The sequence below is a fragment of the Kineosporia sp. NBRC 101731 genome, assembly GCF_030269305.1.
Taxonomy (GTDB): Bacteria; Actinomycetota; Actinomycetes; order Actinomycetales; family Kineosporiaceae; genus Kineosporia.
In genome coordinates, this window is sequence record NZ_BSTC01000002.1 from 401,203 (window position 1) to 516,545 (window position 115,343).

At 69.9% G+C, this 115,343-nt stretch carries 96 protein-coding genes and 1 riboswitch (2 of these 97 only partly in view); of the genes, 42 read left to right on the forward strand and 54 right to left on the reverse strand.

What is annotated here, in order from left to right; all coding sequences use genetic code 11:
• From QSK05_RS08995 to QSK05_RS09015, 5 genes are all read left to right on the forward strand, one after another.
• Window positions 1-1,172, forward strand: partial view of a glycosyltransferase gene (locus QSK05_RS08995; RefSeq protein ID WP_285595943.1) — the 3' portion only. The gene continues 337 nt to the left of window position 1, outside the view; 1,172 of the gene's 1,509 nt are visible here — the last part of the coding sequence; the start codon falls outside the window, past its left edge; it ends in the stop codon at window positions 1,170-1,172.
• Window positions 1,173-1,324: 152 nt separating this feature from the next.
• Entirely contained in the window at window positions 1,325-2,695 is a 1,371-nt protein-coding gene (locus QSK05_RS09000; protein ID WP_285595945.1) for a nucleotide sugar dehydrogenase, read from the forward strand.
• Window positions 2,692-3,606 carry an ABC transporter permease gene (locus tag QSK05_RS09005; RefSeq protein WP_285595947.1) on the forward strand — a complete coding sequence of 305 codons (915 nt, stop codon included), beginning with the start codon at window positions 2,692-2,694 and terminating at the stop codon, window positions 3,604-3,606. Before QSK05_RS09000 ends, QSK05_RS09005 begins: the two co-directional genes overlap by 4 nt.
• Before the next feature lie 139 nt (window positions 3,607-3,745).
• Window positions 3,746-4,552 carry an ABC transporter ATP-binding protein gene (locus tag QSK05_RS09010; protein WP_502879748.1) on the forward strand — a complete coding sequence of 269 codons (807 nt, stop codon included), beginning with the start codon at window positions 3,746-3,748 and terminating at the stop codon, window positions 4,550-4,552.
• A 93-nt stretch (window positions 4,553-4,645) separates the two neighbouring features.
• Complete coding sequence (locus QSK05_RS09015) at window positions 4,646-5,737, forward strand: glycosyltransferase (RefSeq protein WP_285595951.1); 1,092 nt, start codon at window positions 4,646-4,648, stop codon at window positions 5,735-5,737.
• Between the two features lie 53 nt (window positions 5,738-5,790).
• Here QSK05_RS09015 and QSK05_RS09020 read toward each other — a convergent pair whose 3' ends face one another.
• The 3 genes from QSK05_RS09020 to QSK05_RS09030 all read right to left on the reverse strand — a co-directional run bounded on the left by QSK05_RS09020 (window position 5,791) and on the right by QSK05_RS09030 (window position 10,381).
• Window positions 5,791-6,867 carry a glycosyltransferase family 2 protein gene (locus tag QSK05_RS09020; protein WP_285595954.1) on the reverse strand — a complete coding sequence of 359 codons (1,077 nt, stop codon included), beginning with the start codon at window positions 6,865-6,867 and terminating at the stop codon, window positions 5,791-5,793.
• 205 nt (window positions 6,868-7,072) lie between these two features.
• Window positions 7,073-8,476, reverse strand: a complete 1,404-nt coding sequence (locus QSK05_RS09025) for an LCP family protein (protein ID WP_285595956.1) — start codon at window positions 8,474-8,476, stop codon at window positions 7,073-7,075.
• Between the two features lie 570 nt (window positions 8,477-9,046).
• Window positions 9,047-10,381, reverse strand: a complete 1,335-nt coding sequence (locus QSK05_RS09030) for a UDP-glucose dehydrogenase family protein (protein WP_285595958.1) — start codon at window positions 10,379-10,381, stop codon at window positions 9,047-9,049.
• Between the two features lie 215 nt (window positions 10,382-10,596).
• On the opposite strand from QSK05_RS09030, the gene QSK05_RS09035 reads away from it, so the two are divergent.
• Entirely contained in the window at window positions 10,597-12,516 is a 1,920-nt protein-coding gene (locus tag QSK05_RS09035; RefSeq protein WP_285595960.1) for an anthranilate synthase family protein, read from the forward strand.
• Window positions 12,517-12,611: 95 nt separating this feature from the next.
• On the opposite strand, the gene QSK05_RS09040 is transcribed toward QSK05_RS09035, so the two are convergent.
• Together QSK05_RS09040 and QSK05_RS09045 are read right to left on the reverse strand one after the other, a co-directional pair.
• Complete coding sequence (locus QSK05_RS09040) at window positions 12,612-13,673, reverse strand: DUF5635 domain-containing protein (RefSeq protein WP_285595962.1); 1,062 nt, start codon at window positions 13,671-13,673, stop codon at window positions 12,612-12,614.
• A gap of 271 nt (window positions 13,674-13,944) precedes the next feature.
• Complete coding sequence (locus QSK05_RS09045; RefSeq protein WP_285595964.1) at window positions 13,945-14,385, reverse strand: AlbA family DNA-binding domain-containing protein; 441 nt, start codon at window positions 14,383-14,385, stop codon at window positions 13,945-13,947.
• Between the two features lie 138 nt (window positions 14,386-14,523).
• Between QSK05_RS09045 and QSK05_RS09050 the strand changes: the two genes are divergently transcribed.
• A complete protein-coding gene (locus tag QSK05_RS09050; RefSeq protein ID WP_285595968.1) occupies window positions 14,524-15,510 on the forward strand; it encodes an LLM class F420-dependent oxidoreductase in 987 nt (328 codons plus the stop codon).
• Here the strand turns inward: QSK05_RS09050 and QSK05_RS09055 are convergent, their stop codons facing one another.
• Window positions 15,511-16,017, reverse strand: coding sequence for a DinB family protein (locus tag QSK05_RS09055; protein WP_285595970.1), 507 nt, complete (start codon window positions 16,015-16,017; stop codon window positions 15,511-15,513). It lies immediately after the preceding gene.
• 63 nt (window positions 16,018-16,080) lie between these two features.
• Between QSK05_RS09055 and QSK05_RS09060 the strand changes: the two genes are divergently transcribed.
• The gene (locus QSK05_RS09060) at window positions 16,081-17,244 is read left to right on the forward strand and encodes an acyl-CoA dehydrogenase family protein (protein ID WP_285595974.1); all 1,164 of its coding nucleotides are present in this window, start codon (window positions 16,081-16,083) and stop codon (window positions 17,242-17,244) included.
• Between the two features lie 121 nt (window positions 17,245-17,365).
• On the forward strand, window positions 17,366-18,259 hold the full coding sequence (locus QSK05_RS09065; RefSeq protein WP_285595976.1) for a calcium-binding protein: 894 nt from the start codon (window positions 17,366-17,368) through the stop codon (window positions 18,257-18,259).
• Here the strand turns inward: QSK05_RS09065 and QSK05_RS09070 are convergent.
• From QSK05_RS09070 to QSK05_RS09080, 3 genes are all read right to left on the reverse strand, one after another.
• Window positions 18,249-22,193 (reverse strand): ATP-dependent helicase, encoded by a 3,945-nt coding sequence (locus tag QSK05_RS09070; protein ID WP_285595978.1) that lies wholly within the window; start codon window positions 22,191-22,193, stop codon window positions 18,249-18,251. The genes QSK05_RS09065 and QSK05_RS09070 overlap by 11 nt on opposite strands.
• The gene (locus QSK05_RS09075; RefSeq protein ID WP_285595979.1) at window positions 22,190-25,408 is read right to left on the reverse strand and encodes an ATP-dependent helicase; all 3,219 of its coding nucleotides are present in this window, start codon (window positions 25,406-25,408) and stop codon (window positions 22,190-22,192) included. The genes QSK05_RS09070 and QSK05_RS09075 overlap by 4 nt, the downstream gene beginning before the upstream one ends.
• Window positions 25,409-25,916: 508 nt before the next feature.
• A complete protein-coding gene (locus tag QSK05_RS09080; protein ID WP_502879738.1) occupies window positions 25,917-26,291 on the reverse strand; it encodes an MGMT family protein in 375 nt (124 codons plus the stop codon).
• 162 nt (window positions 26,292-26,453) lie between these two features.
• Between QSK05_RS09080 and QSK05_RS09085 the strand changes: the two genes are divergently transcribed.
• Window positions 26,454-27,917 (forward strand): MBOAT family O-acyltransferase, encoded by a 1,464-nt coding sequence (locus QSK05_RS09085; protein WP_285595982.1) that lies wholly within the window; start codon window positions 26,454-26,456, stop codon window positions 27,915-27,917.
• 22 nt (window positions 27,918-27,939) lie between these two features.
• Window positions 27,940-29,415, forward strand: coding sequence for an alginate O-acetyltransferase AlgX-related protein (locus QSK05_RS09090; protein ID WP_285595986.1), 1,476 nt, complete (start codon window positions 27,940-27,942; stop codon window positions 29,413-29,415).
• Between the two features lies 1 nt (window position 29,416).
• Here the strand turns inward: QSK05_RS09090 and QSK05_RS09095 are convergent, their stop codons facing one another.
• A complete protein-coding gene (locus tag QSK05_RS09095; protein WP_285595988.1) occupies window positions 29,417-30,193 on the reverse strand; it encodes a DUF4184 family protein in 777 nt (258 codons plus the stop codon).
• A gap of 141 nt (window positions 30,194-30,334) precedes the next feature.
• Between QSK05_RS09095 and QSK05_RS09100 the strand changes: the two genes are divergently transcribed.
• On the forward strand, window positions 30,335-30,502 hold the full coding sequence (locus QSK05_RS09100; protein ID WP_285595990.1) for a hypothetical protein: 168 nt from the start codon (window positions 30,335-30,337) through the stop codon (window positions 30,500-30,502).
• Between the two features lie 54 nt (window positions 30,503-30,556).
• On the opposite strand, the gene moeB is transcribed toward QSK05_RS09100, so the two are convergent.
• Both moeB and QSK05_RS09110 read right to left on the reverse strand, forming a co-directional pair.
• Window positions 30,557-31,756, reverse strand: a complete 1,200-nt coding sequence (gene moeB, locus QSK05_RS09105) for a molybdopterin-synthase adenylyltransferase MoeB (RefSeq protein ID WP_285595992.1) — start codon at window positions 31,754-31,756, stop codon at window positions 30,557-30,559.
• Between the two features lie 8 nt (window positions 31,757-31,764).
• Window positions 31,765-32,700, reverse strand: coding sequence for a DUF3152 domain-containing protein (locus QSK05_RS09110; RefSeq protein ID WP_285595994.1), 936 nt, complete (start codon window positions 32,698-32,700; stop codon window positions 31,765-31,767).
• Between the two features lie 382 nt (window positions 32,701-33,082).
• On the opposite strand from QSK05_RS09110, the gene QSK05_RS09115 reads away from it, so the two are divergent.
• The gene (locus QSK05_RS09115) at window positions 33,083-33,802 is read left to right on the forward strand and encodes a TetR/AcrR family transcriptional regulator (protein WP_285595996.1); all 720 of its coding nucleotides are present in this window, start codon (window positions 33,083-33,085) and stop codon (window positions 33,800-33,802) included.
• 167 nt (window positions 33,803-33,969) lie between these two features.
• A complete protein-coding gene (locus tag QSK05_RS09120; protein WP_285595998.1) occupies window positions 33,970-34,194 on the forward strand; it encodes a DUF3107 domain-containing protein in 225 nt (74 codons plus the stop codon).
• An 84-nt stretch (window positions 34,195-34,278) separates the two neighbouring features.
• Here the strand turns inward: QSK05_RS09120 and QSK05_RS09125 are convergent, their stop codons facing one another.
• The gene (locus QSK05_RS09125; protein ID WP_285595999.1) at window positions 34,279-34,965 is read right to left on the reverse strand and encodes a ferritin-like fold-containing protein; all 687 of its coding nucleotides are present in this window, start codon (window positions 34,963-34,965) and stop codon (window positions 34,279-34,281) included.
• A 204-nt stretch (window positions 34,966-35,169) separates the two neighbouring features.
• On the opposite strand from QSK05_RS09125, the gene QSK05_RS09130 reads away from it, so the two are divergent.
• Window positions 35,170-37,146 carry a DEAD/DEAH box helicase gene (locus QSK05_RS09130; protein WP_285596002.1) on the forward strand — a complete coding sequence of 659 codons (1,977 nt, stop codon included), beginning with the start codon at window positions 35,170-35,172 and terminating at the stop codon, window positions 37,144-37,146.
• Between the two features lie 166 nt (window positions 37,147-37,312).
• Here QSK05_RS09130 and QSK05_RS09135 read toward each other — a convergent pair whose 3' ends face one another.
• Complete coding sequence (locus QSK05_RS09135) at window positions 37,313-38,158, reverse strand: ParA family protein (protein WP_285596004.1); 846 nt, start codon at window positions 38,156-38,158, stop codon at window positions 37,313-37,315.
• 289 nt (window positions 38,159-38,447) lie between these two features.
• Between QSK05_RS09135 and QSK05_RS09140 the strand changes: the two genes are divergently transcribed.
• The 3 genes from QSK05_RS09140 (at window position 38,448) to QSK05_RS09150 (ending at window position 41,109) form a co-directional block, all read left to right on the forward strand.
• A complete protein-coding gene (locus QSK05_RS09140; RefSeq protein WP_285596006.1) occupies window positions 38,448-39,344 on the forward strand; it encodes an oxygenase MpaB family protein in 897 nt (298 codons plus the stop codon).
• Window positions 39,345-39,563: 219 nt separating this feature from the next.
• Entirely contained in the window at window positions 39,564-40,547 is a 984-nt protein-coding gene (locus tag QSK05_RS09145; protein ID WP_285596008.1) for an NsdA family TPR-like regulatory protein, read from the forward strand.
• A 40-nt stretch (window positions 40,548-40,587) separates the two neighbouring features.
• Window positions 40,588-41,109: a TIGR00725 family protein gene (locus QSK05_RS09150; RefSeq protein WP_285596009.1), complete on the forward strand. Its 522-nt coding sequence runs from the start codon at window positions 40,588-40,590 to the stop codon at window positions 41,107-41,109.
• Here the strand turns inward: QSK05_RS09150 and QSK05_RS09155 are convergent.
• The 4 genes from QSK05_RS09155 to QSK05_RS09170 all read right to left on the reverse strand — a co-directional run bounded on the left by QSK05_RS09155 (window position 41,106) and on the right by QSK05_RS09170 (window position 44,045).
• Window positions 41,106-41,981 (reverse strand): RecB family exonuclease, encoded by an 876-nt coding sequence (locus QSK05_RS09155; RefSeq protein WP_285596011.1) that lies wholly within the window; start codon window positions 41,979-41,981, stop codon window positions 41,106-41,108. The two genes, QSK05_RS09150 and QSK05_RS09155, sit on opposite strands and share 4 nt — an antisense overlap.
• The gene (locus QSK05_RS09160; protein ID WP_285596013.1) at window positions 41,978-42,823 is read right to left on the reverse strand and encodes a PHP domain-containing protein; all 846 of its coding nucleotides are present in this window, start codon (window positions 42,821-42,823) and stop codon (window positions 41,978-41,980) included. The genes QSK05_RS09155 and QSK05_RS09160 overlap by 4 nt, the downstream gene beginning before the upstream one ends.
• A 5-nt stretch (window positions 42,824-42,828) precedes the next feature.
• The gene (locus QSK05_RS09165; protein WP_285596015.1) at window positions 42,829-43,476 is read right to left on the reverse strand and encodes a DUF6758 family protein; all 648 of its coding nucleotides are present in this window, start codon (window positions 43,474-43,476) and stop codon (window positions 42,829-42,831) included.
• Between the two features lie 65 nt (window positions 43,477-43,541).
• Window positions 43,542-44,045 (reverse strand): MaoC family dehydratase, encoded by a 504-nt coding sequence (locus QSK05_RS09170; RefSeq protein WP_285596017.1) that lies wholly within the window; start codon window positions 44,043-44,045, stop codon window positions 43,542-43,544.
• A 125-nt stretch (window positions 44,046-44,170) separates the two neighbouring features.
• On the opposite strand from QSK05_RS09170, the gene QSK05_RS09175 reads away from it, so the two are divergent.
• The 3 genes from QSK05_RS09175 (at window position 44,171) to QSK05_RS09185 (ending at window position 48,382) form a co-directional block, all read left to right on the forward strand.
• A complete protein-coding gene (locus QSK05_RS09175; protein ID WP_285596019.1) occupies window positions 44,171-45,685 on the forward strand; it encodes an aminopeptidase P family protein in 1,515 nt (504 codons plus the stop codon).
• Window positions 45,686-46,166: 481 nt separating this feature from the next.
• Window positions 46,167-47,306, forward strand: coding sequence for a magnesium/cobalt transporter CorA (corA, locus tag QSK05_RS09180; protein ID WP_285596021.1), 1,140 nt, complete (start codon window positions 46,167-46,169; stop codon window positions 47,304-47,306).
• A gap of 8 nt (window positions 47,307-47,314) precedes the next feature.
• Window positions 47,315-48,382, forward strand: a complete 1,068-nt coding sequence (locus QSK05_RS09185) for a P1 family peptidase (RefSeq protein ID WP_285596023.1) — start codon at window positions 47,315-47,317, stop codon at window positions 48,380-48,382.
• A gap of 191 nt (window positions 48,383-48,573) precedes the next feature.
• Here the strand turns inward: QSK05_RS09185 and QSK05_RS09190 are convergent, their stop codons facing one another.
• From QSK05_RS09190 to QSK05_RS09200, 3 genes are all read right to left on the reverse strand, one after another.
• The gene (locus tag QSK05_RS09190; protein WP_285596025.1) at window positions 48,574-49,539 is read right to left on the reverse strand and encodes a general stress protein; all 966 of its coding nucleotides are present in this window, start codon (window positions 49,537-49,539) and stop codon (window positions 48,574-48,576) included.
• 132 nt (window positions 49,540-49,671) lie between these two features.
• A complete protein-coding gene (locus QSK05_RS09195; RefSeq protein WP_285596027.1) occupies window positions 49,672-50,301 on the reverse strand; it encodes a Dps family protein in 630 nt (209 codons plus the stop codon).
• Between the two features lie 75 nt (window positions 50,302-50,376).
• Entirely contained in the window at window positions 50,377-51,579 is a 1,203-nt protein-coding gene (locus tag QSK05_RS09200; protein WP_285596029.1) for an acyl-CoA dehydrogenase family protein, read from the reverse strand.
• A 323-nt stretch (window positions 51,580-51,902) separates the two neighbouring features.
• Window positions 51,903-52,004, forward strand: a riboswitch (SAM riboswitch).
• Window positions 52,005-52,270: 266 nt separating this feature from the next.
• Between QSK05_RS09200 and QSK05_RS09205 the strand changes: the two genes are divergently transcribed.
• Window positions 52,271-53,989 carry a nitrite/sulfite reductase gene (locus QSK05_RS09205; RefSeq protein WP_285596031.1) on the forward strand — a complete coding sequence of 573 codons (1,719 nt, stop codon included), beginning with the start codon at window positions 52,271-52,273 and terminating at the stop codon, window positions 53,987-53,989.
• Window positions 53,990-54,244: 255 nt separating this feature from the next.
• Window positions 54,245-54,976 (forward strand): phosphoadenylyl-sulfate reductase, encoded by a 732-nt coding sequence (locus tag QSK05_RS09210; protein ID WP_285596033.1) that lies wholly within the window; start codon window positions 54,245-54,247, stop codon window positions 54,974-54,976.
• A gap of 46 nt (window positions 54,977-55,022) precedes the next feature.
• Here the strand turns inward: QSK05_RS09210 and QSK05_RS09215 are convergent, their stop codons facing one another.
• Complete coding sequence (locus QSK05_RS09215) at window positions 55,023-55,748, reverse strand: hypothetical protein (RefSeq protein ID WP_285596035.1); 726 nt, start codon at window positions 55,746-55,748, stop codon at window positions 55,023-55,025.
• Between the two features lie 190 nt (window positions 55,749-55,938).
• Between QSK05_RS09215 and QSK05_RS09220 the strand changes: the two genes are divergently transcribed.
• The 3 genes from QSK05_RS09220 to QSK05_RS09230 are packed head-to-tail and all read left to right on the forward strand — an operon-like array spanning window position 55,939 to window position 58,318.
• Window positions 55,939-56,370, forward strand: a complete 432-nt coding sequence (locus QSK05_RS09220; protein ID WP_285596037.1) for a hypothetical protein — start codon at window positions 55,939-55,941, stop codon at window positions 56,368-56,370.
• 56 nt (window positions 56,371-56,426) lie between these two features.
• On the forward strand, window positions 56,427-57,476 hold the full coding sequence (locus tag QSK05_RS09225; RefSeq protein WP_285596042.1) for an HpcH/HpaI aldolase/citrate lyase family protein: 1,050 nt from the start codon (window positions 56,427-56,429) through the stop codon (window positions 57,474-57,476).
• Window positions 57,473-58,318: an HpcH/HpaI aldolase/citrate lyase family protein gene (locus QSK05_RS09230; RefSeq protein WP_285596043.1), complete on the forward strand. Its 846-nt coding sequence runs from the start codon at window positions 57,473-57,475 to the stop codon at window positions 58,316-58,318. The genes QSK05_RS09225 and QSK05_RS09230 overlap by 4 nt, the downstream gene beginning before the upstream one ends.
• Window positions 58,319-58,393: 75 nt before the next feature.
• Here the strand turns inward: QSK05_RS09230 and QSK05_RS09235 are convergent, their stop codons facing one another.
• The gene (locus QSK05_RS09235; protein WP_285596045.1) at window positions 58,394-59,362 is read right to left on the reverse strand and encodes a DMT family transporter; all 969 of its coding nucleotides are present in this window, start codon (window positions 59,360-59,362) and stop codon (window positions 58,394-58,396) included.
• 126 nt (window positions 59,363-59,488) lie between these two features.
• Here QSK05_RS09235 and QSK05_RS09240 point away from each other — a divergent pair, with 126 nt between their 5' ends.
• The 4 genes from QSK05_RS09240 (at window position 59,489) to QSK05_RS09255 (ending at window position 64,246) form a co-directional block, all read left to right on the forward strand.
• The gene (locus tag QSK05_RS09240; protein WP_285596047.1) at window positions 59,489-60,076 is read left to right on the forward strand and encodes a hypothetical protein; all 588 of its coding nucleotides are present in this window, start codon (window positions 59,489-59,491) and stop codon (window positions 60,074-60,076) included.
• Window positions 60,077-60,223: 147 nt separating this feature from the next.
• Entirely contained in the window at window positions 60,224-61,507 is a 1,284-nt protein-coding gene (locus QSK05_RS09245; RefSeq protein ID WP_285596049.1) for a magnesium transporter MgtE N-terminal domain-containing protein, read from the forward strand.
• Entirely contained in the window at window positions 61,497-62,324 is an 828-nt protein-coding gene (locus QSK05_RS09250) for a DUF1003 domain-containing protein (protein ID WP_285596051.1), read from the forward strand. The genes QSK05_RS09245 and QSK05_RS09250 overlap by 11 nt, the downstream gene beginning before the upstream one ends.
• Window positions 62,321-64,246, forward strand: coding sequence for an ATPase, T2SS/T4P/T4SS family (locus tag QSK05_RS09255; RefSeq protein ID WP_285596052.1), 1,926 nt, complete (start codon window positions 62,321-62,323; stop codon window positions 64,244-64,246). The genes QSK05_RS09250 and QSK05_RS09255 overlap by 4 nt, the downstream gene beginning before the upstream one ends.
• On the opposite strand, the gene QSK05_RS09260 is transcribed toward QSK05_RS09255, so the two are convergent.
• The gene (locus QSK05_RS09260) at window positions 64,243-64,836 is read right to left on the reverse strand and encodes a GAF domain-containing protein (protein ID WP_285596054.1); all 594 of its coding nucleotides are present in this window, start codon (window positions 64,834-64,836) and stop codon (window positions 64,243-64,245) included. The genes QSK05_RS09255 and QSK05_RS09260 overlap by 4 nt on opposite strands.
• A gap of 102 nt (window positions 64,837-64,938) precedes the next feature.
• Here QSK05_RS09260 and QSK05_RS09265 point away from each other — a divergent pair, with 102 nt between their 5' ends.
• Window positions 64,939-66,069 (forward strand): Mrp/NBP35 family ATP-binding protein, encoded by a 1,131-nt coding sequence (locus tag QSK05_RS09265; RefSeq protein ID WP_285596057.1) that lies wholly within the window; start codon window positions 64,939-64,941, stop codon window positions 66,067-66,069.
• A 156-nt stretch (window positions 66,070-66,225) separates the two neighbouring features.
• On the opposite strand, the gene QSK05_RS09270 is transcribed toward QSK05_RS09265, so the two are convergent.
• From QSK05_RS09270 to sigE, 4 genes are all read right to left on the reverse strand, one after another.
• Complete coding sequence (locus QSK05_RS09270) at window positions 66,226-66,684, reverse strand: twin-arginine translocase TatA/TatE family subunit (RefSeq protein ID WP_285596059.1); 459 nt, start codon at window positions 66,682-66,684, stop codon at window positions 66,226-66,228.
• Between the two features lie 70 nt (window positions 66,685-66,754).
• Window positions 66,755-68,806 (reverse strand): S1C family serine protease, encoded by a 2,052-nt coding sequence (locus QSK05_RS09275; RefSeq protein ID WP_285596062.1) that lies wholly within the window; start codon window positions 68,804-68,806, stop codon window positions 66,755-66,757.
• A 126-nt stretch (window positions 68,807-68,932) separates the two neighbouring features.
• Window positions 68,933-69,520, reverse strand: coding sequence for a zf-HC2 domain-containing protein (locus QSK05_RS09280; protein WP_285596064.1), 588 nt, complete (start codon window positions 69,518-69,520; stop codon window positions 68,933-68,935).
• A complete protein-coding gene (gene sigE, locus QSK05_RS09285; RefSeq protein ID WP_285596066.1) occupies window positions 69,517-70,128 on the reverse strand; it encodes an RNA polymerase sigma factor SigE in 612 nt (203 codons plus the stop codon). Before sigE ends, QSK05_RS09280 begins: the two co-directional genes overlap by 4 nt.
• 647 nt (window positions 70,129-70,775) lie before the next feature.
• On the opposite strand from sigE, the gene QSK05_RS09290 reads away from it, so the two are divergent.
• Together QSK05_RS09290 and QSK05_RS09295 are read left to right on the forward strand one after the other, a co-directional pair.
• On the forward strand, window positions 70,776-71,459 hold the full coding sequence (locus QSK05_RS09290) for an O-methyltransferase (protein ID WP_285596068.1): 684 nt from the start codon (window positions 70,776-70,778) through the stop codon (window positions 71,457-71,459).
• 446 nt (window positions 71,460-71,905) lie between these two features.
• A complete protein-coding gene (locus QSK05_RS09295) occupies window positions 71,906-72,409 on the forward strand; it encodes a hypothetical protein (RefSeq protein ID WP_285596070.1) in 504 nt (167 codons plus the stop codon).
• Window positions 72,410-72,465: 56 nt separating this feature from the next.
• Here QSK05_RS09295 and QSK05_RS09300 read toward each other — a convergent pair whose 3' ends face one another.
• The 9 genes from QSK05_RS09300 to QSK05_RS09340 all read right to left on the reverse strand — a co-directional run bounded on the left by QSK05_RS09300 (window position 72,466) and on the right by QSK05_RS09340 (window position 79,790).
• Window positions 72,466-73,974, reverse strand: a complete 1,509-nt coding sequence (locus tag QSK05_RS09300) for a leucyl aminopeptidase (protein WP_285596072.1) — start codon at window positions 73,972-73,974, stop codon at window positions 72,466-72,468.
• Window positions 73,975-74,061: 87 nt separating this feature from the next.
• On the reverse strand, window positions 74,062-74,229 hold the full coding sequence (locus QSK05_RS09305; protein ID WP_231485466.1) for a DUF3117 domain-containing protein: 168 nt from the start codon (window positions 74,227-74,229) through the stop codon (window positions 74,062-74,064).
• 259 nt (window positions 74,230-74,488) lie between these two features.
• Complete coding sequence (locus QSK05_RS09310; protein ID WP_285596077.1) at window positions 74,489-75,142, reverse strand: DNA-3-methyladenine glycosylase I; 654 nt, start codon at window positions 75,140-75,142, stop codon at window positions 74,489-74,491.
• The gene (locus QSK05_RS09315; protein WP_285596079.1) at window positions 75,135-75,749 is read right to left on the reverse strand and encodes an SRPBCC family protein; all 615 of its coding nucleotides are present in this window, start codon (window positions 75,747-75,749) and stop codon (window positions 75,135-75,137) included. Before QSK05_RS09315 ends, QSK05_RS09310 begins: the two co-directional genes overlap by 8 nt.
• Entirely contained in the window at window positions 75,749-76,474 is a 726-nt protein-coding gene (locus tag QSK05_RS09320; RefSeq protein WP_285596080.1) for a DivIVA domain-containing protein, read from the reverse strand. Before QSK05_RS09320 ends, QSK05_RS09315 begins: the two co-directional genes overlap by 1 nt.
• Before the next feature lie 47 nt (window positions 76,475-76,521).
• The gene (locus tag QSK05_RS09325) at window positions 76,522-77,490 is read right to left on the reverse strand and encodes a glucosyl-3-phosphoglycerate synthase (RefSeq protein WP_285596082.1); all 969 of its coding nucleotides are present in this window, start codon (window positions 77,488-77,490) and stop codon (window positions 76,522-76,524) included.
• Window positions 77,487-78,311: a dihydropteroate synthase gene (gene folP / locus QSK05_RS09330; protein ID WP_352300739.1), complete on the reverse strand. Its 825-nt coding sequence runs from the start codon at window positions 78,309-78,311 to the stop codon at window positions 77,487-77,489. Before folP ends, QSK05_RS09325 begins: the two co-directional genes overlap by 4 nt.
• 68 nt (window positions 78,312-78,379) lie before the next feature.
• Entirely contained in the window at window positions 78,380-78,973 is a 594-nt protein-coding gene (locus tag QSK05_RS09335; protein WP_285596086.1) for an LOG family protein, read from the reverse strand.
• Between the two features lie 22 nt (window positions 78,974-78,995).
• Window positions 78,996-79,790, reverse strand: a complete 795-nt coding sequence (locus QSK05_RS09340) for an LOG family protein (protein WP_285596089.1) — start codon at window positions 79,788-79,790, stop codon at window positions 78,996-78,998.
• 168 nt (window positions 79,791-79,958) lie between these two features.
• Here QSK05_RS09340 and QSK05_RS09345 point away from each other — a divergent pair, with 168 nt between their 5' ends.
• Both QSK05_RS09345 and QSK05_RS09350 read left to right on the forward strand, forming a co-directional pair.
• Window positions 79,959-83,849 (forward strand): diguanylate cyclase, encoded by a 3,891-nt coding sequence (locus QSK05_RS09345; RefSeq protein WP_285596091.1) that lies wholly within the window; start codon window positions 79,959-79,961, stop codon window positions 83,847-83,849.
• A gap of 753 nt (window positions 83,850-84,602) precedes the next feature.
• The gene (locus tag QSK05_RS09350) at window positions 84,603-85,043 is read left to right on the forward strand and encodes a hypothetical protein (RefSeq protein WP_285596092.1); all 441 of its coding nucleotides are present in this window, start codon (window positions 84,603-84,605) and stop codon (window positions 85,041-85,043) included.
• Here the strand turns inward: QSK05_RS09350 and dapE are convergent.
• The gene (gene dapE, locus QSK05_RS09355) at window positions 85,040-86,119 is read right to left on the reverse strand and encodes a succinyl-diaminopimelate desuccinylase (protein WP_285596094.1); all 1,080 of its coding nucleotides are present in this window, start codon (window positions 86,117-86,119) and stop codon (window positions 85,040-85,042) included. The two genes, QSK05_RS09350 and dapE, sit on opposite strands and share 4 nt — an antisense overlap.
• 57 nt (window positions 86,120-86,176) lie before the next feature.
• Here dapE and dapD point away from each other — a divergent pair, with 57 nt between their 5' ends.
• Window positions 86,177-87,199 (forward strand): 2,3,4,5-tetrahydropyridine-2,6-dicarboxylate N-succinyltransferase, encoded by a 1,023-nt coding sequence (dapD, locus tag QSK05_RS09360; protein WP_285596097.1) that lies wholly within the window; start codon window positions 86,177-86,179, stop codon window positions 87,197-87,199.
• Between the two features lie 120 nt (window positions 87,200-87,319).
• Window positions 87,320-88,378 carry a hypothetical protein gene (locus tag QSK05_RS09365; RefSeq protein ID WP_285596099.1) on the forward strand — a complete coding sequence of 353 codons (1,059 nt, stop codon included), beginning with the start codon at window positions 87,320-87,322 and terminating at the stop codon, window positions 88,376-88,378.
• Between the two features lie 60 nt (window positions 88,379-88,438).
• On the opposite strand, the gene QSK05_RS09370 is transcribed toward QSK05_RS09365, so the two are convergent.
• The 3 genes from QSK05_RS09370 to fdxA form a co-directional block, all read right to left on the reverse strand.
• Window positions 88,439-89,734, reverse strand: a complete 1,296-nt coding sequence (locus tag QSK05_RS09370) for a citrate synthase (protein ID WP_285596100.1) — start codon at window positions 89,732-89,734, stop codon at window positions 88,439-88,441.
• A gap of 79 nt (window positions 89,735-89,813) precedes the next feature.
• Window positions 89,814-90,953 carry a succinyldiaminopimelate transaminase gene (gene dapC / locus QSK05_RS09375; protein ID WP_285596102.1) on the reverse strand — a complete coding sequence of 380 codons (1,140 nt, stop codon included), beginning with the start codon at window positions 90,951-90,953 and terminating at the stop codon, window positions 89,814-89,816.
• The gene (fdxA, locus tag QSK05_RS09380) at window positions 90,950-91,273 is read right to left on the reverse strand and encodes a ferredoxin (RefSeq protein WP_231485443.1); all 324 of its coding nucleotides are present in this window, start codon (window positions 91,271-91,273) and stop codon (window positions 90,950-90,952) included. Before fdxA ends, dapC begins: the two co-directional genes overlap by 4 nt.
• 132 nt (window positions 91,274-91,405) lie before the next feature.
• Here fdxA and QSK05_RS09385 point away from each other — a divergent pair, with 132 nt between their 5' ends.
• Complete coding sequence (locus QSK05_RS09385; RefSeq protein WP_285596104.1) at window positions 91,406-92,431, forward strand: GNAT family N-acetyltransferase; 1,026 nt, start codon at window positions 91,406-91,408, stop codon at window positions 92,429-92,431.
• On the opposite strand, the gene QSK05_RS09390 is transcribed toward QSK05_RS09385, so the two are convergent.
• The gene (locus tag QSK05_RS09390) at window positions 92,428-96,357 is read right to left on the reverse strand and encodes a response regulator (protein ID WP_285596106.1); all 3,930 of its coding nucleotides are present in this window, start codon (window positions 96,355-96,357) and stop codon (window positions 92,428-92,430) included. The two genes, QSK05_RS09385 and QSK05_RS09390, sit on opposite strands and share 4 nt — an antisense overlap.
• A 147-nt stretch (window positions 96,358-96,504) precedes the next feature.
• Here QSK05_RS09390 and QSK05_RS09395 point away from each other — a divergent pair, with 147 nt between their 5' ends.
• A complete protein-coding gene (locus QSK05_RS09395; protein ID WP_285596108.1) occupies window positions 96,505-96,885 on the forward strand; it encodes a response regulator in 381 nt (126 codons plus the stop codon).
• 37 nt (window positions 96,886-96,922) lie between these two features.
• Here the strand turns inward: QSK05_RS09395 and QSK05_RS09400 are convergent, their stop codons facing one another.
• From QSK05_RS09400 to QSK05_RS09450, 11 genes are all read right to left on the reverse strand, one after another.
• Window positions 96,923-98,830 (reverse strand): VanW family protein, encoded by a 1,908-nt coding sequence (locus QSK05_RS09400; protein ID WP_285596110.1) that lies wholly within the window; start codon window positions 98,828-98,830, stop codon window positions 96,923-96,925.
• A gap of 77 nt (window positions 98,831-98,907) precedes the next feature.
• Window positions 98,908-99,393: a flavin reductase family protein gene (locus tag QSK05_RS09405; RefSeq protein ID WP_285596112.1), complete on the reverse strand. Its 486-nt coding sequence runs from the start codon at window positions 99,391-99,393 to the stop codon at window positions 98,908-98,910.
• A gap of 131 nt (window positions 99,394-99,524) precedes the next feature.
• Window positions 99,525-101,426, reverse strand: coding sequence for an AAA family ATPase (locus QSK05_RS09410; RefSeq protein WP_285596114.1), 1,902 nt, complete (start codon window positions 101,424-101,426; stop codon window positions 99,525-99,527).
• Between the two features lie 145 nt (window positions 101,427-101,571).
• Complete coding sequence (gene mshB / locus QSK05_RS09415) at window positions 101,572-102,519, reverse strand: N-acetyl-1-D-myo-inositol-2-amino-2-deoxy-alpha-D-glucopyranoside deacetylase (RefSeq protein ID WP_285596116.1); 948 nt, start codon at window positions 102,517-102,519, stop codon at window positions 101,572-101,574.
• A 72-nt stretch (window positions 102,520-102,591) separates the two neighbouring features.
• Complete coding sequence (locus QSK05_RS09420) at window positions 102,592-103,692, reverse strand: ABC transporter ATP-binding protein (protein WP_285596118.1); 1,101 nt, start codon at window positions 103,690-103,692, stop codon at window positions 102,592-102,594.
• Entirely contained in the window at window positions 103,679-104,719 is a 1,041-nt protein-coding gene (locus QSK05_RS09425) for an ABC transporter ATP-binding protein (RefSeq protein ID WP_285596119.1), read from the reverse strand. The genes QSK05_RS09420 and QSK05_RS09425 overlap by 14 nt, the downstream gene beginning before the upstream one ends.
• 8 nt (window positions 104,720-104,727) lie before the next feature.
• Window positions 104,728-105,675, reverse strand: a complete 948-nt coding sequence (locus tag QSK05_RS09430) for an ABC transporter permease (RefSeq protein ID WP_285596122.1) — start codon at window positions 105,673-105,675, stop codon at window positions 104,728-104,730.
• Window positions 105,668-106,594 (reverse strand): ABC transporter permease, encoded by a 927-nt coding sequence (locus tag QSK05_RS09435; RefSeq protein WP_285596123.1) that lies wholly within the window; start codon window positions 106,592-106,594, stop codon window positions 105,668-105,670. The genes QSK05_RS09430 and QSK05_RS09435 overlap by 8 nt, the downstream gene beginning before the upstream one ends.
• A 175-nt stretch (window positions 106,595-106,769) precedes the next feature.
• Window positions 106,770-108,416 (reverse strand): peptide ABC transporter substrate-binding protein, encoded by a 1,647-nt coding sequence (locus tag QSK05_RS09440; protein WP_285596126.1) that lies wholly within the window; start codon window positions 108,414-108,416, stop codon window positions 106,770-106,772.
• Window positions 108,417-108,927: 511 nt separating this feature from the next.
• Window positions 108,928-110,817, reverse strand: a complete 1,890-nt coding sequence (gene typA / locus QSK05_RS09445; RefSeq protein ID WP_285596128.1) for a translational GTPase TypA — start codon at window positions 110,815-110,817, stop codon at window positions 108,928-108,930.
• Between the two features lie 49 nt (window positions 110,818-110,866).
• On the reverse strand, window positions 110,867-111,304 hold the full coding sequence (locus tag QSK05_RS09450) for a (deoxy)nucleoside triphosphate pyrophosphohydrolase (RefSeq protein ID WP_285596130.1): 438 nt from the start codon (window positions 111,302-111,304) through the stop codon (window positions 110,867-110,869).
• A gap of 99 nt (window positions 111,305-111,403) precedes the next feature.
• Between QSK05_RS09450 and QSK05_RS09455 the strand changes: the two genes are divergently transcribed.
• Window positions 111,404-112,054, forward strand: coding sequence for a 4a-hydroxytetrahydrobiopterin dehydratase (locus QSK05_RS09455; protein ID WP_285596132.1), 651 nt, complete (start codon window positions 111,404-111,406; stop codon window positions 112,052-112,054).
• Window positions 112,055-112,075: 21 nt separating this feature from the next.
• Here the strand turns inward: QSK05_RS09455 and QSK05_RS09460 are convergent, their stop codons facing one another.
• Complete coding sequence (locus tag QSK05_RS09460; RefSeq protein ID WP_285596133.1) at window positions 112,076-113,830, reverse strand: ABC transporter family substrate-binding protein; 1,755 nt, start codon at window positions 113,828-113,830, stop codon at window positions 112,076-112,078.
• A 242-nt stretch (window positions 113,831-114,072) separates the two neighbouring features.
• Here QSK05_RS09460 and QSK05_RS09465 point away from each other — a divergent pair, with 242 nt between their 5' ends.
• Window positions 114,073-114,306: a hypothetical protein gene (locus tag QSK05_RS09465; protein ID WP_285596136.1), complete on the forward strand. Its 234-nt coding sequence runs from the start codon at window positions 114,073-114,075 to the stop codon at window positions 114,304-114,306.
• Window positions 114,307-115,343: the 5' portion of a cysteine desulfurase-like protein gene (locus tag QSK05_RS09470; RefSeq protein ID WP_285596139.1), read on the forward strand. The gene runs 169 nt beyond the window's last position; 1,037 of the gene's 1,206 nt are visible here — the first part of the coding sequence; the start codon lies at window positions 114,307-114,309; its stop codon lies off the right edge, out of view. It abuts the gene before it with no gap.

Here is a 115,343-nt window from a genome sequence, read left to right on the forward strand (position 1 = left end):
TGCCGTTCATCTGGAGCCGCCGGGCGATGTGGCAGAAGGGCGTCGGGGCCCGTGCTCTGAGGTACCGCCGCCTGTTCGCCGCCGTGCTGGAACCGGGCGACCTGGCCTCCGCCGGTGACGTCGGCCGCACGGTCTACCTGGAGGACGCCCGCCGGGTCGGCCCGATCACGCTGGTCGGGCAGGTGCCGCAGCTGAGCCGCGAACAGGCGATCGAGCAGCTCGAGCTCGACCCCGACCGGCCCCGCCTGCTGCTCACCCTGGGCAGCAGCAAGCGCAGTGACCTGTACTCCGCCTACCAGCGCACGGTCGAGCAGTTCACCGCCGCCGGCTGGCAGGTCGTGGTGACCTCCTCCCCGTTGCGCGGCCGCGCCGCCTCCGCCGCCGGACCGAAGCAGATCTCGGTCTTCCCGCTGGTCAAATATCTGAAGGCGTTCGACGCCGCGGTCTCGGCGAGCGGTTACAACGCCGTGCACGAACTGCTCTACTCGGCCGTGCCCACGCTGCTGGTGCCGAACGCCGACGCGGTGACCGACGACCAGCGCACCCGCGCACGCATCGTCGGCAACAGCGGGCTGGCCCTGGCCGCCGACCCCGACCGCCCGCGCGAGTTCGACGCCGTCCTGGCCCGTCTGCTCGACGCCCGGGTCCGCGACCGGCTCAGCGCGTCCTGTCGCGATCTCGACCCGCCCACCGGCGCCACCGAGGCCGCGCGCACCGTCATCGGCCTGGCCGCCGTCGGTGTGCCCAGCGGCGAGCGGATCGAGGCCGCCTCACTGCACGCCCAGCGGTTCGCCCGGCGCACCATCGGCCGGGTACTGCCGCCCGCCATCGCCAACCAGCTGGGCCGCCCGCCCCGCCTGGCCCGGCCGGGCGACCTGCGCGGCCCGCTCTCGGTCCGCCCGGTGCTGGCGCCCGGCCTGCAGGGCGTCCCGCACATCACCCGCGACCAGCTGCTGGTCACCGACGCCCTGACACCCGGGCTGTTCGACGGGCGCTTCGTCGAGCATCTGATCCCGGGCGCCGGCGACGACTACGTGCGCGCCCGGGCGGAAATCGCCGGGCGCTACTACCGACTCGGGGCACCCTCGTCCGTGGAGACTGAGTCCGGCGAGGCAATCCGGACAAAGAGTGACGAACGAGACTGGTCCACCCTCGGCTGGCCTGCTGGTTAGGCCGCCATTGATGACTCTGCGCCCCATCAATGCGCACAGCGTGTCACAATTCAACCCGGGCGCCATGGACTGAACGACGGTCGAGGTCTCACGTAGACCCCCTCCGGCGTCCTTCAACCACACCGATCGGTGCGCGGAAGGATTCGCTGGAGATGTCGCAGCATGTGCCGGTCCGATCCGCAGGGTTCGACCTCGTGGTCGTCGGACTGGGCTACGTCGGCCTGCCTCTGGCCCAGGAGGCCTGCCGCAGTGGCCTGCAGGTGGCCGGGCTCGACCTCGACATCACCGTGGTCGACGCCCTGAACGCCGGGCACTCCCACGTCGACGATCTGTCCGCCGCCGACCTCGCCGCCATGCGGGAGGCCGGTTTCGCCGCCCACACCGACGCATCGATCGTGGCCGACGCGCGCACCGTGGTGATCTGCGTGCCGACCCCCCTGGCGCAGGACGGTGGGCCGGACCTGAGCATGGTGCTGGCCGCCGCCGCGTCCGTCGCCGCGTTCGCGCAGCCCGACACCCTCGTCGTGCTGGAGTCGACGACCTATCCGGGCACCACCGACGAACTGCTGCGCCCGATGCTGGAGGAGGGCGGGCTGCGGGTCGGCCGCGACATCTTCCTGGCCTTCTCCCCCGAGCGCATCGATCCGGGCAACGCCCGCTGGCACTTCCGCAACACCCCGAAGGTGGTCGGCGGCCTCACCCCGGCGTGCACCGAGCGGGCGGCTGCCTTCTACCGGAAAATTGTGGACGAGGTGGTCACGGCCCGCGGGGCCCGCGAGGCGGAGATGTCCAAACTGCTGGAGAACACCTATCGCCACGTCAACATCGCCATGGTGAACGAGATGGCCCGGTTCTGTCACGAACTCGGCATCGACCTGTGGGACGTGATCCGCTGCGCGGCCACCAAGCCGTTCGGGTTCCATGCCTTCTACCCCGGGCCCGGCGTGGGCGGGCACTGCATCCCGATCGATCCCAACTACCTCTCCTACCGGGTGCAGGCCGCGCTCGGATACCCGTTCCGGTTCGTCGAGCTGGCGCAAGAGATCAACAACGCCATGCCGACTTACGTGGTTCAGCGGGTCCAGGACAGCCTCAACGACGTCGCCAAGCCGTTGCGGGGGTCGAAGGTGCTCCTGCTCGGGGTGACCTACAAGGCCGACATCTCGGACCAGCGTGAGTCGCCCGCCCTCCCGATTGCGATCCGGTTGCGATCGGCCGGTGCCGAGGTGGTCTTCCACGACCCGTTCGTCACGTCCTGGGAACTCGGAGGTCACCGGGACGCACCTTCGGGTGACGAGGTTGGTCACGATTTCGCACCAGATGGTGAAACTATAGGTAGCGGTGCCTCGGGCGGAGCCCTCCAGCGGGTGCCGGAGCTCGCCGGAGCGCTCGCCGGGGCCGACATCGCCGTTCTGCTGCAACGCCACTCAAGCTACGATCTCGACGAGATCGCCCGGCTCGCACCTCTGGTGCTCGACACCCGTGGCGCCATCACCGACAGCGCAACCGTGGAGCGACTTTGACCAGCATCCTGCCGATCCGGCCCGAGACGGGCGCGTCGCAGCGGGCAGCGGCGAGAGCCGCTGAGTACGGTCTGGTCCAGCTCGGGGGCCGGCCCCCGCTGGGCAGATATATCAAGGACCTGTGGGCGCGACGGCACTTCGCCTTGGAGTTCGCGAAGTCACGCTTCCGGGCGGCGAACGAGGCCAACCGGCTCGGCATGGCCTGGGTGGTGCTCAACCCCCTGATCCAGGCCGCCGTGTACGGCCTGATCTTCGGTGTGATCCTGCCCAGCAGTACCAAGCCGCACAACTACACGGCGTTCCTGGTCTGCGGTGTCTTCACCATCGGCCTGTTCTCCGGCTGCTTCACCGACGGCGCCAAGTCGCTCGTCACCAACCGGGGTCTGGTACGCACCCTGCACTTCCCCCGCGCGGTGCTGCCGATCGCGACGCTGCTCAACAAGCTGATGGAGCTCGTCGCGACCACGGTCGTGCTGTGCGTCATCGTCATGCTGACCGGTGAGATGCCGCAGCTGGACTGGCTGCTGCTCATCCCGGCCTACTTCTTCCTGGCCCTGTTCAGCGGCGGGGTCGCCTTCATCGCGGCCCGGCTCACGGTGCACCTGCGGGACATCAGCCAGCTGATCCCGTTCATCAACCGGCTGATCTTCTACCTGTCGGGTGTCTTCTACGTCGTCGGCAACCGGTTCGCGGACAAGGGCATCCTCGGCAAGGTGATCGAGGCGAACCCGCTCAACGTTTACCTGAGCCTGGTGCGGTACGCGATGCTGGAAGGTATCCGGGGCACCGGTCCCAACCAGATCAACATCGACGCCACCACCTGGATCATGGCGGCCGGCTACGGCGTAGTGATGTTCGTGGCCGGTTTCATCTTCTTCTGGCAAGCCGAGGGGCTGTACGGACGTGACTGAGCAGACCTCTTCCCAGAACGGTTCGGTGGCCACCGACCACAGCGGGGAAGACGTGGAGACCATCAGGCAGGATGCCCCTGCGGTCGAGGAGCAGGCCGCTCCGAAACCGCCGGCCAAGAAGGCCGCTGCGAAAAAGGGTCTGGGCCCCACCGGCCTGAAGAAGATCAAGACCCGGGTGCCGGTCGGCCCGCGCGAGCGGCCGACGGTGATCGTCGACAACCTGCACGTCACCTACAAGGTCTACGCAACCGGCAAGCGCGCCTCCGGCCGCAACGCGGAGAAGAAGGGCCTGCTGGCCCGCACTCCCGGCGTGCGCCGCGCCCACGAGGTGCACGCGGTGCGGGGCATCAGCTTCACGGCCTACGAGGGCGACGCGATCGGCCTGGTCGGCACCAACGGCTCCGGCAAGTCCACGCTCTGCCAGGCCATCGCCGGCCTGGTGCCCGCCAAGCGGGGTGCCGTCTACTCCGAGGCCAACCCCACCATGCTGGGTGTCGGCGCGGCGCTGATGAACGACCTGTCGGGTGAGCGCAACGTGATCCTCGGTGGGCTGGCCCTGGGCATGAGCCTCGACGAGGTCAAGGCCAAGTACGACGACATCGTCGACTTCTCCGGTCTGAAGCCGGAGTTCCTCGACTACCCGATGCGTACCTACTCGCAGGGCATGGGAGCCCGGCTGCGGTTCTCCATCGCCGCCTCGGTCTCCCACCAGGTGCTGCTGATCGACGAGGCGCTCTCGGTCGGTGACCGGCTCTTCGGTCAGCGCAGCGAGGCGCGCATCCGCGAACTGCGCGAGTCCGCCGGTACCGTCTTCGTGGTGAGCCACGCCCTGCCGACGATCACCAAGACCTGTAACCGGGTGCTGTGGATCGACCAGGGCCAGCTGATCATGGACGGCGGCGTCGACGAGGTCATCGAGGCGTACACCGAGGCCGAAGGCGCGTAAACCCCGGATGAGGCCGTCGTGACTCAGGAAAGCTCCACTCCCCTGACCACGACGGCCTCTTCCACTTTCCCGCCAGTAACAAGAGCACCCCGCGTGCTCATCGTGACCGTGGTGCACGACCCGGACGACGCCCGCATCCGCTACCGCCAGCTCACCGCACTGCTGGCCGCCGGGATCGAGGTCACCTATGCCGCACCGTTCGAGGCCACGCACCGCCGGCCCCCCGACGGGGTGACGGCGCTCGAACTCCCCCGGGCCGCGGGACGGCAGCGCTTCACCGCGATAGCCGCCGCCCGCCGGCTCCTGCACCGCATCGGCCCCGAGCACGACCTGGTGCTGCTGCACGATCCCGAGCTCCTGCTCGCCGTTCCGGGCCTCGACCGGCACCGCCCACCGCTGGTGGTGTGGGACGTGCACGAAGACACCGCAGCAGCCCTGCGGATGAAGTCGTGGCTGCCCCGTCCGGCGCGCCCGGTGGCGGGTCTGGCCGTGCGGGCCGCTGAGCGCTGGGCCGAGAGCCGCTGTCGGCTGCTGCTGGCCGAGGAGGGCTACCGCGCCCGGTTCCGACGGGAACACCCGGTGGTGCCGAACAGTGTTCCGGTGCCGGACCGCCGGCCTCCGCCGCCGGGTGACGATCGTGTGGTCTACCTGGGCCGGATCACCCGGGCCCGGGGAGCGCTGGAGATGATTGAGCTGGGCCGTCGTCTGGCCCCGCAGATGCGGCTGGAGCTGATCGGCCCGGCCGACGGTGACGTGGCCGGACCGATCGCCCACGCCCACGCCGAGGGCTGGATCGTGCACCACGGTTTCGTGCCGAACCGACGGGCCCTCGGGTTGCTGCCCGGAGCGCTGGCCGGGCTGGCGCTGCTGCACGACGAGCCGAACTACGCGGTGTCGCGGCCGACCAAGGTGATGGAGTACATGGCCTGCGGCGTGCCGGTGGTGACCACCCCGAACGCGGCCGCGGCCGAGCTGGTGGGCCGCTACCGCAGTGGCACGGTGGTGCCGTTCGGCGACATCGACGCGGCCGAGACGATGATCCGGACCCTGCACGTCGACGGGGAGCGCCGTGAGCGCCTGGGCTCGGCCGGATGGAACGCGGCACGGGCCGATCTGGACTGGCGTGCCGACGGCCGGCAGTTCGCGGAGCTGATCCGGAGCTGGAGCCTCAAACCCCAGAAGTGAAGACGCCCGCCCGCACTTTGGCGTGCGAGCGGGCGTCTTCCATTAGAAGATGATCAGGGTGCAGACGCGTCGGGCATCGTGAGCCCGCCGATCTGGCTGGGCAGCTCGGCCAATTTGCGCGGGCTGAGGATGAAGCCCGCACCCCAGCTGAGGTGCATGGCGGCGGTGACCACCGGCAGGCGCACCCAGGCCCCGGCCGGCAGACCCCGGCCCTCGAAGGCCGAGCCGGCGCAGATCGCGACCATGTAACCGGCGGGCAGGATCGCGGCGGGCTTGATACCGGCGGCGGCCAGCCCGAGCCCACCCACCACACCGGCCAGCGCCAGCGGCGGGGCCAGGTAGCGGAAGTTGACGGTGCCCTCGTGGCGGCGCATGACCACGCGACGCCAGCGCCCGTAGAAGAAGTACTGTCGGCTGAGCGCCTTGACCGTGGGCCGGGGACGATAGGAGACACGGAGTTTCGGCTGGAACCAGACCCGGCCGCCGGTGCGGCGGATGCGCAGGTTCATCTCCCAGTCCTGCGCGCGCAGGAAGGTCTCGTCGTAACCGCCGACGCGCTCCAGGGCCGAGCGGCGGAACACCCCGAGGTAGACCGTGTCGGCCTCGCCGGCCGTGCCGCCGGTGTGGAACGAGGCGTTGCCGACACCCAGCTTGCTGGTCATGGCCCGGGCCACGGCCTGCTCGAACGGGGTCTCCCCCTCGGCGGCCATCACCCCGCCCACGTTGTCAGCGCCGGTCTCGCGCATCGTCTCGACGGCGATGCGGACGTAGTCGCGCGGAAGCATCGCGTGCCCGTCGATCCGGACCACGACCGGGTGCTTGGTCTCCGCGATCGCCGCGTTCAGCCCGGCCGGGGTGCTGCCGTGCGGATCGGGGTTACGCACCAGCGTGATCCGGGAGTCAGAGGCGGCCAGCTTGGCCGCGATCTGATCGGTGTGATCCTTCGAGGGCCCGAGCGCGATCACCATCTGCAGCTGACCGAGGTGATCCTGGTCGAGCGCATGGTGCACGGCCTGCTCGAGATGCCGCTGCTCGTTGAGCACGCAGAGCACGATGCTGACCGGGGCGTCAGCGGGCAGCTGATCGTTGGCTGAGTGGGCGCCGAGCGCCTCAGGCAGGTGGCCGTCCATGTCCGTGCCAGCCTATCTGGGGTGAAGGAGTGCTTCGCGCGGTGATTGCCGTGCCGTCTCGACCGAATTCGCCTCAGACGCCCCTGATCAGGCATGTCCGAAGCCGGGCGGCCAAGAATCTCACAGCAAATTTATTCGCGTAAGGGTGAGTGCGACGGCGGTGTTCGTCGTCCATCATCAGATTTTCCTTTTCCCGGAACCGAACTCAGGCCGAGGCACACACGGAACGCACATTCACGGCCGCGCTGCGTGACGATTCCGATGACATGGCATCGGCTTCGGACGACCCCTGGCCCGTCGTGGATGTCGCCGCGGCAGACGGTGTCACGACCGGGGTGCTCGCCCTCTTCTCCGGGTCGCCCTCCAGAATCCCGATCGTCGACGTCACCTGACGCCGGACCTCGGAGTAGTCAGGGTTTTTCGGCACGATCAGCGGGGGCACGAACTGCACGCTCTCGATCTCGTTGCCCTTCGCCTTCCGGGCCAGCTCCAGGAACATCGGCAGCCGCCGGGCCGGGATGTCCGTGGACACCACCTGGGTGCTCGCCGAGGCAATGGTCCGGAAGTGCTCCAGCACGGTTGCCGGATCGAGCTGATTGACCATCGACGTCATCACACAGCGCTGGCGGGCCATCCGGTCGTAGTCGCTCGTGGTCTCGCGGGACCGGGCATACCAGAGGGAGTGGTAGCCGTCGAGGTGCTGCCGCCCGGCCTCGATCCAGCCGTGGATCTTCGAGGTACCACCGCCGATCGGGGTGCGGGCCACCACGTCGACATCGATGCCACCGACCGCGTCGACCAGGTCCTGAAAACCCTGCAGATCGATGATCACGTAGTAGTTGACCTTGAGGCCGGTGATCCCCTGGACTGCCTGCATCATCGCCTCGGCGCCCGGGTCCTGCGTTCCCGGGAACAGAGCGGGATGGTCGTTGCCGTAGGTGTAGATCGCGTTGAGCAGACAGTCGTCGCCGCAGTCGTAACCTTCCGGCCACCGCTGGGCGGCCGGGGTGCCCGCCGGGAAGGGCACGTTCTGCAGGTTGCGCGGCATGCTGAACAGGGCCGTCCGGCCGGTCTTCTCGTCGATGCTCGCGAGGTTCACGCTGTCCGGCCGGGTGCCCACCCGGGTCGGCCCGGTGTCACCACCGAGGAGCAGCACGTTGTACCGGCCGTCCACCGCGGCCGAGTGCTTGCCCGAGCCGAAAACCCCGGACAACAGGTCGGCCGCCGCCCACACCCGCTGTCCCAGGGCCAGCGGGACGACGAACGTCAGCATCATCAGCACGGCACTCAGCAGAGCGATCCACCGGCGCGACCGGCGGGTCAGCTCGGGCGCCTGCCCGATACGCCAGGCGTCCAGCAGCAACAGCGGCCAGATCACCGCACCGCCCAGGAGTGCGAGAGCCAGCGGCCGGATCACCCACGGGTGGGTCAACAGGCCGAGCACGCGGTCGCGGTCGATGACGGCGACGCCGGCCAGCACCCCGGCCACGAGCAACGCGCAGGCCCACAGGCATAAGGACGCACGCGCGACCGCCAGGCGCGCACGGCTCAGTTTCTCCGAATGTCGTGAGGACGAACCGGCAACCAGCTGAGCCGAACCTGGGGCCATCAGCGTGAGCGCGAGAAAGGAAAGACACCGACGCATCCGCAGAGCGCTGAGGGCCGGGTCGGGCGGGTTCGGCCGACGAGGCCCCCGCGGACCTCCGCCACCGCCCAGCGGCTCGACGACTTCCTCATCCAGGTGCGCCACCCGGAGTCTCGGGAGTGCATGACCCGTTCCCGTTTCCGGGCGCGCCGAACGCCTCGCGGCCGGCGATCGGGAAACGGACATCACCTCAGTATCGCCCTGCCACCTGCCCAGACCCGTGGATTACGGCGCGCCGTGTCGCGGTTTCGCCGCCCGCCGCCACCCGCCCGTCGTCCGTTGTAGCGCTGAGCAACGGGATGACCACCGGCAGAGGCCAGATCTGGGCCCGCCCAACACGAATGGAGCGCAAAAGGTGTGTGCCCCCGACGGGGGGCGGGGGCACACACGGGCAATCGTAGCCGTCACGGACGGACAGGGACAGGGCGGGCCAGAGGTAACCAGCCGCTCATCCCACCTTGCGGGAGGGGTTGTTCACCCTCCTTCAACACTGAACCTGATTCGCATCTTTACGGAGGCGGGAGTCGACCTTGGTCAGACTCGGGGGCGTCCCAGGGCGCGGTAGGTCCAGCCGGCGTTGCGCCAGGCCTGCGGGTCGAGGGCGTTGCGGCCGTCGAGCACGTTGCGCTGGCGCACGATGCCGGCGAGCTGGGCCGGGTCGATGGCCTTGTACTGCTCCCACTCGGTCAGGAGCAGCACCACGTCGGCGCCGTCGGCCGCCACCTCGACCTTGTCCTCGTAGTGCAGGTCGGGCCAGGCGCGGCGGGCGTTCTCCAGGGCGGCGGGGTCGGTCACCACGACCTCGGCACCCTGCAGTCGGATCTGGGCGGCCACGTTGAGCGCGGGCGAGTCGCGGATGTCGTCGCTCTCGGGCTTGAACGCGGCCCCGAGCACGACCACCTTGCGGCCGAGGAAGGACCCCTGCAGCACCTCGCGGGCCAGATCGACCATCCGGGTCCGGCGGCGCATGTTGATCGCGTCGACCTCCCGCAGGAAGGTCAGGGCCTGGTCGGCACCGAGCTCACCGGCGCGGGCCATGAACGCGCGGATGTCCTTGGGCAGGCAGCCGCCGCCGAAGCCGAGACCGGCGCCGAGGAACTTCGGGCCGATGCGCTCGTCGTGCCCGATGGCCGCGGCCAGGACCGACACGTCTGCACCGGCCGCCTCACAGACCTCGGACATCGCGTTGATGAACGAGATCTTGGTGGCCAGGAAGGCATTGGCCGCGGCCTTGACCAGTTCGGCGGTGGCGTAGTCGGACGTCAGCAGCGGGATGTTCTCGGCGATCGGGCTGGCGTAGACCTCGTCGAGCAGGGCCTTGGCCCGCGCCGCGTCATCCGGGTCGGAGGGCAGGCCGTACACGATGCGGTCCGGGTGCTGCGTGTCGTTGACCGCGTGACCCTCGCGCAGGAACTCGGGGTTCCAGGCCAGCAGGGCGCCGGGCACCGCCTCGGATATCATCGCCGCGAGACGGGCCGCGGTGCCGACGGGAACGGTGGACTTGCCCACGACCAGGTCGCCCGGCTGCAGGTGGGGCAGGAGCGCCCGCACCGCGGCGTCGACATAGGTGGTGTCGGCGGCGAACTCACCGGCCCGCTGCGGCGTACCCACACAGACGAAGTGGACCGTGGGTTCCTGGGGGTCGTGAGCCACCTGGGACACGTCGGTGGTGAACGAGAGACGGCCGGACTCGGTGGCCCGCTGCAGTAACTCGGGCAGCCCCGGCTCGAAGAACGGGGCCTTCGCCTGGGTCAGATTGGCGATCTTCCGCTCGTCGACATCGACACCGACGACCTCGTGGCCAAAGTCCGCCATGCACGCCGCGTGCACAGCGCCCAGGTAACCGCACCCCATCACTGATAAGCGCATGATCCGACAGTATCGGCACCGCACGACCCTCACGCGTCCAACTGCATGCGATACGGTGTACGTATGAGATCTACGCACACCTTCTGGTGGCCCGCCTGACCGGCGGCCATCTCGCGTAGCTCCATTCCCATTCGCGGCCGCCTCGTCGAGGCGGCCGTCGGCTTTTGTGCCGGGGTCGGTCCCCGGCGGGCGCCCTGACCGAAGCAGGTCGTCCGATGAGCCACCAGCAACAGCCGAATCTTCCGTCTGTCGAGTCCATCCAGTCCGTCCAGTCCGTTCTGGCCCGACTGGAAGCGGCCCCCGCCTTCGCGGTGATCCATCGCCCCGGCGAAAACCCCTCCCGAGCAGAGATCCTCATCGGTGAGGGGACCGAGGTCAGGCGCATCCGGGACCTTCCGCAGGCCCCCGACGACGCCCACCCCGTGCTCGCCGCCATCGGCTTCCGACAGATCACCGAACGCGGTTTCGACGTGGTCGACGACGGCACACCGATCCTCGCGCTCCAGGTGTCCGAGCGGATCACCGTCGATCTGGGGCACCTGGTGGACGCCCTTCCGGACGGCCCGAACAGCTTTCGGGAAACCGGTTTCGACGTCGGCGACGGCGCCTACGAGCGGATGGTGCGGGATGTTCTCTCCCAGGAGATCGCCGCCGGCGAGGGTTCCAACTTCGTCATTCACCGCAGCATCACCGGCCGCATCGAGACCGAACGCGAGCCGCGCGCGCGAGCCGCCCTCGGCGTCCTCAAACGACTGCTCGAAGGTGAGCGCAACGCCTACTGGACCTTCCTGCTGCACACCCCGGCGACCACCCTGGTCGGCGCCACCCCGGAACGCCACGTCAGCCTGAATGCCGGTGTGGTGACGATGAATCCGATCTCCGGGACGCTCCGGCACCCGGCCGGTGGCGGCCCCGACGAGGCGGCCCTGGAGGCCTTCCTCAACGATGCGAAGGAACGCGACGAGCTGGCGATGGTGGTGGACGAGGAGCTCAAGATGATGGCGGCGATCACCGAGAACGGTGGACGCGTTCGGGGCCCCTTCCTGAAGCCGATGTCCCACCTCACCCACACCGAGTACGTCATCGAGGGGCGGACGACCGCGGACGTGCGGGAGATCCTCACCGCCACGATGTTCGCCCCCACGGTCAGCGGCAGCCCGATCCGCAACGCCTGCCGGGTGATCGCGCGTCACGAGAAGCGTGGAAGAGGTTATTACGGTGGTGTACTCGCCCTGATCGACCGGGACGACGAGGCCCGTCAGCGGCTCGACGCGCCGATCCTGATCCGGACCGCCGAGATCACCCCGGACGGGAGCGTGCGGGTGGCCGCCGGGGCGACCCTGGTGCGAGGTTCCCGGCCGGAGGCCGAACTCGCCGAGACCCGGGCCAAATCGGCCGGGATCATGGCTGCCCTGACCGGTGCCCCGCGTCCGTCGGTGACTCCCCGCCCCATGGAGAAGCTCCTCGCAGAACGCAACCAGACCCTCTCCAGCTTCTGGTTGCAGCCCTCCGCCGCGGCCACACCGGTGGCGCAGATCGGCCGGGTGCGCGTGGTGAACGCCGAGGACGACTTCACCGCGATGCTCGGTCACCTGTTGCGTTCCCAGGGTTTTGCCGTGACGGAGTACTCGTGGGAAGACCTCTCCGGCCCGATCGGCGACGACCTCACCACCACGGCCGACACGGTCGTGATCGGCCCGGGCCCGGGCGACCCGCGCGACATCATGAACCGCCGCATGCGGGCCCTGCGTTCCCTCGCCCAGGGCCGACTGGCCGTCAGCCTGCCCACCCTGGGCATCTGCCTGGGCCACCAGATCCTTTCCCTGTCACTGGGACTCGGCGTCTCCCGGCTCCCCTTCCCGGACCAGGGCCGGCAGCGGCAGATCGACCTGTTCGGCCGGCCGCACCACGTCGGCTTCTACAACAGCTTCGCCGTGCCGGCCCCGGACGGGCCGATCGACGGGCTGACCCTCGCGGTGGACGACACGGGCACCTTCGTCAACGCCCTGCGTGGGCGGAATCTGGCCGGTTTCCAGTTCCATCCGGAGTCGGTCCTCACCACGCAGGGCAACCTGATCCTCGCCGCCGAACTGGCCCGGTTGTCCGGAAGGGTGGACTCCGGCGTACCCGCTTGAAGACACACACTGAAGGGGAACGCCCCAGTGTCGCCTCTGCTTCTCGCATGCGCCTGGGGCTCCTTTCTTCTTGCCCAGGTCCAGCACCGGAGCCATCAGAGACCGGCCGCGACGAAGTGCGCCCGCCGCCCCTGCGTCGCCCCCCGTTGCACGATCCCCTCGCTTTCCATCCGGGTCAGCATGTTCAACGCTCCCTGAGTGGTCAGGCCCGTGATCCCGGCCAGTTCGCCACTCGAGATCCGCCCGGCGGCAGCCACATATGCGCGAACGAGATTCTCTGCGGCCCGCTGGTTCGGCCGGTACCAACCCAGCAGACCTCGGCGCTGAGCCTGCTCCAACGACCGAGCGTCTCCCGTGGCCCGCCTGACGATGCCTCGAGCCGGTAGCCACGGATCTCCCGTGGTGGAGCGAATCAGGGGCTCGTCGTCCACGGTGCAGGTGGCGAGGACATCAAGCGCTTCCTCCGCCTCGTCCCTGGGCACCTGCAGGAGCACAGCGAGCGTCGCGGCCGTCAGAAAGCCGTCGCGCAACATCGCGTACAGGCCCATGGCCACCCGAAGGTCTCGCTGGCACCCGATCGGCATGACTGCCCCGACCGAGGAGATCACGGCCGGCAGCGGCTGACCGCCCACCAGACGAGTACGCACCTGCGGCCCCGGCTCTTGCCGGATCATCGGTGGCCGGTGACCGAGAGACACCATCTCCCGATACATCCGGTCCACCCCGATGCCTTGACGCTCGACCAGGCCCATGGCCCGAGCCAGATCGGCCAATGCGGGATTGCGCGAATAGCGTCCCGAGAGAACGGATTCGCTTGTCACGCCGCCTGCGAATCCCCCCGGGGAAATAACGTCGAGGCTGGCATCGGCAGCAACCCACGTCAGATGAACCGGTTCGCGAGGCAGCCAGTCGCGGTGGACGATCGCATTGAGCAAGGCCTCACGCACTGCAGGCCAGGGAATCCGGCGTACCGGGTCGAGCTGCAGGCCCGATTGAAGAACGACAGAGCTGTCCAGAACGTCGAGCCGAGCCTCGATCTCACCCAATTGTTCGACCAGACTCAGGCCCGACAGATCCGGCGGCCCGGAAATAACGTCTCCGCCAACAACATCAAGGACGGCCAGCTCGAGAACCGTCCGAGAGGCGGAGCAGAACATGTGGATCCCAAGCAGCAGTCAATCGGCCGCTGGGAAGAAGGACGCCGAGGCGGGTGAGGTACTCGCGATCGCTGTGATCTTGCAGATCGCTCTTGACCGCATCTCGGAGAAGACGCTTCGCGGCCGCCATGGCGCCCGGACTGATGTCGGCCATCGTTCTGGATGTCTCAGCGGCCAGAGGATCACTGCCCTGTCGCCTCAGACGATTCGCCCACCATTCGGATCGGTCAACCGGAGCGCAGCTGGTACCGACTCGCCACCGCAGTTGGTCCTAGGTGTTCTCAGCCGGTTCGCGCGACTCGGCGACCAGGATGACCAGCAGACGAGTGCCGTCCGGAAGCAAACGCTCTTCGACCGCCGGGGCGAGATCGACCCGTTCATGGATTCGGTGCCTGAGCCAGTCGCGTTCCGACACAGCCCCGATGGTTCTGCCATCGTCCGCGACTCCGACGACCAACGCTCCCCCGCCCGGCGTGTTGGCAAGGCAGGCCACCTCATCAGCCAGCTGCGAGGCCACCGCCTCACTCCTGGGCTGGCCGGGCAGAACGATGCCTCCACGGGCACGGCGCCCAGCCTCTTCCTTGAAGTCGACGCCTTCGACTTCAGCGGCGTCGGCGGTGGAGCCCGCGACCAGAAGCTCCAGAGCTCGATCCACCGCAGCCATGAGCTTGGGTCGGTCCTCCCAGACCTCTCCGCCGGGCTGAACAGCCAAGTCATGTCCTCTGTAAGCCAGGTACTTGTGGTTTAGCAGACAGTAAACCCCAAGTGGTTACCGTATGACAGCAGAAACTCACGCTCAGGCGACACCACTGCACCCCGAAAGGCCTCAATCGGGCCGTAGTGTGGCCGTATGCGCTTCGGATTGTTCATCCCGCAGGGCTGGCGACTCGACCTGGTGGGCGTCGACGTCAGCGATCATTGGCCGACGATGCTCCGGGTGGCCCAGCTGGCCGAGGCCGGCCCCTGGGAGTCGATATGGGTCTACGACCACTTCCATACGACACCGATTCCCACGCCCGAGGCCACCCACGAGGCCTGGACGCTGATGTCGGCCCTGGCCGCCACCACGAGCCGGGTACGGCTCGGGCAGATGTGCACGTGCATGGGCTATCGCAACCCGATGTACCTGGCCAAGGTCGCGGCCACCGTCGACATCATCTCGGCCGGTCGCATCGAGATGGGCATCGGCGCGGGCTGGTACGAACACGAGTGGAACGCCTACGGTTACGGCTTCCCGAGTGCCGGTGACCGGCTCGGTCAGCTGGCCGACGGCGTCGAGATCATGCAGCAGGCCTGGCAGAACGGGATCGCCACCCACTCCGGCGAGCACTATCAGGTAGACGGCGCGCTGTGCTACCCCCAGCCGCTGCAGAGCGGCGGTATCCCGTTCTGGATCGCGGGCGGCGGGGAGAAGAAGACCCTGCGCATTGCCGCGAAGTACGCCTCTTACACCAACTTCGGCGGTGACACCGAGACCTTCACCCACAAGTCGGGGATCCTCGAGAACCACTGCCGCGATCTGGGCCGTGACTTCGGTGAGATCACCCGCAGCAGCAACTACAACGTCATCATCGGGCGCGACGAGTCCGAGGTGGCACAGCGGGTGGCGCAGCTGGAAGAGCGCTACGCGAAGTTCCTGGCGCCGGACGGCGTCACGCGCACCGTCGAGAACGTGACGTCGGCCGGGCTGGTCGGCACGCCGGAGCAGATCATCGAGAAGCTGCAGGCGATGAAGCAGCTCGGCATGACCTACGCGATCACCTACTTCCCCGAGGCCGCCACCGATTTCAGCGGTGTCGAACTCTTCCAGAAGGAAGTCGTCCCGGCCCTGTCGTAGCTAACGACCGGTCACGCCGTCCAGCGATTCCCGGATCAGGTCGGCGTGACCGTTGTGCCGCTGGTACTCCCCGATCAGGTGCACGTAGATCATGCGCAGCGACAGCACCTCGCCGCGCACCTCCACGGTGTGCTCGAACGACACGTCCCGGGCCGCCTCCGAGGCCAGCGCGCATTCCTGCACGTACGCCTCCAGCTCGGCCTGGGCGTTCTCCGCGCGGGCCTCGTCGAAGTCCTCGTCCACCACCGTGAACGGATTGGCCACGTCCTGGGCCGCGGCCCGCTGCCGGAGCCAGACCCGCTCCACCTTGGTCAGGTGGCGCACCAGCCCGAGCAGGGAGATCGAGGTCGGCAGCGGACGGGTGGCGAGCTGCTCGGCCGTGAGCCCGCCACAGATGTTCAGCAGGGTGCTGCGGCAGAAGTCCAGATAGCCCTCCAGCATCGGACGGTCCGGCCCCACCAGGGGGCCGTCCTTGATCTCGACCGGGGGAGCTGTCCAGGTAGTCACGGGGTGACTTTCCCAGCACCGTAGGGGCAGCGCGACTCAATATCCGTGACTACCCTCGAAGCCATGAGCAACGTTGCTGACTTCCCGTACTTCGCGTTGTCCGACGATCATCGTGAGCTCCAGGCCGCGGTACGAGAGCTCTGCACCGACAAGATCGCCCCGCACGCCGCCGAGGCCGACCAGAACAGTGAGTTCCCCCGGGCCTCGTACGAGGCCCTGAAGGCGGGTGACTTCCACGCCCCGCACATCCCCGAGGCCTACGAGGGGGTCGGCGCCGACGCCCTGGCCACCTGCCTGGTGATCGAGGAGATCGCCCGGGCCTGCGCCTCCACCTCGCTGATCCCGGCCGTCAACAAGCTCGGCACGCTGCCCCTGATGCTCGGGGCCAGTGAAGAGCTGAAGAAGAAGTACCTGACGCCGGTCGCCACCGGTGAGGCGATGTTCTCCTACGGCCTGTCCGAACGCGAGGCCGGCAGTGACACCGCGAGCATGCGCACCCGGGCCGTGCGCGAGGGTGACGACTGGATCCTCAACGGCCAGAAGAGCTGGATCACCAACGCGGGTGAGAGCAAGTACTACACGGTGCTCGCCGTGACCGACCCGGACGGGCGCCGGGGACGCAACATCGGTGCGTTCGTGGTCGAGACCGGCGACGAGGGTTTCGACTGGGGCAGTAAGGAACGCAAGCTCGGTATCAAGGGCAGTCCCACCCGTGAACTGCACTTCGACAACGTCCGGCTGCCCGGCGACCGGCTGGTCGGGCAGCCCGACGAAGGTCTGCAACTGGCCCTGCGCACCCTCGACCACACCCGTGTCACCATCGGCGCGCAGGCCGTCGGCATCGCCCAGGGCGCCCTCGACTACGCCGTCGGATACATCAAGGAGCGCAAGCAGTTCGGTAAGCACCTGGCCGAGTTCCAGGGGCTCCAGTTCATGCTGGCCGACATGGCGATGGCGGTGGAGTCGGCCCGCCAGATGGTCTACGCGGCCGCGGCCAAGAGCGAGCGGAACGACCCTGATCTGGGGTTCTTCGGGGCCGCCGCGAAGTGCCACGCCTCCGACGTGGCCATGAAGGTCACGGTGGACGCCGTACAGCTGCTGGGTGGCGCGGGTTACGTCTCGGATCATCCGGTGGAGCGGATGATGCGCGACGCGAAGATCACCCAGATCTACGAGGGCACCAACCAGATCCAGCGGCTGGTGATGGCGCGGGCGTTGTTGCGGTAAAGGGGTCGATGGTGGACGAGGGTGCGCACCGGAAGTTTGCCGGTTCGCCTCCCGGATGTCGGTCGGGTTTGAGATGTTTGAGCGAATTGCGCACCATCTTCATCGCCCCCGGAGGCCTTGCATGACCCTGCGCCGAAACCGCCGTCCGTTCACCACACGGGTGGGAACGGTCTCGCTGCTGGCGGTGGGCCTGTCCCCGTTGCTGCTCGCAAGCCCTGCGAACGCCGCGGACGGGCGGGCCACCGCCGCCGTGGTCGGCAACGGCGGCCATCACTACGGCCTCCGGTACAGCGTGGGCGCCGGTGAGCAGAGCACGGTGAACGTGACGCTGCAAGAGGCCGCCGATCACTCAGTCTTCACGTACACGCTCGACGACGTGCTGGAGATCGACGCCGGGCCGTACTGCGCCTACCCCGACCCGGCCGACCTCACCAAGGTCACCTGCGAGCTCGAGAACTTCCTGGGCGATGACCGGGTGGCCAACGACCCGGAGGGCGTGCTGTCGCTCGATGACGGGAACGACTCGGTGACGTTCACCAACCTCACCACCTACGACTTCTCCAGCATCAACCTCGGCAGCGGCGACAACACTTACACCGCAGCCCGTCCCGGCGCGCCCGACGCCTACGTCAGCAGTGAGGCCGGCCAGGACACGATCACGCTCGGCACCGGTGGCTTCACCTCCTCGGGCGGAGGTAACGACGACATCCGGCTGATCGGTGGCGCCGCCACCGTGTACGCGAGTGCGGGCGCCGACGAGGTCCAGGGCGGCACCGGCAACGACGACCTGGACGGCGGCCCGGGAGACGACCTCATCTACGGGAACGACGGGAACGACCACATCACCGGAGCCCAGGACAACGACACCCTGTACGGCGGCCGGGGTGACGACGTCATCTACGGAAACAGCGGAGACGACGTGATCTACGGCAACAGCGGGAACGACGTCATCTCCGGAGGGCCGGGTACGGACACGATTGCGGGCGGCCCGGGCAACAACACGATCACGGACTGACCGCGATCGTCGTCAGCAGCTCTTCCAGGGCAGCCTCGTCCCACAGGTCCACGGGGCGCACGGTCCGGCCGGTCGAGGCGTAGAAGAACGCCGCGCTGACCTGGTCGAGGGGCACCCGGTGCAGCTTCGACCAGGCCAGCCGGTAGACCGCGAGCTGTACCGAGAGCGCCCGCATCTGCTCGTGACCGGGCGGGCGGCCGGTCTTCCAGTCGACCACGTCCCAGCCGCCGTCCGGCCGGCGGAAGACCGCGTCGATCCGGCCTCGCAGCACCACCCCCGCGACCGGTGTCTCGATGTTGACCTCGACCGCCTCGGCCGTGCGCTCGGCCCATTCCGAGGCCAGGAAGTTCGCCTGCAGCGTCTCCAGTTTCGCGTCTTCCAGATCGGCGTCACCGGCGCCGGGCAGGTCATCGATGTCGACCAGGGCCGCCGACCCGAAGCGTCGCTCCAGCCAGGCGTGGAAGGCGCTGCCCCGTCGGGCGTGCGGGCTGGGCTGCTGGGGCATCGGGCGCCGCAGACGCTCCGCCAGGGCCTGGCGGTCGGCGGCCAGGGCCACGGCCCGGGATGCGGACAGGTGCGTGGGCAGCCGCACGGTCAGCTCGCCACTCGCCTGGGCGTCCCGTTCGGCCAGCAGCACCTCGACCTCCCGCGCCCATTCGGCCTCTTCGGTGGTGCGGGGCTCGAGGACGGACGCGCGACGGGAGGCAGCCCGGGGGCCGGGGGCGACGGGCTCACCGGCGCTCAGCGCCCCGGGCTCGCCGTCAGACCGCGAGCTTCCATCGGCCCCCCTCTTCCCACCAGGCCGCTTCCCACCAGGCCGCTCCCCACCATCGACTCGTGCGTCGTCACCCACGCGGCTCCCGGCACCGGCCGCAGCATCCCGAGCATCGAACGGTACGAAATCGTCCGGCGGGGGTTCGAACTCGTCGTCCGGCGCCCAGCTGTCCAGCGGTAGCCACTCCTCCCCCGGGGCCCAGCCGACCTCGGCGCCCCCGAACTCGGTCACCTGGATCCCCGCCGTGCCCAACCCCGACGCATCCACATCGACCGCACCGCGATCGCCCTGATCCGCGTCTACCATTCGGCTCGTGCCGTAGGCCGCCCGGCGCTCGCCGGTCAGTTCCTCGATCGCCAGGCGCACGAGTTCGGCTCCGTCCTCGACGGTTTCGCGCCGACCCTCGAGCGGATCGGGCCAGATCGCCATCCGGCCCTCGATCTCGCGCGGGTTCTCGGCACCCTCGTCGGGCTGGTCGCTCCACAGTCCGATCGCGATCGGCAGTTCACCATTCGGGTTCTGCTGCAGCAGTTCCCGGATCTCCACCAGGAACCGCGAGGGTTCGCGGGGCTTCTTCCCGTCGCCCCAGACCGCCCCGGTGAGCAACAGAGAGTCCTTGGCGCGGGTGGCGGCCACGTAGGCCAGGCGCCGTTCCTCGGCGACCTCGTGCTCACCGCAGTGGTCCATGAAGTGCTTGAGCTCGGTCTCCAGCTCGTCCTGGGTGGTGGCGGCCTGGTAGTTCCATTGCGGCAGCCCGGCGGCGTCGCCCCGCAGCGGGAACGGCACCGCACCGATGTCGGTCAGCCAGCCCTTCGACCGTTTCGGCGCGTTGCCCGACTGCCCGGCCGGAAAGGTGCCCTCGACCATGCCGCAGACCGCGACCACATCCCACTCCAGGCCTTTGGAGCCGTGCACGGTGAGTAGCTGGATCGCGTCCTCATGCTGTTCGACCACCCCGGTGTCGAGGCCGCGCTCGCGGTCTTCGGCGGCGGTGAGCCAGCCCAGGAACGTGCCCAGGGTGGGCCGGTCACCCCCGTCCGCGAACTGCGCCGCGACATCGGCGAAGGCGTCGAGATGGGCGCGGGCGGCCGCCGGGGAGCGGTTCGGCTGGGCCGCCACCTCCACATCGAGCAGCAGGGCACGCTCGGCCTCCAGCACCAGGTCGGGCAGCGGCAGGGCGAGCCGCCCGCGCAGACCCCGCAGCAATCCGGCCAGGCGTTCCAGGCGGCGTCTGCCCTCAGCCGAGATCTGCTGTCCCTGAGGGCCTTCCCATCCGGGCTCGGGCAGCGCGTCGACCGCGTCGACGATGGACTGGTCATCAACGACGTCGACCTGCAAGGTCACCCCGGTCAGCCCGGCCGGAACGTCGATGCGCCCGTTCTCACCCCGCCAGCTCGCGGCCAGCTCACGCGACCAGGCGCCCAGGCCGTCCAGGTCGCGAGGGCCGATGCGCCAGGCCGGGCCGGTGAGCAACCGCATCAGGGCGTCACCGCGGGTCGGGTCGTGCACCACCTCGAGCGCTGCTCGCAGGTCGGCAATCTCGGGCACGTGCAGGAGACCGCCCAGGCCGATCACCTCGACCGGCAGATCGCGGCCCCGCAGCGCGGCCTCGATCAGCGGGAACTGCGCCCGGGCCCGGCAGAGCACGGCCACGGACTGGCGGGAGCCGTCGTCCTTGGGGTGCAGCCAGGCGTACTGGGCGATGTCGGCGATCGCCTTGGCCTCTTCCTCCAGCGTGCCGTGCCATTCCAGGCGCACCCGACCGGGCCCGGCGCCGGGCCGGGCCGTCAGGGGCTGAACGTCGACGGTGAGGTCCGGGTCGCCCCAGATCGGTGTGCGACGCAGAGGATCGGCAAGCTGGTTGGCCACGGCGAGGATGGCCAGGTCGTTGCGCCAGCTGGTGGACAGGTGACGCGTAGCCGCCCGGCCCCCGTCGGCGGCGGGGAAGTCCAGGCCGAAACGCTGCAGGTTGCCGGCCGAGGCACCCCGCCAGGCGTAGATCGACTGGTGCGGGTCACCGACCGCGATCACCGGGTGCCCACCGCCGAACAGTTCCTGCAGGAGCACCACCTGAGCGTGGCTGGTGTCCTGGTACTCGTCGAGCAACACCACCCGGAACCGCTGCCGCTCCACCTCGCCGACCTCAGGCACCGTGCGCGCCAGCTGCGCCGCGAGCGCCACCTGGTCGCCGAAGTCGAGCACCTCCTGCTCGCGCTTGCGGCGCTGGTACGCGTCGACCAGCGGGATCAGGGCGCGGCGGGCCTGCATGCGCTGCCCGATCGCCTTGACGTCGGCCTTCGGCTTGCCCGGCAGCGGGTCGCCCGGGTTCTTCGGCAGCTCACCGATGCGTTCCACGATGCTCTCGGCCACCGCGTCGATCCGGCCGGGATCGAGCAGATGCTCGGCGATCTCCCCGGCCAGCGCCAGCACGGCGTCGACCACGGTGCTGCGCGTGAGCTCGACGCCGGTCATGTCGCCGTCCCAGCGCTCCACCAGTTCGTCGACCAGTTGCCAGCTGCCGGCCTCACCGAGAAGCCTTGCCCCCGGCTCAATCCCGAGCCGCAGAGCGTGGTCGCCGAGCACCGCGGCGGCGTAGGCGTGATAAGTGGAGACCGTGACCGGCCGGGACTCCGGGGTGAGGCCCTTGCGGTGCAGGGCCCGCAGCCGGGCCCGGATGCGCTCGGCCAGCTCTCCGGCGGCCTTGCGGGTGAACGTCAGACCCAGCACCTCGTCGGGCTCGACCATGCCGTTGGCCACCAGCCACACCACCCGCGCGGCCATGGTTTCGGTCTTGCCCGACCCGGCGCCGGCCACGACCAGCATCGGCTCGAGCGGCGCCTCGATGACGGCCACCTGCTCGGGGGTGGGTTCGGGACGCTCGAGAACGCGGGCGATCTCGGACGCCGAGATCAACCGTCGCGGAGCGGTTCTGGCACTCCCGACCGGACGCCGGCCCGAGGGCGGAGGGGACTCCAGAACCGGGATGTCGAAGTCGAACCCGAGTTGCTCATCGGACGGAGCCGGCGACGACGGACGGGAGGACGAGATTGACCGGGAGGACGAGGGCGGCCCGGTCGGCTCAGTCGACTCCGTCGGCCTCTCCTCTGCCCCGTCATCCGGCTCTCCGGAACCGAACAGACCCTCCTGTTCGTCGTTCACCGCCCGACCTGCCGGCCCTCGTTCTGCACGGGGCAGGCCCGGCGCAGGGCGCACACCCGGCACATGCTGTTGCTCTTGGCCGGGAACTGCCCGGCCGACATACCCTCGGCCGCCCCCTGCACGAGGTTCGAGGCCCACTGCGGATCAGTGTCTTTCGACAGCGGAAGCTGCTGCTGCACGGGCACGCTCTTGTTACCCGACCCCAGCTGCACCAGGGCCGCACCCCCCGATGCCGTGCCCTCGGGCAGTTTCAGCCCGGCCCGGGCGGCGGCCCGCGCCAGGCCGCCCTCCTCGATGGCCACCTGATAGACCCCGAGCTGCGCGTGCCGCTCCACCTCGGCCTTGGTCGGCGCCGACTTCCCCGTCTTCAGGTCGATGACGACGAGCCGGCCCTCCGCGTCCTGCTCGAGCCGGTCGACCTTGCCGCGGATCAGCGCGCGGCCCACCTCGACCTGCAGGGTCTGCTCGGTGGCCACCAGTGTGCGCCCGGCCGCGCGGGCCTGCGCGGCGTACTGAGCCATGTGCGCGACCATCTTCTCCGCGCGCCGGCGCTCGGTGTCGGCCACCCAGCCCTGCCCGAGGCCGAGCCGGTCGAAGCGCTCCGCCAGCAGGGTCTTCAGCTTGACCAGGTTGCCGTCGGGCACTTCCTCGGCCAGCTCGTGCACCAGTTCGCCGAGCCCCTGGGCGGTGGACGACGTGCGCCGACCGCCGGAGGCGTCGAGCAGCCAGCGCAGCGAGCAGCGGTCGAACGAGTCAACCTGCGACGGCGAGACCTTCACCAGCGCATGGGATTCCCGCAGCGGGGCGGAGACCGAGACCGGGGCCAGGCCGTACCAGTCCGCCGGGTCGGCCCCGGGCACACCGGCGAGCGCGAGCCGGGCCAGCTGGCGGGCAGCACCCTCCCGCCGGGACGTCTTCGCGAGCGGGTCGACGACCACGGCCCGCAGCTGTGCGACCAGAGCGGGCAGCGTCATCATGCGCGGCACCTCGGCCAGGGGCCGCACCTCCTGGTCGCCGCTGACCCCGTCCGGGTCGACCAGGTCGAGGAACGTCGAGGGCATGACCTCGTCGGAGCGCACCGCCGTGACCAGGAGGTGAGTGCGCGCCCGGCTCACCGCGACGTGGAAGAGCCGCAGCTCGTCGTCGTGGATCGCCTTGCGCTGGGCCACGAATCCCTGGTCGCCGCGACCGTCCACCACCTCGGCCAGACGCTGGCCGCCGAGCAGCGAGTCACGCAGCCGCAGGTCGGGCCAGGCCCCTTCCTGCACCCCGGCGACGGCGACGACGTCCCACTCCAGCCCCGCCGCCGCCGTCGCCGTGACCAGCGCGACCGCCTCGTCGGAGGGGGCCCGCTCGGCCAGGGTGTCGGCGGGTACGTCCTGGGCCTCGAGATGGTCGAGGAAGGCCTGCGCGTCGGCCCCCGGAAAGCGGTCGGTGAAGCGTGCCGCCGCCTCGAAAAGAGCCATCACAGCGTCTAGGTCGCGGTCGGCGCGAATACCGGCCGCGCCACCGGAGAGAGCGGCCCGGCGCCAGGAGATGGCCAGGCCGGTACGGTCCCAGATCTCCCAGAGCACGGTCTCCGGGCTGGCGTTCGGATCCGCAGCGGCTTCCCGCCCGGCGTTGAGCACCGAGGCGACGCGCCGGGCCGGGGCGGAAACCCGCGGGTCCAGGGCGGCCAGGAGCGACGGCTCGGCGAGGGCCTCGACCAGCAGGGCGTCGCTGGCCCGACCGCCTCCACCGGAGATCTCCTCGGTGCGCAGGGCCTGGCGCAGCCTCCGCACAGCAATCGCGTCGGCGCCCCCGATGGCGCTGGTGAGCAGGTCGGAGGCAACCTCGGGGGTGAGCTCCCAGGCCCGCAGCACGCAGCGCAGGGCCAGACGCAGCGGCACCACGGCGATCTCGTCACGCACCGGAACCTCGGCCGTCGGGATCGCTACCGGCACACCGGCCGCACCCAGTGAACGACGCAGAGGCGCCGTGGCCTTCGTGGACCGCACGATCACGGCCATACGCTGCCAGGGCACCTGCTGCTCCAGGTGCAGACGCCGCAGGTACTGGGCGATGTACGCGCCCTCGCGGGCGGGCGAGGCAAAGACCTGGACTGCGACAGAGGCCGGCTCCGGAGCTGCGCTCGTGGTCACCAGGCGATGAGAAGCCTTGCCCGCCGCCCCGATCCGCTCGGCGATCCGGCCCGCGACCGCCCTCAGCTCCGGGCCGTGCCGGTAAACCGTGCCGAACGTGATGACCGGGGCGGACAAACCGTCGACCCGCCGGAACTGCTCCACCGCGTCGGCCAGCGCGGTCGGCCGGGCCCCCCGGAAGGTCTGGGTGGCCGAGTCCGGGTCGCCGGCCAGGAGGATGTCGCGCCCACCCCCCGCGATCAGCCGCAGCAGGTGCTCGGCGGCCACGGTGAGCTCGTGCGCGTCGTCCACCACCACCAGGCGGTACCGGTCGCGCTCGGCCCCGAGCAGTTCCTCGTCGTCGAGCAGCAGTTCGGTGGCGGCGTCGACGATGCCCGCCGGGTCGTAGGCGCCCGGGGACGACAACGCCGTGACGTCGAGATACTCGGCCATCACCTCGGCGGCGGCGAGCCAGTCGGGCCGGTCGTTCAGCTCGCCCAGCCGCCGCAGGTCGCCCGGCGTCAGACCGCGCTCGACCGCTCGCATCAGCAGGTCACGCAGTTCATCGCGAAACCCGCGCAGCTGCCGGATCTCATCACCGGTGGAGGTGGGCCAGACCGGCGCCCGGCCCAGCCCCTCGGCGTGCCCGGCGAGCAGGTCGGCCAGCATGCGGTCCTGCTCGGGGCCGGAGATCAGCCGCGGTGAGGGCGAACCATCGAGCGCCATCACCCGGTGCAGCAGCCCGAACGCATAGGAGTGCGGGGTGCGCGACATCGGCTCTTGCACCGTGCCGCCGATGCGCGCCGACAGCCGCTCCCGCAGCCGCGCCGAGGCCACCCGGGTCGGGGCGATCGCCAGCACCGAGCCCGGCGACAACCCGTCGCGTTCCACCCGGGCCGCGACCGCCTCGATCAGCATGGTGGTCTTGCCCGTGCCCGGCGCCCCGAACACCACGACGGGCCCGCTGCCCTGCCGCAGCCCGGTCAGCGGGGCCTGAGACCGGTCCGGCTCGACGCGATCCCGACCGTGCACCCCGGGACCGACCAGCCGGACGGAGGGCCCGGCCGGACGACGCTCACGGGTAGCGGTGCTCATGGCCCCACATCAGACCACAAGCCACCGACAAGTAGGACCGCGGCCGAACCAGCCCCTCCGGTCGATGTGACCGCCGTCGCCATTCCCCGGCAGTCACATCCGCGCGCCCCTCCTCACCGACCACACCCGGCGCTCCACACCTGCTCCCCCCGGGGGACCGAGAGCGATGTGTACACCTGGTACACCCGGTACCGGGTGTACCAGGTGTACACATCGCGCACCGTTCCGTGCCCAGGCCCGGGATTCTCCGAGAATCACCACAACCACAACCCCGCAAAAGTGAGGACGAGTGCAGCGGGGAGGTTTTGCATGATCACGAACGAAGAAGGGGAAGGAAGGACGAGGGTGACAGGGACGGGAGCAGAGGCTGCGGCACGGGCAGCAACGGCAGAGGCCCAGGGGGCAGGCGCTCACAGCGGACATACACAGCGGTCACAGACAGCGGAGCGCGTCCTTGCCCGATACGACTCATCGGTGGACGTCTACGCGCAGGTGCGCAACCGCGTCCTCAATTCTCGTCGTCATCGTCGGGAGACCAGCGCGCCCGGCGCATGTCCACCCGGTCGCCGCCCGGTCGCATCGGCGTGCCCTCCGACCGGTACTGCGCCAGCGCCCGGGCCTCGTGCCCGGAGGGTGGCATCCCGCCCGCCCGCAACACCCGCCACCAGGGCGCCAGACTGCCCCACTGGGACATCACCTTGCCGACCTGGCGGGGACCGCCCCGCCCGATCAGCGCGGCCACGTCCCCATAGGTCAGCACCTGCCCCGGCGGGATGGCGTTCACCACATCCAGCACGTCGGCGACGAAGGTCTCGGCGGTGGAGGCGCTTTCATCTTCCGAATCATCAGTATCACCAGTCACGGGGTCCTGCGGAAATGGCATGTCCGACCTCTCTCACGATCCCTGTGACCCGCTGTGCCGCAGACTCATCCGTTCGACCGATGCCCGATGAGTAGGACGCCGGAAGGCCCTAAGCTTCCCTGACCCGCCACCGCCTCTCCAAGCCGCCAACCCCTCGGACACTCCCGCCGACAGATCGCGGACATGGTCTTCTCCTCGCCGACGTTCCTGTTCCTCTTCCTGCCGCTGACCCTTCTGGCCTACCTCCTGGTGCCGCGGTCGGGGCGGAACGCCTGCCTCCTGCTGGCCAGCATCGCGTTCTACGTCTGGGGCGCGGGCGGCCACGTGTTCGTGCTGCTCTACGTGGCCGTCGTCAGCTTCTACGGCGCCCGCGCGGCCGGGCGGGCGAGAACACGGGCCCTCGAACCCACAACAGTGGACGGGAAACCCCTTCCGGGCGCTCCCCGCCGCGAGATCGCCGCCCTGATCGCCCTCGTCCTGGTACCGATCGCGCTGTACAAATACCTGCCCCCGGTGACGCAGTTCGTCGCGTCCACGGCCTGGCCGGGCGCGCCCCAGGTCCACTGGGCGCTCCCCCTCGGCATCTCCTTCTTCACGTTCCACGCGATCTCCTACGTGGTCGACGCCGGACGCGGCGACCTGCCCCCGGAACAGTCCCCGCGCGACTACCTGCTCTACCTGTTCCTCTTCCCGCACCAGATCGCCGGGCCGATCGTGCGGTACTCCGAGATCGTCCACGAGCTGAAGGACAGCCGGGAGGTCACGCTGGGCAACGCCACCTACGGCCTGACCCGGTTCGCCTGGGGGCTGACGAAGAAGGCCTACATCGCCGACTCGGCCGGCATCGTGGCGGATGCGGCCTTCGGCACCCCGGGCGGCAGTTTCAGTTCCAGTACCGCCTGGATCGGGGCACTGGCCTACGCGATCCAGATCTATTTCGACTTCAGCGGCTATTCGGACATGGCCATCGGCCTGGCCGCAATCTTCGGATTCCGGTTTCCCGAGAACTTCCGTTCGCCCTATACCGCCGCCGGGCCGGCCGAATTCTGGCGACGCTGGCACATGACCCTGTCGCGCTGGTTCCGGGATTACGTCTATATTCCCCTGGGTGGCAACCGTCACGGAATACGCCGTGAGTACGCCGCCCTGCTGATCACCTTCCTGCTCACCAGCCTCTGGCACGGAGCGACCTGGGGATTTCTGGTCTGGGGCGGGCTCCACAGCCTGGCCCTGCTCGCCGAGCGCGTCACGGGCCTGCACCGCAAGACCCCGGGCATGCTTCTCACGGCACTGCGACGTGCGGCGATGGCGACGTTCGTGGTGTTCAGCTGGGTACCGTTCCGGGCCCCGACGCTGACCGGGGCGGTCGACGTCTGGCAGGCGATGTTCACGTTCCAGGGAGGCGAACCATCACCAGACGTCTACATCACCCTGACCCCCTGGAACGAGCTCGCTCTGATGCTGGGGTTACTGGTGTTTCTGTTGCCGCGAAATGCCACAGGTTTTCAACTGATTCACGGTGGACATTCCGGAGGATTGACTTTTCGCTATCCCCTGGCCGCGGTCACCGCACCGGCCCTGCTGGCAGTTGCGGTGATCTCGGTACTCTGGCTGGATTTCAGCCCGTTCCTGTACTTCCAGTTCTGATTGTTCTGCCATGCTGTTCTTCGTGGGCCGAACCATCATCCTTCCCGACGACGACGAGCCCGGGCATTCGTCAGGTCAGGGCGACCGGGCAGCCGGGCCGGCCGGTTCGTTCAGTGGGTTCGGCTCCCGCGACGGCGTGTCCCCCTCCCTCTTCGCCGTCGCTGTGCGTCACGCCGAGCACCCCGACCGGCTGGAAGTCATCCATCACCCGGCACCGGAGGCCGGTGTGGATGACGAACCCGGTTCCTCCGCCGCGCAGGAGCTCGAAGAGCTGCTGGCCCGGTTCCGCGCCGAACGTCAGCGCAGGCGCAGCGTGAGGGCAGCCCGGGTCCTGGTGGCCCTGTTCGCCGTCACGCTGCTCGCCGTCTGGCTGCTCGACCCGCCGTTGCCATGGGGCGAGGAGAACCGCAGCCCGACGTCGTTCCCGCACGTCTCGCCCTCGGGCATCCTCAGCGGCGCCGACTCCCAGCAGACCGACGCCGCCCTGCGCGACCGCCTGGCCCTGCGTCAGTACGTCACCGAGGCGATCGGCGAGGCCTCGCGCGACCGGCTCGGCACCAGCCTGAACCCGGCCGTGGTGCTGGGCGAGAACCGCACGCCGTTCCTCTCCGAAGACTTCACGCTGCCCTGCCGGTACCCGTTCGACGCCGCCGCGACCCGGGCCGGGCTCGCCAAGCTCACCCAGATCGCCTCCGGCACCGGTAAGTCCGTCATGGTGGCGATCGCTCCGGACAAGTCGGCGATCATGAGCGACATCCTCGGCCCGCGCGCCGACGCCCTGCTGGCCTGCGCCGACCAGGTGCGCAGCACGACCGAGCAGACCTGGCCGGTCACCGGCGGCCTGGCGACCGGGCCGGTCGTGACCAGCTGGGACCAGCTCCAGGCGGCGCAGGACGCGGCCCCGGGCTCGGTGTTCCAGAAGGGCGACAGCCACTGGACCAGCCAGGGCGCCCTGGTCTGGTCGAAGACCGTGATCGACGCCCTGATCGCCCGGGGCGAGGCGCCGGGTTCCCTGTCCGGGGCCCCCGACGCGGTGCAGGTACAGGACGAGCAGGCCGACAACGATCTGTACCGGCTGATGGGCATCTCGAAGAAGGCGATGGTGCCCGTCTACCAGGTGACCCGCAAAGACGTGACGATTCGCGCCCGCACCGTGAAATCGCCCTCCGGCCGGGGTATTGCCGTGTTCCGGGCCTGGTCGACCGACGCGCCGATGATCGACGGCCGCACGCTGGTGGTGAACGACTCGTTCATCTCCCGCGCCGAGGGCCTGCTCGCCCCGTACTTCACCGATCTCGAGGTGATGCACTGGTCCGACTTCCTCACCGCGGTGCAGGACGACGACCTACCGGAGTTCGACCGGATCATCATCGAGACGGTGCAGCGCGGCTGGCCCCAGCGCGCGGGCTGGCTGCAGGAGGGCCAGCCGATGTACGAGTCCCTGGCCGCCGAGCTGGGAACCCCCAGAGAAGACGAAACCAGCTCGTCGGACAAGTGATTCAGGAGGCTCGGGAGCGCGGGGCGATCATCACGAGAGCGCACGCCAGCACCGCGAAGAGGCCCGCGCCACCACCGTACGTCGCCACCAGGTAGGGCAGGCTCTGCGTGCCGGGACGGGTCAGGGCCGCCCACAGCCCGATCGACGAACCGGCGCCCGTGCACAGCAGCACGATGGCCACGACCCAGGCCGAAACCGCTCGGGACACAGGCCTGATCCGCGACGGCACCGACCGGGGCGGGGTCTGCGACCACCAGCGCCACAGCGCCCAGCCGATGAGCAACAGCCCGACGACGCTGCTGGCGAACTGCGCCCAGCGGGCCCCCAGCATGCTGCCGTGCTGCTGCGCGAGCCAGGACATGTGCGCGGTACCCCAGCGGTCCGGATGCGTGAACTCGTCCCAGAAGACATGTGTCACCGCGCCGACGAGCAGGGAGAGCACCACGAGCGCGGCCGCCCGGAGGGTGCCCAGGTTCTGCCGCAGCGGTACCGGCAGCCCCCCCACCCGGTCGCGCACCGGCCGCGGCGAGACCGCCACGGCCAGCGGCGCGATCAGGGCCTGCCAGACCACGAACGCGAAAAGGCCCATCAGCAGGTCCAGTCCGACGATTCCGGTGACCGTGTGACTGGCGTGCGAGACGGGCCAGCGGGCTTCCTGCGGCAGCGGCACGTAGTAGACCAGGTCGGGGGTCATGCTGCCGATCACCAGCGCCGACGGCACCAGGCCGGTGCGCAGGAACGGCAGCACGGCGGCCGGGTGACTCCCGGTGAAGGGCATGTAGTACTCCGAATCGTTACATCGCAGACGGTTCCCTCGAAATGCGCGCTTCCGGCGCTGCCCTCAAGATCGTCTCATCGCCCGGTGATCATCGGGCAGTAACCGTCCCTTCCCCCTCGGGGACCTACCCAGGAGGTAACCGTGCTCGCGATTGCTGCCGCCGTGGCCTTTGGCCTTGCCCTGCTTCTTGACTTCGCGAACGCCGATCTGGGCGACGCGTTCACCAACACCACGCTGATGACGCTGGGTCTGTTCCTGCTGGCTCTGCACTTCGCCGGCGTCGGTACCCGTGGCCGGAGCCACCGCTGACCTCTCGGCTCCGGTAGTTCAGCCGACAGTCGTTCCAGCAGTGGACGACGTGGCTCAGTAGCGCGGTTGCGTGGGATCGATCTCGTCGATCCATCTCAAGACGCCTCCGGGTACGTGGGCCACGTCGTCCAGCCCTGCGTCACGGGCCATTTCGAGAACCTGAGCAGACCGTCCACCGCTCTTGCAGTGCAGCACCACCGGACGCCCCTGGGCGATCTGCGCGAGCAGAGCACCCGCGTCCCCCGTTCGCAGCACCGACATCGGCAGCCCGACCGCACCGGGGATCGACGCGATCAGCCGTTCTTCGGGTTCCCGCACGTCGACCAGCACGAAATCGTCGTCGCCGCGCCCACGCCGCTCCAGGCGCCGGGCCAGTTCGCCGACGCTGACGTCACTGGCATCACTGGCCTGGTCACCCGACCCGTCGGGCGCCGGGATGCCGCAGAAGGCCTCGTAATCCGCGGCCAGTTCACTGATCGGCACAGCGTCGGGGGCAGGCCGCACCCGAATCGTCTGCCAGGTCATCCCGGCCGCGTCGAACAGCATGATCCGGCCCAGAAGTGGCTCTCCGACACCGGTGATCAGCTTGATCGCCTCGGTCGCCATGACTGAACCGATGGCCGCGCACGTCACCCCCAGCACGCCCCCCTCGGCGCACGACGGCACCGACCCGGGCGGCGGGGGCGTGGGATGAAGGTCGCGATAGGTCACCGGCGCATGCCCCTGCGGCGGCCGCGACCAGAACACCGAGACCTGCCCGTCGAACCGGAACACCGAGCCCCAGACCAGCGGCACCCCGGCTATCGAACAGGCATCGCCGACCAGGTACCGCGTGGCGAAATTGTCGGTACCGTCGAGCACCACGTCGTGCCCCTCGATGATCTCCAGGGCGTTGTCACGGGTGATCCGGTTCTGCCGCGACTCCACCTTCACGAGGGGGTTCAGCTCGGCCAGGGCCCGCACCGCGCTGTCGACCTTGGGCGTTCCCAGCGCCGACCCGGCGTGCAGCACCTGGCGGTGAAGGTTCGACACCTCCACCACGTCGTCGTCGATCACGCTGATCGTGCCGACCCCGGCCGCCGCCAGATAGGTCAGCACCGGGCTGCCCAGTCCTCCGGCGCCGATCACCAGCACCCGGGCGTTCTTCAGCCGTCGCTGCCCCACACTCCCCAGGCCGGGCAGGAGCACCTGCCGCGAGTACCGGGTGAACTCGTCCGCGGTGAGCTCCTCACCGGGCTCGACCAAGGGTTGCATCGGCGGCCTCACGGGTGCGGCCAGGGATTGGGCCTGCAGCCGAGCAGGCCCTTCGTCTGCTGCATCATGAGCGGCGCCCGCTTTCCCCGACCGGCGCAGTACTCGTGACCGTGACCGAGGGCGTGACCCACCTCGTGGTTGACGACATAGTGGCGGTAACCCGTGCGGTCCTTCTTATATTCGGGGATCGCCTTGGTCCACCGGTACGTGGTCAGCACCACCCGCCCGCCGTTGCGGCAGGACAGCTTGCCGAAGGTCTTCAGCGGCAGGCACATCGACGCCGAGGTCTCCGGGCTGGCCAGCGTCACCGTGGTGAAGGCCTCCGAGGCCTTGTCGGTGCGCGCGAAGCGCCGGGTGCCGTCCTCGGTCCAGCTGCGGTCGTCGTTCAGCGTGGCCAGCACGAAGTCGGCGAACTTCTCCCCGTCGATCGCCACGCCCTTCTCGACCTGCACGCGCACCTTGTAGACCTTGCCCTGACCCGGCGCCTTGGCCGTGCCCTTCACCGTCCTCAGCGTGCCCGAGGCCTTCCACTTCACCTTCGCCGAGGTCAGACCGGCCTCCACATCTGCCTCGGTGAGGCCCTTGGGCAGGTCGGCGGTGTCGTCGGCGGTGGACGTCGTGTCGGACTCGCCCGCAGCAGTGCCGGTGGTCGTCGGGGTGGCCGGGGTCGGCGGGGTCGCCGTCGTCGCGCTGTTGGAGGACGATGTGGAGGACGAGGTGGTGGACGCGGTCGCGGAGGTTCCCTCCGACGACCCCGAGCAGCCGGCCAGGGCCAGGGCCATCACGACGAGCACGACCGGCAGAACCGCCGACCGGCCCCGGACCGCCAGATCATGGGCCTGCGCTGCGCACCGGGCGCCCGGAAGTCGCCCGCTCCCGCCGGCTCCGGGCACCGAATCCGGCGCATCCGGCGCATCCGGCGAATCCGGCCTGGTCGAGCTCATTGCGGCTGATCCCTCCTGTACGGCCACTTCCCGTCCGGCACGCTACCGGCCCCGGCGGGTCCTGAGAGCCGGGAGTACAGCCAGGTGACTGACGTGACTTCCGTGGGCGAAGACGGGCAGGCTGGACGCCGGTGTCCTCGACGGAGAGGGTGCAGCAAGAGGATGGTTAAGAACTCGCAGGTATCGGCTATACCCCTTTGAGTGGCGTTGAAACGTGGGAACGATCACCCGAATGGATGTACCTGGTACCGCAGAGTGTCTAGGCGCACCGCGATTTGGTAACGCCTCGTAGCCTTACAATCACTTAAAGCATCGGAATCGCGGGGGCGCAGCCGAAGCGTCTTAGCATCCGCTGACGGGCACTGATGCGGGGAGGCAAGCAATGTCGACACCAGAGGTGCGCTCGCGCGGAACCCGGCTGCCGAGGACGGCACGACGCAGCCAATTGCTCGGAGCAGCGCGAGAGGTATTCGTGGCTCAGGGCTATCACGCGGCTGCGATGGACGAGATCGCCGAGCGGGCCGGGGTCAGCAAGCCGGTCCTCTACCAGCATTTCCCGGGTAAACGGGATCTGTACCTGGCGCTGATCGAACAGCATTCCGCCGAGGTGGTGGAATGCCTGCGCGGGGCGATCGAGGGCACGACCGACAACAAGATGCGGGTCGCCGGGGCGATGGGGGCGTTCTTCGATTTCATCGACCGGGAGAACGAGTCGTTCCGGCTCATCTTCGAGTCCGACCTGACCAACGACCCGGACGTCCGGGCTCGGGTGGAGTCGGTGAACGAGCAGTGCGGGCGAATGGTCGCCGAGCTGATCCACGAGGAGTCCGGGCTGCCCTGGCCGGAGTGTGAGCTCATCGGGATGGGCCTCTCCGGCATGGCCCATGTCGCTGCGCGCTACTGGCTGCAGAAGGGGCGTCAGATGCCCCGGGAGGAAGCGGTGCGCCTGCTCGCCGGGATCACCTGGCGGGGTATCGCGGCCATTCCCCTGCAGGAGAACGAGGACATGCTGCCTGGTCAGCCGGCCACTCCCCGTCCTGTGACCGACCTGACCGACCTGACCGAGCTGGGCGAGAACCAGCCCGCGGCCCACCGGTCCTGAGCCTCGGCGAAGGGTCCGCCGACGGCACGGGCGAGGCGCGACGATTCCGCTGTCGGCTAATCATGCGTGCCGCCCGGTTCAGCGCGCCTTCTGGCGGTTAGGCTTTCGTCGACCAACGACAACGCCACCCCGCGAGGGGGCCGGCAAGGACGGAAGGGGCCACTCGCGTGGAGGTCAAGATCGGCGTCCGGGACATCCCGCGCGACATCGTGCTGGAGTCCGACGACTCGGCCGAGGCGGTCGCGAACGCGGTCGAGGCCGCGATCAGCGGCGGCTCGCTGCTGCGTCTCAAGGACGACAAGGGCCGCACGATCGTCGTTCCGGGCAACCTGATCGGCTACGTCGAGATCGGCGCGGAAGAGACCCGTCGCGTAGGTTTCGGCACGATCTGAGTTCGTGAGTGAAGAAGGCGCCGCTCCCGGTCATCCCGGGACGGCGCCTTCTTCACGTCTGGGTCCTAGAGCGTCCTGGACGGCCTAGGCGGACAGCCCCATCTCGGCCATCCGCTTGGTGTGCTGCTCGGTGATCCGGCTGAACATCGACACGATCCCCACCAGGCCCATGCCCGGGTGCTCGTCCGTGCCGGTCAGCAGCGTGGAGAAGGTGTCCCGGTCAGCCGCGACCCGCTGCCCCTGGCTGAGTGCCTCCCCGACCAGGCGGCGGCCCCACAGCGCCAGCCGGCTGCCCTTGATCGGGTCTTCGCTGATCGCCTGGCGCACCTCCTGCAACACGAATGACATCCGTTGGCCGGCTTCCAGAGTGCCCAGCACCAGATCGCGGGTCTCGTCGTCGACGTAGGTGCTGATCTCCCGGTAGAAGTCGGAGGCGATGCCGTCCCCGACGTAGAACTTGACCAGTCCCTCCAGCCAGTCCGAGGGCCGGGTGCGCTCGTGGAACCCGTCCAGCGCCTCCACGAACGGGGCCATGGCCTGCTCCGGGTCGGCGCCGATCTCCACGAGCCGGGCCCGCAGCCGGTCGTAGTGTGCGAACTCGGTGGCGGCCAGGGCGGCCATGTCCGCCTTGGCCGAAAGGCGTGGGGCAAGGTCCGCATCCGTGGAAAGTCGGATGAACGCGCTCAATTCGCCATAAGCCAGCGTGCCCAGTAGATCAACAACGGCCGCCCGGTATGCCGGATCGGTGAACCTGTCCTCCTGCTGCTCCATGATGAGGAGGGTATCCAGCCCTGGACCAGGTAGGATCAGTTAGTTAGAGGTAACTGTTAGACCCGTAAGTGGATGACCGGTCGCTAACACGGTCGGCTTCCGAATGCCGCAGCGCGGCCCGCCGGAGCGCCTTTTCCTTCGCCACCCCACCGGGGTCGGCGCGATCCGGCCGCAGGCCTGCGCCCCCGAAGAGTTAGGCACTGTGTGTCCGCTTCACCGAACGATTCAGAGATCCAGAATTCTTCCAGCGCCCCGGGCGACACCGTCGACCCGCTCGCGATCGCCGACCCGATCGAGGCCCTCGAGAAGGCCGGCGAGATCGTCGCCGTCGTCGAGAACGAGGCCGGGGCCGCCCCCGTCGTGGGCTGGGCCGAGCTGGGCACCGACCAGCGCATCACCGACGCGCTGATCAGTGCCGGCATGACCGCCCCGTTCCCGATCCAGTCCATGACCCTCCCCGTCGCCGTCAACGGCGGCGACGTGATCGGCCAGGCCAAGACCGGTACCGGTAAGACCCTCGGCTTCGGCATCCCGCTGCTGCACCGGGTCACCGGCCCCAAGGACGAGGGCTTCGCCGAGATGGCCCTGCCGGGCGCCCCGCAGGCCCTGGCGATCGTGCCGACCCGCGAACTCGCCACCCAGGTCGCCGAAGACCTCAAGGTCGCGTCGAAGAACCTCAGCGTGCGGATCCTGACCGTCTACGGCGGCCGGGCCTACGAACCGCAGGTCGAGGCCCTGAAGAAGGGCATCGAGGTGGTCGTGGGAACTCCCGGCCGCCTGCTCGATCTGGCCCAGCAGGGCCTGCTGAACCTGGCCCACGTGCGCACCCTGGTGCTCGACGAGGCCGACGAGATGCTCGACCTGGGCTTCCTGCCCGACGTCGAGAAGCTCATGTCACTCACCCCCGACGGCCGCCAGACCATGCTGTTCTCGGCGACCATGCCGGGCGCCGTGGTGTCGCTGGCCCGTAAGTACATGACCCAGCCCACCCACATCCGCGCCAGTGACCCGGACGACTCCGGCGCCACGGTGCTCGCGACCGCGCAGTTCATCTACCGCGCCCACGCGATGGACAAGGTAGAGATGCTGGCCCGGCTGCTGCAGGCCGAGGGCCGCGGGCTGTCGATCATCTTCACCCGCACCAAGCGCACGGCCGCCAAGGTGGCCGACGATCTGGCCGACCGGGGCTTCGCCGCCGCGGCGATCCACGGTGACCTCGGTCAGGGAGCCCGTGAGCAGGCGCTGCGGGCCTTCCGCAACGGCAAGATCGACGTGCTGGTCGCGACCGACGTGGCCGCCCGCGGCATCGACGTCGACAACGTCACCCACGTGGTCAACTACGCCTGCCCGGAAGACGAGAAGACCTACCTGCACCGCATCGGCCGTACCGGCCGGGCCGGCAACACCGGTGTCGCGGTCACGTTCGTCGACTGGGACGACATCCACCGCTGGGTGATGATCGACAAGGCGCTCGACCTGGGCATCCCGTCCCCGGCCGAGACCTACTCGACCTCACCGCACTTCTCCGAAGACCTGCACATCCCGGCGGGGGTCAAGGGCACACTCCCCCGTGCCTCGCGCACCCGCGCCGGCCTGGCCGCCGAAGAGGTCGAAGACCTGGGCGAGACCGGTAAGCGCGGTGGCGGCGCCAAGGTGTCGTCCCGGCGTGAGGGTGGCAAGGACAGTGGCGGCCGCGACGGCGGACGTGGCCGGGACGGCGGAAGCCGGGACAGCGGCGGTCGGGACAGCGGCGGTGGCCGCTCTCGGAGCCGGGGTCGCGACGAGTCGGGTACCCCCTCCGAAGACTCCGGTCCCGCCGAGGTCACCGGTTCCGACGAGTCGGCCGAGCCCCGTACCCGGCGGCCGCGGGCCCGTCGGCGCATGCGCTCCGGGGTTCCGGTCGACGGTGCGGCTGCCGACGGCACCCAGAGCACGGACACACAGGGCACCGACGCGCAGGGCACGGACGAGGCTCCCGCGGTGACGGCGACATCGGGTACCTCGACCGACGCGGCCGACACCTCCCCGGTCGGCGACGCCGGTGACTCCGCCGAGTCTGGTGACGCGGACGGCGAGGCCGCCCGCAAGCGCCGCCGCCGTCGTCGCGGTGGCCGGGGCTCGGGCTCCGGTGTGTCCGCGGCCGAGAACGCCCCTGCCTCGGCGGGTTCCACCGAGAGCTGAGTTCCCCCAAACACCTGTGGCCCGCACCGAAAGGTGCGGGCCACAGATGTTTTGCCGACCACCGCGAAGAGGTGAGGGGCCGGACCGGGAGTGGTGGGCGTCCTCAATCCGGCTCGGGCCGGTCGACCATCAGCCCCGCTGTTCGCGATCACGAACAGAGAGGGGGCTACAGTGCGCCGGCCTCACCCGGTGGCGGGTTGTGCATGCTGTGTGCGCCACGGGAAGGCCTGGTCGGAGCGACTTTTCGGCCACCGAAGCGCCAGGCCCGCAGCAGGCTGTCGGCGATCCGGAAGTACGCGCGCGCACCCGACGAGCTCGGTGAGGTGGCGATGATCGACGTGCCCACGCTGGGGGCCTCGGCGAACTTCACCGAGCGCGGGATCGGGCTGAGCACCGGCACCCGGTAGCGACGCTTCACGTCGCCGAGCACCGCGCGGGCGTGCGTCGAGCGCTTGTCGTACATGGTGGGCAGCAGACCCCGCACCCGTAGCCGCGGGTTGAGCAGACGGTGCACGTCAGCCACGGTGTCGAGCAACTGCCCGACGCCCCGGTGGCTGAGCATCTCGCACTGCAGGGGCACGATCACCTCGTCGGCCGCGGCGAGCGCGTTGAGCGTGAGCAGACCCAGGCTGGGTGAGCAGTCGAGAAGGATGACGTCGTAGGTGGAGAGCACCTCCTCCAGCCCCCGGCGCACCACGAACTCCCGCTGGGGGGCGGGCAGCAGCATCGCCTCGGCGGCCAGCAGGTCGATGGTGGAGGGCACCAGGTCCATGCCCTCGCTGGTGCGCAGGCGGGCCATCGACAGGTCGACCTCGCCGCGCACCACGTCGGAGATCGAGTACTCGACCACGTCGGGATCGATGCCCAGGCTGAACGTGAGGGACGACTGCGGGTCCAGGTCGATCAGGAGCACCCGGAGCCCGCGCAGCACGAACGCGGCACCGAGCGAAGCCACCGTGGTGGTTTTGGCGACGCCACCCTTCTGGTTGGCGACGGCGATCACGCGGCCCATGCATCTGTTCCCTCCAGGCGACGGGCCGGAAAGACCCGCTTTCAGACTATCGACAGACTGTGTCCGATTGGGCCGACGGAGGGCTCGACAGGCGATCAAGGGTCGAATCCGACAGGCTTGACCCATGGCAGCGAGCGCGACGGACGACAGGTGGGAACGGAGCAGTGTGCTCCTCCCCCTGTCCGGTACTGTCTCGCGGACGGTGGATCATGAATCCGGCCGCAGGCAGCCAGGATCCGACCAGACTGCTGCAGGCAGGGCGCGCAGAGCCTGGGAGCGGCGAGGTCAGATGGAGCAGGCCGAGATGGGTGCGGCGGTGGAGCCCCAGCCGGAGAACTGGGATCAACTGGAGCATCCGGCGGACGCCGGCCTCACCGACGACCAGGAACTCGAGCATGATCCTGATCACGATGCGGTGGGTCAGTGGGGCCTTTTCGGACCGCGCACCGTCACCTGGCGGGTGCACTCCGACCCCCTGATCGGTCTGGCGACACTGCGCGGCCTGGCCCTGCAGGTGCTTCACCCGGAGGGCATGGCGAACGTGTTCGCCACGGCGCGGAGGGTGGACGACCCGTGGGACCGGTTGCAGTGGTCGCAGCGGCACATGGGTGCGGTGATCTTCGGTAACAGCATCGAGGCCGCGATGACCGGCGCCCGGTTGCGTGCGGTGATGGGCCAGGTTCGTGGCTGGGCCGGTGACGGTGACGAGTTCCGCGGCGACGACGAGGAACTCGTGCTGTGGATGCACTGCTGCCAGGTCGCCTCGTTCATCGAGGTCACGCGGCGGGGCGGGCTCGACCTGACCGATGCCGAGCATGAGACCTACATCCAGGAACAAGTGCGCACGGCCGCGGTCTGGGGTCTCGAGCCCGACCAGGTTCCGGCCACGCGGCGTGACCTGGCTCGGTACTTCCGTCAGGTGCGGCCGCGGCTGCGCATGACGCACGAGGCCCGCGCCTTCATCTCGTCGCTGCTGAGCCCGGCCGTGCCGGAGCTGATCGCCATGACCCAGCGCAACCGCCCGTCGTGGGCACCGGTCGCCGGGTTGGCCTGGTCGTCGCTGCCGGGCTGGGCGCGGTCGCTGTACTCGTCGGTTCCCGGTGACGGAGCCGGTTCGCTCGCGCCGTCGGCCGCGACCGTGGCCCTGCACTCATTGCGCGACGAGTTGCTCATCGCACATCACTGAATCTTCTCCGGATCTCCCCCGGATCCTCCCCGGACCATGGTCGAGCCACCGCCCGATCTGGCCGGTCCGGATGCCCGGGTTCGCGCGAAGTAGGCAATCCATCACGGAAAGTTCGTGTTGGAGACCCAAAAGTGGGCGTCAGCCATTACTCTGACTCCTGCCCGGCCGCCCGGTCGGTGGCTCTGACCAGCTCACCGACCCAGACGAGGCGGTCCGTGGATGAACCGAGTGCCAGTTCCCGGCAGCCGGGCCGGGGTCGACCACGACCTGCTCGACCAGATCAGCGGGCAGGTGCGCGCCCTGGCGGCCGACTACCTGATCCAGTCGCCCATCGCGCTGGTGAACCCGGTCTGGCGGCTTCGGCGTGAGGTGTTCGAGCTGCTGGAGAAGCGCCAGCATCCCAGCCTGACGGCACCGCTGTACTCGCTGGCCGGCCGGCTGTGTGCCCTGATCGCCCACGCCAGTGCCGATCTCGGCGATCCGGTGGCGGCCGAGACGAACACCCGCACCGCCTGGCTGTGTGCCGAACTGGCCGACGACGACTCGTTGCGGGCCTTCATCCGCTGGGTCCAGTCCAACGTGGCCTACTGGGGCGGTGACTACCCGGGGGCGGCCCGGATCGCGCTCAGCGGCCGTCGGCACGCCACCAAGGGCAGCAACCTGTTGCGCCTGGCCAGCGCGGAGGCCAGGGCCTGGGCCGCGTGCGGTGAGACCCGCGAGGTGGAGCAGGCCCTCACCGTGGCGCGGGCCGAACGCGACCGGATCACCGGGGAGGACCACCAGGCCGGGGTCTTCCGGTTCGAGCCGGGCAAGGCGGCCTACTACGCCAGCGAGGCCTGGCTGGCCCTGGGCGGCGTGCCCAATGCCCGGCTGGCGGCCCGGGAGGCCACCGAGGCGCTCAGCCTGCTGCAGGCCGTTCCCGCCCAGCGTTCCCCCGAGCTGGTCGCGGCCGCCCGCCTGGACCTGTGCAACGCCCACCTGGCCCTGTCCGACCTCGACGCGGCGGCCGGCGAGCTGCGCGAGGTGCTGTCCCTGCCGACCGACAACCGCACCGGGCCGATCGTGGGCCGGGTGGCCACCGCGGCCGGCACGCTCCAATCGCCCGCATTCACCCGTTCGGCCCTTTCCCGGCAGCTCCTGGATGAGATCGCCTTGTTCCGGGCCTGTCCGGCCCGGCGCGACCTGTCGGACGCCCTGACGTAAACGCCCGACCCCACGGCTCTGCGAAACGGAGATCCGCATCGTGCTGCCCCCTTCCCCCCGGCCGTCGCCCCTGTCCGGCCCGGAACGCACTTTCCAGGTGGCCGTGTGCGGCCCCCGGGACTGCACCGACGAGCAGGCCGAGGCGGCGCGCCGGGTGGGCGAACTGCTCGCCCGGGCCGGGGTGACGGTGATCTGCGGCGGCGGTACCGGGGTGATGGCCGCGGTCGCCGCCGGGGCCAGTGCCCACGGCGGCACGGTGGTCGGCATCCGGCCCGGCCCCGACACCTCCGGCGCCAGCCCCGACCTGTCGGTGACGATCGTGACCAACCTCGGCGAGGCCCGTAACGCCGTCATCGTCTGGAGCGCCGACGCGGTGATCGCCGTGGGCGGGTCGTGGGGCACGCTCAGCGAGGTCGCCCTGGCCCGCCGGCGCGGCGAGGTACCGGTGGTGGTGCTCGACGGCTGGCGCGTGGTCGGGAAGGACGGCGAGCTGGTGGACGCCGGCATCGCCTATGTCGACAGTCCGGAAGAGGCCGTCCAGCAGGCCCTCCAGAACGCCTAGGCCTGTTCGGTCCCAGGGAGCTGCGAGACCCAGGGCACCTTGTCCTCGGAGGCTGCCTTCCCTTCCGGGCAGTGCCGGCGGAAGTCGCAGTACGAGCAGCCCGGTGAGGGTTTCGGCGGGAAGACGTCGCGTCCTTCGGCGTGGGCCCGATCCCCCGTGGCGGCCGCGTCACCCAGCGAGTTTGCCTCGGCCAGGCGGTTTTCCAGGCCCTCGCGGTCATAGCGCGCCACCGCCCGGGTGCCCGAGGGCAGGTGGTGCAGTTCGACCTGCACGCAGGGGCGGCGGTAGGTGCGGGCCGTGCCGACGGCGTACACGGCCAGGGCGAGGCTGGCGAAGGCGTCGGTCTCGTCCGGGGCCCGGCGCCCGGTCTTGTAGTCGACCACCACGAGTTCCCCGCCGCGCTGGTCGATCCGGTCCACCCGGCCGGACAGCGACAGCCGTTCCGTCGTCGCGGTGACCGTCTTCTCCACCCCCGCCGGTACGGCCATCGGGTCCTGCGCCGAGTCGAAGAGATACCTGCGCACCCACTCCACGGCGCGCCGCCCGGCCGCGGCCGACTGCTCACGGTCTGCGAAACCGTCGCTGAGCCAGCGTTTGCGCACCAACCCCTCCGCGCGTTCCGGCGTCCGTTGCGAGACCGGGGTACCCCACCAGTCGGCCAGCGCCGAGTGCACCGCGGCACCGATGCTGGTGTGCGCCCAGGCTCCACCCCGGCCCGGCTGGGGCTTGATCAGGTAGGTGAACCGGTAGCGGCGCGGGCAGTCCTGCCAGGTGGCCAGGCGCGTCGGGGTGCACGGGTAGAGCGGTTCGGGCATGCCGATCAGCTCGAGCTGGTCGTGCTGCTGATCCTCCTGCCGGACGTTCTGCTTCACGGCCGCACCACCCGCTCCGGCGTACCCTTCGCGACGATGGCCTCCAGCACCTCGGGCGCCGTGGTGTGCTCCCCGATCCGGTTGACCTTCCCGGTGCCGTGGTAGTCGCTGGAGCCGGTCATCAGCAGTCCGAGGTCGGCGGCCAGCCCGCGCAACCGCACCCGATCGGCCTCCTCGTGATCGCGGTGCTCCACCTCCAGGCCGGCCATCCCGGCCCGGGCCAGCGTGGCGATGTCGTCGTCGGACACCAGCCGGCCGCGCCGGCCGGCGCGGGGGTGGGCCATCACCGGCACCCCGCCCGCCGCGATCACCAGCCGCACGATGAGGTCGGCCTCGGGCGAGTGGTAGGGCAGGTAGTAGCGCGAGCGGCCGTGCAGCACGGTGGCGAAAGCCTCGTCGCGGCTGGCCACGGCCCCGGCCTCGACCAGGGCGTCGGCGATGTGGGGGCGGCCCACGGCGACGTCGGGCCGGCAGTGACGCTGCACGTCGGCCCAGGTGATGTCGAAGTCTTCCGACAACCTCTGCACCATCCGCTCGGCCCGGGTCAGCCGGTCGATCTTGGTCTGCTCCTCCTCGGCCAGCAGCGCCCGGTCGTCCGGATCGTGCAGGTAGGCCAGCATGTGCACGCCGATGCCGTGCATCTGGCAGGAGATCTCGGCCCCCGGTACCAGGGTCAGCCCCAGCTCACGGGCGGTCTTCGAGGCGGCCGGGATGCCGGCGGTGGTGTCGTGGTCGGTGAGTGCGACGACGTCCAGCCCGGCGGCCGCGGCCGCGGTCATCACCCCGGTCGGGTCGTCGGTTCCGTCCGAGGCGCTGGAGTGGGCGTGGAGATCGATTCGCACGCAGGTCAGCGTAGGCGCGGAGTCAGGGCGCCGCAGGGCAGATCGGGCTCGGAGTCCTCGTTACGGGCATCCACGAGGGAGAACCGGTTGAGCAGGGCCAGGGCGGCAGAGCTCGGCCAGGCCAGGACCCAGAGCCAGACGCCCGAGGCCTCGCCGACGTAGGCCAGGCCGTCGTCCAGCGGGATCGACCACAGCGGCACCTCGTGGTCGTCGGCGTGCAGCTTGATCTCCGCCGGGTCGTGCGCGGCCTTCTCGGCCAGCAGAGGGCCCGGGTCGACGCCGTCCATCCCGGCCAGGTGGGCACCCAGACCGACGCCCGGCTGCTCGGCCACGAAGATCAGGTCGACCGTGGGTTCCTCGTCACCGACCTCGGGCATCGGGTGCGGCCCGGAGACCGCGACCACGACCGCCACCGATCCCCCGGAACCGGCCCACTGCAGACCGGTGACCTGCCAGCCGTCAGGCATCGGGTGCGGTATCCAGACCGGCACCAGCGAGTCCAGCGCGACCTGACGGAGCAGCTTCTGCGTAGGCGCCTGGGCCGGGCCCACCGGCACGACGTCGCCGTGCTGTTCGCAGGTCCAGGCCGGGGCCTGATCGCCCGGTTCCCGGGCCACCGAACCACAGCGCGGGCAGGTTCGCAGAAGGGTCACCCTTTGACGGTTGCGCGCCGCGCGCCACAGGTCAAGCCGCCGCGCGAGGGCGTCTCACCGAAGCGTCACCGCAGGGGCTCCGGCCGGCCCGGCTGATCACCGCCGCGGCTGTCCAGATAGTTCCGTTTCGGCACCATCACCTTGCGCCGGAAGGTGCAGACCACGACGCCGTCCTGCCGGTAGCCGATGGTCTCCACGTGCACGATGCCGCGGTCGTCCTTCGACGTGGACTCCCACTTGCCCAGCACCGTGCTCTCGCCGTAGATCGTGTCGCCGTGAAAGGTCGGGGCCACGTGCCGCAGCGACTCGATCTCCAGGTTGGCGATCGCCCGGCCGGAGACGTCGGGCACCGACATCCCCAGCAGGATCGAGTAGATCAGGTTGCCCACCACCACGTTCGCGCCGAACTGGGTGCTGTGCTGCGCGTAGTGCGCGTCCAGGTGCAGCGGATGGTGGTTCATCGTGATCAGGCAGAACAGGTGGTCGTCCGCCTCGGTCACGGTCTTGCCGGGCCAGTGCCGGTAAACGGCCCCGACCTCGAACTCCTCGTAGCTGCGCCCGAACTGCATCGTGGCCCTCCTCGTCGGCGTCGCCGATCACTCTGCTCACTCTGCCCCGCCGCCCGCCGCAGCGAACCCCTCCCACCGGTGGGCTGACTCACGCGCCCGCCACTGGCAGGCGGCACAATGAGGGGATGAGTGAGAACGAACCCGTCGTGCAGGGCCCCGAGGGCGAGTCGGCGAAGCCGGCGGAGGTCGAGCACCGGGAGCGACCGAACTCCCCGGCGTTCCGTCAGTTCATCGCCTCCGGGTGGGCGCCTCGTCCCGAAGGCCTGCCGGAGCGCTCCCCCGCCGCCCCCTACGCCGCCGCCCGCCGCGCCGCCCTGGCCGCCGAGCTGCCGGGTGAGCGACTCGTCCTCCCCGCCGGGGTGTTCCGGGTGCGCAGCAACGACACCGACTACCGCTTCCGCCCGCACTCCGCCTTCGCCCATCTGACCGGCCTGGGCACCGACCGGGAGCCGGACGCCGCCCTGGTCCTGGAGCCGTCCGGCGACGGGTTCGACGCGGTGCTCTACTTCCAGCCGCGCGCCGAGCGCGACTCCGAGCAGTTCTACGCCAACCCCCGCTACGGCGAGCTCTGGGTGGGGGTGCGCCCCAGCCTGGAAGAGGTCGCGGCGGAGACCGGCCTGATCTGCCGGCCCCTGGACGAGCTGATCGACGCGGTCACGAAAGACGCCGGCGCGGTCGGCGTCCGGGTGGTGCGCGACGCCGACCCCGCCCTCGACGAGGCGATCGACGAAGCCCGCGCCGCGGCCGGCACCAGCGAGCAGGACGCGCTCGCGGCCGACCGCGACCTGGCCCGCATCCTTTCCGAACTGCGCCTGGTGAAAGACGATTTCGAGATCGCCGAGATGCGCCGGGCGATCGACGGGACGGCCCGCGGGTTCGCCGACATCGTGCGCGCCCTGCCCGAGGCCGTGGCCTCCGTGCGGGGTGAACGCGTGGTGGAGACGGTGTTCGAGAGCCGCGCCCGCCGCGAGGGCAACGGGGTCGGCTACGACACCATCGCCGCCTCCGGCCCGCACGCCTGCACCCTGCACTGGATCCGCAACGACGGCCCGGTGAACGAGTCCGACCTGGTGCTCATCGACGCCGGTATGGAGGTCGACTCGCTCTACACGGCCGACATCACCCGCACCCTGCCGGTGTCGGGCACCTTCACCGACGCCCAGCGCCGGGTGTACCAGGCCGTGCTCGACGCCGCCGACGCCGCGTTCGCCGCCGCCCGCCCGGGTGTGAAGTTCCGGGAGGTGCACGCCGCCGCGATGACGGTGATCGCCGCCCGGCTGGAGGAATGGAACCTGCTGCCGTCGACGGCGCAGGAGTCGCTGAAGAAGGAGAACCAGTTCCACCGCCGCTGGATGGTGCACGGCACCAGCCACCACCTCGGCATCGACGTGCACGACTGCGCCCAGGCCCGCAAGGAGATGTACCTGGACGCCGAGCTGCAGCCGGGCATGATCTTCACCATCGAGCCCGGTCTCTACTTCGGCCCGCACGACCTGCTGGCCCCCGAGGAGTTCCGGGGCATCGGCGTCCGCATCGAGGACGACGTGCTGGTGACCCCCGACGGGGTGGAGAACCTCTCGGCCGGCCTTCCCCGTGAGCCCGCCCAGATCGAGGCCTGGATGGCGTCCCTGCGCGCCTGACACGCAGCGTCACAGCCCGTTCCCGGTGCCCCGGGGGCGGGCTGTAACGCTTTGGCGCAGGTGCACGATGTACTTCTGGGCGTGAGCCCGGGGCAGACTGATCACGGCGCGTGTTCACACGGGCAAGGCCAATCCGTTACCGGCTCTTCCGGCTGATGTCCAGAGTTTCCGGCGTCGGTCGGGCTACCCAAGGGTTAGCATGAGCGGCGGCCGAACGATGTTCCGGTAACGCCCGGACAGCTGGTCAAGAGCAAGCTCGGGCGACCGATGTTGCAGGTCGACGATAGTTCCCGGATGAGGGAGGTGAGATCGGTGCCGTCCAGAGATGACACCCCTGCCAGTACCGACTCCCCCGCGGAACGCGAGCTCCGCGCTGCCCTCCCGATGATCGCGGGGGTCTGCGGAGCTCTCTGAGGGTTGCGCGCCGATCACGGCGCCACCCTTCCGCGGGGCATGCCTGCCCACCGGAGGTGAAAGACCCATGGCCCGCACCAACCGCACCGGCCTCGCCCGGTCCCTGGCCCTTCCCCGCGCCCAGCTGCGCAACGTCTACCCGGCGCTGCGTTACGGGCCCCTCGACGTGCTCAAGCAGCACATCGACGACACCTCCAGCGCGACCAGCGGGCTCCTCGACGCAGCGGTGGACTGGGGCCTGTACAGCACCGGCCGCCGGGTACCGTCGAACGACTTCCAGCACGCCGTGCGGACCGCCCAGAAGGGTGAGGGTTTCGTCTGGCTGGGTCTGCACGAGCCGTCCTCCGAGCAGCTCGAGCAGCTCGGTGAGGTCTTCTCACTGCACCCCCTCGCCCTCGAGGACGCCTCCGGCGCCCGTCAGCGTCCCAAGCTGGAACGCCACGAGAACGACATGTTCCTGGCCATGCGCACGCTTGCCTACGTGGATTCGGTCGACCGCGACGCCGGTGGTGACGTGGTCGAGACGGGCGCCGTGATGGTGTTCGTCGGCGAGTACTTCGTCATCACCGTGCGCCACGGCAAGCACACCGCGCTGGCCGGGCTGCGGCGTCACCTGGAGGGCAACCCCGAGCAGCTGTCGCTCGGTCCCTCCGCCGTGCTGCACGCCGTCGCCGACAAGGTGGTCGACGAGTACCTGGCCGTCGTCGACGCGGTGCAGCAGGATCTCGAGGAGATCGAGAGCACGGTGTTCGCCCCTCGCGGCAACACCGACATCGAGCGCATCTACCAGCTCAAGCGCGACGTCATCGAGATGAAGCGCACCGTGCAGCCTCTCGCGGCACCCCTGCGCGAACTCTCCGAGCGGCCCCGCCGGCTGGTCCACGCCGAGATCCGGGAGTACTTCCGCGACGTCTCCGATCACCTGGCCCGCGTGCACGAGCAGGTCGCCGGTTTCGACGAGCTGCTCACCTCGATCCTGCAGGCCGGCCTGGCCCGGGTCTCGATCGCCGAGAACGAGGACATGCGCAAGATCTCGGCCTGGGTCGCGATCGCCGCGGTGCCCACGATGATCGCCGGCATCTACGGCATGAACTTCGAGTACATGCCGGAACTGCATCAGACCTGGGGTTATCCGGCCGTACTCGGCCTGATGGGAACGGTCTGTGCCGGGCTGTTCCGGGGCTTCAAGCGAAACGGCTGGTTGTAGGAGGCACCATGGTGGACGTCGACGGGCCCCATCCCCTCTGGGGTTCCCTCACGGACGTGCCCGGCTTCCGGGTCGGGCACGCCCAGCGCATCGGAGACGGCCGGCTGAGCGGGGTCACGGTGGTGGTTCCGCCGCCGGGCACGGTCGGGGCCGTCGACGTGCGCGGAGGCGGCCCGGGCACGCACGAGACCGATGCCCTCGACCCGACCACCCTGGTACCCACGGTGGACGCTGTAGTCCTCACCGGCGGAAGCGCTTTCGGGCTCGCCGCGGCCGGTGGCGTGCAGCAGTGGTGCCTGGAGCAGGGTCTCGGGTTCGCCGCCGGCCCGCCGTCCGACCCGGGATCGATCCTGGTGCCGATCGTGCCCGCCGCCGCCATTTTCGACCTCGGCCGCGGGGGCGACCTGACCGCCCGGCCGGATGCCGCCCTCGGGTACGAGGCCGCCGGCAACCTCGGCACCACCACCCCTCGTGGCGTGATCGGCGCCGGCACAGGCGCTCTGGCCGCGCGAACCACCCTGAAGGGTGGCATCGGCACGGCCTGTGTGCACCTGCCGGACGGGGTTGTCGTCGGCGCCGTCGTCGTGCTCAACGCCCTGGGCTCGCCACTCGATGCGACCACCGGCGCGCTGCTCGGAACCGCCTTCGTACCGCCCGGACTCCCCCGCCCACCGGCCCCCGATCCGGCCGAGTACGCCTCGTACGTGCAGGACGTCACGACCGCAGCCCCCGCCGCCAACACCACCCTCGCCGTCGTGGCCACCAATGCCGCACTCGACCCGGCCCGGTCCCGCCGCACCGCCACCGCGGCCCACGACGGCCTGGCCCGCTCCCTGACCCCCGCCCACACCCTGCTCGACGGCGACACGGTCTTCGTCCTGGCCTCCGGTGAGATCGAGGTGGACCTCCCGGCCGTGGTCGCGATCCAGGCGGCCGCCGCCGACGCGGTGATGCTGGCCGTCATGGACGCCGTCCTGGCCGCGACGAGCATCGACGCGACGTCGACCCAAGGCGTGAAAGCCCCTTCCTACCGAACCCTTTTCCCCTCCGTCAGCAACACCCCCACCCCGCCGTGACCAGGCCGACCTTCCCCAAAAAATACTTGTTCGTGATCATGCAAAACCTCCCCAGAGTTCTAGAACACACGCGGTCAGAGTTCTAGAACACCGGGGAGATTTTGCATGATCACGGAAAGGGGGGGTGGGGCCAAAACGCCGTAGGGGGGCGCCTCCTGGATCGGAGACGCCCCCCTACGCGGAACTACTGCCTACTGCTCCGGGTCGGGCTGGACCGGCTGCGGCTGGGTAGCCTGCGGCTGCTCCTGGGTCGCCCGTGGCTCGGCTGCTCGCCGCTCGGCCGCTTCCCGCTCAGCCTGCTGGCGGCGGTACTTCTCGGCTTCTTCACGCTCGGCTGCCTCGCGCTCCTCGGCCTTCTTGCGGTCGATCATCTCGCTGTAGGTCGGACCGCTGACCGGCGGCGGAGGCTGGTCCTGCGGAGCCGGCTGACCGTACTGCCCCGGCTGGCCGTACTGACCGGGCTGGCCGTACTGACCGGGCTGGCCGTACTGACCGGGCTGACCCGGCGGCGGCGAGCTCACGGGCGGCTGGCCCCAGGGCTGACCCCACGGCTGGCCCTGCGGCGGCTGCTGGGGATACGGCGGCTGCTGCGGGTAGGACTGCGGGTAAGGCTGGGGGGCCGGGGCTGTCTGGGTGACAGGGCGCGCGGGCTGGCTACGCGGGCCACCCTCTTCGGCCAGCTTGTTCAGCAGCTGACGGGCGGGGCCGGCCTGCTCGGTGAGACAGAGCACCCGGTACTCGCCGGCGACGATCTGGCTGGTGCTGGTGAAGTCGCGCCGCCCACCGGTGAAGGCGTAGGAGATGAGCCCGAACAGCCCACCGAACGCCGCGCCGATCAGCATGGCCGCGAAAATGCTGAAGCTCTCGGCGGTACCGAAGAGCGAGATCAGCAAACCCACGAAGAGACCGAACCAGGCACCCGAGAGCAGCCCGGCCACGGCCACGCGGGAGTAGGTCAGACGACCGGTGACCCGTTCGACCATCTGCAGGTCGACTCCGACGATGGTCACGGCCTGCACGGGAAAGTGGTTGTCGGAGAGGTAGTCGACCGCACGCTGGGCCTCGGCGTAGGTGGCGTACTGCGCGATGGTGTCGCCACGCGGCGGTGTGGGCAGGCCCGGCTGGGACTGGGCCCGGAGCGGGCTGAGGTTCGACATACGATCATTCTCCCTGATCCCGGGCCCCCGGCGCATCCGCGCCGAGGGACTGCCGGGATCTGTTCACGTAGCTCTCAGCGTTGAACGTACGGGGTCACCGCGGGAGTTTCCGCCATCGCCGAGAGCTGAACTTCAGGAGGTGGCGGCCTTCGCGGCACCCTTCTCGGTCTTCACGCCCTGGGTGCTCAGCTGGCCGCCGGCGTTCTCCAGGTGCGCCCGCACGAACCAGTGGAACTGCTCGATCTCGTGCAGGTGACCGATCAGCAGGTCGTTGGTGACGTCGTCGAGCTCCTCGGTGTCCTCAGCAGCCTGACGGATGCTGGTGATCACCCCGACGTACACGGCGTCGAGGGCGGCCAGGTGCTCGATCGCACCGGCGCGGCCGATCGAGTAGTCGTCCCAGTCACGCTGCTCGACGAGCGCACCCGGAGTGCCCTGGGGCGAGCTGCCCAGCGTGGCGATCCGCTCGGCGACGTCGTCGGCGTAACCCCGCACGGCCTCGACCTGCGGGTCGATCATCTGGTGCACCGAGATGAAGTTCGGGCCGACCACGTTCCAGTGCACGTGCTTGAGCGTGAGGTGCAGATCGTTGTACGTGTTCAGGATCTTCTGCAGCACGGCGGCGGTCGCGGAACCCTCGTCGAGCGTCAGCCCGGGCACCGTGAACGTCGGCGTGCCCTCGAAGGCGTCCGGCGTGTTCGGGCTGACCTGGGTGGTCGAGAGCTGTTCCTTGCTGTTCGTGGAAGAAGTCGCAGTAGCCATGCGCTCACGGTAGGTCGGTGGATCGGCCGCCGCAGGTCGAGACGACGCTGTCCCGACAGCCGAATCCGCACATGATCACGAGGATTTGACGCCGTACTCCTCCAGCAGGCGGCGGCCGATGATCATGCGCTGGATATCGGCCGTCCCCTCGCCGATCAGGAGCATCGGGGCCTCGCGGTACAGCCGCTCGATCTCGTACTCCTTCGAGTAGCCGTAGCCGCCGTGGATCCGGAACGAGTCCTCCACCACCTGTGAGCAGTACTCACTGGCCAGGTACTTGGCCATCCCGGCCTCCAGGTCGTTACGGGCCCCGGAGTCCTTCACCCGGGCCGCCATCACCATCATCTGGTGCGCGGCCTCGACCTTCACGGCCATCTCCGCCAGCCGGAACTGAACGGCCTGGTGCTCGGCGATCTTCTTGCCGAAAGTCTCGCGCATCTGGGCGTACTCGATCCCGATCTGGAACGCGCGCAGGGCCACGCCACAGGCTCGCGCAGCGACGTTGACCCGGCCCACCTCGACACCGTCCATCATCTGGTAGAAGCCGCGCCCGGGCTCCCCACCGAGCACACACGCGTCCTCGATCCTGTACTCGTCGAAGACCAGCTCGGTGGTGTCGACGCCCTTGTACCCCATCTTCTCGATCTTGCCCGGCACCGTGAGACCGGGCGCCACCTCGCCGAAACCGGGCTCCTTCTCGACCAGAAAGGTCGTCATGTTCCGGTAGACGGAGGACGCGCCGGTGTCGGTCTTGGTGAGCACGGCGACGAGGCTCGAGGAGCCTCCGTTGGTGAGCCACATCTTCTGCCCGGTGATCACCCAGCCGCCACCCTCCTGGACCACGGCTCGCGTCCGGATCGCCGCGACGTCCGACCCGCAGTGCGGTTCGGACATCGAGAAGGCCCCCCGCAGGTCCCCCGTCGCCATCCGCGGCAGGTAGCGCTGCTTCTGCTCCGGCGTGCCGTGCTGCACCAGCATCCAGGCCACGATGAAGTGGGTGTTGACGATGCCGGAGACGCTCATCCAGCCGCGGGAGATCTCCTCCACGACCAGGGCGTAGGTGAGCAGCGACTCCCCCAGGCCGCCGTACTCCTCGGGGATCATCAGACCGAAGATCCCCATCTCCTTCATCCCCTCGACGATCTTCGCCGGGTACTCGTCGCGGTGCTCCAGCTCGGTGGCGACGGGGAGGATCTGCTCGTCCACGAAGACCCGAACCGCCTTCAGGATCTCCTTCTGGTCGTCGGTCAGGCCCTCGGTGCTCTGCAGACGCCCCATCGCGCGCTCCTTGATCAGTCCTGATCGGTCCTGGATCGGTCCTGGATCAGTCCGGCCGAACTCGGGTCTCCGCCGAGCATGAGCCGAGTATGAGCCGGGCCCCCAGGTCACACACCTGTCCCACATGTGAGCGACACCACTGCGTAACCCGGTGGGCCCTCACCGTGATCGGCGCCGATCAGGGAATCAGGCCCGCAGGCTGCTGGTTCTTCCTGAGCGCGGGCACCCCGTGAACGCGGCCGTCAGACCAAAGGGATGCTTGGGTCGTCCCAAATCCTGGACTTGCTCATTGACGATCGCGTTATGTGAACGTACGGTCAAGAAAACCATCCAGAGCGGCTGAGAGACCTGGCTCGACGAAGCCGCAGCAACCACCCCACCCCAGAGGGTGCAGGGCCCGGTGCTACCGCCAGGACCGATGGAGGAGAAACATGCGAGTCAACGGTGCAACGAGGCAGAACCTGACGAAGCGCACCTACGTCGACCTGCTCAGGACCGCGAGCGCGACCTGTCGGTGATCCATCAGATCCACCGGATCCGCCGATCAGCACCCGCGCTCGTCGCCATCGACTACTGATCCGTCACCTTCCCGGAATGTTCGCGCCCATGGCGGCGCCGGCCGGGTGACGGCTGCGGTCCTGGGACACCACAGCTATTGAAAGCCACCTGTCATTACTCGGAGGAACCGCACGTGAGCACCGACACCGAACCGTCCGGCGCCGGTATCGCCTTCCCGCCCAGGCCGAAGCGCTCGGAGGGCCAGTGGGCCCTGGGCGAGACCACGCCGCTCACGCCGAACGAGGCGTGGAAGGCGAAGGAAGGCGGCCTGGCCGTCCGCGAGCGGGTCGAGGCCTACGCCAAGGGCGGTTTCGACAGCATCCCCGGTGACGACCTGCGGGGCCGGATGCGCTGGTGGGGCCTGTACACCCAGCGGCGGCCCGGCATCCACGGCGGCCGCACTGCCTCCCTGGAGCCGCACGAGCTGGACGACGAGTACTTCATGCTGCGCGTGCGCACCGACGGCGGTGCGGTCGATCTGCACCAGCTGCGCACGCTGGCCGGCATCTCCACCGAGTTCGCCCGGGACACGGCGGATGTCACCGACCGGCAGAACATCCAGTTCCACTGGATCCGGATCGAGGACATGCCGCGGATCTGGGCCACGCTCGAGGATGCCGGGCTCATCACCATCGACGCCTGCGGAGACACCCCGCGCGTGATCCTGGGCTCGCCGGTCGCCGGAGTGGCTGCCGACGAGATCATCGACGGCACGCCGGCGATGCTCAAGATCCGCGAGATGTACGTGGGTAACGAGGATCTCCAGAACCTGCCGCGGAAGTTCAAGACCGCGATCAGTGGCAACCCGAACCAGGATGTCGCCCACGAGATCCACGACATCGCCTTCGTCGGGGTGAACCACCCCGAGCACGGGCCGGGTTTCGATCTGTGGGTCGGTGGTGGCCTCTCGACGAACCCGATGCTGGCCAAGCGCCTGGGCGCCTGGATCCCGCTGGACGAGGTGCCCGACGTGTGGCACGGCGTGATCAAGATCTTCCGTGACTACGGCTACCGCCGCCTGCGCAACCGGGCCCGGTTGAAGTTCCTGATGGCCGACTGGGGCCCCGAGGTCTTCCGTCGGGTGCTGGAAGACGAGTACCTGCACCGCAAGCTGATCGACGGCCCGGCGCCGGAACTCCCCGAGGGCCGGCACGACCACGTCGGCGTGCACCGGCAGAAGAACGGCAAGTTCTACGTCGGGGTCGCGCCGATCGTGGGCCGGGTCAGCGGTGACGTGCTGGCCAAGCTGGCCGACGCGGTCGAGGCGGCGGGCAGCGACCGGGTGCGGTTCACCCCGCAGCAGAAGATCGTGATCCTTGACGTGGTGGCTTCCAAGGTGCCCGATCTGCTCGACGCGCTCGACCAAATTGGTCTCACCGCAAGGGCTTCCGCATTCCGTCGGGGCACGATGGCCTGCACCGGCATCGAGTTCTGCAAGCTGGCGATCACGGCCACCAAGAGCACGGCCACCACTCTGGTCGCGGAGTTGGAGAACCGGCTGGCCGACGTGCCGGAGCTGTTCACGCTCGACGGGCCCAGCCTGTCGATCAACATGAACGGCTGCCCGAACTCCTGCGCCCGCGCCCAGATCGCCGACATCGGCCTGAAGGGTGTGCAGCTCCCCAACCCGCAGGATCCGCAGGGCGAGACGGTCGACGGTTTCCAGATCCACCTCGGTGGCGGGCTCGGCGTGCACGCCGGGTTCGGCCGCAAGGTGCGGGGCCTGAAGTCGACGGCCACCGACCTGCCCGACTACGTCGAGCGGATGGTGCGTCGCTGGCTGGCCCAGCGCAAGGACGACGAGACCTTCGCCTCCTGGGTCGTCCGGGCCGAGGAAGCCGATCTTTCATGAGGCCGGCATGAGCGAGACCGCGAGAGCCGTTCCGTACTGCTGCCCGTTCTGCGGCGAGGAAGACCTGCGACCGGTGGCCGGCGGCTCGGTCGAGGGCCTGACCCGCGGAGGCTGGCACTGTCGTAGCTGCCTTCGTGTCTTCAGCCTGAGTTTTCACGGACTGCACCGTCCGGAGCAGCTCGAACCTTCCATCCCTGATACGCATTCCACTCACGCGGGTACCTCCCCCGGCCCCCGCACTGGAGAGTGACAGCCATGATCGGATCGTTGATCAGCCGGCCCGAGGACGTCGCGGCCGCACTGGAGGAAGACGCGCCGGGTTTCGCGGCGGAGGCCTCCCGGGCGCTCGAGGGCGCCGACCCGCTCACCGTTCTGGGCTGGGCCGGGAGGGCTTTCGGCAAGGGCCTGGTGATCACCGCGTCGATGGGCGACACCGCCCTGGCGCACCTGACCTCACGGGCCGTGCCCGGCACCGACATGCTCTTCGTCGACACCGGCTACCACTTCGCCGAGACGATCGGCACCGCGCAGGCCGTGCAGCACTCCTACCCGCTGCGCATGCTCAGCATCCGGCCCAAGGAGTCGGTCGAGGAGCACGAGGCCAAGCGCGGAAAGCTCTGGCAGACCGACCCGGACGCCTGCTGCGCCCTGCGCAAGGTGGCACCGCTGAACAACGCACTGCGCGGATACCGGGCCTGGGCCACGGGTCTTCGCCGGGCCGAGTCGCCGGAGCGGGCGAACACGCCGGTCGTGCAGTGGGACGCCAAGCGCGACCTGCTCAAGCTGGCGCCGATCGCGTCGTGGACCGACGAAGACGTGGAGAACTACCAGGACGCGCACCCCGAGGTACTCAGTAACCCCCTGCTGCAGATGGGCTACCGATCGATCGGCTGCTCCACGTGCACCCGCGCCGTGGCTCCCGGCGAAGACGCCCGCGCCGGCCGCTGGGCGGGCCGGGCCAAGTCCGAGTGCGGTATTCACCAGTGACCCAGCATTGAGGACGAGGTGGGCACCCCAGGTGCTCACCTCGTCTTCAGTCGTGCTGGAGGGCCTTCTCGAATTCTTCGTCGAAACGCTCGAGAATGACCTGGATCTCGGGACGATTCAGGGCCTCCTCGACCCGCTCGGCGCTCTCGCCGACCTCACCGTCGGGCTTCAGTTCAGCGTCACGCACCGGCTCGTCGGCCGACGTGCCGAAGGTCTGACGGGCGAACTTCACCGCGGCGGGCGTGAGCTTGCGACCCTGTGAGAGCCCGTCGCCGATGGCGGCGGACAGCAGACGCAGGTCCATGCCCTTCAGTGCCTCGTCGAACGCGTGGCGCAGCTCCTTGGCCTGCGCCTCGAGCACCTTGCGGTCGGTGCCGTCGCTCAGCCGGCCCTGCACCAGGCTGCGGTGAACGACCCGCGACAGCAGCACCACCTTCATCACGTCGGTCGGAACCCCGCGCACCGCACCGAAGATCGCGACATATTTGCGCACCGGGAAGAGAATCACGCGGCGCGGCACCGAGCGCAGATACTTCATCGCCTCGGCGAACACGCCCCCCTCGGCCCCCTCGTACAGCGGGGCGACCTGCTTGGAGGGGTACTCCCGGTCGCTCGCCCGAAGCGTGCGCACGATGGCGACCTGGGTGGCCCGCAACCGGATCGCGTCGTCCAGCAGGGGCACCGGGACGAACCGGGCCGCGGCAACGGCGATGCCGCAGACCACGGCTTGTCCCACCAGCGCGGCCGGGGGTCTGATCGCGTCAGGATTCATGCGTCGAGGTTACGGGGTGTGCAAGATCCAGCACGTTGCCGCGTCCGGGCGATCACCGGGCCGACGGGGAAACTCCGTGCGGTCCTGGCGCACGGAGTTTCCCCGGTATGGCGGCGGTGAGGCGGCGGTCGGCGCGTTGTGACGCGGTTGAGCTGGACCGGAGGGGCCCGGACCGGGTTGGCTGAGCCCTGTGACCGGTGAAGACGTACTCGCGACCCTCGGCCTGGTACTGATCGTGAGCGGCGTGATCGTGATGATCGTGCCCATGGTGCGCGCCACTGTCGGCAGCTCGGCGATCGGCCAGGTGCCGCCCGAGCTCGACGGGGTGTCGGTGCCGGATCAGGCCGAACTGCGGAAGCGGGTGCAATCCGGCGGCGAAGCACCGGCGCGGGACCTGCCGAAACTGCGGGCCGTGGCCGACGGAATGGTGGCCCGCCGCGTCGGACTGTGGTTCTGCCTGGGCGGGGCGATCGTGGCCCTGGGCCTGGCCGTGACCGACCCCACCGACCCCCCTCGCCTGGTGTTCTGCCTGGTCATCCTGGCCGTGGTGGGATTCGCCGCCCGCGGCATCGCGGTGCGGGCCCAGGCCGGCGCCGCCTTCCTGGCCGCTCATCCACGGTGACGCCGCGCACACGTAGAGCCCTCCCCGCGCGCCGCCGCCCGGCCTAACCTCGTTCCATGCGAAGCCCGAAGGACTTCTACCGTCCCCTGGCTGTCGGGGCGCCCGCACCTCTGCGGGAGATCCCGGCCGCGCCCTCCCGCATGATCCACTTCTTCCCGCCCTCCAACGCCCGGATGGTCGCGAAGGTGCCGGACATCGCGCCCAAGGTCGACGTGCTGCTGGCCAATCTGGAGGACGGGGTGCCCGCGGCCGACAAGGAGGCCGCGCGGGCCGGGCTGGTCGAGGTGGGCCAGAGCTGGAGCACCCCGGGAACGCAGCTGTGGACCCGGGTCAACTCCCTCGACTCGCCCTGGGGTCTGGACGATCTCGTCACCGCCGTGCTGGAGGTCGGGCACGTGGTCGACGTGGTGATGATCCCGAAGGTGGAGGGGCCCGAGGACATCCACTACGTGGACCGGCTGCTGGCTCAACTCGAGGCCAAAGCCGTTCTGAGGAAGCCAATCCTGATCCACGCCATTCTCGAGACGGCGGCCGGTGTGGCCCGGGTGGAGGAGATCTGCGCGGCCAGCCCCCGCCTGCAGGGGCTCTCCCTGGGCCCGGCCGACCTGGCGGCGAACCGGCGGATGAAGACCACCCGGGTCGGCGGTGGTCACCCGGGATACCTGGTGCGGCAAGACCCTTCGTCCGACGGAACCGACCGGGCCACGTACCAGCAAGACCTCTGGCACTACACGATCGCCCGGATGGTCGACGCCTGTGTGATGAACGGCATCCATCCCTACTACGGGCCGTTCGGCGACATCCGCGACACGATGGCCTGCGAAGACCAGTTCCGCAACGCCTTCCTTCTCGGCTGCGTCGGCGCCTGGAGCCTGCACCCGGCCCAGATCCCGATCGCCAAGAAGGTTTTCAGCCCCACCCGGGACGACGTGCGGCATGCCCGGCGAGTGGTCGAGGCGATGGGCGACGGCACCGGCGCGGTGCTGCTCGACGGGCGGATGGAAGACGATGCCTCGGTGAAACAGTGCCACGTGATTCTCTCCACCGCCAGGACCCTCGCCGCGCGCGACCCGGAACTGGCCGACCTCTACGGAATCGCCCCATGACACCCACTCCGCGCCGTTCCGCTCTCTACATCCCCGGGTCCAACGAGCGGGCGCTGGAGAAGGCGAAGAACCTGCCGGCCGACGTGCTGCTGCTCGATCTGGAGGACGCCGTCGCGCCCGAGGCCAAACCGGCCGCCCGGGAACGGGTCTGCGCGCTGGTCGCGACGAAGGCCTACGGGTCTCGGGAAGTGGTGATCCGGGTGAACGCCCCCGGCACCCCGTGGCACACCGACGACCTCGCCGCCGTGGCCTCGGCCGGGCCGTCGGCCGTGCTGGTGCCCAAGGTGTCGTCCCCCGCGACCGTGCACGAGGTCGAGGCAGCCCTGCCGGGCGACCTCCCGATCTGGGCGATGCTCGAGACCCCCGCGGCCCTGTTCTCCGCCGCGCCGATCGCCGCGGCCTCCGAGCGGCTCACCGTGCTCGTGCTGGGCACCAACGACCTGGCGAACGAGCTGCACGCCGAGGCCGTGCCCGGGCGCGCCCCGCTGATCACCGGCATCCAGCTGGCCCTGCTCGGAGGCCGGGCCGCGGGCAAGGTCGTGCTCGACGGCGTCTACAACGACGTGAAAGACCTGGCCGGGTTCGAGGCCGAGTGCGTGCAGGGCCGGCAGTTCGGCTTCGACGGCAAGACCCTGATCCACCCGGCCCAGGTCGAACCGTGCAACCGGGTGTTCTCCCCGTCGGCGGAACAGATCGCGCAGAGCCGGGAGATCCTCGCGGCCTGGGACGAGGCGGTGGCCGCGGGGCGCGGGGTGGCCACGGTGAACGGGCGGCTGATCGAGAACCTGCACGTGGCCAACGCCCGGCGAATCCTGTCCCGGGCCGAAAACCTGGGGTCGTAACCACGACCTGGGCCGAAGGCCCCTCAAGATCCTTTTCGTGATCATGCAAAACCTCCCCGGGGAGGTTTTGCATGATCACGAACGAGGTTGGGGGGCCTCCACACTTTGTTCGTGATCATGCTGTCCCCCAGCCCCTGGGAGGCCAGGAGGTGCCCCCACTTCCCCGACAGGATCTCCCAGGTCACCGGCGCGCGACCGCACCACGACCACCAGCCCCAGCAACATCAGCACGGCGCCGGGCAGGACGGCGAGCGGGGGTGCCTCGCCCAGGTAGGCCCAGGCCAGCAGGGACGCACCGGGCACCTCCAGCAGGATCGCGAGGGCCAGCGGGGTGGCGCCGACGTGCGGCAGCGTGACGTTGAACAGGGTGTGACCGAGCACCTGGGCGGCGATCGTGACCGTGACGATCTCCAGCCAGGTGCGGGTGGAGAAGCCGGTGAGCTGCGTGCCGGAGACCAGGGCCGCGGGCAGCAGCACCGTCGCACAGGCCGCGTAGGCGACGAGCGTGTAGACGGCGGGCGACGTGGTCCGCATGACCTGGGTGCCGGCCAGCATGTAGACGGCCATCGCCGCCGCGGCGAAGAGCGCGAGGCCGTCACCCGCGAGCGCCCGGCCGGAGCGACCGGCGTCCACACCCGTGATCGCCACGACGCCCACCATCGACACCCCCACACCGATCAGCACCGCGCGGGGCACGGGCACGCGCCGGGCCAGGTCGAAGCCCACGGTGAGGATCGGGGTGGTGGAGACCAGGGCCGTGGAGGCGGCCACACTGGTCATCCGCAGACTCGCGAACCAGCTGGTGAAGTGCGCGGCGAGCACCAGTCCGGAGACGACAGCCAGCCAGAACGTCTTGCGCTCCAACCCGGCCAAACCGTGGCGATCACGAAATAGGGCCCAGACGCCACTGATTCCGGCGCCGGCGAGGTTGCGCCAGAACGCGATCGCCACCACCGGCGCCAGCGATCCCGCCGTGATCGGCCCGGACGAGGAGACACCGGCCACGGCAACGGCAACGAGGATCCAGGCGCGAAGGGGAGTCACGGCTCCACTCGTACCAGAGCCCGAAGTCACGGCCACGCGGTGATCAGGTCACGTCCCGGCCACAGCTGGGTCGCAGACCGCCCGGAGCGGGCGGAACTACCAGACACCTGTGGCACGCTCGCAGATGTGACCGCCCAACCCGCTCCCGGCCACGGGCAGCAGCAACTGCGCCGGCCGCTGTCCCCGGTCGAGGCGGCGCTGGTGGCCGAGGCCTGCAGCCGTAGTGACGTGGTCTGGGTCAAGCCCGGGGGCACCGCGCGCTACCAGGCGGTCTGGCACACCTGGCACGACGATGCGGTGGCCCTGGTCTACGGCGCGGGTGAGCAGATGCTCCCGGTGCTGACCGGCGAGGTCGAGGTGATGGCCCGGAGCAAGGACACCGGCGCGGCCGTCATCGGTTTCCTCGCCCACGTGGACACGCTGACCTCGCACACCCCGGAGTGGGACGCGGCGGCGACCGTCCTGTCCACGGCGCGTCTCAACGCTGTCGACGTGGCGCAGCAGCGTGAGCGCTGGGCGTCCGGCGCGGTGGTCTCGCTGTTGCGCCCGATCGCGGTGACCGTGGCGGCGCAGGGCGACGACTCCACCCCGACCGGATCGTTGCCCGTGCTCGGCGGTCCGGGTACCACCACCGAGAAGCCGCCCTTCCATCTGGGCAGCCGCCTGCGGCGGGCGCTGCGGCTGCGCCGGCGCAACGACGACGACCAGAATTGAGGACGAGGGTGAGCCTTCGTGGCTCACTCACCTTGCTCGCCGGTAGGCGAACCCCGCCGGAGAAGCTCGACATCGTTCTTCATCGGTGATCCACGCCACCACAGCCCCAGCGAGCCGATCTGGACCCTGCCGCCTAGTGTGAGGCGCGTGGGTGCTGCCGCGAACCGGGTTTTTGTCGCGCGGATGGCCGGTCTGGCCGTCTTCGACCCGCTCGGCGATCAGGTCGGGAGGGTCCGCGACGTCATTGTCATGTTCCGGCCGGGCAAGCCGATCCGCGTGGTCGGGCTCATGGTCGAGGTGGTCGGGCGTCGTCGGGTGTTCCTGCCGATGACCCGCGTGACCAACATCGACGCCGGTCAGGTCATCACCACCGGCCTGGTGAACATGCGCCGCTTCGAGCAGAGGCCGACCGAGACGCTGGTGCTGGGCGAGCTGCTCGACCGCACCGTGACGTTGCGGGAGGACGACAGCCGGGTCGTCATCGAAGACGTTGCCATGCAGCCGAGCCGGACGAAGGAATGGCGGCTGTGCCGGGCCTACGTGCGCCGGGTCCGGCCGGGCCGGTTCGCCCGCAAGGGTGAAGCCTTCGTCGTCGACATTGACGATCTCGAGGGTTTCGGCATCGTCGAGGAACGGCAGGGTGCCGCCAACCTGCTGGCCGCGTTCGAGGGGCTGAAGGCCGCCGACCTGGCCGAGGTGATCCACGAGCTGGCCCCCAAACGCCGGCACGAGGTGGCATCGGCGCTGACCGACGACCGGCTGGCCGACGTGCTGGAGGAGCTGCCCGAAGAGGCGCAGGTCGAGATCCTCACCGCGCTGGAGTCCGGCCGGGCCGCCGACGTGCTCGAGGCGATGCAGCCCGACGATGCCGCCGACCTGCTCTCCGAGCTGCCGCTGGACCAGCGCGATCAGCTGCTGGAGCTGATGGAGCCGGACGAGGCCGAGGACGTGCGCCGGCTGCTGGCCTACGACGACGACACCGCCGGCGGCCTGATGACGCCGGAGCCCGTGGTGCTGCCGCCGGACGCCGCGATCGCCGAGGCCCTGGCCCGGGTGCGCCGTGCCGACCTCTCCCCCGCCGTGGCCGCGGCCGTGTTCGTCTGCCGCCCGCCCCTGGAGACCCCGACCGGCAAGTACCTGGGCATGGTGCACATCCAGCGCCTGCTGCGTGAGCCCCCGCACCAGTCCATCGGCTCGATCATGGACAAGGACGTCAAGGCGCTGCCCACGCACGCGACCCTGGAGCAGGTGGCGCGGGTGATGGCGCACTACAACCTGGTGTCGGCTCCGATCGCCGACGAGACCGGCCGGCTGGTGGGCGCGGTCACCGTGGACGACGTGCTCGACCACCTGCTGCCGCGGCACTGGCGCGAAGACCCGGCCGACCTGCGAGACGCCGGGATGACCGGGGAGATCCCGCGTGTCTTCTGATCGCGCCCGCCTCGACCGCCCGGTCTCCGGGCGCAGCCGCCCCGACCGCAAGCGCTCTGGTAAGAAGCGCTCGGCCAAGGCCCGTAACGAGCAGCGGCCCCGGACCTCGGAACGGGAGTCCGGCGGTGTCGCGCAGTGGTTCCGGCGGGTCACCTCATCGGCGGGCAGCGGTCTGGACTCCCCGCTCGACGCCTCACGGCGCAATCGCCGCACCGCCCCGGCACTGGACACCGAACGGTTCGGCCGGGCCTCCGAGCGCTTCGCCCGCTTCATGGGAACGGCATCGTTCCTGATCGGGATGACGGTGTTCGTCGGCGGCTGGCTGGCCTGGAACTGGATGGCCCCCGAGAACCTGCAGTTCGACCCGCGACGGCTGAACTTCACCCTGATGACGCTGCTGCTGAGCCTGCAGGCCTCCTACGCGGCCCCGCTGATCCTGCTGGCCCAGAACCGCCAGGCCGACCGCGACCGGGTGTCCGCGGAGCAGGACCGGAACCGGGCCGAACGCTCCCTGGCCGACACCGAGTACCTGGCCCGCGAGGTGGCCGCGCTGCGGATCGCGCTGAACGAGGTCGCCACCCGGGACTTCGTCCGCTCGGAGCTGCGGACGCTGCTGGAGGAGTTCGGCGACCGGCCGGTCTCGTCGCGGCCCAAGAAGAAGACCCCGAAGTCACAGAAAGACGTCAAGGACTCCCCGAACGGCGGCTCGAACGGCTCGATCCGATCTGCTCTGCCCGTCCGTGACAACGGTACGGAGTCGAACGATCACCGTTCCGGCTTAATAAATGACTCGGCGGTGCCGACAGAGAGTTCGTGACGACGACCCCTCCGGGCGCCGGGGTTCAGCCCGGCCCAGCCCGCCAGCCCGGTCAGTCGCCACCCGCTGGGCGCAGACGACTCGGTGACGTGCTGGTGGACTCCGGTCTCCTCACCGCCGCACAGCTCGAACTCGCCCTGGCCGACCAGCGCCGCCCCGACGCCCCGCGCCGCAGGCTCGGGCAGGTGGTGTCCGACCTCGGTTTCGCCACCGAGCGCGATGTCGCCGAGGCCCTGGCCAAGTTGCTGGGCCTGCAGATCGTCGATCTCTCCCGCACGATGCCCGCCCCCGACGTGGTGCGGTTGCTGCCCCGGGCGGTGGCCGAGCGCACCCGCGTTCTCGTGCTCGACCGCACGTCCAAGGGCCTGCTGGTGGCCGCCGCCGACCCCACGAACGTGCTCGCGCTCGACGATGTGAAGCTCTACACCCGTAGCGCTGACATCACGGTGATGGTGGCCACGGACAGCCAGATCCGGGACCAGCTGGCCCGGGCCTGGTCGCTCGGTTCCGACTCCAGCGCCGTCTCGATGGCCGAGGAGAGCATCGAGGAGGACGAGGCCGACCTCACGTCCCTGGGCACCGCCGACGACGAGGCACCCATCGTCAAGCTGGTGAACCGCATCTTCGGCGACGCCGTGCGGCTTCGCGCCTCCGACATCCACGTCGAGGTCCAGCGCGAGGTGCTGCGCGTGCGGTACCGCATCGACGGTCTGCTGCGCGACGTGATGAACGCTCCGCGCCGCATCGCCACCTCGGTGATCAGCCGGATCAAGATCATGTCGGGTCTGGACATCTCCGAGCGCCGGATCCCGCAGGACGGCCGTACCCGCATCGTGGTCGAGGGCATGTCCATCGACTGCCGCGTCAGCACCCTGCCGAGCCTTCACGGTGAGAAGGTCGTCATCCGGCTGCTGACCCGCGGCGACGAGGTGCCCACCCTGTCGCAGCTGGGTTTCGAACCCGACCAGCTGGCCAACTTCGAGGCATCGCTGGCCGTACCGCAGGGTCTGGTGCTGATCACCGGCCCCACCGGATCGGGCAAGACGAACACCCTGTACTCCGCGATCGCGCAGATCAGCGACCCTGAGAAGAACATCGTCACGCTCGAGGACCCGGTCGAGGTGCAGCTGCCCGGGATCACCCAGGTGGGTGCGAACGCCAAGATCGGCATGACCTTCGCAGCCGGCCTGCGCTCGATCCTGCGGCAGGACCCCGACATCATCCTGGTCGGTGAGGTCCGCGACGAGGAGACCGCCGAGCTGGCCCTGACCGCGTCCATCACCGGTCACCTGGTGCTGACCACGCTGCACACCAACTCGGCCGTGGCCGCCCTGACCCGTCTGGTCGACATGGGTGTTGAACCGTTCCTCGTCGCGTCGTCGCTGACCTGCGCGATCGCGCAGCGTCTGGTGCGCACGCCGTGCTCCAGCTGCATCGCGCCCTACGTCCCCTCACGGGACACCCTGACCGTGCTCGGGCTGCTGCCCTCCGACCTGGAGGGCGCCACCCCGAAGATGGGCACCGGCTGCCCGGAGTGCGGCGGCACCGGCTACAAGGGCCGCACCGCCGTCTACGAGGTGCTCGTCGTGGACAACACGATGCGCCAGGTGCTGATGAAAGACGCCAGCGAGGCCTCGATCGCGGCGGCCGCGCGGCAGGCTGGGATGTCCACGCTGCGCAACTCCGGGCTGGCCAAGGCCCGGCAGGGAAAGACCACCTACGAAGAGGTCATCCGGGTCACGCACTCCGACTCCGAGGCCACCCACTCGTGCCCGAAGTGCGGCAAGCACGTCTCCGAGGACATGGTGGCCTGCCCGTACTGCGCGACGAACCTCGACCGTGGGCACTGCCAGAACTGTGGCCGGGCGCTCGAGGAGGACTGGCGGGTCTGCCCCTACTGCCGGACCGCGGTCGTCACCTAAGGCTTCTGACCAGCCTCTTTGATCAGGAGGGCCAGCTGGTCGGCAACCTCGGCGGAGAGGGCGCTCAGTTCGTGGACCTGTTCGTCGGTCCAGACCCGGGGCTTGTGGTCGATCGCGCACAGGGCCCCGACCACCTGGTGGTCGTCACCGGCGATCAGGGGCACCCCCGCGTAGGCGATGACCCCGAGCTCCATGATCGCGAGATTGTCCGCGACCGACGGGTCGTCGTGGGCGTTGTCCACCACGAACGGCCGGCCGGAGGTCACCACGTGCTGGCAGAACGAATGGGTCAGAGGTGTCCAGCGCTCGCTGGACCAGGGCTCGGCCAGGCCGAAAGCTCCCGGCAGGGCCTGGCCCTCTCCGTCGACCAGCGACACCAGGGCGACCGGGCTACCCAGCCGCTGGGCCGTGCGCACGCACAGCTCGTCGAGACTCGGTACTGCGCCCGCGGGTAGCGGGGTCCGTGGCGGCAGTTCCACCACACCTCCAAGGTCGTACAAGGTCGTACCGGCCGACGCTGATTCACCCCCGCCGGCCCGGATCATCAACAACGTGGGCACCCCCGGGCCCGCAACCATCCTGCGGGACATGCTGACGTTCCGCGCGCTGAATCGTTGCCCCGGCCTCGGCCGGGCACTGCCCGGCCACTGTCCGCGTGCTCGGCCGCCTCCCCGGCGTCATACCATCGACTCATGCCAGCGCCGCTGCTCGATGCCGTCCACGCCGCTCTCTCCACGGTCAACGATCCCGAGATCCGTCGCCCGATCACCGAACTCGACATGATCGAATCCGTCGACATCGACGGCTCCACGGTCCGGGTCAACGTGCTGCTGACGGTCGCCGGCTGCCCCATGAAAGAGCGGCTCACGGCCGATGTGAAGGCGGCCGTCCTGGGCGTTGCCGGGGTTTCGGAGGTCGGGGTCTCGCTCGGCGTGATGTCCGACGACCAGCGCGGCACGCTGCGCGAGAAGCTGCGCGGCGGGCAGGCGACCAAGGAGATCCCGTTCGCCAAACCCGGCTCGCTGACCCGTATCTACGCGGTCGCGTCGGGCAAGGGCGGCGTGGGCAAGTCGTCGATCACGGTCAACCTGGCCGCGGCGATGGCGGCCGACGGGCTCGCCGTGGGTGTGCTCGACGCCGATGTCTACGGCTTCTCGGTGCCCCGCATGCTCGGCGTGGACCGCCCGCCCACCCGCGTGGACGACATGATCCTGCCGCCGGTCTCGCACGATGTGAAGGTCATCTCGATCGGCATGTTCGTGCCCGGCAACCAGCCGGTGGTGTGGCGTGGACCGATGCTGCACCGGGCGCTGGAGCAGTTCCTCACCGACGTGTTCTGGGGCGACCTCGACGTGCTCCTGCTCGACCTGCCGCCCGGCACCGGCGACATCGCGATCAGCACGGCCCAGCTGCTGCCGACCGCGGAGATCCTGGTGGTCACCACTCCGCAGACCGCCGCGGCCGAGGTGGCCGAACGGGCCGGGTCGATCGCCCTGCAGACCAAGCAGCAGATCGTCGGTGTGGTCGAGAACATGTCCTGGCTGGAGCAGCCCGACGGCACCCGGCTGGAGATCTTCGGGTCCGGCGGGGGCCAGGCCGTGGCCGACTCCCTCGGGCAGTCGATCGGCTCGCCGGTGCCGCTGCTCGGCCAGATCCCGCTCGACGTCTCGCTGCGCGAGGGTGGCGACAACGGGGTGCCCGTGGTGCGCTCCCACCCGGACAGCGCCGCCGCCGTGGCGCTGTCGGGCGTGGCCCGCAAGCTCGGGCACCGCGCCCGGGGGCTGGCCGGACGCTCGCTCGGTCTGACACCGACCGGTCGCTGAGCTCTTCTTCTCCCCTATGCGTGAAAGCCCTCCGCAGATCTCTGCGGAGGGCTTTCACGGTTGTCGGCCGGGGCTTTCGTTCGCCATCAGGAAACTTCCCCGGCGAAGTGGCCTGATCACTCGCCAAGGCCGATGCCGACTGTCGCGGTGACCGCCCTAGGTGGCGTCCGGGTCGAACGCCGGGGTGCCGGCCGGCGGCTTGGCCGCCTGGGTCTTCTCGCCCATCGTGTCGGCGCTCTCACTGCTGGAGGACGTCGTCGGGCGAGTGGCGCGGCCGTTCGCCGAGGTGCCGTTCCCGCCCAGGTCGAGGTCGTCCTTGGTGTAGCCGTTCTGCTTCAGACCCAGCGGGTCGTCGGGGTCCCAGGCTTCGCTGAGAGCATCACGCACGATGCGGCGGGGGTCGTACTGACGCGGATCGAGCTTCTGCCAGTCGATGTCGTCGAACTCAGGGCCGAGTTCCTCCCGCACCTGCCGGGAGGCGCCCTGGGCCATGTTGCGCAGCTGGACCACGATGCGGGCCAGGCCCTGGGCGTACTGCGGCAGCCGCTCCGGGCCGAGCACGACCGCAGCCACCGCCGCGAGGACGATGAACTCCGCCGGATTAATACCGAACACGATGTGAGACTAGGCGCTGCCGAGCGGAAGTCCAACCGCCCGGTGCCCGGCAGGATGGCTGGCCTGACGCTCAGTCACTGGACGCACTGAGTTTCACCTCGACCTCTTTCTCGCTGCCCCCGTTACGACGGATGGTCAGCTTGACGGTGTCCCCCGGCTTCTCGGCGCGGATCGCGACGATCAGCTCGTCCGGAGCCGTCACCGGCCGGCCGTTGAACTTGGTGATCACGTCGCCCGCCTTGATGCCCGCCTCGGCGGCCGGGCCGCCCGGGGTGACCGGCTGCTGGCCACCGGTCGCGCTGGTGGCCACCTGGACGCCCTGACCGGTGTAGTTCTGGGCGAGCGAGACGCCGATGATCGGGTGGTCGGCCTTGCCGGTCTGGATCAGCTGCTCGGCCGTGCGCTGCGCCTGGTTGCTCGGGATCGCGAAACCCAGCCCGATGCTGCCCGAGGTGCTGTTGCCCGTGGTGTCGGGCACCCGGGCGATCGCCGAGTTCACCGCGATCACGTGACCGGCCGTGTTCACCAGCGGACCACCGGAGTTACCCGGGTTGATCGCGGCGTCGGTCTGGATCGCGTTGATGAACGCCGGGCTGTCGCCCCCGCCGGCCGCGACCGGGCGGTTCAGCGCACTCACAATGCCGGTGGTGACCGTGCCCTGGAGCCCGAGCGGGGCTCCGATCGCCACCACCGGATCACCGACCTGGGTCTGGTCGGAGTCGCCGAACGTGAGCTCCTGCAGGCCCTTCGCCTTCACCTTGACCACGGCCAGGTCGTAGGAGGCGTCCGCCCCCACCAGCGTGCCCTTGGCCTGGGTGCCGTCCTGGAACACGACCCGGATCGTCGAGTCGGTGGCGTCACCGCTCTCGGCCGTGACCACGTGGTTGTTCGTCAGGATGTAGCCGTTCTCGGCGTCGATCACGAAGCCCGAGCCCGTGCCCTCGGCGCTGGCGGAGGTGACCTCGAGCGACACCACGGCCGGCGTCACGGCCGAGGCCACCGCGGTGACCTCGCCGGCCGTCTGGTCGCGGTTGTCCTGCACCGGTTCCGGCAGGTTGAGCGTCGGCGCCCGGCCGCTGGAGTCGGCCACGTCGTCGTAGAGCGCGCTGCCGCCGAAACCTCCCAGCACACCCGCGAGAAGGCCGACACCGAGGGCCGCGGCAATGAGCGAGGCCCGGCCCGACGATCGGCCGTTGGCCCGGCCCGGGGGCACGGTCGGCGGGTTGCCCCAGCTCGGCTGCATCCCGGGCACCAGCGACTGACCGTACGGCTGGTTCTGCTGGTTCGGCTGGCCGTAGCCGTACTGCGACGACGGGCCGGCCGGGAAGTTCGGTGCAGCCTGGAAGTTCGGGCCGGTCTGCGGGTCGGGACCGGTCGGGCGATCCTGGGCGTCGCCGAGGTCGGCCGACCAGCTCGCACCCGACGCCGGTGCACCGCTCGGCGACGACCAGGCACTCGGCGGGGACTGCGGGGCACGGAAGACCGGGGTGTGCGGACTCTGCAACCCCGGCTGACTCTGCGAACCGGGCTGACTCTGCGACACCGGCAGACCCTGCGGACCCGGCTGCCCCTGTGAACCGGGCTGACTCTGCGGCGCCGGTAGCCCTTGTGGGGCGGACGAGTCCTGGAACGCGGGCCGACTCTGCGGGAAGGCGGTGTTGCCGGTGCCGTACTGCGGCTGCGGGGCGGTCGGAGAGATCTCACCGAGCCGGTCGGGACTCTGGTTGCTGCCCTGACCGCTGTTCCGGCTGCTGTCCGGGGTCTGCGGGTAGGCGCTCCAGCTCGGGGCCGGCGGGGTCTGCTCCCGCGGCTCGTCCTCGCCGGGCCTGTCCGAGGACCGTGGCTGCTCCAGCGGACGGAAGTACTGAGACTGCTCCGGGGAACGTCCGGCCGGCGCCTGGTCCTGGCCGTCGGCGGGCACGTGGTTCTGCCCGTGGACGGAGGGGCGCTCGACGGTGTCATCCCGGTTCGAGCCGTCACGGTTCAGGTCGTCACGAGTGACGCCCGGCCCTGCAGCCTGGGTCTGCTCCGAGGACGACAGTCCCGCCTGTTCCTGGGACGCGTCGTTCTTCGGCGCCCAGTAGACCTGCTCGTCCTGTGACGGGCGGTCTTCGTCAGTCATCCCTGCTCCTCGCGGGTGGTGCTCATGAGCGTGCCGGCGGCCCCATTCGGGCCGAACCCAACTCTGACACGCCTGCCTGCGGGCCGCGCATCGGACACCGGTTGCAGGGGCACCGGGCCGGGAGGATCAGCGGCCGCCGAGACCGGTCCAGTGGCTCTGCGAACCGAACGGGCTGACATCGGTGGTGGCGATGTACCGCACCACGAAACTGTCCACGGGGGTCACCACGTCGGCCGCGCTGACCGCGTGACTGGCGACGCCGCCTCCGACCCCGACGCCGACCAGGCAGGCCGCGCCCACCAGGGTGGCGGCCACCCGGCGCTGGGGCGTGGACAGCCGGCTACGACGCTGCCCGAAGGCCGCGTCTTTACGGGTCGGCGGTGCGGGCATCGAGAACACCCGCACCTCACGGCGCCCGGCCGGTCGGGTACTCACCCCGGGCGAGACGAACGCCGGACGCGGGCTGCCGGGCACATGTTCGCGCCGCGGCGGAAGAGGGCCCGACGGGCCGCCCATCTCGAGCAGGTTGCGCAGGAAGTCGTCGCCGGGCTCCGGCACCGTCAGGCTGACCAGACGCTGCTTCATCAGCCGCTCGACCTCGAGCGCGTCCCGGCATTCCTGGCAGTCGGCAAGATGCCTGAGCGCACGATCTGCGGCGAAGCCCTCGACCTCACCGTCGACCAGCTCGCTCAGACGTCCACCGAGATGACTCATGGAGCCACCTGCGCGGCGGGCTGCACGATGGTCTCGGTGCTCTCGCCGCTCCGGCTGAAGACCGGGGCGGCCGGCCGGCGGTGCGCGAGTTCCTCACGCAGCAGGGCCCGGCCGCGGTGGATCCGCGAGCGCACCGTGCCGAGCTTCACATCCAGCGTGGCGGCGATCTCCTCGTAGGAGAGCCCCTCGATGTCGCAGAGCACCACCGCGGCGCGGAAGTCCGGCGGCAGGGCATCGAGCGCACGCTGCACGTCGTAGTCGAGGTTGTTGTGCTCCCAGGCCCGCTCCGGACCGGCTTCACGGCCGGGGAGCCGGTCGGTGACCTCGTCGGTCAGGTTGTCGAACCGGATGCGCTGCTTGCGGCGCGCCTGGTCGAGGAAGAGGTTCGTGGTGATGCGGTGCAGCCAGCCCTCGAAGGTGCCGGGGGTGTACGAGGAGAGCGAGCGGAAGACGCGGACGAACACCTCCTGCGTGAGGTCTTCGGCGTCGTGCTGGTTTCCCGTCAGACGGTAGGCCAGCCGGTAGACCCGGGTGGAGTGCTCACGGACGATCGAGTCCCAGCTCGGGGGCGTCCAGGCAACCTCCGCGGAGGCCGCCGGGGCGACCACGGCGCGCTCCACTGCGAGTGGGGCGACGGCCGGCTCTGACTTCCGTGCCTCGTGCGGCAACCCGGACCCCTCGGACGGAGCGAAGCGTGATTCACCCACGCTTGTGACCGCCCGGTCCTGAGTGCGACCCCGACCGAACAGCCTCAGCGGGAACGACCCCGCAGGTATCGCGTACGCCGACACCCTGCCTCCCATCCTCGCTCACCGTAGAGGCCTCGTGCCACTGCGGTGAGCGCCTCTCGCTCAACTGGTCCCAACGCATCACTTGGGTGACGCGTTCCCGATTGATACGAACAGACGTTTCCATTCGTACCCGGGAGTTTCCTGGGAGTTCGGTGCCGGTGACCTGACGGTCGCCCGTTCGCCCGGATCTCGTGCTCTCCACCGTGTCCCCTGTCTGCGACGAACCGGTGCCGCTCTGAGTGCCACCACGTCCGTCCGCGAGATCCATCCTCGACGAGCCCACCCGCGTCCGCCATCAGGCCAACCCCCGGCCCGACCCTGAGGTACCCCTGCAGCGCCGGTGGTACACAGCCACCACCGACTCCCCCGGTGGTGGTGCCGGGACGGTGGCCGCGGCGCGTTGTGTAACCCGTCCGCAGTAGATGGGGGACCGTGGGGATGGAGCACTACGCTGTGGGGGTCCGGTGCGGAAACGTCCTCGCCGGCGCACCTGCACACCGCCACTGGAGCCAGCGATCAAAGCCCCGACGCCCGCGAGCTGGGCCTACGCCGAGACGTTCGTCCCCGAGGACGACGTGCTGGCCCGTGCCCGCGCCCGCGCGGACGAGCTGGGCTGCTCCGCGATCGCCCCCGGGGCGGGGGCCGCGCTGGGCGTGGTGGCGGCCGCGCTGAAGGCCCGCGCCGTGGTCGAGATCGGCACCGGCACCGGCGTCAGCGCCCTGTACCTGTTGCGCGGCATGCCCGTCGACGGAGTGCTCACCACGATCGACGTCGAGGTGGAGAACCAGCGGGCCGCCCGCGAGGCGTTCGCCGAGGCGGGCATCCGGCCCAACCGCACCCGGATGATTCCCGGGCGCGCCCTCGACGTGCTGCCCCGTCTCACCGACGCCGCCTACGACCTGGTGCTGCTGGAGGCCGGGGCCCTCGACGTCGACGAGCACCTGGAGCAGGCCGTCCGGCTGCTGCGCCCCGGCGGCGCGCTGGCCGTGGACAACGCGCTCCACCGCGACCGGGTGGCCGACCCGGCCCAGCGCGACCCGATGACCACCTCCATCCGCGAGCTGGGCAAGGCCGTGCGCGACCACGAGCAGCTCCTGCCGGCCCTGCTGCCGACCGGGGGCGGTCTGTTGCTGGCGGTGAAACGCTGAGCGGAGCGACGGGGGGCCGGCACAGCGTGCGGCCACCCGGGAACGCGCAGGGCGACGAGCCGCAGCCGCACGGGACGACAGACCCGGCCGGACGCTCCGGCACCCCGCAGCCAGGAGCCGGGCCCACCGCAGCCGCTCCGACCGGTTCCGTACAGGTCATCAGCCCGCTCCTGGACTCCCCCGGCTATCGCGGCATCGAGTTGGGCACCGTTCCCCCGACCGGTTCGGTCCCCTCAATGCCCGCGGCCCACCAGAACCGCCCAACGCCTCCGACTCACCAGGTCGCAGGGGAGCCCTCCTCTCCGCTCCACGAGGCGCCCCCGCCCTATGGGCCATCGACGCCTCACGACGCCCCTTCGCTCCACGGCACCCCCTCCCCTCACAGCACCCCCTCGCCCCACGAATCCCCTTCGCCCCATGACAACCCTTCAGCCCACCACGTCCCTTTGCCCCATCGGGCCCACGGAACGCATCAGGTCCACCCCGCCGACCAGGCTCCCCGGCGCATCGATCTGACGCAGTACGACCAGGAGCCCTCGGTCGTCGACCTCACCGGACCCGACGACGGTCTGACCGAGGAAGAGCGCAGCGGGCACTACCGCACCGGCCCGATCGACCCGAACCGGGCCACGGCACCGCGGCGGCTCATGCGGGGGGGCGAGCAGCTCAGCGTCATGGTCGGGCACCGCCTGCTGGTCGGCATCACGTTCCTCGACGAATCGGGAAACGTCACCAATGCCCGGCAGTTCTGCGGCCGGGTCCTCGAGGTGGCCGACGGCGTCGTGACGGTGGAGCATCCCGGCGAGCCCGAGCCCGCGGTGCTCCCGGCCGACATCGGCGCCTACCGCAAGGCCTCGACCGGCCGCTACACGCTGCGCGACACCGGCGAGATCATCGTCGACCCGGACTTCATCAGCACCTGGCAGGTGGCCGCGGTCGAGGGCGACTGATTCTCGGACCTCCCGGCCCAGATCTGCTCCTCGTCAGCGACGACCCGAAAACCCGCCTACCGCAGGCTCTCTAGCCAGCGCAGCAGCAGACGGGTGCCGAAACCGGTTGCCCCGCGCGTGACCTCGTTCTCGTCACGGTCGGATCGGGCCGGTCCGGCAATGTCGAGGTGGGCCCAGCGGGCACCGGCGGTGAATTCACGCAGGAACAGTGCCGCCGTGATCGAGCCGCCACCGCTGGTCTGCGCCCCCCGGCCGGGCACGTGCCGGATGTCGGCGACGGCCGAGTCGAGCACCGGGCGGTAGTCCTCGACCAGGGGCATGCGCCAGACCTGCTCGCCGCTGCCGGTGGCAGCCTCGGTCAGGGCGCCGGCCAGCCGGTCGGTGGTGCTGTAGAGCGCGGCGTGCCGCTTGCCCAGACCGATTCCGGCCGCACCGGTCAGCGTGGCGATGTCGACGAGCACGTCGGGATCGAGGTTGCGCACGGCGTAGGCCAGGCCGTCGGCCAGCACCAGGCGGCCCTCGGCGTCGGTGTTGAGGATCTCCACCGTGCGCCCGCCGTAGGTGGTGACGACGTCTCCGGGCCGGTAGGAGCCGGCACCGAAGGCGTTCTCGGCCAGGGGGAGCAACCCGGTCACCGGGCGGCGGACCCCGACCTCGGGGCAGGCCAGCAGGGCGGCCAGCACAGCGGCCGCCCCGGACATGTCGGTCTTCATCGGCACCATGGACAGGCGCGGCTTGATCGAGATTCCGCCGGTGTCGAAGGTGATGCCCTTGCCGACGAGCACGACCGGTCTGCGGGTGCGCCCGCCCTCCGGCCGGTAATCGATGCGGACGAACCGCGGCGGTGTGGACGAGCCGGAGCCGACGGCCAGCAGCCCACCGAACCCCTCGTCGGCCAGCCTGGCCTCGTCCCAGATCTGAACATCCAGCCCGGCGGCGGCGCCGAGATCGGCAGCCTGTCGGGCAAGCCACGCGGGGGTCTTCAGGTTGGCCGGCGTCTCGGCCAGGTCGCGGGCCAGCACCGTGGCCCGGGCATGGGCCCGGCCCCGGTCGAGCCCGATCCCCGGATGACGGCCGACCAGGGTCAGCTGGGCAGCCGGAGACGACTCCACGCGTGATTTCAGGCCCGCGCTAGGAGGCGTGTAACCCCCGAGCACGAAGCCCTCGACCACTGCGCGTGCACCCTCGGTCGAAGAGCCGTCACCGAGGGTGGTCATGACATGGCGGCGACCGCGGGCCTTCCGAGCCAGTGCAGCCGCCGCACGACGAAGATCACGAGCAGAACCCGTACCGATTCCGATCAGCACGAACCGCGACGGCAGCCCGTCCGGGGCCATCATCGGCACCCGAACGACCTCGCCCGGACCCGCCTTCACCCGCTCTGCCGCGAGCACCGACGTCAGATCGACGCCGTAGGCGGCCGCGACCTGATCGCCGTGCCGGTCCGCGACGACCGAACCATCGGCCTTGCGGACCGACACCGCGATCAGGTCGACATCGTCCGTCTCCCGGAGTGCGGAGACGAGCGATCCGGACCTGTTCGTGACGCTGGTCTGAGGTCCCACGCGGGGTGTCACCTCTACCCGTGCCACCGCAACCATCTGCCGCCCGACCTCCGTCGCACCGGCCGGCAGGTCTGCCGGCCGACCTGGTTAGCTACCTATTGCCTTGAGTGCGTCGCCCAGCTCACTCGCCTCTGTGGCGGACATCTCAACCACCAGCCGGCCGCCACCTTCAAGAGGAACGCGCATCACGATGCCGCGCCCTTCCTTCGTGACCTCCAGCGGTCCGTCGCCGGTCCTCGGCTTCATGGCCGCCATCTGGCTCCCCTTCCTCGGCGCGACTCCCGATCTTGGGAATCGCTGAATGCTATGGGCACAACACCCGCCGCCTACCCGTGCAAAGCACGGAGCGTGACTTCGAGCATTATCCCGCTGACCGGTTCCACTACGAAACGCGGTGACCCGAGCGGGCTCCGTACGTCTCATTTTGCTGCCACTGCGACCCGCAATGCAGGTTTTGCGACCCACGAGAGATTTCTTGCATCGGCTGGTGTCATGAATTTTGTCATGACACGGCTCACCCGCGCCTGCCCACAGCGACAGGTGCGCTCTTTTTCACCACCCCGTCACCCCCGGAGCGGGCCCGCGCATGGCAGCCGGCGAAGTGGTCGTTCACCAGCCCGCACGCCTGCATCGCCGCGTAGGCGGTGGTCGGCCCGACGAACGCGAAGCCATGCTTCTTCAGCGCCTTGGCCAGCGCCGTCGACTCCGGCGTCGTGGCCATCACATCGCCCGGGACCCGGGGTGCCCGGGCCGGCCGGGCCGGGGCGAAGGACCAGATCAGGGCATCGAGTCCACCCTCAACCGTCTCCCTCACCTCGAGCACGGCCCGGGCGTTCCGGATCGCCGCGGTGATCTTGGCCCGATTGCGGACGATGCCCGCATCTCCCATCAGCCGGGTCACGTCGTCCTCTCCGAACGCCGCGACCTTCTCCGGGTCGAACGCGCTGAACGCCGCCCGGAAGTTCTCCCGTTTGCGCAGGATCGTGATCCAGGCCAGCCCCGACTGGAACGCCTCCAGCGTGACGCGCTCGAAGAGTCGCGACTCGCCGTGCACGGCCCGGCCCCACTCCTCGTCGTGATAGGCCCGGTAGTCCGCACTCGACGTGCCCCAGGAGCAGCGCTTGAGGCCGTCGTCGCCCAGGACCAGTGCCGCCCGTGTCTCACCCACGAGCGCCCGCTTCCCCCTCGATGCCCCGCCCCATCCTCCGCAGCGCCGCGCCGTACCCGGCCCGCGCCACCGCCCCGACGAGGGGATCGGCGAACCGGGTGACGGACTCCGGCACCACGCGGATCTCCTCGGTCCAGACCAGTCGCGTACCGGAAGTCTGTGCCGCCCCGGCTGCCCCGCCCAGTTCACCGGCACCGGCCGACACACCAGAAGATCCGGCTGATCCGGCTGATCCGGCTGATCCGGCTGATCCGGCTGATCCGGGCGGCACGGGCATCGGCCACACCTCGGCCTCGACCCATCCCTTCACGACACGCCCGGTCTTGGTCACCCGGAACCGGGCCGAAGGTGCGGATCCGCCGTCGATCGCCCGCCCGTCGGAGGCCGGCGCCGGGGGCTCGAACTCATCGATCCGCATCGAGTCGTCGAAGGCCAGCGGCCCGACCCCGGTGCGGGCCACGAACACCGAGCCCACCTGATCCGGCGCCCCGATGACGCGGATGGTCGTCAGCGGGGCCATCTGCTCGTGCGCCGACCAGTCGGTCAGCCGGGCCCACACCACGGACACCGGCGCCGCAATCGACACCTCCACCCGAAAACGCGCCATCAGGAAAGGCCTTCCGGACGGGACCGGAACTCACCGGTCGACGGGCCACCCGCGGCCCGGCGCCGCGGTCGCCGCAGCGGACCCGTGACGGGCCCGGCCGGCGGGTCGTTCTGCCCCGCCGGAGCATCGGCGGCCGGGAAGGAACCCGGACCCGATACTCCCGGAATGGATTCAGAGGCCGGAACCGATCCGGTCGACGGCCCGGACGCCGGGAACGAGCCCGTTCCCGGCCCGGAGGACGGCTGCCCCCCTGACGGCTGCGAACCCGTGGTCGGCAACGAACCGGTTCCCGGAGTAGCCGCTCCCGGGGCTTCGAACGAGCCTGTTCCGGGGCCGCCGGTTGCGGGCCTCGCGGCCTGATCGCGAGGAGTTTGCGACATCTCGACGGGGACGATGCCCTCACCGGTCGTGGTCACCGCGCCCCCGCTCGCGCTGCGGGCGAGCTGAAGGCGGGCGGACTTCTCCTGCGCCACCTGGGCCCGCAGACGATCGACCTCGATCGCCAGGGTGTCGAGCGCGGCGTCAACCTGGTCCATCCGGTAGCCGCGGAAGCCCTGGACAAAACGCAAGGAGGCCACGTCGCGCCCGGTGACGCCCTCGGCGGGCAGGGCGCGGGCGGGCACGGTCTGGGCCGGCTCGTCGAGTCCGCCCCGGATGACGCCGGTGGCGACGGCGATCACCCCGGCGACCACGGCGAGGGTCAGCAGCACCATCAGCAAGGTCACGGATCAGATCGTCCCACGGGGTACCGACAGTTCCGTATTTTGCACAGCTATCTGCTGCTCAGGGTGTCTCTCATTGGCCCCCGACCGGCCCTCTCCACCCGGCGGACCACCGGGAACCAGCCGGAGCCGGCCGGCTCGCCCTCGGCGAACTGGACCAGGTCCACGGGCCGGGGTCCCGGGTCCACACCGGAGCGGTCCAGCACCACGGCCAGGATCTCCGAGGCCATCACGCCCAGGTCGGCGAGATCGCGGTTGCGGTGCTTGCGCACCCCCAGGTCGACCTGGCCGATGGCGTCCAGCCCGGCGAGGCGGCACGTGTCCATGAGCAGCGCTATCTCCACCCCGTAGCCACCCGCGAAGGGCAGCCGGGCGAGCAGGTCGCGGTGGGCGGCGTATTCCCCGCCCAGCGGCTGCACCACCCCGCTGAGCCGCGGTGCGAAGCGGGCCAGCAGGGGACGCGCCATCAGTTCGGTGACCCGGCCGCCGCCACTGCGGTGCTCGGTCGTCGCCATCCGCAGCGGTCGCCGGTAGAAGCCCTTCACCAGCTGCACACCCGGCTCGGTCAGCAGCGGCCCGACCAGGCCCACGACCACTTCGGGGCCGACCTCGACCAGGTCCGCGTCGACGAAGACGATCAGGTCGCCCCGGGTCGCGGCCAGCGAGCGCCACAGCACCTCACCCTTGCCGGGCCGTGGGGTCAGACCGGGCAGCGCCTCGTCGAGCCGGACGACGCGGGCACCGGCCGCGACCGCCCTCTCCACCGTGCGATCGGTGCAGCCACCGTCCATGACCACCACCTCGTCCACCAGTTCCCCGGCGGCCCGCACCGCGGAGACCACCCCCGCGACCGTCCCCTCCTCGTTCAGCGCGGGCAGCACCACGCTGACGGTGCGGCCGCGTTTGGCCTCCACCAGCTCGGCGGCGCTCCAGGGCACCGGCTGCCAGGTGCGCCGCGCGAACCAGTCGGCGACCTCGACCGGGAGGCCACCCGCGTCCGCAGACACCCCGTAGCTCACGCGAGCCCCCGCACCGCACGGGCCGGCGGGCGTTCACCCCGGATGCTGGCCACCATGTCGATGGCGCGGCGGCTCGCGGCGACGTCGTGCACGCGGAACACCTTCGCCCCGCACCAGGCCGCGACCGCGGTGGCCGCGAGCGTGCCCTCGAGCCGGTCGTCGACGCCGAGATCCAGTGTCTCGCCCACGAAGTCCTTGCGGGACAACGACATCAGCACCGGGTGCCTGAGCGCGACGAGGTCTTCGGTGCGGCGCAGCAGAGCCAGGCCGTGCCAGGTGTTCTTACCGAAGTCGTGGGTGGGGTCGAGCAGCAGCGACTCCCCCGGAACCCCGGCGTCCACCGCCCGCCGGGCGTTGCCCGCCAGCACGGCCAGCACGTCGTCCACCACGCCCTCGGGGTCGGTGCCGTAGCCGACCCGGTGCGGACGCGTGCGGGGCACGGCCCCGCCGGTGTGCGAGATGACCAGCCCGGCACCGGTGGCCGCGGCGATCGCGGGCAGCTCCGGGTCGTGGCCGGCCCAGGTGTCGTTGATCAGGTCGGCCCCCGCGGCGCAGGCCTCGCGTGCCACCTCGGCCCGCCAGGTGTCCACGCTGAGCAGCAGATCCGGGTGGTCGGAACGGATCCGGGCCAGGAAGGGCACGACCCGGCGCAGTTCCTCGGTGACGTTCACATCGGTACCGGGACCGGCCTTGACCCCGCCGATGTCGACGATGTCCGCACCCTCGGCCTCGGCGCGGGCGACGGCCTCGGCCGCACGGTCCGCATCGATCATGCGGTTGGCGGCGTAGAACGAGTCGGGTGTGCGGTTGATGACCGCCATCACCACGGGGACGCCGGGCGCGAAGTCCCGGCCGCCGAGCCGGAGCCGGGCGGAGGGGGTGGGGACGGTCACGGGGCGGACTCCACCTGGTCGGTGATGGTGGGCGAGACCGCGGGACCGCCCAGGCCCTGCTCGATCGCCGTGAGGGCCTCGTCGATGCCGGTGGTCCAGACCAGCGCCGAGGCCGCGTTGCCGTGGAGGAACCCCTCGTCGGTCAGCCTGCGGATCAGCTCGTGCAACGGGGCGTAGAGGCCTGTCGGGTCGAGCACCACCACCGGCTTGGCGTGCAGGCCGAGCGACGCGGCGGTCCAGACCTCGGTCAGTTCCTCCAGCGTGCCGATGCCGCCGGGGAGAGTGAGGAAAGCGTCGGCCAGCTCGTCCATCCGGCCCTTCCGGCTGCGCATGTCCGGCGTGACGATCAGCTCGTCCGCGTCGTGGTCGGCGACCTCCCGATCGACCAGGGCCTGCGGGATGACGCCGATGGTGTGCCGGCCTCCGGCTCGCACCGCCTGCGCCACGGCACCCATCATCGACACCGAGCCGCCCCCGGAGACCAGGTCGTGCCCCCGGGCCGCGAGCGCGGCCCCGACCCGGGAGGCGAGTTCGACGTAACGGGGGTCGATCGTCAGGGACGACGCGCAGAAGACACAGATCCGGGCCACCGGGCCATTGTCGCCCGCTGATTCAGGAGGTCGTGGCGGGGTCGCCCGAGGCGGCGTGTTCGGACCGGGCGGCGACCATGAGGGACACGGCCTTCTCCACGTCGTCGGTGATCGTGACCAGCTCGAGGTCGGCGGCCTTGATCATGCCGCGGGCCAGCACCGGGCCGGCCAGCCAGTCCATCATTCCCTGCCAGTAGTCGGTACCCAGCAGCACGATCGGGAACGAGGTGACCTTGCGGGTCTGTACCAGCACGAGCGCCTCGAACAGCTCGTCGAAGGTGCCGAAACCGCCCGGCAGCACAATGAATCCCTGCGCATATTTAACGAACATCGTCTTACGGGCGAAGAAGTAGCGGAAGTTCACGCCGAGGTTGACCCACTGGTTCATGCCCTGCTCGAAGGGAAGCTCGATACCCAGCCCGACCGAGACCCCGCCGGCCGCGTGTGCCCCCTGGTTGGCGCCCGCCATGGCACCCGGACCGCCGCCCGTGATGACCGCGAAGCCCGACTCGACCAGGGCTCGCCCGACTTCCTGGGCCAGCTCGTAGTCAGGGTGCGAGGGCTGCGTGCGGGCCGACCCGAACACGCTGATCGCCGGGCCGAGCTCGGCCAGCGATCCGAAGCCCTCGACGAACTCGGCCTGGATGCGCATGACCCGCCAGGGGTCCGTGTGCACCCAGTCGCTCGCCCCGCGGCCGTCGAGAAGCCGCTGGTCAGTGGTGGAACCGGGAACCAGGTCACCGCGTAGCGTGGTCGGGCCGGAGGTGTATTCCTCCTCGGCCTTCTGCGGAACTGTGCCGTTCGATCGCGTGCTCATCCAGTTGACGTTAGGCGGTCCACGGCAGAGCGCCACACCGCAACACCAGTGACAACACCCGTCTCTGGCGTCACGAATCGTCAGGGAAGGTGACGCTGAGCCCAACACAGGGAAATTCAGGCCCCGAGCACTCGAGCCATGAGCTCAAACCCGGATAGTGTGCGGCACGTGCGCGGTCTACCGGAGGAGTTGACCCGGGACGGCGTGTCTCCGCTGGCCGACGTCGAGAAACTCGTCGTCGAGGGTCGGTACGGGCGCGCTGATCTCGCTCTTCGGCGACTCGAGGCGCTGATTCCCAGCCTGGCCCAGACCGCAGACGACGAGACGCTGCTGCTGGCTCTCTACGGCCGCGCCGTGCTGCTGCGCCGGCTCGGTGGCGGTCACCAGACCGCGATCGCCGCCTGTGACGTGCTGGAACGCGCTGCCCACGAGCGTCAGGCCGGGCTCTGGGCCGCGATCGCCTGCGCCACCCGCGCCCAGTTCCGCGTCGACTCCGGTGACATCGGCGGGGCGACGGCCGACCTGGCCCGCGCCGACTCGGCCCTGGCGGGTGACGAGCTCACCGACGAGAGCGGCTACCGGCTGCTGAACGGTCTGGCCGTGGTCTACGCCGGGCTGCGGCTGCAGGACCGCGCCGACGAGATGCGCACACGCATCGAGCACACGATCTCCTCACGCAGCACCCTGGACCGGGCCGAGCACTGGGCCATCTGGGCCACCGAGCTGGCGGCCCGCGCGATGGAACCGCTGGCCGGCGGCGCGCAGGACCCCCAGCAAGAACTGATGAGCCGCGCGGTCGAACTGGCCACCAAGGTCGACAACCTGCCGGAGGACGCGGTGCCCGGCACCCTGCGTCGCGGGGGTAACGGGGTGCGGGCCCTGGCGGCCGCGTACCGCGGCCGGCCGTCCGAAGCGCTGCGCCTGCTCGGCCCCGACGCCTTCGGCACCGTGGGCGATCTGCCCGCCGCCGAGCGCCAGATCATCTCGCTCGCCGCGATGCGGGCCCACGCCCTGGTCGGCTCGCTGGCCACGGCCCGCAGCCTCGACGACGCCGCGATCTCCCCGCCGGCCACCCTGCCCAACCTGGTGCTGGAGGTCTGCCGCACCCGCGAGCGGCTGTGGCTGGAGACCTACGCCAACGGCGAGGTCGTACCGGTGCTGCACCGGATGACCGAACTGCTGGTGCGCCTGGGCTGGCGCGGCATGGACCTGGTCGCCGACACCGCCCGGCAGGCCCTGGAGCACCAGGCACTACGCACCGAGAGCCGGACCGACGCCCTGACCGGGGTCGGCAACCGCCGCGCGCTCGACGAGGAACTGCGTCAGCTGCTGCGTTTCGGCCCCCTGCCGCTCGCCCTCATCCTGGTCGACGTCGACCATTTCAAGGAGATCAACGACCGCTTCACCCACGTGGTCGCCGACGAGGTGCTGCGCCGGGTCGCGGCCAGCCTGTCGCTGCAACTGCGCACCGACGATCAGCTCCTGCGGTACGGCGGCGACGAGTTCGTGGTGCTGCTGCCCGGCACCGGCGACGAAGAGGCCAACGCGGTCGCCGAGCGGATGCGGGTGGCCGTGGACGCGCGACCGTGGAACGAGCTCGCCGACGGCCTCGAGGTGAGCATCTCCACCGGTTGTGCGGCAGTGTGGTCGTTGTCCGGCCGGCGCCCCGACGCGGATGCCGAGAAGCTGTTCCGGCGCGCCGACGAGCGACTCCTGGCCGCCAAGCGGGAACGCCCGGGCGACCACGAGGTCCGCTCCCTCATCGGCCCGTCCAGCCCCGGCTGGGGCGATGAGTCCACGGACGACGTGGCCGCCATGTCGATGCCACCCACACCCACCCGCACGCTGGGCGCCGAGGTACTCGGCCCGCACAGCCGCCCGGGTTCGCCCCACCCCGCGCCGCCGGGACTCAACGGCGGCCGCCGGGCCGGCGACCCGAACTTCGAACCGGACCACGACGAGGCCGCCACCGGCACTCCGGTCAACGGCACCCCCGTCAACGGTGTTCAGCTCAACGGCACCCCGGTCAACGGCACCCCGGTCAACGGCAACCCGGTCAACGGCACCGACCTGCGCCTGCCGCCCCCGGGTGACCCGGCGCTGACCGATGCCCTCGCCGACCGCGAGATCGAGAAGGGGTCAGCCTCTTCCGAGATCCGCCGGTTCGGCAGCACCGACTCCGGTGCGGCTCCCGGCCCCGGCTCGAGCCCGGTGTCGCCCCCGCCCGCCGGTAGCCGGCGCTCCCGCCGCGCTGCGCGGGACGCCGAGGCGCACTCGCCGATGAACGGCATCGCGGTGGAGAAGCAGCAGGCCGAGGCCGCTGCCGCGGTTGCGGCCCGGCAGGCGGCCGATGCCCGCGAGCGCCAGGCTCGGGAAGAGGCGGAGAAGGCTGAGCTCGAGGCCCAGCGTCGCGAGAAGGAAGAGCGCGAGCGCATCGAGGCCGAGGCCCGTCGGCTCGCCGAGCAGATGGATCGTGAACGGCGCGAGGCGGAGGCCCGCGCCGAGGCGGAACGCCGTGAGCGGGAACGACAGGCGGCCTTCGCGCAGGCCGAAGCCGAACGCCTCGAGGCCGAGCGGCTCGAACGGGAACGCATTGAGCGCGAACGTGAGCGGGCGGAACGGGAACGGGCCGAACGCGAGCGGGCCGAGGCCGAACGTCTCGAGCGGGAACGGGCCGAGGCCGAACGCCTCGAGGCCGAACGGCGTGAGCGGGAACGCCGCCGTCTGGAGGCCGAGCGCCGCGAACGCGAGCGGGTCGAGGCCGAACGCCGGGAGGCCGAGGCCCGCGCCAAGGCCGAAGCCGAACGTCTCGAACGCGAACGCCTCGAACGGGAACGCAAAGAAGCCGAAGCCCGCGCCAAAGCCGAAGCCGAGCGCCTCGAACGCGAACGCCTCGAACGCGAGCGAAAAGAAGCCGAAGCCCGCGCCAAAGCCGAAGCCGAGCGCCTCGAACGCGAACGCCAAGAAGCCGAAGCCCGCGCCCGGGCCGAGCGCCTCGCCGCGGAGAAGGCCGAGAAGGAACGTCTGGAGAAGGAACGTCAGGCCGCCCTGGCCAAGGCCGAGGCCGAGCGCCTCGAGAAGCAGCGCGCCGAGCGTGAGCGCCGCATCCACGAGGCCCGCGAGCGCGCTGCCGCGGCCCGTCGTGAGCGTGAGGCGCGCGAGCGCGCCGAGCGTGAGGAAGCCGAGAAGATCGCCCGCGAGCAGGCCGCCCGCGAGGAGTCCGAGCGCCGCCGCCTGGAAGAGGTGCGCCGCGCCGCCGAGGAGATCCGGCGCGAGGCCTACGAACGCGCCGCCAAGCTGGCCGCCTCGGCGTCGAGTTCCAGCAGCACGTGGCCGACCGCGCAGGGCCCGCACACCGGTGGCTGGATGATGCCCTCCGCCGCGGCGCTGGAGTCCCCGACGACCCCTTCGGCCCCCATCCCGGACTCCCTGGCGCCCCCCAACGACCCCTCCCGCAGCGAGCCGAACCGCCGTGAACGCCGGCCGGAGCCGGCCGAGGCCGATCGCCGCTTCCAGGAGACCGCTGCCCAGATCTACCGGCCGGACCCGAACCTCGGCCCGTCCACCGAGACGATCCGGGCCCTCAGCGACCCTCTGAACGACCCGCTGCCGGGCCAGTCCCGTGGCGGCACCCCGTCGGCCGGTGACAGCTACTCCGGCTCGTCCTACGGCAGCGGCTCGGACTACTCGTCGTCGGGGTCGTACTCCGGCGGCTACGGCGGTGGCTACCAGAACGGCTACCAGAACGGCTCCCCGCCGGCCCTGCCGGCGCTCCCCTCGGCCCCGACACCGCCCCTACCGGCCGCCCCCTCGCCGTACAGCAACACCCCGGAGGAGCCCCAGGCCCCCTGGCGGCCCACTGCGAGCGACCCGTGGGGCGCGGGCCCCGCCGGCCCGCGCACCGGCAACGGCTGGTCCGAGGACGACGAGGTCGACCTGCGCGACGACCAGGGCCAGCTCCCGGGCACCGGTAACCGCGACCAGTCCGGCCCTTCCACGTCCCGCCAGGCAATCATCGATCTCTCGGCCCGCCGCCGGCACCGCAGCCCCAACGACTGACCCGACCATGAAGGACGACCCGACGGGCTGACGCCGTCGGCACCCCTTCAGCGCGCCCTGACGACGTGCCTCGGCCGACGCGGGAGCACGCACCAGTGCTCCCCCGCCCCTGTGGGGTGCCCGCGTCCCGGCCCGGCCACCACAGATGTGTTCGCCGGCGGGAACCGAGCAGCCCTGATCCCGTTCCTGATCATGTCAATCGCCTCCCCGCGCTCTGGCACGGTGACCACGAAGGTTGGCCACCTTCCCGTTCGCGATCAGGCAACCTTCCCCGGGGAAGCGGTGTCACCTCCCGGCCGAAGGCTGGGGAATTGCCTGATCACGAACGGAGAAGGGCGCCACCCACACACCCACAAGCTGACCCGCGTCCATTGATGGGCGCCCGGTCACGCTTGACCCGCGCCCTCAACGTGCACTCTCACCGCACCAAAACCAGGGACCTCTTGAGGTGCCCGCATCCCCGGACTCCCCTGTCCACCCTCCTCGGCGAACGCTCGGTGCACTCATCAGGTGCACAAAAGGTCATATTGCGCTCTAATCACTCTTAAATAAACCTATGCGTGAGCAAGATGTAACGGTGCGGAACGATCCGGGGGCTTGAGCGGAGGGTCGTAGTGGCTTGGACGGCGGGCGGGGCGAACGGGCTCGACGACACGTGGATCGAACCGCGGGCACGTCGTGGTTGAACCGCGCATACCGGCCACGCGGAGAAGTACTGAGTTCGGCGACGGTGACGGGCGGAATCGAGATCTCATGACTGAGCAGCAGACGACCACCAGCGGCAGCCGACCCGACGCATCCCAGCAGGAACGGCGGCCCCCGGCGGCCGACCCAACCCCCCGTACCCCGCGCACCCCGACTTCACACCCGATGGCCTATCCGCCGCAGCAACAACCACCGATGCAGTGGACGGGGCGGCTGGAGTTCGACCTCACCGACAGTCGCGGCTGGCGGGTGGGCACGATCGAGGTGGTCGTGCGCATGGACACGGTGACCCTCTGGCGCGGCAACCGCACTCTCGCGGTCATGCACCGGGAATCGTTCAAGCACTGGCTGGTCCGGCCGGTGAAGCCGTTCGAGTTCGACGACGTGGTGTGGTTCATGCAGGGCACGACCACCTGCCTGACCATCGACGGTGCGAACTCCTACGCGGTGCCCGAGCCGATCGTCGACCACCTGTTCGCCGTGGCCTAAGACGTCAGCCAGCGCCGCATCGCGTCCTCGCAGGCCACGAGATCGCTGATGGGACAGCGCTCGTCGTCCTTGTGCGCGAGCGAGGGGTTGCCCGGGCCGAAGTTCACGGCCGGGATTCCGAGGGTGGAGAACAGGGCCACGTCGGTCCAGCCGTACTTCGGGCCCGGCGTGCCCCCGACCGCGGCGACGAAATTGGCTGCCACCGGCGCGTTCAGACCGGGTCGGGCGGCAGGCGAGGCATCGGTGACGGTGATCTCGTACCCGGCGAACAGCTCCCGCAGGTGCGCCTCGGCGGCTGCGAGCGACTTGTCCGGCGCGAAGCGGTAATTGATCAGCACCGTGCAGCGGTCGGGGATCACGTTGCCGGCGATGCCGCCGGAGATACCGACGGCATTCAGGCCCTCCCGGTAGACCAGCCCGTCCACCTCGATCTGCTGCGCCTCATAGGCATTCAGTACATCGAGGACCGGGCCCGCCGCGTGCACGGCGTTCGAGCCCATCCACGACCGGGCCGAGTGCGCGGCCGTCCCGGACAACGCCACCTCGATCCGCATCGTGCCCTGGCAACCGCCTTCGACCACGGCCGAGGTGGGCTCACCGAGCACGGCGAAGTCGGCCTGCAGAATCTCGGGACGCGTGCGGGAGAGACGGCCCAGCCCGTTGCGCGTGGCCTCGATCTCCTCGCAGTCGTAGAACACGTAGGTGACGTCGCGGGTGGGCTCGGGAACCCCCGCCGCGAGAACCAGCGCGACGGCGACGCCGCCCTTCATGTCGACGGTGCCCCGGCCGTGGATGACCCCGTCCACGGTGCGTGTGGGCAGGTTGTCCGCGATCGGCACGGTGTCGATGTGCCCGGCGACCACGACGCGCTCGGCCCGCCCCAGATGCGTGCGGGCGATCACGCAGTGACCGTCGCGGATCACCTCGAGGTGCGCGAAACCCCGCAGTGCGGTTTCGATCGCGTCGGCGATGGCGGCCTCGTCGCCGCTGACCGAGGGGATGTCACACAGGACGCGGGTCAGGTCGGCGACGCTCCCGGTCAGGTCGAGCTGGACCGGGGCAGTCGCTTCAGGCATGGCCGGGAGCCTACTCGCGGTCCGGAGCGCACATCGTCCACCCGTAGGATGCAACCCATGACCGAGGTGAGTTCCACGTCCCCCGCGCCCGCTTCCACCAGCCGCCTGGCCTGGGGTTATGGCCTGGCCAGCAGCACCGAGGCCGGAGTCGTACTGGACACCTGGTACCCGGCGCCCCAGCTCGGCACCGCCCCCGACGACGCCGGCCCGTTCGCCGTCCCCGCCGACCTGGCGGCCCTGGAGGGCACCGACCCCCACCGCAAGGTGCGCCTGCACGTGGTTCGCACCCAGATCGACCTGGACGCGGAGCCGAAAGACACTCCCGACGCCTACCTCCGCCTGCACCTGCTCTCGCACCGGCTGGTGAAGCCCAACACGATCAACCTGAGTGGCATCTTCGGCGCCCTGCCGAACGTGGTGTGGACCAATCACGGTCCCTGCCCGGCCGAAGACTTCGAGGCCACCCGGCTGCGCATCCGCGCCGGCGGCGGCCCGGGCACCCGGGTCGAGGTCACCGGCGTGGACAAGTTCCCGCGGATGACCGACTACGTGCTGCCCACCGGCGTGCGTATCGCCGACACCAGCCGGGTGCGCCTGGGCGCCCACCTGGCCGAGGGCACCACGGTCATGCACGAGGGCTTCGTGAACTTCAACGCCGGCACGATCGGCCACTCGATGGTCGAGGGACGTATCTCGCAGGGTGTCGTGGTCGGCGAGGGCTCGGACATCGGCGGCGGCGCCTCGATCATGGGCACGCTCTCGGGCGGCGGCAAGGAGGTCGTGTCGATCGGCGAGCGCTGCCTGCTCGGCGCCAACGCCGGTCTGGGCATCGCCCTGGGCGACGACTGTGTCGTCGAGGCCGGGCTCTACCTCACCGCGGGTACCAAACTCCTGCTGCTGTCCGACCCCGAGACCGGCGCCCGGGCGCAGAACCCGACAACGGTCAAGGCGCTTCAGCTCTCCGGTGCCACTGGCCTGCTGTTCCGCCGCAACTCCACCACCGGGGCCGTCGAGGCCCTGGCCCGCACCGGTGGTTCCTTCACCTTCGCCCTGAACGACGCCCTGCACGCGAACGCCTGACCGGGAACCTCGTGTAGTGGTCGGGCAGTTCTCGTTGCGACAGGATTCGTCAGGAAGCGACCGGAACTGCCCGACCACGGATGAGAGGGAGGTATGAACCCCTCGGAACCCACTCGGCCCATGCCCGCCGGCGGCCCCAAAGCCGGTACGGCACGGCCGGATCGACCCATCGCCGGGACCAGCACGCGGCCCCTGCGCACCGACGGCGACCCCACCGGCGCGGAACCCCCGCGCCGGCCGCCGGGCGACCGCGGGCCGTCCACCGGCGCCGAAAGACCCAGGAAACGCAGCCGGTTCCGTGGCCTGATCATTGCCCTCACGGTGATTGCGGTGACCGCCGGTGGCTCGGTGGCCGCCGCCTGGGTCTGGTTGCAGGGCGCGGTCGGCCCGGTGACGATCCGCGAGATCTGCACCGGCGAGTTCTCCGACGGCTCGTCGCACACCCTGGAGATCGACCAGGCCAACAATGCCGCGATCATCACCGCGATCGCCGAGAAGCGGGACTTCCCGGTGCGGGCGGCCACAATCGGTGTGGCCACCGCGATACAGGAGTCGAAGCTGCGCAACATCACCTACGGCGACCGCGACTCGGTGGGCTTGTTCCAGCAGCGCCCGTCGCAGGGCTGGGGCACGCGGGAGGAGATCCTCGACCCGATCTACTCCGCCAACGCGTTCTACGACGCGCTCGAGAAGGTCGGCGACCTGGACGAGCTCACCATCACCGAGGCCGCGCAGAAGGTGCAGCGCTCGGCCTATCCGGAGGCCTACGCCGACCACGAGCCGGAGGCCCGGATGGTCGTGTCCCCGCTGGCCGGCTACTCCCCCGGCGGCTGGAACTGCGTCCTGCGGGAAGACGGTGACCTGACCGCCCAGGTACCCGGCGAGAACGGGCTCACCGCCCGGTCCTCCGCGGTCCGCGCGGCCGCCAAGGCCGAGCTCGGCCGGAACAACTCGAAGGTCGATCAGGCGGGCACCGCGCTGACCTTCTCGGTGCCCGCGGCCCAGGAGAAGCGGTACGCCTGGGCCCTCGCGTCGTGGGCCCTGGCCCGGGCCGACGATCTGGGGGTGCGGCAGGTCTCGCTGGACGGCTACACCTGGGACCGGTCGAAATCGGGGAAAGGCTGGACCCAGACCGATACCGGGCTCGGCGAACGTCAGGTGAGAATCACGGTCTACTGACCGCAGATTCCTTGGCCCGGTGATCGAAACCCTTGATCACCGGGCCTTTTCACGTTCCTATCAGCGGTTGCCGATCTCCAGGTAGTTACGCTCGGTGGCCCCGATGTAGATCTGCCGCGGACGGCCGATCTTGGTCTGCTTGTCTTCCATCATCTCGCGCCACTGGGCGATCCAGCCCGGGAGACGACCGAGGGCGAACAGCACCGTGAACATCTTCGTCGGGAAGCCCATCGCCTTGTAGATGAGGCCCGTGTAGAAGTCCACGTTCGGGTACAGCTTGCGCTCGATGAAGTAGTCGTCGTGGAGGGCGATCTCCTCCAGACGCAGGGCGATGTCGAGCAGCGGGTCGTCGACGCCGAGACCACGCAGGATGTCGTCGGCGGTCTTCTTGATGATCGCCGCGCGCGGGTCGTAGTTCTTGTACACCCGGTGCCCGAAGCCCATCAGGCGCACGCCGCCCTCGCGGTTCTTCACCTTGTTCATGAAGGTGTCCGGGCCGTCGGGAGAATTCTTGATCTCCTCGAGCATCTCCAGCACGGCCGAGTTGGCGCCGCCGTGCAGCGGCCCGGAGAGCGCGTGGATGCCGGCCGAGACCGAGGCGAACAGGTTCGCCTGGCCGGAACCGACGAGCCGAACGGTCGAGGTCGAACAGTTCTGCTCGTGATCGGCGTGCAGAATGAACAGCAGGTCAAGGGCTTTCGCCAGTACCGGGTCGACGTCGTAGGGCTCGGCCGGGAACCCGAAGGTCATCCGCAGGAAGTTCTCCACCAGGCCCTGTGAGTTGTCCGGGTAGAGGAACGGCTGGCCGACCGACTTCTTGTAGGCGTACGCCGCGATGGTCGGCAGCTTGGCCAGGAGCCGCGTCGTCGCCAGCTCGACCTGGTCGTGGTCACGGATGCTCAGGCTGTCCGGGTAGAACGTACCCAGCGCCGAGACCGCCGCCGACAGCACGGGCATCGGGTGCGCGTCCCGCGGGAAGCCGTCGAAGAAGCGCTTGAAGTCCTCGTGCAGCAGCGTGTGCCGCTGGATCTTGGTGGTGAAGTCCGCCAGCTGCGTCGGGGTCGGCAGCTCACCGTAGATCAGCAGGTAGCTGACCTCGATGAAGGAGGACTTCTCGGCCAGTTCCGCGATCGGGTAGCCCCGGTAGCGGAGAATTCCCGCGTCGCCGTCGATGTACGTGATGGCCGAGGTGCAGGACGCCGTGTTGGTGAAACCCGGGTCCAACGTGACGTAACCGGTCGTGGACAGGAGCGAGGACACGCTCACCCCGGCGCCGCCCTCAGTGGCCCGGGTCACTCCCAGGTCGAGTTCGCCACCCGGGTAGTTCAGGGTGATCTGATCGGATCCGTCGGACATGAAGACGCTCCCACGCTGGTGTCTGGGTCCAGGGTCTATCGGCCTTCAGCGCCGGGCAGGTTCGCCTGGACACACGGCCTTAACGCAAGTTACCCCCCGCCGAACGGACTGAGCCATCCGGACCGGCCGCACGGGCAGCGAGTTGCGCCACTCTTTCATCACTCACGGTCATGGCCACGCGCACGTGCCGGGCACCCGTCGGGCCGTAGAAGTCTCCCGGTGTGACGAGAACCCCACGCTCGGCGAGGTCTGCGACCGTGTCCCAGCAGGGCTCGTCACGAGTGGCCCAGAAGTAGAGTCCGGCTTCCGAGTGATCAATCTTGAAGCCCTCGGACGTCAGCCAGGCGCGCATCAGTTCACGCCGACGGCGGTACCGCTCGCGCTGCTGCGCCACGTGCTCGTCGTCGCCGAGTGCCACCCTCAGGGCCTCTTGCACCGGCCACGGCACGATCATCCCGGCGTGCTTACGGATCTCCAGAATGCGGCGCACCAGAACGGGATCCCCGGCCACGAAGGCCGCCCGGTAGCCCGCCAGGTTGGACTGCTTACTGGTCGAGTAGACCACCAGCAGACCCTCGTGGGAGCCGCCGCAGACCTCCGGATCGAGGAGGCTCGGCACCTCGACGCCGTCCCAGCCGAGCTCGGCGTAGCACTCGTCACTGGCCACCACGGCACCGATCGAGCGGGCCCAGTCGACGACCTTCTTCAGGTGCTCGACACCCAGTACCCGGCCGGTGGGGTTGCCCGGTGAATTCAGCCAGACCAGCTTCACCGAGCGGGCGCCGGGACCCACCTGCAGTGTGCCGTCGGCGGCGAGCGGAGTGGCTCCGGCCAGTCGCGCACCCACGTCGTACGTGGGATATGCCACTTGCGGATGCATGACCACATCGCCCGCGCCCAGTCCGAGCAGGAGCGGCAGCCAGGCCACCAGCTCCTTGGAGCCGATGGTCGGCATCACGCCGTCGGGATCGACGCCCGGCGCGTTGCGGCGACGGGCGAACCAGTCCACGACAGCCTGGCGCAGGGGCGGGGTGCCGTAGGTCTGCGGGTAGCCGGGGGCGTCCGAGGCGTCGGCCAGGGCCTGCCGCACCAGATCCGGTGTCGGGTCGACCGGGGTACCGACCGAGAGGTCGACAATCCCTCCCGGATGCTGCCCGGCCCTGGTCTTGTACGGGACCAGCTTGTCCCAGGGGAAGTCGGGCAGCACCGGGGCGGTCATTCCCCGGCCTGCGGGGGAAGGGCGAGGATGAACGCGTGGTCCTTGTTGATCAGGCCCATCTTGGACGCGCCACCCGGCGAGCCGAGATCTTCGAAGAACTCGACGTTCGCCTTGTAGTAGTCGCCCCACTGTTCCGGGACGTCGTCCTCGTAGAAGATCGCCTCGACCGGGCAGACCGGCTCGCAAGCACCGCAGTCCACGCATTCGTCGGGGTGGATGTACAACATCCGGTCACCCTCGTAGATGCAGTCGACCGGGCATTCCTCGATGCAGGCCTTGTCCTTCACATCCACGCAGGGCTGCGCAATGACGTAGGTCACGTCGGGTCCTCCTGGTATGCGGCCCTGGTCGCTCGCCAGGGCCGGTCGTCGCCGCGGCCGTCGACGCCGGTGACATCGGGGCCCCGCTTAGTATCGCTGATCCTCCACCCGAGTGTCGCCGAAGGGGCCGCAGTGAGCACGAAACCATCCGCCCAGGACGGGACCGACTGGGCCGAGCACATCGGTTCCCGGGTCGTCGTCCGCCGCCGCGACGCCTCCGGCCTGCACGACGTGCTGGGTGAACTCCTCGCCGTCACCGGGCAGACGCTGACCGTCGCCGGCCGCCACGGTCCGGTCGACGTGCCTCTGAGCAGCATCGTCGCCGGAAAACCGGTACCCCCGAAGGCCAGCCGCCCCGCTCCCCCGCACCGCGCCCTGTCGGTGGCCGATCTCGAGCTGGCGATGGCCAAGCACTGGCAGGCGGCCGAGCAGGACTGGCTCGGCGGCTGGCTGCTGCGGGCCACCGAGGGCTTCACCAACCGGGCCAACTCGGTGCTGGCGGTCGGCGAGCCGGGCATGCAGCTCGACGTCGCGGTGGTGGAGGTCGTGGACTGGTACGCCGAGCGCGGCCTGAAGCCGGTCGCCGCGGCCCCGGAGCCCCGCATCGACGACGGCGACACCGATCAGCTCCTGGCCGCCACCTCCGCCTTCGAGGCCGAGGGGTGGACGCAGGTGCCCGGCAGCTCCACGGCGGTGATGACGGCCGCGACCGGTGAGGTGCGCGCCCTGGCGCCGCGGCTGGGTGGCCGGGCGCTGCCCGAGGGCCTGACCCTCACCCTGACGGACGAGCCCGACCCGGCCTGGATCAGCCAGTACCACTACCGCGGGCAGGCGGTGCCCGACCACGGGGTGCGGCTGCTGACCTCGGCCCCGCGTCAGGTGTTCGCCTCACTGCGTACGGACGCCGGTGAGGTCGCCGCAGTGGTGCGGGGTTCACTGGCCGAGAGCTGGGCCGGGCTGACCGCGATGGAGGTCGCCCCCTCCTGGCGGCGCCGCGGCCTGGCGACCATCCTGATCGGCGTGATCGGCGACTGGGGGTGGGAGCACGGCGCCCGGTCGATCTTCCTCCAGGTGGCCGAGGACAACGTGAACGCCCTGGCCACCTACGAGAAGGCCGGGTTCACCCACCATCACCGGTACAGCTACCTGGCTCCCTAAGAGGCCGTGGGCTCCGGCAGGTTCGCCGCCAGGTCCCGCAGGCGCACCCGGGCCTGGTCGAGCGCCACCTCCAGGTCGACCAGCAGCTGACCGCACCGGGCGGCGTGCCCGGCCTTGGCCTCGGCCTCGATCTGCCGGGCGATCCCGACCACCTGCACGGTGCCGAGGTTCAGCCCGGCCCCGGCCAGGCTGTGGGCGTGCAGGTAGGCCGCCTCGGCGTCGTCCGCGGTGACCGCCAGGCTGAGGCGCTGCAGGAGGTCCACGGTGCGGGACAGGAACGACGAGATGATGTCGCGCACCAGCTCGACCTCAAAATCGGTTCCCTCACCGAGTAATTCGGCGATCCGCTCGTTGGTGTCGGCCATCTCCCCGGGCTGCGGCCCGGCCGCATCGGGGCGCTCCTGGGCCAAGGTTTCCTCCACGGGTCCGGGCTGCCGGGGAATGACAGCGGTGGTCTCGATCACGGCGACGGAAGCCGGGGCGGCCACCGTGACGTGTTCCTGGTCGCGCATCGCGGCCAGCTTGTCCCGCACGGCCGAGTAGTGCCGTTCCATCGGCTGGGTCTTCTCTCCCCGTCCGGCCGGTGGCGCCTCGTCATCGGTGCGTAGCCAGCGGTTCAGCGTGGCCTGGAGGGTGGCCGACCGCACCGGCTTGGCGATGAAGTCGTCCATACCCGAGTCGAAACACCGCTGCCGGTCGGCGGCGAACGTGGCCGCCGTCATGGCGATGATCGGAACCGTGCGGGTGGCCGGGCGTTTCCGTAGCTCGACGGTGGCCGTGTACCCGTCCATCACCGGCATCTGGCAGTCCATCAGGATCGCGTCGTAGTCGTTCTGCGCGCTCATCGTCAGCGCCTGTTCACCGTGCCCGGCAACGTCCACCCGGTATCCCAGCTGCGACAGGATGCCCAGCGCGACCGTCTGGTTGATGTCGTTGTCCTCCACCAGCAGCAGCCGGAACGACTCCCGGGCCGGGGTTCGTGGCTCCGGTTCACGTTCGGGTGCGGCGATCGGCCGTCGATCGGCGACGGGTGGCGGCTCGCCCACCGTCAGGGTCACCCGGGTCAGGGCGCCGAACAGGTCGGACTGCCGCACCGGTTTGGTGAGATAGGCACTGATCTGTCGCGCCACCGTCGCGTCGCCGACCTCTTCACCCGAACCGACGCCGATCACCGGAAGATTCGCGAGCGCGGGCACCTGGCGGATCTGCTCGATCAGCGCCAGACCGCCGCGCTCGGGCATGTGCATGTCGATCACGGCCAGGTCGTACCCACCGGCCGGGGCCGAACGGTTGGTCAGCAGGTCCATCGCCTCGTCGGCGGAACCGGCGGCGACCGGGCGCATCCCCCAGCGGGTCAGCTGGGTCTGCATGACCAGGCGGTTGACCTCGTTGTCGTCGACGATCAGCACGGCCAGGCCGCGCGCGTCGCGGCCCCGCACCGAGCGGCCCCAGTTGTCGGCCGGGGCGAACACCAGTTCGGCGACGAACGTGGCGCCCTGGCCGAGCCGGCTGGTGGCGCGGATCGTGCCGCCCATCAGGTCGGCCAGGCGACGGCTGATCGACAGGCCCAGACCGGTGCCGCCGTAGGCCCGGCTGGTGCCCTCGTCCGCCTGCCGGAACGGTTCGAAAAGCAGGTCCAGGCGGGCCGGCTCGATCCCGATCCCGGTGTCGGTGACGGCGAAGTTCACCGCGACCTGGCCGTCCGGGCACGGCGGGCCCGGCGTGACGGAGATCGAGACCCCGCCGTGCTCGGTGAATTTCACCGCGTTGTGGGTGAGGTTGAGCAGGATCTGACGCAGCCGGCCGGGATCGCCGCTGAGGGCGAAGGGCACCCCGGACTCGTAGTCGACGGTGAGTTCCAGGCCCTTGCTCGAGGCGTTCTGCCGCACCAGCGTGACCACGTCGTCGACCACGTCCTCCAGCCGGAAGTCGACGCGGTCGAGCATCAGCCGCCCGGCCTCGATCTTGGAGAAGTCGAGGATGTCGTTGATGACGGTGAGCAGGGCATCCCCCGCCGTGCGCACACCCTCCACGTAACGGCGCTGGGTCTCGGTCAGCGGGGTGCCGAGCAGCAGGTCGGTCAGGCCGATCACGCCGTTCATCGGGGTCCGGATCTCGTGGCTCATGGTGGCCACGAACTCGGACTTCAGCCGGGACGCCTCGACCGCCTGGTCGCGGGTCTCGGACAGCGCGTTCTGCAGTTCCTTCTGCGAGGTGATGTCACGCCCGACGGCGTAGATCAGCCGGCGGTCCGGGTCGGAGGCCACGGTCCACAGCAGGGTGCGCACCACTCCCTCACGCACGAAACGGTTCTCGAACGTGGCCACGCCCGGGTCGGTGACCAGCCGGGCCAGCTGCTCGGCCACCCGCCGCTGGTCCGACTCGTCCCCGCTGGGGAAGGCCTCCTCGAACCGCAGGCCCAGTAACTGGTCCGGGCTCATTCCCAGAGACGCGGACCAGACCGGGTTGGTCTGCAGCAGACGGCCGCCGAAGTCGGCCACGGCCATGAAGTCGGTGGAGAGCTGGAAGAGCTGCTCCACCTGGTCGCGGGCACTGAGCCGGTCGGTGACGTCCTGGAGGGAGCCCCAGATCTCCAGATCGGCCTCGGTGCGCACCCGGAAGTTGCACTCCACGATGCGCCGGGTGCCGCCGGGTCCGCGGGTCCGGGCCAGGAACACCTGCTGTTCGCCGGTGCTGATGAGCGACTGGAGCCGGGCGGAGGTGTCCGGCTCGCTCTCGGCCACCAGGAACGGCGCCAGCTCACGACCGACCAGATCGTCCCCGGGAATGCCGAGCAGTTGCTCGGCCGCCACCGAGCAGAAGTCCACGAGGCCGTCCCGGTCCAGGCGTAGCAGCACCCCGGGCGAGGAATTGGCCAGGTCCCGCATGCGGCGCTGGTTCTCCGACAGTGAGCGGGTGGCCAGCAGCGCGTCCCGTAGCGCACGCCGGCGCAGGACCGCCACGACGATCACCCCGAGCAGGATCAGGGCTGCCGTGCCCAGGGCCACCGCGCGGAAGAACATCGCGGGCCGCATGGCGGCGGTCTCCGACTCCTGGGCCACCACCCGCCAGCCGTCCACCGATGTCCGGCCGGGACCGGAAGAGGTCGGGCCGGACGCACTGGCAGCGACGATGTGCCCGTTGCCGACCAGCACGGTGCGGCCGCGGGCCAGGCGCGCGGCTTCGGAGAGCCCGGCGGGGGCTGCGCCGCCGCTGTCGGCCACCAGCTGACCGGAGGCGTCGAGCACGCTCATCCGGATGCCGCGGCCCTGTGCATAGGTGTCCACGTAGTGCTGCACGCCGGTGAGGTCGCGCACCATCCGCAGGTATCCGACGGCGGGCGGGTCGAGAACGTACATCGGCACGGTGATGGCGGTGACGTCGGTGTCGAAGACCGGGCTGCGGTACACCGAGGAGACCGCGTACGTCTCGGTGCCGGTGAAGTCCGGCACCCCGGTCTGGGCCTTCAGGTCGTAGCCGTCCGGCACCCGGTCGGGCAGGTCGGTCATCACCTTGCCGTCGGCGTCCAGCAGGGCCACGGAGAGCACCGAGTCACCGCCGGCCGCCAGGAGCGTGCGCAGCACCGTCGCGGTCTTCGTGGCAGAAGTGGTGGAAGTGGTGGCGCTGGTTTCTGTACCGGACAGCACGTCCACGATCCCGTTGTCCTGCGCCACCGACTGGATCAGGGTGGTCAGCCCGGCATTCTGCTGCTGCAGGAACACGTCGGCCAGATCGGCGGTGTTGCGCATCTCCCGCTCGGCGTTCGACCGCACCATCCGGTCGTAGGCGATCACGGCCCCCACGGTAGGCACCACGACGAGCACGGCGAGCAGGAGGAGCCCGCCGACGAACCGCAGCTGTCCGGGCTGTCCGGGCCGGGCCCGGGCAGGCCGCACCGGGTTGGTCGCGAGGGTCACCCACGGCATTTCGACACCCCGGCGCCCCGGGTGTAGCGATCGGCGCCACTTCCTCGAGAGCCGGGCCGCGCCCGCAGACTGCTTCTCAAGATCCGTGGACCAGGCGTCGACAACCTCCCCCGGACGGCAGTGTTCCTACGGTTGAGGTGGCATGTTATGGCCCGGGTTCTGGTGGTGGACGACGATCCGGACACCGTTCGCATCGTGACGTTCCGGTTGCAGTCCAACGGGCACCGGGTGATCGGTACGACGTCGGCGAAGACGGCCTTGCAGGCCGTGGCCGAGAGGGGACGGCCCGATGTGGCGATCCTCGACGTCACGATGCCCGAGATGAGCGGCATGGAGCTGCTCGTGCACCTGCGGGCGATGGAGGGCAGCGACAACCTGCCGGCCATCTTCCTCTCCGCGCGGGTTCTCGACGTCGAGATCGCCGCCGGCCGGGCGATGGGCGCGAGTTACCTGACCAAGCCGTTCATCGCCTCCGCGCTGCTGCGCGCGATCGACGAGGCGATCGTCCCCACTTTCGACTCCTGGTGACCTTTTTCGGGCACCGAACCGATGGTGGACGTCGTGGTCAGTCGGCGCTGTCGTCCCGGCCTCCGCGGTCGTCGGGTCGGGTGTCCCTGTCCGTTTCCTCATCGTCCGGGGGCTCCGACGGTTTCGGCTCCGGACCACAGATCACCCGGTCCTCCGCGTTGTAGACGGCCTGGAACGTCTGTGTCCGCTCCACCTGCGCGGAACCGGGGCGGCGGAACGTACGACTGACCGAGACGTCGAAACCCGCGCTCGCGCCCTGTGACACGCACCCGGCCGAATCGTCGTAAACCGTCTGGGGCGTGCGGTGGTTGCTGCGTTCGCTCCGCCCCGCGGTGACGTCCCAGTACCGGGTGCCGTAGAAACTGACGTTCACCTGTGAACCCACCGACGCCTCGACCAGCACCGCGGTCGGGGTGTCGTTCTTCCATCTCAGGTCGACCGTCGGCCAGTTCACGGTGGCTTCGCGCCCTTCGGGGTAGCGCGCGATGTAGAATGAATGCGGCTTGTGATAAACGTCTTCCAGGCCGGCGAAGAACACGTTGTTGAAGATCGTGGTGGCCATCTGCGACACGCCGCCGCCGTAGTCCCGCACCAGCCGGCCACCGCTGATCGCCGGGGCCGGGTGGTAGCCCTTCTCCGGCGTCCGCTCCCCCAGCACCTGGTTCAGGCTGAACGTCTCGCCCGGCATCACCACCGTGCCGTTCACGGTGCGCGCTGCGATCCGCAGGTTCTCGGTGCGCCCGGCGTCTGCGGTCAGGTTCGTGGAGAAGGTGCTGATGCGCTCCTTCACCCCGAGCTTCCGGGCCTTCGCGGTGGTGAGTTCCGGCTCCCGCACCGAGACCGGAACCCGCGCCACCCGCTGATCCTCCGCCGTGAACCTCAGCGCCCCCAGCACCGTCCGGGCCAGCGGGGCCGCCGCGACGGTCACGCCGTTGCGCCCGGGCACCACCTCGGGCCGGCCGCCCCGCACCCGGAAACCGGCGTCCACCGGTTCCTTCGAGATGCCTTTCCCCTCCGCCAGCACCACTTTCCGCAGCTTCTTCCCGTCCACCGTGAGAGCCGGCTTCCCGTTCTTCACCGCGAAGGCCAGACTGGGAACGAACTGCGCGGGTTCCAGCTCGACGCCGGTGCCACCGACCCGCACCACCAGGGGCCCGGATACGGCCGGCCCGGCCTGATCGACCAGCGCCCGCCGCGCGTCGGCCGTGCTGACCCGCGGCGCCCTCGTCGCGACCGGCACCGTCACCTCACCGGTGAGCCAGTGCGCGCGCACCCGGCGCACCGCCGAGGAGGCGATCTCGTGCCCCGGCACGGCCTCGCGCACCTCGGGGGTGGTGCCGTCGAAAATGATGGACGCGTTCACCGGCGCCTGGGCAACGTTCCCGGCGAAGACCTTCAGCCCCTGCTCGACGGTCGGGTCCGCGAGTTCCGGGTCGGCGTCGTGCGCCCCGCCACCGGCCACCCGCCGCCACAGGGTGGCAGGGTTCAGGGTGAAGCCGGTGAGCCGGTCCACCACCGCCGCGGCATCCAGGGTCAGTCCCAGGTCGTCCGGTGAGACCGGTTGCGTGTGGCCGGCAGCCGTCAGCGTGACCTCCCCGCCCAGGTCGGCGTACGCCCGGCGGAGTTCACCCACGGCATCGGCCCGGTCCCGGCCGCCGATCGCGACACCGGCCACGGTGGTACCGCCGGCCACCCGGTCGGAGTTCAGCCAGGCCGCCCCGAGGTAGGCGGTGAGGGCACCCCCGGCCAGCACGGCCCCGACGACTGCCCACCGGCGACCACCCGTCCCGGCCTCACCTCCCGAAACCGGCTCCGGCCAAGATTCCAGCTCAGATTCCGCCCCGGATTCGAACCCGGGTTCGAGCCCGGATTCGTCCGCCACGACCTGTAGGTCGGCCGCCGCGAGCGGCAGGGTCTCGTCGGCCGGGCGCGGGGTCTCTGCCACGGTGACATGCTACGACGGAGAGTCACGAAAGCGCCGTGATCTGCGATCTTTCCGATCCGTGGCGAGCCCCAAAAGGGTCAGATCCGGGTGTACGCCGCACGGTGGTAGAGCAGGGCCCCCGCACCTTCGTCGGACACCCGGGCACCCACCACCTCGGCCACCAGGATGCTGTGGTCACCGGCGGAGTGCACGTCCGTGGTCCGGCATTCGAGGGTGGCCACCGCGTCGTCGAGCAGGGCGACCCCGGTCTCCGGCCCGCGGTGGTGCGGGGCCCGGTCGAGCTGGCCGATCAGAGGACGCCCACGGTTGGCCAGCCAGGCGGCCACCGGCCGCTGTTCCGGCCCCAGGACACTGACCCCCCACACTCCGGCGTCCACCACCGCGTCGTGGAAACGCGACTCCTTCTCCACGCACACCAGCACCAGCGGCGGGTCGATCGACACCGAGGTGAACGAGTTCACGGTCATCGCGTGGTCGAACCGGCCCTCCACACTCGTGACCACGCAGATGCCGGTGGCGAAACGCCCCACCGCCCGCCGGAACGTGCCCTGATCAAGAACCATGCCCCCAGCTTAGGAGCCCCCCAAAAACCCTCCGTGATCATGCAAAACCTCCCCGGAGTTCTAGAACTCCGGCGCTGAGAGTTCTAGAACGCTGGGGAGGTTTTGCATGATCACGGACGAAGTGGGGGGGCTTAACGCTTCGCGGTGGCGTTGGTGGCGTTGGTCTCGCTCTCCCGCAGGTCCACCATGGGCCGGCCGCCGGCCTCCCGCAGCACCCGGTCGATCTCGCCGCCGATCAGCTCGTGCCGCTCCAGCAGGGCGTCGCGCAGGGCCTCGACCAGGTGCCGGTTGCTCTCCAGAAGCGCCCGGGTGACCTCCTTGCGGGCAGCCAGCAGTTCCTCCATCATCCGGCGCCCTTCCCCGTCGCCCACCACACGGGAGACGAGATCGCCGCCGCCGAAGGAACTTCCGGGGGCCGCCGCGAAGGAGATCAGGGTGTCGCCCATCCCCGCCGCGCCGATCATCTGCGCCGCCACATTCGTGGCGTAGACCAGGTCACCGCCCGGTCCCGTGGACACGTCGCCGAAGAACAGTTCCTCGGCCACCTGCCCGCCGAACGCGATCGAGATCAGCGCGCCCAGTTCCGACTTCGAGCGGGTGTACACGTCGTCGCGGTCACCGTGGGCCAGCATCCCCAGGGAGCCGGCCCGCTTGACGATGGTGAGGATCTCCAGCCGGCGCTGCGGGGCGAGCAGCCAGGCGGCCACCGCGTGCCCGGCCTCGTGCGTGGCGATCAGGGCGATCTCGTGGTCGGTGTAGCCCACCGGCTGGCCGAGGCCGACCTCGGTGACCAGCCGGGCCTGCTCGACGTCGCTCCACGACATCCCGGCGGCGCCGCGACGCACCGCGTTCACCAGGGCCTCGTCCAGCAGGTGCTCGATCCGGACCGGGCTGTACCCCTGCGTCACCCCGGCCAGTGCGTCCCGGTACTCCTCGTCCGCCAGTTCGCTCTCGTGCGACTTGCGGGCCAGGAAGTGGTCGATCAGCTCACGCCGGCCGGTCTTGTCGGGCAGCCCGAAGGTCATCGTCCGGTCGAACCGGCCCGGACGCAGCAGGGCGGGGTCGAGCGCGTCGGCCCGGTTGGTCGCCGCGATCACCAGCACGTTGACGGGTTCCGGCCGGGGGCGCGGAATCTGGCGGTTCTCGGGCAGCATCAGGTTGATCTTGTCCACGAGCCGGCTGATCGCACGCTGCGCGGTGGTGAGTTCGTCGAACGACTGCATCTGCACGAGCAGCTCGTTGACGGTGGCTCCCGGGTCACCGCTGACCATCCGGTGCACCTGAACGGGCTGATCGGGCCTGGCCGGGGAGGTCATGGCCAGACCGGTGAGGCCGCCGCAGTTCAGGGTGGACCCCGAGGTGGAGCTCGAGATGGACGGTGCGGGCGTCATCGCCGTGCTCACCCCCGAGCGGGCCATCCCGATCGCGTCGATCTCCTCGATGAAGGCGATCGCACCGCCCTCACGCCGCGCGGCCTTGCGGAGTTCCTTGAAGTACGAGCGGATCTTGCGGCCGGTGGCGCCGTAGTACATCGACTGGAACGCGGTGGCGGAGACGAACAGGAACGGCACACCCGCCTCGGCGGCCATCGCCTTGGCCATGTGTGTCTTGCCGGTTCCCGGTGACCCCTCGAAAAGGATTCCCCGACGGGCGGTTCCACCCATCTTCGTCTTGAAGGTCAGGGCCGAGCGGAACAGCTCCAGCGACCGGCGCACGTCCTCGGCGACCGGGGCCAGGCCCTTCACGTCGTCGATCCGCACATCGATCTGCTCGGGCCGGTACAGCACGTGCGGCGAGCGGCCGGCGATCAGCAGACTGCCGAGGGTGGTGCCCAGCATCAGCACGAAGAAGATCACGACCGTCAGCAGGAACGGGTCCACCGAGGGCAGCCCGGGCAGCATCCCGGCACCGCCCAGGTACCGGCCCCAGCACCAGGCCGCCACCACCAGACCGAGCACGAGAAGCCGCGTCAGGCGCCGGCGCTGCCCCCGGGCCCGCAGGCGGCCGACGTCGTCCAGCATCTGTCCGCGCATCGCCAAACCGTCCTCCAAAGTCGTCTTCCGTTACCAGAAGACACCCTGAAGCCCCGAAAACAGAGACCCTGCGTCACCGACCACCCACCCGGCCGACGAGCAATCCGGGCGTTTCGCCGACCAGGTAACCCCGGGTCGCAGTGCTCTAGCCGAAAAGGTCGGTCTCCCGGCCCAGCTCGTCCACCGTTCCTCCGGGCGCACCGCGCACCAACCGGTAGAACTCCATCGCCAGCAGCGGCTGGGCCACGTGGTTGCTCAGCGCGAACCACACCTCGCTGGGGTCGACCACCGCCTGGGTGGCGTGCGCGCGCAGGGCCCCGGCCTTGGCCCCGGCGAAGGCCGTGGCGTCGAGCGCGGCCGTGACCTGGTCATCGGGCACCACCATGCTGGGCAGGCGGCCCTCCGGATCGATACCGGAGTAGGCCTCGCCCAGGCTCTCCTTCAGCGTCCGCAGGGCCTGCCGGGTGAGCGACTCGGGCGCAACGGTCCAGTAGACCTTCGGCACCGCCCATCCCGGCTCACCCTCCGGCCCCTGAAGCGCTGCCAGTTCGACACCGCGCATCGTCACCAGGTGGGTGTGTACATGGTCGGGGTGTCCGTAACCGCCACCGGGTTCGTAGGTCACCACGACCTGGGGCCGCAGCACCCGCAGCACCGCCGCCAGGTGCTCGGCGGGTTCCTCGGTGCCCGCCAGCACGAACGCCCCGGCGGGTGGGTTCGGCGAGGGCACCACCCCACCGTCGTGGTCGTAGGCCATGCCCGAGTCGGCATAAGCGGTGCTTGAGGACGACCTGGTCACCCCGGCGGGCCGCCCGGGAGTCGTGGGGTCACCGAGGAAGCGGTGGTCGCGCACGCCCAGAGCCGTCATCGCGGCCGCCAGCTCGGCCACCCGGTGATCGCCCAGCCGGTCGGCGTCGCCCTCCAGGTGCGCCAGCTCCGGCGGGATCACCTCCCCCTGCTCACCCCGGGTGCAGGTGACGAGCGTGACCTGGGCGCCCTCCGCCGCATACTTCGCCATCGTCGCGCCGTTACCGATGGTCTCGTCGTCGGGATGAGCATGCACGAACACGATGCGCCGGGGGTTCTCGATCATCCGGCCATTGTCGAGCAAACGCAGAAATGGTGGACGACGTGGAGCTCCACGTCGTCCACCATTTCATGCTTCTCAGGCGGCCACCCCGGGACGGGACGGCGTCTCGCCCGGGAAGTGACAGGCGGCCTGGGCACCGGAGGAGGTGACCTCCAGGCCCGGGTCCACCTCGGCGCAGACGGACTGCGCCTTCCAGCAGCGGGTGCGGAACCGGCAGCCCGACGGCGGGTTGGCCGGGCTGGGCGGGTCCCCCTCGAGCACGATCTGGTTGCCCTTGCCGCGCTGCGACGGGTCCGGGTTCGGCACGGCCGAGAGCAGCGCCTTGGTGTACGGGTGCTGCGGGTTGTTGTAGACCTGCTCCTTCTCGCCGAGTTCGACGATCCGGCCCAGGTACATCACCGCCACCCGGTGCGAGATGTGCCGCACCACGGACAGGTCGTGCGCGATGAAGATCAGCGAGATGCCCAGCCGGTTCTGCAGGTCCTGCAGCAGGTTGATCACCTGGGCCTGCACCGAGACGTCCAGGGCGGACACCGGCTCGTCACAGATCAGCAGCTTGGGGTTCAGGGCCAGGCCGCGGGCGATGCCGATGCGCTGACGCTGACCACCGGAGAACTGGTGCGCGTAACGGTCGATGTGCTCCGGCGCGAGACCGACAAGCGACATCAGCTCACGCACCCGCTCGGTGCGCTTGTTCTTCGGAACGACGTCCGGGTGGATCTCCAGGGGCTCCGCGATGATGTCGCCGACCGTCATCCGGGGGTTCAGCGACGTGTACGGGTCCTGGAAGATCATCTGCACGTCACGGCGCATGGCCTTGAGCTTCGCGCCCGAGGATCCGACCATCTCCCGGCCGGTCAGCTCGATCGAGCCGCCGGTGGGGGTCTCCAGACCGATGAGCAGCCGGGCCAGCGTCGACTTGCCACAGCCGGACTCACCGACCACACCGACCGTCTCGCCCGGGTAGACCTGCAGGTTCACGCCGTCGACAGCCTGGACGGCGCCGACCTGGCGCTTGATCACGATGCCCTGGCGCAGCGGGAAGTGCTTGACCAGGCTGTTGACCTTGAGGATCGGGTCGCTGGTCAGGGAAGGCTGCGACCCGGTCTCGAGGCTGGTTCCGGCCTGGTCGGCCTGGCCCGAGCCCCACGGGTCCGGGGTCTCAGTGGATGCCATGAGAGACAACCTCCTCGGCGAAGTGGCAAGCGGCGTAACGAATTCCGTCGAGCTGAACGGCCGGCGGCGGCGGGTCCTGATGGCAGATGTCCTCCGCGCGCGGGCAGCGCGGGGCGAACGGGCAGCCGGCCGGGATGTTCAGCAGGCTCGGCGGCAGGCCGGGGATGGCGTACAGCCGGTCACCGGCTCCGGTGAGCCGCGGCATCGACTCCATCAGGCCCACCGTGTACGGGTGGGCCGGGTTGGCGAAGACGTCGACGGCGGGCCCGTGCTCGACGGTGCGCCCGGCGTACATCACGCTGATCACGTCGGCGGTCTCGGCCACCACGCCGAGGTCGTGCGTGATCAGGATCAGGCCGCTACCGGTCTCCCGGCGCATCTCCGCGAGCAGCTCCATGATCTGCGCCTGCACGGTGACGTCCAGGGCGGTCGTGGGCTCGTCCGCGATGATGATGTCCGGGTCCAGCGCGATCGCCATCGCGATCATGATGCGCTGCCGCATACCGCCGGAGAACTGGTGCGGGAAGTCGCCGACGCGCGCGGCGGCGCCCGGGATCCGCACCCGGTCCATCATCTCGATGGCCTTCTTCTTCGAGTCCTTGCGGGAGAGCCCGCGGTGGACCTGGAAGAGCTCACCGATCTGCTCGCCGACCGTGTAAACCGGGTTCAGCGCGGAGAGGGCGTCCTGGAACACCATCGCGATGCGCTGGCCGCGGTACAGCCGGCGCTCCTTCTCCGGCATGGTCAGCAGATCCTTGCCGCGGAACTCGATGGTCCCGGACGTGATCTCGGCCGGCGGCATGTCGAGAATGCCCATGATCGCCTTGGCCGACACCGACTTGCCGGAGCCCGACTCGCCCAGGATGGCGAGCGTCTGGCCCCGGGCCAGATCGAGATCGACCTTGTTGACCGCCTGGGCCGAGCCCTCACGGGTACGGAACACGACGCTCAGGTCGCGAACACGAAGCAGCGGCTGGTTCTCGTCGACCTCGGGTTTGCCGAGTTCTTCGGTCTTCTTGCTGAACATCCGCCCGCTCACATCGTCTTCGGGTCGAGAGCCTCACGCACGACATCGCCGAGCGCGATGAAGGCGAGCACGGTCAGGGACAGGAACAGCGCCGGGAACATCAGCATGTGCGGCGTGCTCCGGATGTACGGCGCGGCATCGTTGATCGCGATACCCCAGGAGATCACCGGCGGCTGGAGACCGATACCGAGGAACGACAGCGTCGCCTCCGCCCCGATGTAGCCACCGAGGCTGATCGTGGTGATGACGATGACCGGCGCGGCGGCGTTCGGGATGATGTGCTTGCGGATCATCCAGCTCTGGCTGGCGCCCAGGGCCCGCGAGGCGGCCACGAAGTCGGACTGCTTGACCTGGATCACCGCTGATCGCGCCACCCGGGCCGTGGACGGCCAGGAGAGCACCGAGATGGCCAGGGCCACCTTGGCGATGTTCAGGAAGTCGTTGCCGGGCGGCGTCGGGATCGAGCTGAGGATGATGATGCTGCCCAGCAGGATCGGGATCCCGATGAAGATGTCGGTGACCCGGGACAGCAGGATGTCGACCCAGCCGCCGTAGAAACCGGCGTAGACGCCGATACCGGCCCCGACGATCATCGCCATCACGGTGGAGAGCGTGCCGACGATGATCGAGGCCCGGGCGCCGTACATGGTGCGGGCGTAGACGTCGCATCCCTGCACGTCGTAACCGAACCAGGCCGAACCGCTGGGTTCCTGCCGGGCCCGGATGGCCTGGCAGTCACGCGGGTCGGCATGGGCGAACAGCCCCGGCCAGGCGGCCATCACCAGGAAGATCGCGATCAGCACCAGCGAGCCCCAGAAGACCCAGGACCCACGCAGGGTCTCCCAGGCGTCTCCCGCCAGGGTGCGGGACTTGCCGGCCTCGGTGACGGAGGCGGTGGGGGTACCCGGCGCGCCCTCGATGCTCTCCTGGGCGACGACGGAGTCGGGTTCACTCATAACGGATCCTCGGGTCGAGCCGGGCGTACAGCAGGTCCACCAGCAGGTTCACGATCAGGATGATGAGCACGACGAGCGTGGTCACACTGACGACCGTGGCGTTCTCGCGGATACGCATGGCGTGGTAGAGCAGGCCACCGATGCCCTGAATGTTGAACACACCTTCGGTGACGATCGCACCACCGAGCAGGGCGCCGACGTCAGCACCGATATAGGTGAGCACCGGGATCAGCGAGTTACGCACGACGTGCTTGCGCAGGATCATGCCTCGGGGCAGGCCCTTGGCGATCGCGGTGCGCACGTGATCGGCCTGCAGGGTTTCGAGCAAGCTGGCCCGGGTGAGGCGTAGGACGTACGCCAGCGACAGGGCCGCGAGCACGAAACCCGGAAGGATCAGGTCACCCCAGGGCGCACCCGATCCGACGGTCACGCTGAACAGCCCCAGCTTCACGCCCAAGACGTACTGCGCCACGAAACCGATGACGAACGATGGAAAAGAAATGGCGACAAGACTCGTGAAGAGGAAGAATCCATCGAGGTAACCGCCTCGGCGCAGGGCCGTGACGATACCCAGGCCGATACCCAGGACGAGCTCGAAGGTGATCGCGACCGTGGTGAGCTTCACCGTGACCGGGAAGGCTCGCTCCGTTGCCTCGAGCACGGTCTGACCGTTCGAGGTGGTGCCGAAGTCACCCTTGGCCATGTTCCCGAGGAAGTACGCGTACTGCACCGGCAGCGGCTTGTCGAGATGCAGCCGTTCCGTCTCGGCGGCGACGAACGCGTCCGAGCAGGGGCGTTGGCCGCATCTACTGGCGAACGGGTCACCGGGGATGGCCCAGGCCATCGTAAAGATGAGGAACGTGGTGCCCAGGAGCACCGGAATCATCATCAGCAGGCGTCTAACGACGTAACGCCCCATGGCTTTCGCCTACCCTTCATGGGTTTCGCCCGCTGATCGGCCGGCCCCGCGCGTGCTGGTGCGGGACCGGCCGATCGTATGTGTAGCGGTACTGCGTCTGTCCTAAGGTGCCGCCCCACCCGTGCTGGGGTGAGGCGGCACCGAGGTAATGCTGCTCCCTACCGACGAGCGGTTGTCAGGAGGTAGCGGTAACGCTGGTGAGGTCCAGCGTGCTCTTCGGGGTGACCTTCACGTTGCCCAGCCGCTCGGACCACACGGACTGCTGCGCCTGGTACCAGAGCGGGATGACGGCCATGTCCTCGGCCAGCAGCGCCTCGGCGGACTGGTAGTCGGCGTAGGCCTCTTCGCCCTCGGCCGCGTTGGCCTTCTTGATCAGCGCGTCGAAGTCCTTGTTGCTCCAGTGACCGTCGTTGGAACCCGCGCCGGTGGCGTACAGCGGCTCCAGGAAGTTCTGGATGTGCGGGTAGTCCATCTGCCAGCCGGAACGGAACATGTTGTCCATCTTGCTGGCGTTGACGTCGGCCCGCAGGGTCGCGAAGTCGACGTAGGCCTTGGCGTTGCACTCAACCTCAAGAGCGTTCTTGATGCTGTTGCAGATGGCCTCGGCGGCTTCCTTGTTGCCCTGGCCGTCCTGGTTGTAGCTGAAGGAGAAGGGACCCTTGAACTTGGACTTCGCCAGGTACTCCTTGGCCTTCGTCGCGTCGTAGGTGCAGAACTCGCCACACGCGCCGGCCTTGTAGCCGTCCACGATCGGGGAGACCCATCCGGTGGCCGGGGTACGGCCGCCGTTGAACACCGACTTGGTGATGGTGTCCCGGTCGATCGCCAGGGACAGCGCCTTGCCGAGGTTCGGGTCGTCCTTGAAGTTCTTGCTGTACTGCGGCAGCGTCGCGGTCTGGATGACGCCGACAGCCTTGTTCACGAAGTGGTCGGGGCGGTCGGTCTGGTACTGGTTGTCGACCAGAGCGGCAGCCGGGACCTGGTTCATGAAGTCCAGGTTGCCCGCGAGCACGTCGGAGTAACCGGCCGAGTCGGAAGTGTAGGTCTTGTAGATCGCTTCCTTGATCTTCGGCTTGTCCTCGCCCTTGTAGCCCGACCAGGCCGTCAGGGTGAAGCCCGCGTCGCCGTCACCGGCGGTGACCTGGAACGGGCCGTTGGCGATCGGCTTCTTGCCGTACGCCTCCGGGTCGTCGAAGAACGCCTGCGGCAGCGGGTAGAACGCCGTGTAGCCGACCATGGTCGGGAAGAACGACTGGGCGCTGGCGAGGGTGACCGTGAACTCGGTGTCGCTGACCTTCTTCAGGCCGGACAGTTCCTTGACCTTCGGCGTGGGGGCCTTCTTCGGGCCGTCCTCGTCCGGGTCGGCCGGGTTCATGGCCTCGTAGCCGTCGAACGAGGCGAAGAAGTAGTTGTTCAGCGCGGCGTTGGGACCGTAGGCGGTCCAGTTCCACGCGTTGATGAAGCTGTCGGCGTCGACCGGGGTGCCGTCCTGGAAGGTCTGGTCGGCCTTCAGCTTGACGTCCCACGTCTTGTTGTCGCTCGACTCGATGGACTCGGCCATCGACATCTCGGGAGCAGCCGTGTCGGGGTCGTAGTCCACGAGGCCGCGGAACACGGCGTCGAGGATGTTGCCGCCACCGACCTCGTTGGTGTTACCCGGGATGAGCGGGTTCTCCGGCTTGGTGCTGTAGAGCGTGATCGAGGCGTTGCTGTCGGCACTGCCGCCATCCGACCCGCTGTCGCTGTCGCTGCTGCACGCGGTCAGGGCCATAGCCCCCGCCGCGAACATAGCGCCAGCAGCAATCAGCCTTCGCTGCTTCACTCGTCGTTCTCCTTAGGTTTCCGACATCACGGCGTCGAGCCGGCGCTTGTAAGTACTCGCGCCTGCACTCTTGGTACCGGATTCGGGGCACGATAGGCGTTCACAGCTGATTACGATCCGGACAAGGATGCTTCACGATCAGCCGCTCTGCACGATGAAACCACGTTCGAAAACGCGGTCCGACCGGACGATCTTCTGCCCCGTCGCTATCGGTGGGCCGGGCGGCTACCGACTGTTCCGAATCGCCAAGGTGCGGCAACGGGTCGGTCTCGATCAGGACACGATGCAGCCCTGCACTACCGTTTACCCGGCGAAACGGACAAGCAAATATCGTCCCGTGACCTTGAACACATCGAGACCAACAGGCCGCGCTAATTTACCTGCTGGACACAAAACTTGCACATCGAGAAGCCCCGCCCTCCGAAATTGCTCCGGAAAACGGGGCTGCACCGAAAATTTCACACCTTGCCCTCAAGCCCCCGGTGGGGGCTCGAGGGCATACCCGAACGGCTCAGGCGCGCTTGGCTCGCGCCGTCGACCGGCCCCGGGCGACCTGGTCCAGGACCACCTTGCGGATCCGCACGGCGTCCGGGGTCACCTCGACGCACTCGTCGTCGCGGCAGAACTCCAGGCACTGCTCCAGGGAGAGCTTGCGCGGCGGCACCAGACGCTCGAAGTTGTCCGAGGTGGACTGCCGCATGTTGGTGAGCTTCTTCTCCTTGGTGATGTTCACGTCCATGTCGTCGGCGCGTGAGTTCTCACCGACGATCATGCCCTCGTAGACCGGTGCGGTCGGCTCCACGAACAGCGTGCCGCGCTCCTGCAGGTTGGTGATCGCGAACCCGGTCACCACGCCAGCCCGGTCGGCCACCAGCGAGCCGGAGGGACGGGTGCGCAGCTCGCCCACCCAGGGCTCGTAACCCTCGAAGGTCGCGTGCGAGATGCCGGTGCCCCGGGTGTCGGTCAGGAACTCGGTGCGGAAGCCGATCAGGCCACGTGAGGGCACGGCCCACTCCATCCGGATCCAGCCGGTGCCGTGGTTCGACATCTGCTCCATCCGGCCCGCCCGGACCGCCAGGAGCTGGGTGATCGCACCCATGTACTCCTCGGGGGCGTCGATCGTCAGGCGCTCGAACGGCTCGTGGACCTTGCCGTCGATCACCCGGGTAACCACCTGCGGCTTGCCGACGGTGAGCTCGAACATCTCCCGGCGCATGGTCTCCACCAGGATGGCCAGCGCCAGCTCACCGCGGCCCTGCACCTCCCAGGTGTCGGGGCGCTCGGTGTTCAGCACCCGCATCGAGACGTTACCGATCAGCTCCCGGTCCAGCCGGTCCTTGATCAGGCGCGCGGTGACCTTGGTGCCCTTGGTCGTGCGGCCGGCGAGCGGTGAGGAGTTCGCGCCGATCGTCATCGAGATGGCCGGCTCGTCCACCGTGATCAACGGCAGCGGGATCGGGTTCTCGGCGTCGGCCAGGGTCTCGCCGATGGTGATGTCGGGGATACCGGCGATGGCGACGATGTCGCCCGGGCCGGCTTCCTCGGCGGGCTCACGGGTGAGCGCCTTGGTGATCAGCAGCTCGGTGATCTTGACCCGGCTGATCGTGCCGTCGTGCTTGCACCAGGCCACCTGCTGGCCCTTGCGGAGCGTGCCGTTGTGCACCCGGCACAGGGCGAGACGACCGAGGAACGGCGAGGCGTCCAGGTTCGTCACGTGCGCCTGGAGCGGCATCTTGTCGTCGTACGACGGCGCCGGCACGGTGTCCAGCAGCACCTGGAACAGCGGCTCCAGGTTCTCCGAGTCGGGCAGCTCGCCGTTCTCGGGGCGCTTCAGCGAGGCCCGCCCGGCCCGGCCCGACGCGTAGATGATCGGGAAGTCGAGCGCGGTGTCGGGGTCGAGACCCGTGCCGTCGAGCAGGTCCATGAACAGCTCGTAGGTCTCGTCGACGACCTCGGAGATCCGTGCGTCCGGACGGTCGGTCTTGTTGACCACGAGGATCACCGGCATCTTCGCCTGGAGGGCCTTGCGCAGCACGAACCGGGTCTGCGGCAGGGGGCCCTCGGAGGCGTCGACCAGCAGGGCGATGGCGTCGACCATGCTCAGGCCGCGCTCCACCTCGCCACCGAAGTCGGCGTGACCGGGGGTGTCGATGATGTTGAAGGTGACCCCACCGTCAGGTGCTCCCGGCCCTGAATACCGCACCGCGGTGTTCTTGGCGAGGATGGTGATGCCCTTCTCGCGCTCCAGGTCGTTGGAGTCCATCGCCCGGTCGTCCACGTGCGCGTGGTCGCCGAAAGAGCCGGTCTGCCAGAGCATGGCATCGACGAGCGTGGTCTTTCCGTGGTCGACGTGGGCGACAATGGCGACATTGCGCAGGTCGTCACGGGTCTGCGTAGGCATGCTGGACCGATCCGGTTGTGGGGTGGGGACGATTGATGTTACCCGCGCCTCAGGGAGCGTGACGCTCCTCCGCCAGGGCGGTGAGCGCAGCCACGATCGGCAGGTCAGCCGGTAGCCAGTTCACCTCGCCCCATCGGCCCAGCGGCAGATGACGCAGTTCGTCGTGCGCCTCGATCGGCGCCGGCTCACCTTCGGTCACCCGCACCAGCCAGACGCGCATGCGATGCGACGGCGGGAGATCCCAGCCCAGGCCGTTCGGGGCCACCAGCTCCTCGCCGACCTCGATTTTAACCCCCAGTTCCTCGTGCAGCTCACGGTGCAGGGCCTGGAGGGGTTCTTCCCCGGGGTCGACCTTGCCTCCGGGCAGCTCCCAGCCACCGGCCAGGTGAGGGGGTTCGGTGCGGCGCGCAGCCAGCAGAACGGTGGGACGGGCCAGGTCGTCGACCACGGCTCCGCCGACCACCATCGTGGGCATTTTCTCGGTCACAGTCCGCGATCATCCCAAGTCCGGACGGCTACCGCACACCGTGGGTGCGCCGGGAGAGTGAACCGGCCGGTAATCCGGCCCACGTCATACCCTTGACCCATGCCTGAGCTGCTGACGATGCAGGAACTGGACACGGCCCTGGCGGGACTGCCGGCCGTCCACAAGTCCGGTACCTCCCTGCTGCGCGTCCGCGTGCAGGCCCCCGGTTTTCCCCAGGCGGTCGATCTGGTGTCCCGGGTGGCGACGAGCGCCCAGGAGATGAACCACCACCCCGACATCGACGTGCGCTTCGACAAGGTCACGTTCACCCTCAGCACCCACAGTTCCGGCGGGGTCACCGCGCTCGACGTCGAGCTCGCGCAGCGCATCATGCTGCACGTCGACGCGGTCGGGGCCCGGGTGCTGCCCCCGGCCGCCCGGGTCGAGCTGGCCATCGACACCCTCGACGCCGACGCCATCCGCCCGTTCTGGCGGGCCGGGCTGGGTTACGTGGAGCGCCGCGGCGACGAGGGCCTGGAGCTGCACAATCCCGACGAGGTCGGCCCGGTGGTGTGGTTCCAGCCGATGGCGCAGCCCCGCCCCGACCGCAATCGCATCCACGTCGACGTCTACGTGGCGTTCGACGAGGCCCCGAAGCGGGTCGCCGACGCGGTCGAGGCCGGTGGCCGGCTGGTCACCGACGAGTTCGCCCCCGACTGGTGGGTGCTCGCCGACGCCGACGGCAACGAACTGTGTGTCTGCACCCAATAGCCACCCGTAGCAACCCGGTAGTTACGAGGACGTCCAGGTGTTGACGTTGTAGGTGACGCCGGACCAGCTCGGGTTGTCCTGCACGCCCTGCACCTTGGTGTCGGTGGCGAGCAGGGCCGGGAAGGCGAAGATCGGCACGTCGACCAGGTCGCGCCACAGTGCCGTGTCCAGCTGCTTCAGCAGGTCCTGCTGGCGGCCCTCGTCCAGTTCCCCGGCCAGGTCGGTGTAGAGCCCGTCGACCTTCTTGCTGGCGTACCCGAGGCGGTTCTCCGCCCCCTTCGACGTGTACACGGCCGACGACTGGGTGACCGAGGCCGAGTTGGTGGAGCTGTACAGGGCCACGTCGAAGGTGCCGCGCACCAGCTCCGAGGAGAGAAAGGTGTAGCTGCCCGCGTCCACGACCTTGAAGCCGGCCTTACCGCACGACTTCTTGATCAGCTCGACCTCGTTCTCACGACGCAGGTCGGGCGCCAGGTAGGCGATCTCGACGCGGGTGCCGACCTTCTTCTCCTTCTCCAGGATCTTGCGGGCCCCGGCGACGTCCACCTTCGCGTAGTCCTGCCCGCCGGTCTGCGCGAACTCGGGGTAGCCCTTCTGGAACGGCAGCTGGAAGCGGGACTGCAGCACCTGCGCCCCGGGATTCAGCGGTTTGATCAGCTCGTCCACGATCTGCTGACGCGGAAGACATTTCGTGAATGCCTCGCGCAGGGCCCGGGACGAGAAGAGGCCGTCGACGTTGTAGTCGGCGTGCTCCCAGGCCGCCGAGTCGTGCCCGGACACCTTCACCGCGTCACCCGCGGCGGAGAGCGTCTTGCGGATCTTCTCGGTCGGGGCCGGGTCGATCACCTGCACCGTGCCGTCGACCAGCGCCTGGGCCTGGTCCTGGGTGTGCACCAGCCGGAACACGATGTTCCGGGCGGCCGGCACCGTGCCCCACCACCGCGGGTTCGGCTCCAGGGTCAGCGCCTTGCCCGGCTTCCACGAGGCCACCTGGTAGGGGCCGGAACTCGGGGAGATCGCGGTCTCGTACCTCCCCGGGTCGAACAGCCAGCCGGTGTTGTAGAACCGGCCGACCTTGCGCATCGTGGCGTTCTTCCCGCTCTTCACCGCGGAGATCAGGTCCTTGACGCCGGACCGCTTCTCGACGATGTGGGCGGGCAGGATCGTCGACGGCCCGAAGAACGTCTTCCAGTCGGCGTACGGACGCTCGAACGTCATGGTGAACGTGCGGTCGCCGTCGGCGCACTTCGGCATCGAGGCCCGCGCCCAGGCGCCCGGGGTGAGCGAGGAGAACGCCGTCAACTTGGCCTTGGTGTACTGGTCGACCTCACCGGTGGGCCAGCGCCCGACGTTGGCGGCCCAGGCGAGCACCGCGTCGTCGCAGTCGATCGGCTCACCGTCCGACCAGAGGGCGGCGTCGGCGAACGTGTACTTCACGGTCTGCGGGTCGGTGCCGGTGAGCTCGAAGGTGCCGAACTCGGTGTCGGGCACCACCCCGCCCTCCGGCCCGTAGGACCAGAACCCCCGCAGCACCTGGTTCAGCACGGCGGCGTTCGCCGGGTTGGCCTGGTCGGCGGTGTTGTTGTTGTAGGAGGAGAACTCCGAGGGAGTGGCGTAGGTCAGCTCGATCGGTGCGGTGGAGGGGGTGGGCGACGGCGTGGTGGGATCACCGTCGGGCTCGGGGTTGCTGCCCCCGCCGCCGGAGCAGGCGGCCAGCGCCAGCGCGGCCCCGGTCAGGACGGCGATCAGGGTTCTCGGCTGCCGTGAGCGGCTCAAGCGAGGGTCCTTTCCTGAGCGGCGATCACCGGCCTGCCAGCCGTTCTGTCCAATAAATCCGCAAGCGACCGATTTATCAAGAGTAACGACGGTGCGTTACCCAGGCGTGACGCACCGCTCCCCGACCGTAGTCCTTCGGCCCGGCCGGGCGCTGGGGCTTCGATCCGGGTATTTTTGAACGGATGATCACTCCGGCTCGTTGAGGTAGCTGGACGGGTTCCGACCGGGCGGGAGGCGACACGATGGGCAAGAAGTGGCATTCGCACGCCGTCCACCACGTCGCCGAGCGCTGCCCGGTCCACAGCAAGAACATCTATCCGAGCTCCGCCGTCGCCGGCATCGCCGCGAAGAACGTCGAGCGCAAGGAAGGCCTGGAGTCGGGCGCGATGGACACCTTCTACTGCGAGGAGTCCAAGGGCTGGCACATCGGCCACCGCTCGATCCGCGCCCGCATCGAGCGAAAGTGGTCCATCTGAATGCTTGACGTCGACGTTCTCCGCTCCCACTTCCCCGCCCTCGCCGAGGGTGCGGCCCACTTCGACGGGGCCGGCGGCACGCAGACCGCCGACGTGGTCGGCGACGCCATCCGCAGCACGATGCTCTCGGACATCTCCAACCGGAACACGGTCACGGCTGCCGAGCGCCGGGCCGAAGAGGTGGTCACGCGGGCCCGGGGAGCCCTGGCCGACCTGCTCGAGGCCGATCCGGGCGGCGTGGTGTTCGGTCGCAGCATGACCCAGCTGACCTTCGACTTCTCCCGGGCCCTGGCCAAGACCTGGCGGCCGGGTGACGAGGTGGCACTCAGCCGTCTCGACCACGACGCGAACGTGCGGCCCTGGGTGATCGCGGCGCAGGCGGCGGGCGTCACCGTGCGCTGGATCGACTTCGACCCGGCCACCGGCGAGCTCACCCCCGACCACGTGCGCGAGCAGCTCTCGGAGAAGACCCGCCTGGTCGCCCTGACCGGTGCGTCCAACCTGATCGGCACCCGGCCCGCCCTGCGACCGATCGCCGATCTGGTGCACGCGACCACCGGCGCGCTGTTCTACGTCGACGCCGTGCACCTGGCCGCCCACGCCCCGGTGTCGCTGCCCGGTTTCGGCGCGGACTTCCTGGCCTGCTCGCCGTACAAGTTCTTCGGCCCGCACTGCGGCGTGGTCGCGGCCGCGCCGGCACTGCTGGCCGAGCTGCACCCCGACAAACTGCTGCCCTCCAGCGACTCCGTGCCGGAGCGGTTCGAGCTGGGCACGCTGCCCTACGAGCTGATGGCCGGCGTCACCGCCGCGATCGACTTCATCGCCGGCCTGGCCCCGGACGCCTCCGGGCACCGCCGCGACCGGCTCGTCGCCGCGATGAGCGCGACGGCGGCCCACGAAGACGCGCTGCGGGCGAAGATCGAGACCGGGCTGGACGAGATCGGCGGCATCACCGTGTGGTCGCGGGCGGCCGAGCGGACTCCCACCCTGCTGCTGACCTTCGACCAGCACGAGGCCGCGGACGCGTACCCGTTCCT

Excerpts from the sequence above, each read along its gene's own strand:
- QSK05_RS09000 (WP_285595945.1), top strand. The coding sequence starts at position 1,325 with ATGTCGCAGCATGTGCCGGTCCGATCCGCAGGGTTCGACCTCGTGGTC.
- QSK05_RS09020 (WP_285595954.1), bottom strand. The coding sequence starts at position 6,867 with ATGGACGGCCACCTGCCTGAGGCGCTCGGCGCCCACTCAGCCAACGAT.
- QSK05_RS09025 (WP_285595956.1), bottom strand. The coding sequence starts at position 8,476 with ATGGCCCCAGGTTCGGCTCAGCTGGTTGCCGGTTCGTCCTCACGACAT.
- QSK05_RS09030 (WP_285595958.1), bottom strand. The coding sequence starts at position 10,381 with ATGCGCTTATCAGTGATGGGGTGCGGTTACCTGGGCGCTGTGCACGCG.
- QSK05_RS09035 (WP_285595960.1), top strand. The coding sequence starts at position 10,597 with ATGAGCCACCAGCAACAGCCGAATCTTCCGTCTGTCGAGTCCATCCAG.
- QSK05_RS09040 (WP_285595962.1), bottom strand. The coding sequence starts at position 13,673 with ATGTTCTGCTCCGCCTCTCGGACGGTTCTCGAGCTGGCCGTCCTTGAT.
- QSK05_RS09050 (WP_285595968.1), top strand. The coding sequence starts at position 14,524 with ATGCGCTTCGGATTGTTCATCCCGCAGGGCTGGCGACTCGACCTGGTG.
- QSK05_RS09060 (WP_285595974.1), top strand. The coding sequence starts at position 16,081 with ATGAGCAACGTTGCTGACTTCCCGTACTTCGCGTTGTCCGACGATCAT.
- QSK05_RS09065 (WP_285595976.1), top strand. The coding sequence starts at position 17,366 with ATGACCCTGCGCCGAAACCGCCGTCCGTTCACCACACGGGTGGGAACG.
- QSK05_RS09075 (WP_285595979.1), bottom strand. The coding sequence starts at position 25,408 with ATGAGCACCGCTACCCGTGAGCGTCGTCCGGCCGGGCCCTCCGTCCGG.
- QSK05_RS09080 (WP_502879738.1), bottom strand. The coding sequence starts at position 26,291 with ATGCCATTTCCGCAGGACCCCGTGACTGGTGATACTGATGATTCGGAA.
- QSK05_RS09085 (WP_285595982.1), top strand. The coding sequence starts at position 26,454 with ATGGTCTTCTCCTCGCCGACGTTCCTGTTCCTCTTCCTGCCGCTGACC.
- QSK05_RS09095 (WP_285595988.1), bottom strand. The coding sequence starts at position 30,193 with ATGCCCTTCACCGGGAGTCACCCGGCCGCCGTGCTGCCGTTCCTGCGC.
- moeB (WP_285595992.1), bottom strand. The coding sequence starts at position 31,756 with ATGCAACCCTTGGTCGAGCCCGGTGAGGAGCTCACCGCGGACGAGTTC.
- QSK05_RS09110 (WP_285595994.1), bottom strand. The coding sequence starts at position 32,700 with ATGAGCTCGACCAGGCCGGATTCGCCGGATGCGCCGGATGCGCCGGAT.
- QSK05_RS09115 (WP_285595996.1), top strand. The coding sequence starts at position 33,083 with ATGTCGACACCAGAGGTGCGCTCGCGCGGAACCCGGCTGCCGAGGACG.
- QSK05_RS09125 (WP_285595999.1), bottom strand. The coding sequence starts at position 34,965 with ATGGAGCAGCAGGAGGACAGGTTCACCGATCCGGCATACCGGGCGGCC.
- QSK05_RS09135 (WP_285596004.1), bottom strand. The coding sequence starts at position 38,158 with ATGGGCCGCGTGATCGCCGTCGCCAACCAGAAGGGTGGCGTCGCCAAA.
- QSK05_RS09140 (WP_285596006.1), top strand. The coding sequence starts at position 38,448 with ATGGAGCAGGCCGAGATGGGTGCGGCGGTGGAGCCCCAGCCGGAGAAC.
- QSK05_RS09145 (WP_285596008.1), top strand. The coding sequence starts at position 39,564 with ATGAACCGAGTGCCAGTTCCCGGCAGCCGGGCCGGGGTCGACCACGAC.
- QSK05_RS09170 (WP_285596017.1), bottom strand. The coding sequence starts at position 44,045 with ATGCAGTTCGGGCGCAGCTACGAGGAGTTCGAGGTCGGGGCCGTTTAC.
- QSK05_RS09175 (WP_285596019.1), top strand. The coding sequence starts at position 44,171 with ATGAGTGAGAACGAACCCGTCGTGCAGGGCCCCGAGGGCGAGTCGGCG.
- corA (WP_285596021.1), top strand. The coding sequence starts at position 46,167 with ATGGCCCGCACCAACCGCACCGGCCTCGCCCGGTCCCTGGCCCTTCCC.
- QSK05_RS09185 (WP_285596023.1), top strand. The coding sequence starts at position 47,315 with ATGGTGGACGTCGACGGGCCCCATCCCCTCTGGGGTTCCCTCACGGAC.
- QSK05_RS09190 (WP_285596025.1), bottom strand. The coding sequence starts at position 49,539 with ATGTCGAACCTCAGCCCGCTCCGGGCCCAGTCCCAGCCGGGCCTGCCC.
- QSK05_RS09195 (WP_285596027.1), bottom strand. The coding sequence starts at position 50,301 with ATGGCTACTGCGACTTCTTCCACGAACAGCAAGGAACAGCTCTCGACC.
- QSK05_RS09200 (WP_285596029.1), bottom strand. The coding sequence starts at position 51,579 with ATGGGGCGTCTGCAGAGCACCGAGGGCCTGACCGACGACCAGAAGGAG.
- QSK05_RS09210 (WP_285596033.1), top strand. The coding sequence starts at position 54,245 with ATGATCGGATCGTTGATCAGCCGGCCCGAGGACGTCGCGGCCGCACTG.
- QSK05_RS09215 (WP_285596035.1), bottom strand. The coding sequence starts at position 55,748 with ATGAATCCTGACGCGATCAGACCCCCGGCCGCGCTGGTGGGACAAGCC.
- QSK05_RS09225 (WP_285596042.1), top strand. The coding sequence starts at position 56,427 with ATGCGAAGCCCGAAGGACTTCTACCGTCCCCTGGCTGTCGGGGCGCCC.
- QSK05_RS09230 (WP_285596043.1), top strand. The coding sequence starts at position 57,473 with ATGACACCCACTCCGCGCCGTTCCGCTCTCTACATCCCCGGGTCCAAC.
- QSK05_RS09260 (WP_285596054.1), bottom strand. The coding sequence starts at position 64,836 with ATGTCCCGCAGGATGGTTGCGGGCCCGGGGGTGCCCACGTTGTTGATG.
- QSK05_RS09265 (WP_285596057.1), top strand. The coding sequence starts at position 64,939 with ATGCCAGCGCCGCTGCTCGATGCCGTCCACGCCGCTCTCTCCACGGTC.
- QSK05_RS09275 (WP_285596062.1), bottom strand. The coding sequence starts at position 68,806 with ATGACTGACGAAGACCGCCCGTCACAGGACGAGCAGGTCTACTGGGCG.
- QSK05_RS09280 (WP_285596064.1), bottom strand. The coding sequence starts at position 69,520 with ATGAGTCATCTCGGTGGACGTCTGAGCGAGCTGGTCGACGGTGAGGTC.
- QSK05_RS09305 (WP_231485466.1), bottom strand. The coding sequence starts at position 74,229 with ATGGCGGCCATGAAGCCGAGGACCGGCGACGGACCGCTGGAGGTCACG.
- QSK05_RS09315 (WP_285596079.1), bottom strand. The coding sequence starts at position 75,749 with ATGGCGCGTTTTCGGGTGGAGGTGTCGATTGCGGCGCCGGTGTCCGTG.
- folP (WP_352300739.1), bottom strand. The coding sequence starts at position 78,311 with ATGGCGGTCATCAACCGCACACCCGACTCGTTCTACGCCGCCAACCGC.
- QSK05_RS09340 (WP_285596089.1), bottom strand. The coding sequence starts at position 79,790 with ATGAGCACGCGATCGAACGGCACAGTTCCGCAGAAGGCCGAGGAGGAA.
- QSK05_RS09350 (WP_285596092.1), top strand. The coding sequence starts at position 84,603 with ATGACTGAGCAGCAGACGACCACCAGCGGCAGCCGACCCGACGCATCC.
- dapE (WP_285596094.1), bottom strand. The coding sequence starts at position 86,119 with ATGCCTGAAGCGACTGCCCCGGTCCAGCTCGACCTGACCGGGAGCGTC.
- dapD (WP_285596097.1), top strand. The coding sequence starts at position 86,177 with ATGACCGAGGTGAGTTCCACGTCCCCCGCGCCCGCTTCCACCAGCCGC.
- QSK05_RS09365 (WP_285596099.1), top strand. The coding sequence starts at position 87,320 with ATGCCCGCCGGCGGCCCCAAAGCCGGTACGGCACGGCCGGATCGACCC.
- QSK05_RS09370 (WP_285596100.1), bottom strand. The coding sequence starts at position 89,734 with ATGTCCGACGGATCCGATCAGATCACCCTGAACTACCCGGGTGGCGAA.
- dapC (WP_285596102.1), bottom strand. The coding sequence starts at position 90,953 with ATGACCGCCCCGGTGCTGCCCGACTTCCCCTGGGACAAGCTGGTCCCG.
- QSK05_RS09390 (WP_285596106.1), bottom strand. The coding sequence starts at position 96,357 with ATGCCGTGGGTGACCCTCGCGACCAACCCGGTGCGGCCTGCCCGGGCC.
- QSK05_RS09395 (WP_285596108.1), top strand. The coding sequence starts at position 96,505 with ATGGCCCGGGTTCTGGTGGTGGACGACGATCCGGACACCGTTCGCATC.
- QSK05_RS09405 (WP_285596112.1), bottom strand. The coding sequence starts at position 99,393 with ATGGTTCTTGATCAGGGCACGTTCCGGCGGGCGGTGGGGCGTTTCGCC.
- QSK05_RS09410 (WP_285596114.1), bottom strand. The coding sequence starts at position 101,426 with ATGCGCGGACAGATGCTGGACGACGTCGGCCGCCTGCGGGCCCGGGGG.
- mshB (WP_285596116.1), bottom strand. The coding sequence starts at position 102,519 with ATGATCGAGAACCCCCGGCGCATCGTGTTCGTGCATGCTCATCCCGAC.
- QSK05_RS09420 (WP_285596118.1), bottom strand. The coding sequence starts at position 103,692 with ATGGCATCCACTGAGACCCCGGACCCGTGGGGCTCGGGCCAGGCCGAC.
- QSK05_RS09425 (WP_285596119.1), bottom strand. The coding sequence starts at position 104,719 with ATGTTCAGCAAGAAGACCGAAGAACTCGGCAAACCCGAGGTCGACGAG.
- QSK05_RS09430 (WP_285596122.1), bottom strand. The coding sequence starts at position 105,675 with ATGAGTGAACCCGACTCCGTCGTCGCCCAGGAGAGCATCGAGGGCGCG.
- QSK05_RS09435 (WP_285596123.1), bottom strand. The coding sequence starts at position 106,594 with ATGGGGCGTTACGTCGTTAGACGCCTGCTGATGATGATTCCGGTGCTC.
- typA (WP_285596128.1), bottom strand. The coding sequence starts at position 110,817 with ATGCCTACGCAGACCCGTGACGACCTGCGCAATGTCGCCATTGTCGCC.
- QSK05_RS09455 (WP_285596132.1), top strand. The coding sequence starts at position 111,404 with ATGCCTGAGCTGCTGACGATGCAGGAACTGGACACGGCCCTGGCGGGA.
- QSK05_RS09465 (WP_285596136.1), top strand. The coding sequence starts at position 114,073 with ATGGGCAAGAAGTGGCATTCGCACGCCGTCCACCACGTCGCCGAGCGC.